General features: G+C 67.4%; 92 protein-coding genes, 7 tRNA genes and 1 pseudogene (2 of these 100 running past the window's edge). 28 read left to right on the forward strand and 72 right to left on the reverse strand.

The window, feature by feature from the left end:
• From ispG to ABE85_RS13970, 8 genes and pseudogenes are all read right to left on the reverse strand, one after another.
• A protein-coding gene (ispG, locus tag ABE85_RS13930; protein WP_067275549.1) for a flavodoxin-dependent (E)-4-hydroxy-3-methylbut-2-enyl-diphosphate synthase crosses the window boundary here: on the reverse strand, positions 1-219 show its 5' end (the start). Its footprint begins 1,086 nt before the window's first position; only the first 219 of its 1,305 coding nucleotides appear in the window; its start codon is at positions 217-219; its stop codon lies off the left edge, out of view.
• A gap of 59 nt (positions 220-278) precedes the next feature.
• Positions 279-1,361, reverse strand: a complete 1,083-nt coding sequence (locus tag ABE85_RS13935) for a RodZ domain-containing protein (protein WP_197507009.1) — start codon at positions 1,359-1,361, stop codon at positions 279-281.
• Between the two features lie 10 nt (positions 1,362-1,371).
• Complete coding sequence (gene pilW, locus ABE85_RS13940; RefSeq protein WP_067275552.1) at positions 1,372-2,193, reverse strand: type IV pilus biogenesis/stability protein PilW; 822 nt, start codon at positions 2,191-2,193, stop codon at positions 1,372-1,374.
• Positions 2,190-3,389, reverse strand: coding sequence for a 23S rRNA (adenine(2503)-C(2))-methyltransferase RlmN (gene rlmN / locus ABE85_RS13945; protein WP_082938599.1), 1,200 nt, complete (start codon positions 3,387-3,389; stop codon positions 2,190-2,192). Before rlmN ends, pilW begins: the two co-directional genes overlap by 4 nt.
• Positions 3,390-3,446: 57 nt before the next feature.
• The gene (ndk, locus tag ABE85_RS13950; RefSeq protein WP_067275554.1) at positions 3,447-3,872 is read right to left on the reverse strand and encodes a nucleoside-diphosphate kinase; all 426 of its coding nucleotides are present in this window, start codon (positions 3,870-3,872) and stop codon (positions 3,447-3,449) included.
• A 178-nt stretch (positions 3,873-4,050) separates the two neighbouring features.
• Positions 4,051-6,228: a pseudouridine synthase gene (locus tag ABE85_RS13955; RefSeq protein ID WP_082938600.1), complete on the reverse strand. Its 2,178-nt coding sequence runs from the start codon at positions 6,226-6,228 to the stop codon at positions 4,051-4,053.
• Between the two features lie 89 nt (positions 6,229-6,317).
• A pseudogene (gene scpB / locus ABE85_RS13960) lies at positions 6,318-7,148 on the reverse strand (SMC-Scp complex subunit ScpB); the annotation flags it as partial.
• A 310-nt stretch (positions 7,149-7,458) separates the two neighbouring features.
• Positions 7,459-8,553 (reverse strand): RluA family pseudouridine synthase, encoded by a 1,095-nt coding sequence (locus ABE85_RS13970; RefSeq protein ID WP_082938601.1) that lies wholly within the window; start codon positions 8,551-8,553, stop codon positions 7,459-7,461.
• Positions 8,554-8,656: 103 nt separating this feature from the next.
• On the opposite strand from ABE85_RS13970, the gene ABE85_RS13975 reads away from it, so the two are divergent.
• Complete coding sequence (locus ABE85_RS13975; RefSeq protein ID WP_231993089.1) at positions 8,657-9,478, forward strand: outer membrane protein assembly factor BamD; 822 nt, start codon at positions 8,657-8,659, stop codon at positions 9,476-9,478.
• A gap of 145 nt (positions 9,479-9,623) precedes the next feature.
• Here ABE85_RS13975 and ABE85_RS13980 read toward each other — a convergent pair whose 3' ends face one another.
• Together ABE85_RS13980 and ABE85_RS13985 are read right to left on the reverse strand one after the other, a co-directional pair.
• The gene (locus ABE85_RS13980; RefSeq protein WP_231993090.1) at positions 9,624-11,756 is read right to left on the reverse strand and encodes an ATP-dependent DNA helicase; all 2,133 of its coding nucleotides are present in this window, start codon (positions 11,754-11,756) and stop codon (positions 9,624-9,626) included.
• Positions 11,743-12,045 (reverse strand): YdcH family protein, encoded by a 303-nt coding sequence (locus ABE85_RS13985; protein ID WP_082938602.1) that lies wholly within the window; start codon positions 12,043-12,045, stop codon positions 11,743-11,745. Before ABE85_RS13985 ends, ABE85_RS13980 begins: the two co-directional genes overlap by 14 nt.
• 52 nt (positions 12,046-12,097) lie before the next feature.
• Between ABE85_RS13985 and ABE85_RS13990 the strand changes: the two genes are divergently transcribed.
• Complete coding sequence (locus tag ABE85_RS13990; RefSeq protein ID WP_067275566.1) at positions 12,098-12,865, forward strand: PP2C family serine/threonine-protein phosphatase; 768 nt, start codon at positions 12,098-12,100, stop codon at positions 12,863-12,865.
• A gap of 126 nt (positions 12,866-12,991) precedes the next feature.
• Here ABE85_RS13990 and ABE85_RS13995 read toward each other — a convergent pair whose 3' ends face one another.
• The 5 genes from ABE85_RS13995 to ABE85_RS14015 all read right to left on the reverse strand — a co-directional run bounded on the left by ABE85_RS13995 (position 12,992) and on the right by ABE85_RS14015 (position 20,838).
• On the reverse strand, positions 12,992-13,660 hold the full coding sequence (locus ABE85_RS13995; protein WP_157522383.1) for a hypothetical protein: 669 nt from the start codon (positions 13,658-13,660) through the stop codon (positions 12,992-12,994).
• A 131-nt stretch (positions 13,661-13,791) separates the two neighbouring features.
• Positions 13,792-14,892 carry a cell division protein ZapE gene (zapE, locus tag ABE85_RS14000; RefSeq protein WP_067275573.1) on the reverse strand — a complete coding sequence of 367 codons (1,101 nt, stop codon included), beginning with the start codon at positions 14,890-14,892 and terminating at the stop codon, positions 13,792-13,794.
• 127 nt (positions 14,893-15,019) lie between these two features.
• The gene (gene lpdA / locus ABE85_RS14005) at positions 15,020-16,447 is read right to left on the reverse strand and encodes a dihydrolipoyl dehydrogenase (RefSeq protein WP_067275577.1); all 1,428 of its coding nucleotides are present in this window, start codon (positions 16,445-16,447) and stop codon (positions 15,020-15,022) included.
• 154 nt (positions 16,448-16,601) lie between these two features.
• Entirely contained in the window at positions 16,602-17,870 is a 1,269-nt protein-coding gene (gene odhB / locus ABE85_RS14010) for a 2-oxoglutarate dehydrogenase complex dihydrolipoyllysine-residue succinyltransferase (RefSeq protein WP_067275581.1), read from the reverse strand.
• 115 nt (positions 17,871-17,985) lie between these two features.
• Positions 17,986-20,838 carry a 2-oxoglutarate dehydrogenase E1 component gene (locus ABE85_RS14015; RefSeq protein ID WP_067275585.1) on the reverse strand — a complete coding sequence of 951 codons (2,853 nt, stop codon included), beginning with the start codon at positions 20,836-20,838 and terminating at the stop codon, positions 17,986-17,988.
• 364 nt (positions 20,839-21,202) lie between these two features.
• Between ABE85_RS14015 and ABE85_RS14020 the strand changes: the two genes are divergently transcribed.
• Positions 21,203-22,045: a 2OG-Fe(II) oxygenase family protein gene (locus ABE85_RS14020; RefSeq protein ID WP_067275588.1), complete on the forward strand. Its 843-nt coding sequence runs from the start codon at positions 21,203-21,205 to the stop codon at positions 22,043-22,045.
• Positions 22,046-22,248: 203 nt separating this feature from the next.
• Here ABE85_RS14020 and ABE85_RS14025 read toward each other — a convergent pair whose 3' ends face one another.
• Positions 22,249-23,376, reverse strand: a complete 1,128-nt coding sequence (locus ABE85_RS14025; protein ID WP_067275592.1) for a branched-chain amino acid ABC transporter substrate-binding protein — start codon at positions 23,374-23,376, stop codon at positions 22,249-22,251.
• A gap of 96 nt (positions 23,377-23,472) precedes the next feature.
• Here ABE85_RS14025 and ABE85_RS14030 point away from each other — a divergent pair, with 96 nt between their 5' ends.
• The 3 genes from ABE85_RS14030 (at position 23,473) to ABE85_RS14040 (ending at position 27,408) form a co-directional block, all read left to right on the forward strand.
• The gene (locus ABE85_RS14030; RefSeq protein ID WP_067275597.1) at positions 23,473-23,883 is read left to right on the forward strand and encodes a hypothetical protein; all 411 of its coding nucleotides are present in this window, start codon (positions 23,473-23,475) and stop codon (positions 23,881-23,883) included.
• Between the two features lie 70 nt (positions 23,884-23,953).
• Positions 23,954-25,606, forward strand: coding sequence for an ABC transporter substrate-binding protein (locus ABE85_RS14035; protein ID WP_082938603.1), 1,653 nt, complete (start codon positions 23,954-23,956; stop codon positions 25,604-25,606).
• A 176-nt stretch (positions 25,607-25,782) separates the two neighbouring features.
• Complete coding sequence (locus ABE85_RS14040) at positions 25,783-27,408, forward strand: ABC transporter substrate-binding protein (RefSeq protein ID WP_082938604.1); 1,626 nt, start codon at positions 25,783-25,785, stop codon at positions 27,406-27,408.
• 33 nt (positions 27,409-27,441) lie between these two features.
• On the opposite strand, the gene ABE85_RS14045 is transcribed toward ABE85_RS14040, so the two are convergent.
• A complete protein-coding gene (locus tag ABE85_RS14045; protein ID WP_082938605.1) occupies positions 27,442-28,026 on the reverse strand; it encodes a type II TA system antitoxin MqsA family protein in 585 nt (194 codons plus the stop codon).
• A gap of 20 nt (positions 28,027-28,046) precedes the next feature.
• Between ABE85_RS14045 and ABE85_RS27595 the strand changes: the two genes are divergently transcribed.
• Entirely contained in the window at positions 28,047-28,472 is a 426-nt protein-coding gene (locus tag ABE85_RS27595) for a hypothetical protein (RefSeq protein ID WP_157522386.1), read from the forward strand.
• Between the two features lie 258 nt (positions 28,473-28,730).
• Here the strand turns inward: ABE85_RS27595 and ABE85_RS14055 are convergent, their stop codons facing one another.
• From ABE85_RS14055 to ABE85_RS14080, 6 genes are all read right to left on the reverse strand, one after another.
• Positions 28,731-31,523 carry a 2-oxoglutarate dehydrogenase E1 component gene (locus ABE85_RS14055; protein ID WP_082938606.1) on the reverse strand — a complete coding sequence of 931 codons (2,793 nt, stop codon included), beginning with the start codon at positions 31,521-31,523 and terminating at the stop codon, positions 28,731-28,733.
• A gap of 289 nt (positions 31,524-31,812) precedes the next feature.
• Positions 31,813-33,354 (reverse strand): methyl-accepting chemotaxis protein, encoded by a 1,542-nt coding sequence (locus tag ABE85_RS28655; protein ID WP_067275605.1) that lies wholly within the window; start codon positions 33,352-33,354, stop codon positions 31,813-31,815.
• Positions 33,355-33,756: 402 nt separating this feature from the next.
• Complete coding sequence (locus tag ABE85_RS14065) at positions 33,757-34,710, reverse strand: nitronate monooxygenase family protein (RefSeq protein ID WP_067275609.1); 954 nt, start codon at positions 34,708-34,710, stop codon at positions 33,757-33,759.
• Positions 34,711-34,748: 38 nt separating this feature from the next.
• Entirely contained in the window at positions 34,749-36,542 is a 1,794-nt protein-coding gene (locus ABE85_RS14070; RefSeq protein WP_067275612.1) for an acyl-CoA dehydrogenase, read from the reverse strand.
• 101 nt (positions 36,543-36,643) lie between these two features.
• Positions 36,644-37,573 (reverse strand): electron transfer flavoprotein subunit alpha/FixB family protein, encoded by a 930-nt coding sequence (locus ABE85_RS14075; protein ID WP_067275615.1) that lies wholly within the window; start codon positions 37,571-37,573, stop codon positions 36,644-36,646.
• 28 nt (positions 37,574-37,601) lie between these two features.
• Positions 37,602-38,357: an electron transfer flavoprotein subunit beta/FixA family protein gene (locus tag ABE85_RS14080; RefSeq protein WP_067275619.1), complete on the reverse strand. Its 756-nt coding sequence runs from the start codon at positions 38,355-38,357 to the stop codon at positions 37,602-37,604.
• A gap of 354 nt (positions 38,358-38,711) precedes the next feature.
• On the opposite strand from ABE85_RS14080, the gene murI reads away from it, so the two are divergent.
• A complete protein-coding gene (gene murI / locus ABE85_RS14085; protein WP_067282720.1) occupies positions 38,712-39,488 on the forward strand; it encodes a glutamate racemase in 777 nt (258 codons plus the stop codon).
• A gap of 43 nt (positions 39,489-39,531) precedes the next feature.
• Here murI and ABE85_RS14090 read toward each other — a convergent pair whose 3' ends face one another.
• The 13 genes from ABE85_RS14090 to ABE85_RS14150 all read right to left on the reverse strand — a co-directional run bounded on the left by ABE85_RS14090 (position 39,532) and on the right by ABE85_RS14150 (position 52,745).
• Positions 39,532-40,824, reverse strand: a complete 1,293-nt coding sequence (locus ABE85_RS14090; RefSeq protein ID WP_067275622.1) for an MFS transporter — start codon at positions 40,822-40,824, stop codon at positions 39,532-39,534.
• Positions 40,825-40,852: 28 nt separating this feature from the next.
• A tRNA-Leu gene (locus ABE85_RS14095) sits at positions 40,853-40,940 on the reverse strand.
• Between the two features lie 99 nt (positions 40,941-41,039).
• Positions 41,040-41,115 (reverse strand) — tRNA-Gly (locus ABE85_RS14100).
• 49 nt (positions 41,116-41,164) lie between these two features.
• Positions 41,165-41,240 (reverse strand) — tRNA-Gly (locus ABE85_RS14105).
• A gap of 13 nt (positions 41,241-41,253) precedes the next feature.
• Positions 41,254-41,327, reverse strand: a tRNA-Cys gene (locus tag ABE85_RS14110).
• A 90-nt stretch (positions 41,328-41,417) separates the two neighbouring features.
• Positions 41,418-41,493 (reverse strand) — tRNA-Gly (locus ABE85_RS14115).
• Positions 41,494-41,734: 241 nt separating this feature from the next.
• Positions 41,735-44,164 carry an endopeptidase La gene (gene lon, locus ABE85_RS14120; protein WP_067275624.1) on the reverse strand — a complete coding sequence of 810 codons (2,430 nt, stop codon included), beginning with the start codon at positions 44,162-44,164 and terminating at the stop codon, positions 41,735-41,737.
• 130 nt (positions 44,165-44,294) lie between these two features.
• On the reverse strand, positions 44,295-45,563 hold the full coding sequence (gene clpX, locus ABE85_RS14125; RefSeq protein ID WP_067275628.1) for an ATP-dependent Clp protease ATP-binding subunit ClpX: 1,269 nt from the start codon (positions 45,561-45,563) through the stop codon (positions 44,295-44,297).
• Positions 45,564-45,873: 310 nt separating this feature from the next.
• Positions 45,874-46,479 carry an ATP-dependent Clp endopeptidase proteolytic subunit ClpP gene (gene clpP, locus ABE85_RS14130; RefSeq protein WP_067275631.1) on the reverse strand — a complete coding sequence of 202 codons (606 nt, stop codon included), beginning with the start codon at positions 46,477-46,479 and terminating at the stop codon, positions 45,874-45,876.
• A gap of 221 nt (positions 46,480-46,700) precedes the next feature.
• Positions 46,701-48,011, reverse strand: a complete 1,311-nt coding sequence (gene tig / locus ABE85_RS14135; RefSeq protein WP_067275634.1) for a trigger factor — start codon at positions 48,009-48,011, stop codon at positions 46,701-46,703.
• Positions 48,012-48,037: 26 nt separating this feature from the next.
• A tRNA-Leu gene (locus tag ABE85_RS14140) sits at positions 48,038-48,124 on the reverse strand.
• Positions 48,125-48,370: 246 nt separating this feature from the next.
• On the reverse strand, positions 48,371-51,511 hold the full coding sequence (locus tag ABE85_RS14145) for an efflux RND transporter permease subunit (protein WP_067275637.1): 3,141 nt from the start codon (positions 51,509-51,511) through the stop codon (positions 48,371-48,373).
• A gap of 16 nt (positions 51,512-51,527) precedes the next feature.
• On the reverse strand, positions 51,528-52,745 hold the full coding sequence (locus tag ABE85_RS14150) for an efflux RND transporter periplasmic adaptor subunit (protein WP_231993092.1): 1,218 nt from the start codon (positions 52,743-52,745) through the stop codon (positions 51,528-51,530).
• A 215-nt stretch (positions 52,746-52,960) separates the two neighbouring features.
• Here ABE85_RS14150 and hpnC point away from each other — a divergent pair, with 215 nt between their 5' ends.
• From hpnC to ABE85_RS14170, 4 genes are all read left to right on the forward strand, one after another.
• The gene (gene hpnC / locus ABE85_RS14155) at positions 52,961-53,833 is read left to right on the forward strand and encodes a squalene synthase HpnC (protein WP_067275644.1); all 873 of its coding nucleotides are present in this window, start codon (positions 52,961-52,963) and stop codon (positions 53,831-53,833) included.
• Complete coding sequence (gene hpnD, locus ABE85_RS14160; protein ID WP_067275647.1) at positions 53,830-54,729, forward strand: presqualene diphosphate synthase HpnD; 900 nt, start codon at positions 53,830-53,832, stop codon at positions 54,727-54,729. Before hpnC ends, hpnD begins: the two co-directional genes overlap by 4 nt.
• Before the next feature lies 1 nt (position 54,730).
• Positions 54,731-56,002, forward strand: a complete 1,272-nt coding sequence (gene hpnE / locus ABE85_RS14165) for a hydroxysqualene dehydroxylase HpnE (RefSeq protein WP_067275650.1) — start codon at positions 54,731-54,733, stop codon at positions 56,000-56,002.
• Positions 56,003-56,133: 131 nt separating this feature from the next.
• Positions 56,134-56,901 carry an IclR family transcriptional regulator gene (locus ABE85_RS14170; RefSeq protein WP_067275654.1) on the forward strand — a complete coding sequence of 256 codons (768 nt, stop codon included), beginning with the start codon at positions 56,134-56,136 and terminating at the stop codon, positions 56,899-56,901.
• A gap of 117 nt (positions 56,902-57,018) precedes the next feature.
• Here ABE85_RS14170 and pbpG read toward each other — a convergent pair whose 3' ends face one another.
• The 7 genes from pbpG to ABE85_RS14205 form a co-directional block, all read right to left on the reverse strand.
• Positions 57,019-58,047: a D-alanyl-D-alanine endopeptidase gene (pbpG, locus tag ABE85_RS14175; RefSeq protein ID WP_082939038.1), complete on the reverse strand. Its 1,029-nt coding sequence runs from the start codon at positions 58,045-58,047 to the stop codon at positions 57,019-57,021.
• A gap of 184 nt (positions 58,048-58,231) precedes the next feature.
• Positions 58,232-59,773 (reverse strand): 2-isopropylmalate synthase, encoded by a 1,542-nt coding sequence (locus ABE85_RS14180; RefSeq protein ID WP_067275658.1) that lies wholly within the window; start codon positions 59,771-59,773, stop codon positions 58,232-58,234.
• 94 nt (positions 59,774-59,867) lie between these two features.
• Positions 59,868-61,553, reverse strand: coding sequence for a 2-isopropylmalate synthase (gene leuA, locus ABE85_RS14185; protein ID WP_067275661.1), 1,686 nt, complete (start codon positions 61,551-61,553; stop codon positions 59,868-59,870).
• 255 nt (positions 61,554-61,808) lie between these two features.
• On the reverse strand, positions 61,809-62,657 hold the full coding sequence (pssA, locus tag ABE85_RS14190; protein ID WP_082938608.1) for a CDP-diacylglycerol--serine O-phosphatidyltransferase: 849 nt from the start codon (positions 62,655-62,657) through the stop codon (positions 61,809-61,811).
• 92 nt (positions 62,658-62,749) lie between these two features.
• Positions 62,750-63,766: a ketol-acid reductoisomerase gene (gene ilvC, locus ABE85_RS14195; protein WP_067275671.1), complete on the reverse strand. Its 1,017-nt coding sequence runs from the start codon at positions 63,764-63,766 to the stop codon at positions 62,750-62,752.
• A gap of 65 nt (positions 63,767-63,831) precedes the next feature.
• Positions 63,832-64,323 carry an acetolactate synthase small subunit gene (ilvN, locus tag ABE85_RS14200; RefSeq protein ID WP_067275674.1) on the reverse strand — a complete coding sequence of 164 codons (492 nt, stop codon included), beginning with the start codon at positions 64,321-64,323 and terminating at the stop codon, positions 63,832-63,834.
• A gap of 175 nt (positions 64,324-64,498) precedes the next feature.
• Complete coding sequence (locus tag ABE85_RS14205) at positions 64,499-66,295, reverse strand: acetolactate synthase 3 catalytic subunit (protein ID WP_067275676.1); 1,797 nt, start codon at positions 66,293-66,295, stop codon at positions 64,499-64,501.
• 271 nt (positions 66,296-66,566) lie between these two features.
• Here ABE85_RS14205 and ABE85_RS14210 point away from each other — a divergent pair, with 271 nt between their 5' ends.
• The 5 genes from ABE85_RS14210 to ABE85_RS14230 are packed head-to-tail and all read left to right on the forward strand — an operon-like array spanning position 66,567 to position 69,483.
• The gene (locus ABE85_RS14210; protein WP_067275679.1) at positions 66,567-67,133 is read left to right on the forward strand and encodes an RNA polymerase sigma factor; all 567 of its coding nucleotides are present in this window, start codon (positions 66,567-66,569) and stop codon (positions 67,131-67,133) included.
• A complete protein-coding gene (locus ABE85_RS14215) occupies positions 67,130-67,648 on the forward strand; it encodes a DUF3619 family protein (protein WP_067275682.1) in 519 nt (172 codons plus the stop codon). Before ABE85_RS14210 ends, ABE85_RS14215 begins: the two co-directional genes overlap by 4 nt.
• Positions 67,649-67,686: 38 nt before the next feature.
• Positions 67,687-68,520 carry a DUF3106 domain-containing protein gene (locus ABE85_RS14220; protein WP_157522389.1) on the forward strand — a complete coding sequence of 278 codons (834 nt, stop codon included), beginning with the start codon at positions 67,687-67,689 and terminating at the stop codon, positions 68,518-68,520.
• Between the two features lie 9 nt (positions 68,521-68,529).
• Positions 68,530-69,081 carry an RDD family protein gene (locus ABE85_RS14225; RefSeq protein WP_067275688.1) on the forward strand — a complete coding sequence of 184 codons (552 nt, stop codon included), beginning with the start codon at positions 68,530-68,532 and terminating at the stop codon, positions 69,079-69,081.
• A 24-nt stretch (positions 69,082-69,105) separates the two neighbouring features.
• Entirely contained in the window at positions 69,106-69,483 is a 378-nt protein-coding gene (locus ABE85_RS14230; RefSeq protein ID WP_067275691.1) for a diacylglycerol kinase, read from the forward strand.
• Positions 69,484-69,606: 123 nt separating this feature from the next.
• Here ABE85_RS14230 and ABE85_RS14235 read toward each other — a convergent pair whose 3' ends face one another.
• Both ABE85_RS14235 and ABE85_RS14240 read right to left on the reverse strand, forming a co-directional pair.
• Positions 69,607-69,945, reverse strand: a complete 339-nt coding sequence (locus ABE85_RS14235) for a P-II family nitrogen regulator (protein ID WP_067275693.1) — start codon at positions 69,943-69,945, stop codon at positions 69,607-69,609.
• A 113-nt stretch (positions 69,946-70,058) separates the two neighbouring features.
• The gene (locus ABE85_RS14240; protein WP_082938609.1) at positions 70,059-72,164 is read right to left on the reverse strand and encodes an NAD(+) synthase; all 2,106 of its coding nucleotides are present in this window, start codon (positions 72,162-72,164) and stop codon (positions 70,059-70,061) included.
• Positions 72,165-72,222: 58 nt separating this feature from the next.
• On the opposite strand from ABE85_RS14240, the gene ABE85_RS14245 reads away from it, so the two are divergent.
• Positions 72,223-73,443, forward strand: coding sequence for a GNAT family N-acetyltransferase (locus tag ABE85_RS14245; protein ID WP_082938610.1), 1,221 nt, complete (start codon positions 72,223-72,225; stop codon positions 73,441-73,443).
• A gap of 100 nt (positions 73,444-73,543) precedes the next feature.
• Here the strand turns inward: ABE85_RS14245 and ABE85_RS14250 are convergent, their stop codons facing one another.
• From ABE85_RS14250 to ABE85_RS14265, 4 genes are all read right to left on the reverse strand, one after another.
• The gene (locus ABE85_RS14250) at positions 73,544-74,791 is read right to left on the reverse strand and encodes a glycosyltransferase (protein WP_067275697.1); all 1,248 of its coding nucleotides are present in this window, start codon (positions 74,789-74,791) and stop codon (positions 73,544-73,546) included.
• A 253-nt stretch (positions 74,792-75,044) separates the two neighbouring features.
• On the reverse strand, positions 75,045-75,593 hold the full coding sequence (ppa, locus tag ABE85_RS14255; RefSeq protein ID WP_067275699.1) for an inorganic diphosphatase: 549 nt from the start codon (positions 75,591-75,593) through the stop codon (positions 75,045-75,047).
• Positions 75,594-75,767: 174 nt separating this feature from the next.
• Complete coding sequence (locus tag ABE85_RS14260) at positions 75,768-76,721, reverse strand: 2-hydroxyacid dehydrogenase (protein ID WP_067275701.1); 954 nt, start codon at positions 76,719-76,721, stop codon at positions 75,768-75,770.
• Between the two features lie 44 nt (positions 76,722-76,765).
• Positions 76,766-77,782: a tripartite tricarboxylate transporter substrate binding protein gene (locus tag ABE85_RS14265; protein ID WP_082938611.1), complete on the reverse strand. Its 1,017-nt coding sequence runs from the start codon at positions 77,780-77,782 to the stop codon at positions 76,766-76,768.
• 253 nt (positions 77,783-78,035) lie between these two features.
• On the opposite strand from ABE85_RS14265, the gene ABE85_RS14270 reads away from it, so the two are divergent.
• From ABE85_RS14270 to ABE85_RS14280, 3 genes are all read left to right on the forward strand, one after another.
• Complete coding sequence (locus ABE85_RS14270) at positions 78,036-79,253, forward strand: citrate synthase family protein (RefSeq protein WP_067275703.1); 1,218 nt, start codon at positions 78,036-78,038, stop codon at positions 79,251-79,253.
• A 378-nt stretch (positions 79,254-79,631) separates the two neighbouring features.
• Positions 79,632-81,839: a sodium-translocating pyrophosphatase gene (locus ABE85_RS14275; protein ID WP_067275706.1), complete on the forward strand. Its 2,208-nt coding sequence runs from the start codon at positions 79,632-79,634 to the stop codon at positions 81,837-81,839.
• Between the two features lie 161 nt (positions 81,840-82,000).
• Positions 82,001-82,858 carry a J domain-containing protein gene (locus ABE85_RS14280; protein WP_067275709.1) on the forward strand — a complete coding sequence of 286 codons (858 nt, stop codon included), beginning with the start codon at positions 82,001-82,003 and terminating at the stop codon, positions 82,856-82,858.
• Positions 82,859-82,870: 12 nt separating this feature from the next.
• Here the strand turns inward: ABE85_RS14280 and ABE85_RS14285 are convergent, their stop codons facing one another.
• The 5 genes from ABE85_RS14285 to ABE85_RS14305 form a co-directional block, all read right to left on the reverse strand.
• On the reverse strand, positions 82,871-83,500 hold the full coding sequence (locus ABE85_RS14285) for an ABC-type transport auxiliary lipoprotein family protein (RefSeq protein WP_067275711.1): 630 nt from the start codon (positions 83,498-83,500) through the stop codon (positions 82,871-82,873).
• Positions 83,497-84,459, reverse strand: coding sequence for an MlaD family protein (locus ABE85_RS14290; protein ID WP_067275713.1), 963 nt, complete (start codon positions 84,457-84,459; stop codon positions 83,497-83,499). The genes ABE85_RS14285 and ABE85_RS14290 overlap by 4 nt, the downstream gene beginning before the upstream one ends.
• Positions 84,460-84,531: 72 nt before the next feature.
• A complete protein-coding gene (locus ABE85_RS14295) occupies positions 84,532-85,398 on the reverse strand; it encodes an ABC transporter ATP-binding protein (RefSeq protein ID WP_082938612.1) in 867 nt (288 codons plus the stop codon).
• Positions 85,395-86,552 carry an ABC transporter permease gene (locus tag ABE85_RS14300; RefSeq protein ID WP_082938613.1) on the reverse strand — a complete coding sequence of 386 codons (1,158 nt, stop codon included), beginning with the start codon at positions 86,550-86,552 and terminating at the stop codon, positions 85,395-85,397. Before ABE85_RS14300 ends, ABE85_RS14295 begins: the two co-directional genes overlap by 4 nt.
• Positions 86,553-86,615: 63 nt before the next feature.
• The gene (locus ABE85_RS14305) at positions 86,616-87,563 is read right to left on the reverse strand and encodes a LytTR family DNA-binding domain-containing protein (RefSeq protein WP_067275716.1); all 948 of its coding nucleotides are present in this window, start codon (positions 87,561-87,563) and stop codon (positions 86,616-86,618) included.
• 136 nt (positions 87,564-87,699) lie between these two features.
• Between ABE85_RS14305 and ABE85_RS14310 the strand changes: the two genes are divergently transcribed.
• Both ABE85_RS14310 and ABE85_RS14315 read left to right on the forward strand, forming a co-directional pair.
• On the forward strand, positions 87,700-88,902 hold the full coding sequence (locus tag ABE85_RS14310; RefSeq protein WP_067275719.1) for an acyltransferase family protein: 1,203 nt from the start codon (positions 87,700-87,702) through the stop codon (positions 88,900-88,902).
• A 171-nt stretch (positions 88,903-89,073) separates the two neighbouring features.
• Positions 89,074-90,261 (forward strand): choice-of-anchor tandem repeat GloVer-containing protein, encoded by a 1,188-nt coding sequence (locus ABE85_RS14315; protein WP_157522392.1) that lies wholly within the window; start codon positions 89,074-89,076, stop codon positions 90,259-90,261.
• Positions 90,262-90,370: 109 nt separating this feature from the next.
• Here the strand turns inward: ABE85_RS14315 and ABE85_RS14320 are convergent.
• The 13 genes from ABE85_RS14320 to ABE85_RS14380 all read right to left on the reverse strand — a co-directional run bounded on the left by ABE85_RS14320 (position 90,371) and on the right by ABE85_RS14380 (position 106,187).
• Positions 90,371-90,447, reverse strand: a tRNA-Pro gene (locus ABE85_RS14320).
• A gap of 34 nt (positions 90,448-90,481) precedes the next feature.
• A complete protein-coding gene (locus tag ABE85_RS14325; protein ID WP_067275743.1) occupies positions 90,482-90,943 on the reverse strand; it encodes a MerR family transcriptional regulator in 462 nt (153 codons plus the stop codon).
• A gap of 40 nt (positions 90,944-90,983) precedes the next feature.
• Positions 90,984-91,349, reverse strand: coding sequence for an integration host factor subunit alpha (locus ABE85_RS14330; protein ID WP_067275744.1), 366 nt, complete (start codon positions 91,347-91,349; stop codon positions 90,984-90,986).
• Between the two features lie 17 nt (positions 91,350-91,366).
• Complete coding sequence (gene pheT / locus ABE85_RS14335) at positions 91,367-93,781, reverse strand: phenylalanine--tRNA ligase subunit beta (protein ID WP_067275747.1); 2,415 nt, start codon at positions 93,779-93,781, stop codon at positions 91,367-91,369.
• Positions 93,782-93,820: 39 nt separating this feature from the next.
• The gene (pheS, locus tag ABE85_RS14340) at positions 93,821-94,858 is read right to left on the reverse strand and encodes a phenylalanine--tRNA ligase subunit alpha (protein WP_067275749.1); all 1,038 of its coding nucleotides are present in this window, start codon (positions 94,856-94,858) and stop codon (positions 93,821-93,823) included.
• A gap of 196 nt (positions 94,859-95,054) precedes the next feature.
• Positions 95,055-95,411 carry a 50S ribosomal protein L20 gene (gene rplT / locus ABE85_RS14345; protein WP_067275752.1) on the reverse strand — a complete coding sequence of 119 codons (357 nt, stop codon included), beginning with the start codon at positions 95,409-95,411 and terminating at the stop codon, positions 95,055-95,057.
• A 26-nt stretch (positions 95,412-95,437) separates the two neighbouring features.
• Entirely contained in the window at positions 95,438-95,641 is a 204-nt protein-coding gene (gene rpmI, locus ABE85_RS14350) for a 50S ribosomal protein L35 (RefSeq protein WP_067275755.1), read from the reverse strand.
• A gap of 166 nt (positions 95,642-95,807) precedes the next feature.
• Positions 95,808-96,353, reverse strand: a complete 546-nt coding sequence (gene infC, locus ABE85_RS14355; protein WP_082938615.1) for a translation initiation factor IF-3 — start codon at positions 96,351-96,353, stop codon at positions 95,808-95,810.
• A 69-nt stretch (positions 96,354-96,422) separates the two neighbouring features.
• Entirely contained in the window at positions 96,423-98,348 is a 1,926-nt protein-coding gene (gene thrS, locus ABE85_RS14360; RefSeq protein ID WP_067275761.1) for a threonine--tRNA ligase, read from the reverse strand.
• A 203-nt stretch (positions 98,349-98,551) separates the two neighbouring features.
• The gene (locus ABE85_RS14365) at positions 98,552-99,634 is read right to left on the reverse strand and encodes a phospholipase (RefSeq protein ID WP_067275765.1); all 1,083 of its coding nucleotides are present in this window, start codon (positions 99,632-99,634) and stop codon (positions 98,552-98,554) included.
• A 68-nt stretch (positions 99,635-99,702) separates the two neighbouring features.
• Complete coding sequence (locus tag ABE85_RS14370; RefSeq protein ID WP_157522395.1) at positions 99,703-101,901, reverse strand: TonB-dependent siderophore receptor; 2,199 nt, start codon at positions 101,899-101,901, stop codon at positions 99,703-99,705.
• Positions 101,902-102,089: 188 nt separating this feature from the next.
• On the reverse strand, positions 102,090-104,429 hold the full coding sequence (locus ABE85_RS14375; protein ID WP_067275771.1) for a Tex family protein: 2,340 nt from the start codon (positions 104,427-104,429) through the stop codon (positions 102,090-102,092).
• A gap of 51 nt (positions 104,430-104,480) precedes the next feature.
• On the reverse strand, positions 104,481-106,187 hold the full coding sequence (locus tag ABE85_RS14380; protein WP_231993303.1) for an acyl-CoA dehydrogenase family protein: 1,707 nt from the start codon (positions 106,185-106,187) through the stop codon (positions 104,481-104,483).
• 399 nt (positions 106,188-106,586) lie between these two features.
• Between ABE85_RS14380 and ABE85_RS14385 the strand changes: the two genes are divergently transcribed.
• Both ABE85_RS14385 and ABE85_RS14390 read left to right on the forward strand, forming a co-directional pair.
• Complete coding sequence (locus tag ABE85_RS14385) at positions 106,587-108,419, forward strand: M4 family metallopeptidase (protein ID WP_082938617.1); 1,833 nt, start codon at positions 106,587-106,589, stop codon at positions 108,417-108,419.
• Between the two features lie 74 nt (positions 108,420-108,493).
• The gene (locus tag ABE85_RS14390) at positions 108,494-110,080 is read left to right on the forward strand and encodes a M20/M25/M40 family metallo-hydrolase (RefSeq protein ID WP_067275777.1); all 1,587 of its coding nucleotides are present in this window, start codon (positions 108,494-108,496) and stop codon (positions 110,078-110,080) included.
• On the opposite strand, the gene ABE85_RS14395 is transcribed toward ABE85_RS14390, so the two are convergent.
• Positions 110,061-110,957 (reverse strand): LysR family transcriptional regulator, encoded by an 897-nt coding sequence (locus ABE85_RS14395; RefSeq protein ID WP_067275780.1) that lies wholly within the window; start codon positions 110,955-110,957, stop codon positions 110,061-110,063. The genes ABE85_RS14390 and ABE85_RS14395 overlap by 20 nt on opposite strands.
• Before the next feature lie 104 nt (positions 110,958-111,061).
• Here ABE85_RS14395 and ABE85_RS14400 point away from each other — a divergent pair, with 104 nt between their 5' ends.
• The 3 genes from ABE85_RS14400 to ABE85_RS14410 all read left to right on the forward strand — a co-directional run bounded on the left by ABE85_RS14400 (position 111,062) and on the right by ABE85_RS14410 (position 113,246).
• Positions 111,062-111,763, forward strand: a complete 702-nt coding sequence (locus ABE85_RS14400; protein ID WP_067275784.1) for a glutathione S-transferase family protein — start codon at positions 111,062-111,064, stop codon at positions 111,761-111,763.
• 46 nt (positions 111,764-111,809) lie between these two features.
• Entirely contained in the window at positions 111,810-112,808 is a 999-nt protein-coding gene (locus ABE85_RS14405) for an MBL fold metallo-hydrolase (protein ID WP_067282743.1), read from the forward strand.
• 225 nt (positions 112,809-113,033) lie between these two features.
• A complete protein-coding gene (locus tag ABE85_RS14410) occupies positions 113,034-113,246 on the forward strand; it encodes a cold-shock protein (protein WP_067275787.1) in 213 nt (70 codons plus the stop codon).
• Positions 113,247-113,300: 54 nt separating this feature from the next.
• On the opposite strand, the gene ABE85_RS14415 is transcribed toward ABE85_RS14410, so the two are convergent.
• From ABE85_RS14415 to ABE85_RS14430, 4 genes are all read right to left on the reverse strand, one after another.
• Entirely contained in the window at positions 113,301-113,534 is a 234-nt protein-coding gene (locus tag ABE85_RS14415) for a hypothetical protein (RefSeq protein WP_067275790.1), read from the reverse strand.
• A 19-nt stretch (positions 113,535-113,553) separates the two neighbouring features.
• Entirely contained in the window at positions 113,554-113,751 is a 198-nt protein-coding gene (locus ABE85_RS14420) for a hypothetical protein (RefSeq protein ID WP_067275793.1), read from the reverse strand.
• A gap of 148 nt (positions 113,752-113,899) precedes the next feature.
• Entirely contained in the window at positions 113,900-115,045 is a 1,146-nt protein-coding gene (locus tag ABE85_RS14425; protein ID WP_067275796.1) for a response regulator, read from the reverse strand.
• Positions 115,046-115,171: 126 nt separating this feature from the next.
• On the reverse strand, positions 115,172-115,343 hold the final stretch of the coding sequence (locus ABE85_RS14430) for an aldo/keto reductase (RefSeq protein WP_067275799.1). The gene runs 818 nt beyond the window's last position; 172 of the gene's 990 nt are visible here — the last part of the coding sequence; its start codon lies beyond the right edge, outside the window — the gene reads right to left on this strand; it ends in the stop codon at positions 115,172-115,174.

Consider the following 115,343-nt stretch of genomic DNA (forward strand, 5'->3'; position numbering starts at 1 on the left):
CGCCAGCTCCTTGACCTGGATCGCCGTCTCGATGACGTCGACGGTGTCGGTGTTGGTCATCGACTGCACGCGCACCGGCGCGTCGCCGCCGACCGTCACCACGCGGCTGCCCCAGCGCACCTGCGCCTGGCGCGAGCGGCGCGCGGACGGCGCGGCGGCGGCGATCAGATCGGAAAGGTCGACGGCTTGGGCGAAATCGGGAGTGGCTGGCTTGTCCATCTTGCGGCGCTCTTGCGAAAGGGGTACGGCTGCTGCGGCGCCCGTCGGGTCGGGTGGAGTCAGTTCAGTTCGAGGCGCGCGACGTTGTCGCGCGACCGGGCGGCGAGGTCCACGGCCTGGCCGCGGAACACCAGTTCCGTGCCGGACACATTGCCCACGCGCAGCTTCAGCGGGGCGACGCCGTTGACGTCGACGAGGTCACCGGGACGCAGCAGTCTCGACAGCAACACCTGACCCTTGGCGTCGACGACCTCGACCCAGGCCTCGGCGTGGGCCCGGACCTTCAGGGGCGACGTGCCGGGTGCCGGCGCGCCGGCTTGAACCGGTTGGCCGGTGGTCGCGGATGCCGCGCCAGTCGGCGACACGGGCGGGGTCTGGGCAGCGACGGCCGGCGCAGGCGCCGTGGTCGTCGGTGTCGTGATGGTCGGTGTGGTTGTGGTCGGCGCCGCAATGGTCGGTGCCGTTGCGGCGGTGGTCGCGCCGGAGCCCTGCGGCGGCAGCGTCGACGTCCCGGCGGACACCTGGCCCGACGGTGTGGTCTCGGCGGCGCCCACTACGGGCGCATCTCCCGTGGTCGACGGGATCTCCGTCGCGGCTGGCGGCGTCTCGACCACACTCCCCGGTCCGGGTGCCGTGGCGGCGGAATCGGTCTGACGGAAACGCTGCGTGACCTGATCGATCCAGCTCGACGGGACGACGTACACCGCCACCGCGGCGATCAGCAGCACACCGACACCCAGCACCGCCGGGCGCTTGAGCAAGGCCGTCGACAGCGCCGGATCCTGGCTCACCGAGCGGGCACGGAACGGCTGGTTCAGGCCGGGCGTCACGCGGTCCAGCGAGGCTTCGGCACCGCTGCTCGGCAGCAGGATCAACACCTGCGCGGCATCGAGCTTCATGACGCGACACACCGAGCGCGCCAGCGCCCGGGCAAAGGTCGCGTCGGGGAGGTCCTGGTAGCGGTCGGCCTCCAGGGCCTCCAGCTTCGACTGCGGCACCTTCAGCGTCGCGGCCAGCGCGGCGATATGCAGGCCCCTGGCCTCGCGCGCCCGGCGCAGCACGGCGCCGGCCGAGCTGGGCGCGGACATGGAGGCAGCGAAATCGGCTGCGAGCGACGCCTCGTCGGTGGCCGTCGGAGTCATGCGATGTCCCTCATTCATCGAATCGACCGTTGTTCAATGCTTGTGTCTCGGCCGCCTGCGGATACTTGCGCCGCATCTGCTGGCCGAGATCGTCCAGGTTGGAGGTGTTCCCCAGGCGGCGCTCGATGCGCAGCTCCAGCCAGAGGCTGGCGGCATTCGCCTGTTCCACGTTGCTGTTGACGCGGCGCACGTAGAAGCGGGCCCGCTCATACTCCCCCTGGCGGTACAGCACCTCGCCCAGGTTCAGCGCGATCGTCGGATTGCCCGGCTCAGCCTCGAAGGCCTTGGTCAGGTGGGCCTGCGCCGGAATCAGCCGGCCTTCGCGCGCTTCGCAGGCGCCCCAGGCGAGCAGCGTGCGCGACGGCGTGCGGTAGGTGGGGATCGCCACGGCCGCGTCGAACTGCTGGTAGGCCTCGGCGTAGCGCTGGCGCTGGCACAGGAACCAGCCGTAGTTGTGCAGCGTGTCGGCGTTGTTGCGGTCGCGGGCGATCAGTTGCTTGAAGCCGTCCTCGGCCAGCCCGAACTCGCCCATCGCGGCGTAGATCAGGTTGCGCAGATTGATCGCTTCGGGCAGGTCCGGCTTGGCGGACATCGCGAGCTTGACCTCGTCCAGCGCCGTCTCGTACTGGCCGCGGGCGAAGTAGCCGCTGGCGAGTTCGAGCCGCACCTGCGCGCGGCGGTCGTTGTCGGTCTTGTCGCTCTCCGTGCGCGGCTGCTGTTGCTGCTGCCCGCCACCCGCGCACCCGGCCAGGGCCGCGGCGATCAGCAGCACGACGGACAGGGTCCGGGCGGAACGACGCGGAAGAAGGAAGCCGGGCGACGAAAGGGTCATGGACGTGGGCCTGTGGGAGTGACGGGGGTCGAAGGCGTGGCGGTGGCGGGCGCAACGGCTGAAGCGCCCGACGTACCGCCCGATGCCGCGCCGCGCTGTACCACCACGGGCGCGCGCACCATGCGCAGGTGAACCCGGGTCCGGTCCTGCACCTCGCCGGCCAGCTGGCCGCAGGCGGCGTCGATGTCGTCGCCGCGCGTCTTGCGCACGGTCGTCACGATACCGGCCTGGATCAGCAGGTCGGCGAAGGCTTTCACGCGCTCGTTCGTGCTGCGCTTCAGGCCCGACGCGGGGAACGGATTGAACGGGATCAGGTTGATCTTGCAGGGCACCTTGCCCTTGAGCAGCGCGATCAGCTCGCGGGCCTGCTCCGGCGAGTCGTTCACCTCCTGCAGCATGCAGTACTCGAAGGTGATGAAGTCGCGGGGCGCCTTGTCCAGGTAGGCGTTGCAGCTCGCCAGCAGTTCCGCGATCGGGTACTTGCGGTTGAGCGGCACCAGCTGGTCGCGCAGCGGGTCACTGGGCGCGTGCAGCGACACGGCCAGCGCCACCGGCGCATCGTCGCGCAGGCGGTCGATCATCGGGACCACGCCCGAGGTCGACACCGTCACGCGGCGCCGCGACAGGCCGTAGCCGTGGTCGTCCAGCATCATCTTCAGCGCGGGGATCAACGCGCTGTAGTTCTGCAGCGGCTCGCCCATGCCCATCATCACGACGTTGGAGATGATGCGTTCGTCCTTGCCCAGGCGTTGCCGCAGCGAGTGCTCGGCGTACCAGAGCTGGGCGACGATCTCCCAGGTCTCGAGGTTGCGGCTGAAGCCTTGATGGCCGGTCGAACAGAAGCGGCAGCCCACGGCGCAGCCGGCCTGGCTGGAGATGCACAGCGTGGCCCGGTCGTCCTCGGGGATGTAGACCGCCTCGACGGCGTTGCCCTGGCCGACGTCGAACAACCACTTGATGGTGCCGTCGGCCGAGACGTGTTCGGAGATCACCGGCAGTGCGGTGATGTGGGCGCGCCCGGCCAGCTTGTCGCGCAGCGACTTGGCCAGGTCGGACATCTGGGCGAAGTCCGACGCGCCCTTCTGATGGATCCAGCGGAACAGCTGGGTCGCGCGGAAGCGCTTCTCCCCCAGCTGCTCGCAGTACGCGGCCAGGCCTTGCAGATCGAATCCGAGCAGGTTGACCGTGTCCATCATGCGTTCCTCATTTCCACTCAGGGCCTCATGGCCCGGAGGTCAGAGGCCTTGCCCGATTCAGCGGGCGTTGATTTCCAGGCCGGAGAAGAAGAAGGCCACTTCCACGGCGGCCGTCTCGGCGGCGTCCGAACCGTGCACGGCGTTCGCGTCGATGCTGTCGGCGAAGTCGGCGCGGATGGTGCCCTTCTCGGCCTTCTTCGGATCGGTCGCGCCCATCAGGTCACGGTTCTTCAGGATGGCGCCTTCGCCTTCCAGCACCTGGATCTGCACCGGGCCGGAGATCATGAAGGTCACCAGGTCGTTGAAGAACGGGCGGGCCTTGTGCACGGCGTAGAACGCTTCGGCTTCGGCGCGCGACAGCTGCTTCTGCTTGGAGGCGATGACCTTCAGGCCGGCGCCTTCGAAGCGGCTGTAGATCTGGCCGATGACGTTCTTGGCCACGGCATCGGGCTTGATGATGGAGAGGGTGCGTTCGATGGCCATGTCTTTTTCCTTGAAAATCTTGGGCTTGGCAAAGCCCGGGATTGTAATGCGTGAAGTCAAGCCCCCAAGTGACATCCCGTTATCAGACGGCTGTCACCGGAAGGCAAAAAGCCGGGATGGAACCCGGCCCGGTCCGCCCTGCTCCGCCGGGATGGCGGAACACGGCTTTCAAACGTGATCAGCGGCGACCGCGGCCACCACCGCCCCCGCCACCACCTCCGCCGCCGCCCCCGCGGCGACCACCGCCCCGGTTGTTGCTGCGGTTGATGAAGGCGTCGGCGCCGATGTAGCCCATGGAGGTCTTCATCGGATCCGGCTGCTGTTCGCCACCCGGACCGCGCTTGTTGCCCTGGTTCGGGTTGTGGCCGGGGTCGCTGCCGCCCCTGCCGAATCCCTGCGGGATGCGCTTGCTGCCGGTCGCGAAGCGACGGTCGAAGGTCTGCTCCAGCGGGTTGATGTGCTTCGGGATGAAGTCGTCATCATCCTCGTCGCGGGGGCGGCGATCGCGTTCGCGCTCCTGCTGTTGCTGCTGCGGACGCTGCGGCTGGTTCGGCTGGGCGCGCTGATCGTTGCGGTCATTGCGCTGCGGACGATCCTGGCGGTCGCCGCGCTGATCGTTGCGATCGCCGCGCTGGTCGCCACGTTGATCATTGCGCTGATCACCCCGCTGGTCATTGCGTGCACCGCGCGGCTCATGGCGATCACCGCGGTGGTCGCTGCGCTGCTCGTTGCGCGGTTCCGGACGGCTCGGACGCGGACCATCGCTGTTGCCGCGGCGACGCTTGTCGCCACGATCGTTGCGCTCGTTGTGACGAGGCGCCCGCGGCTCGCTGCCGGCCAGTTGGCGGATGACGCGCACGTCGGCGTCGCCGAGCTCGATGTAGACGCCACGACGCAGGCCGCGCGGCAGCACGACGGTGCCGTAGCGGATGCGGATCAGGCGGCTGACGGCCAGGCCCACGGTCTCGAACAGCTTGCGGACTTCGCGGTTGCGGCCTTCGGTGATGACGACGCGATACCAGCGGTTCACGCCTTCGCCGCCGCCGTCCTCGATGCTCTTGAAGCTGGCCTGCTGACCGTCGACGTCGACGCCGGCCAGCAGCTTCTCCTTCTGCTCCTTGCTCAGCGAGCCCAGCACGCGCACGGCGTACTCGCGCTCCACGCCGAAGCGCGGGTGCATCAGCAGATTGGCGAGCTCACCGGAGTTGGTGAACAGCAGCAGGCCTTCGGTGTTCAGGTCGAGTCGGCCGACCGACTGCCACTTGCCCTGCGGCAGACGCGGCAGGTTGCGGAAGACGGTAGGGCGGCCTTCGGGATCGTTGAAGGTCACGACCTCGCCGACGGGCTTGTGGTACGCCAGGATCCGCGGCGCGACCGGCGCGATGCGGACCTTGATCGGCTTGCCTGCGACGGCGACGCGATCGCCGTAGGAGATGCGCTGACCGACGTGGGCGACTTCGTCGTTCACCGTGATCTGGCCCCTGGCGATCATGTCCTCGATGTCGCGGCGCGAGCCGACGCCGGCCTGCGCCAGCACCTTCTGCAGCTTGGGCGCATCGGCATCGGGGGCAAGCACGCGCTTGGCGGGCTGGTCCGTCGCCTCGGATCCGTCGTCGTCGGACGAGGCCTGGACCTCGGCGATCTCCGCGGACTCGGCACCGTCGTCCTCGACGTCGGCATCGAAGGCACCCGACACCAGCGCGTCGAAGCGCGCCTGCGCCTCGGCCTGGAGCTGGGCCGTGTCGGCCTGCGACGGCGCGAACTCGGCGCCGCCGTTCGTGTCCGACGCCTCGCCCTGCGCCTGGGCCGGCTGACCTTCACGCGGCTCGCGATCACGGTCACGTCCGCGGCGGCGGCGATTGCGGCCACGGCCTTCACCGTCGCTGCCGGCATCACCGTCGGCGCCCTCGCCCAGCACCGGACCCGCTTCCCGCGATTCACGGGGTTCACGGGACTCGTGCGACACCAGCTCGCCGACCGCTTCAGCCACCGGCGACACCGGCGCGGGCGAGACCTCGACGGTCGCGACCGGCACGTGGCTCACGGCGGGTTCAGCCTGCTCCGACGCGGCGTCCGCCTCGGCGGACTTCTTCGTCGTGCGGCGCTTGGGCTTGGGCGCCTGCGCCTCCTCGGCCGCAGGTGCCTGCGCCTCAGCCTCGGCAGACACTTCCGCCGCGGCGGCCGTCTTGCGGCGCGCTCGAGGCTTGGGCGTCTCCTCGGCCACGGGCGCGACGCCCGGGTCGCTCGCCTCCGCCGGGGCCGCGGCCTTGCGGGTGCGCTTGGGTTTCGCGGGCGCGTCGGCCGGGTCGGTCGTCAGCGTCTCGGGCTTGGAATCGTCGATATCGTTGGAATTCATGTGTCGGCTTGCACCTTGTCAGCGGTGGACACGGCCCCTTCCCGGGGCGCTCAAGTGGGCTCGGGGTTGACGGCCCCAGCCTGTGGTTCTTCACCCGGATCGCGCGTGGCGGCCGGCTTGGATTCGTCTTCAGTGGCGGCGTCCGTGGATTCGGGCGCCGCCGGGTTCGTTTCAAACGGTTCAGCAACAGGAGCAGCGGGTTCAAGGACTTCGGTGGCTGCACCCACCTCAGCCACCTCACCCACCTCAGCCGCCCCAGCGTCCGCGACGACCGCCTCCGCCTCGACCGCCCCTTCCGCCGCCACCGGCTGGATCTCCGGCTCCGCCGGCTCCACCTCGACGATCACGTCGCCGGGCGGATCCTCCAGCAGCGAGGCCTGCAGCGCCCCGGCGATCGGCGTCGGGTCGCCGCCCTGGATCAAGGCCGGCAACTGCTCCAGCGAATGCAGCCCCAGGTCGTCCAGGAAATGCTTCGTCGTCGCATACAGCGCCGGCCGGCCCGGCGCCTCGCGATGCCCGATGACCTCGATCCAGTCGCGGTCCTCGAGCTGCTTGATGATGGGCGTCGCCACCACCACGCCGCGGATGTCCTCGATGTCGCCGCGGGTCACCGGTTGACGGTAGGCGATGATCGCCAGCGTCTCCAGCACCGCCCGCGAATACTTCAGCGGCTTCTCCGGATGCAACCGGTCCAGATGCTCGCGCATCTCGGGCCGGCTCTGGAAGCGCCAGCCGGAGGACAAGGCCACCAGCTCGACGCCGCGTCCTTCCCATTCGCGCAGCAGCTCGTCGAGCAGCGTCCGCACGCTGTCGCCGTTGAGCGCCTCCGCGAACAGCGAACGCATGTCGCGCAGCGTCAGCGGCGCCTGCGCGCACAGCAACGCCGTTTCGAGGACCCGCTTCGCCTCCTGCGTATTCATGAGGTCAGCATGAACTCAGTTCGTGACGCCGGCCTGGAGGCCGGTCAAATCGGTGTGTGTCGCCATCTGGGGCGTCGACGACGGCAACAGGCCGCGCCGGACGGATTCGATCTGCTTGCTTGGGAGCTCTGTGCTCCAACGGCCGCCGCTCAGTGGGTGGATCCGGCCGGTCAGTGGGGCGCCGCGTCGGTGTGCGGCCTGCGCTGCGAACGGGGTCGACAACCAGCCCGTCGCCGTCTTGCGCACGCTCTTCACGTGGGTTTCAACGCAAGGACTGGAACGCATTGTAGCGCGAGCGCACGCCCGGCTCTCAGAACACCGGATCGGGCAAACCCGCGACGCGCCACCCCGACGCCAGATCGTCCGGCAGCGGGGCCTCGAAGCGCAGCGCCTCGCCGGTGACCGGATGCGCGAAGCCGAGCCGCGCGGCATGCAGCGCCTGACGCGGCACGCCCAGCGCCCCGGCCCCGCCGTAGAGCGCGTCCGACACCAGCGCATGTCCGCGATGCGCGGCATGCACGCGGATCTGGTGCGTGCGGCCCGAATGCAGCACGCAGTGCAGCGACGACACCGTCCGGCTCAGGCCGCGCGTGTCCTGCCACTCGCCCTCGCCCAGCTTGAAGAAGTCGGTGCGCGCGGGTTTGCCGCCGCCGACCACGGCCATCCGCGTGCGCGACTGCGGATCGCGGCCGATCGGTGCCTCGACGATCCATTCGTCGGGCGTGCGGCCATGGACCAGCGCGAGGTACTCGCGATGGACCTCGCGCGCCGCGATCATCCGCACCAGCGCGGTGACCGCCTGCAGCGTCTTGCCCACGACCATCAGTCCCGAGGTGTCCTTGTCCAGCCGGTGCACGATGCCCGCGCGCGGCAGCGTCGCCGCCTTGGCGTGATGCGCCAGCAGTCCGTTCATCAGCGTGCCGGACCAGTTGCCCGCCGCCGGATGGACGACCAGCCCGGCCGGCTTGTTCACCGCGAGCAGATGGTCGTCCTCGAAGACGATGTCGAGCGGCAGCGGCTCCGCGCGGAAGGCCAGGGCCTCCTCGGTCGGGACGAGCTCCACCTCCAGCGTCTGCCCCAGCCGGGGCTTGCGCGAGGCGTGGGTGACGCGCTGCCCGTCCAGCGTGACGCATCCGCGCTCGATCAGGCCCTGCAGGTGGCTGCGCGAGAACTCCGGCGCCATCTGCACCAGCCATTTGTCCAGGCGCAGCGCGAGTTCGTCGCGACCGGCCTCCGCGCTGCGGCGTTCGGGGACGTCGGCACCGACGTCCTGGGCGTCGTCGATGCCCTCGGGGAGCGCGGCGGGTCCCGATGCGTCACCTGGTGTCCCACCCGGTTTTTCACCGGGTTTCCCACTCGGGTAAAGCCCGTCCTGCGCCGCCGGGTCGTGACCGACCTGAACCATATAATCGCCGCTCCAATTTCAGATGAGGGCCGCCGTGGCGCGCGCCCTGTGGACCATGATCGAGACTCGGGTGTTGCGCCGCCGGACCGCGGATTCTTCTGAAGTGTCCGGCACCTGGCGCGCCGCGTGGCGCTGCGTGGCGGTGACCGCCGCGGCAGCTGCCGTGCTGGGGCTGGCGGCCTGTTCGTCCGCCCCCAAGGAAGACCCGAATTCCCAGGCCAACCTGGAGAAATTGTACGCAGAGGCCAAGGAGGACATGCTCTCCGGCTCCTACGACCGGGCGATCAAGACGCTGGAACGCATCGAAGGCCGCGCCGCGGGCACGACGCTGGGCCAGCAGGCGCAGCTCGACCTGGCCTGGGCGAACTACAAGAGCGGCGAGCGCGTGCAGGCCGTGACGGTGCTGGACCGCTTCATCAAGCTCAACCCGTCCAGCCCGGCGCTGGACTACGCGCTGTACATGAAGGGCCTGGTCAACTTCAACGACGACCTCGGCCTGTTCGGCCGCATCGCCCGCCAGGACATCAGCGAGCGCGACCAGCAGGCCGCGCGCGATTCGATGCAGGCGTTCAAGCAGCTGGTGGAGCAGTTCCCGGAATCGAAGTACTCCGAGGACGGTCGCATCCGCATCGACTACATCACCAACAGCCTCGCGGCTTACGAGGTGCATGTGGCGCGCTACTACTACAACCGCGGCGCCTATCTGGCATCGGCCAACCGGGGCCAGGCCGCGCTGATGGAGTTCCAGAACGCCCCCGCGCTGGAAGAGGCGCTGTTCCTGATGGTGCAGAGCTATGACAAGCTCGGACTGGAACAGCTGCGCGATGACAGCCGCCGCGTGCTGCAGGCCAGCTTCCCGGACAGCTCGTACCTGACGACCGGCAAGGCCAAGCCGAAAGACCGCGCCTGGTGGCAGATCTGGTGAGCTGAAGCTCGCCGTACGTCGTTGCTCACGGCCTTGCATAGCGCTGCTATGCGGCGGCCCCTCGCGCCTAGTCTGGCAAGCTTCAGCCCACCAGATCCAACGCCCTCGGAAAGAAATCAGCCCGCTCTTGAGCGGGCTGATTCGTTCATCCGTCGTGGGACGCCTTCAGCTCGGCAAGCCACGCCTGCGCCGTCGTTTCGTCCGGCACCTGCGTCATCGGCGGAAGCGCCCCGCGCAGCCGCTTGCCGTAGTGCGAGCCCGCCAGGCGCGGATCGCAGACGACCAGCAGGCCGCGGTCGGTCTCGGTGCGGATCAGTCGCCCGGCGCCCTGCTTCAGCGCGATCGCGGCCTCGGCGACGAAGTACTCCATGAAGGGATTGCGGCCCTCGGACTCCAGCCGCGCGACGCGCGCCTCGACCAGCGGATCGTTCGGCGGCGGGAACGGCAGCTTGTCGATGAGCACGCATTGCAGCGAGTCACCGGGCACGTCGATGCCCTCCCAGAAGCTCGCCGAGCCGACCAGGACCGAGGCCGGCTGATCGACGAACTGCTGCAGCAGTTGCCGCTTCGGCATCGTGCCCTGCACCAGCACCTCGATGCGATGACCCCCTTCCTCGAATCGCTGGCGCAGCACGTCCGCCACCGTCTGCAGCTGACGCAGCGTCGTCGTCAGGATGAAGGTGCGTCCGCCAAGCTGCGCCGCCAGACGCGCGCCGAGCCAGCCCACCGATTCGCCGTGATCGGGCTCCGAGGGCTTGGGGAAATGCTTGGGCACGTAGAGCCGCGCGTGCGACGCGTAGTCGAACGGGCTGCCCACGCGCAAGGTGCGCGCCTGACCGAGTCCGGCGGGCTCGGTGAACCAGGTGAGCGCATCGTCCTCGCCCAGCGTCGCCGACGTGAACACCCAGGCCTTGGGCGTGCTCGCGAGCGCCTCCTGCATCGCTTCGCGGATGTCCAGCGGCGACTCCATCAAACGGACCTGATGCGTGCCGACATCGACCCACCGCACCGCGCCCGGGTCCGGCGCCCGCGCGAACAGCTGCGCCGTCTTGTAGAGCTCGACCGCGCGCTCGTGCAGGCGCACGAGGTCCGGCCCGACTTCCATCACCGTTCCCAGCGCATCCACGCTGAGCTCGATCGCCTGGGTCACCTGCACCAGCGCCTCTTCGAAATCGGAACGGCCTGAACATTCGCTCCAACGCAGCTTGAGCACGCCACGCAGCTCGCGTCCACCGGCGCAGGCCAGCCGCAGGGCACGTGCCGCGCGCTCGACGCCACCCGAGATCGCCTGCCACTCCTGCAGCCCGCGCGCATGCGCCAGTCCTTGCGCAAGCATGTCGCGTCCGAAGTCGAACAGTTGTGCGCTGCCCAGCAGACGGCCAAGGAAATTGAGACCGGCCTCGGGCAGTTGATGGGCCTCGTCGAAGATCGCGACCTCGACGCTGGGCAGCAGTTCCGCGACGCCGCTGTCACGCAGCACGAGGTCGGCGAAGAACAGATGGTGGTTCACGACGACGAGGTCCGCTTCCATCGCCTCGCGCCGCGCCTTCACGACGTGACAGTCGCGGTAGGACGGGCAGTCGGTACCGAGGCAGTTGTCGCGCGTCGAGCTGACGATCGGGATCACCGGCGAGCGCTCGTCCATGCCGTCGATCTCGGCGAAGTCGCCGGTGTGGGTCGTCATCGCCCAGCGTTCGATGCGCGCGAGCTGCGCCACGGCACGCCGGTCCGGCAGTTCCGCGCTGTGGCGCGCCTGCTGAAGCCGGTGCAAGCAGAGGTAACTCCCTCGCCCCTTCAGCAACGCCGCGCGCAGCGGCAGCGCGAAGGTGTCCAGCAGCCGCGGCAGGTCGCGCATGAAGAGCTGATCCTGCAGGCTTTTCGTCGCGGTGCTGATCAACGTGCGACCGCCGCTGAGCAGCGCCGGCACCAGATACGCGAAGGTCTTGCCGACACCGGTGCCGGCCTCGACGACCAGCGTGTCGCGCCCGGCGATCGCCTGCGCGACGGCCAGCGCCATGCGCTGCTGCGGCTCGCGAGGGGCATAACCGGGGCCATGTCGTGACAGCGGGCCGCCCGTGTCGAACGCGGCGATCACCGACTGCTCCAGCTCGCCCGGACGCAGTTCCTCGGCCGCCGCGCGGGCGCGCGAGGCCGCCAGCGCTGGCGACACCTCGCCTGCGCCCCACGGGGCGTCAGCCATCAGATCGTCGGTCGAATCCCCGGTGGCGTCGTCGGTCGAGTCGTCGATGGCGGGATCGTGACGGTCAGGCGGGCTCATCGGGGTCACTGGCGCGTTCGAGGCGCGCGATCTCGTCGCGCAGTGCCAGGCGTTGCTTCTTGAGGCGGCGCAGCGTCAGTTCGTCGACGGGCGGCACGGCGAGTCCTGCCCCGATCGTCGGATCATCCGTGAGGGCTGCAATGGACGCGATGGGCGCGACCGGGCCGAAGTCCACGACCGTGTCGGCACGCAGGACGCCCATCAAGGCGTCGATGCGGCCGTCCAACTCCGCATGGGCGATGCGAAGTTCAATCAGACGGCGCGCTGGAGAGTGAAGTTGTTCATCCATAAACGGGGAACCACTCGACCGGGAAGCCGAGCAGGACGATTATAGTTTTGGGATGAGTCGCAACACCCCAGGCTATCGCCTCAGCGCCGCCACCGGCATCCATCGGGGCGATCGCCTGTACCAGCAGGATCAGGTCCAGGTCATCGCCCATCCCCGACAGAGCGGCTGTGTGCTCGGCATCGTCGCCGACGGCATGGGCGGCAAGAGCGGAGGCCGCAAGGCCGCCGACCAGGTCATCCTCACCGCCCAGCAGCTGTTCGAACGCTTCGTCCCCGGCGAGGAGGACGAATCCGACCTGCTGCGACAGATCGTCTCGGAATCCCACCTGATGATCCGCCTGACGGCGATCTCGGCCGAGGAAGAGCCGCACAGCACGCTGGCGGCCTACCTGCTGACGGCCGATAGGCGCTGCTACTGGATCCACACCGGCGACTCGCGGATCTACCACTTCCGCGGCCCCAACATGGTGACGCGCTCGCTGGACCAGTCCTACGTGCAGCGCCTGGTCGACGAAGGCCAGATCACGGAAGACGAAGCGCTGGTCCATCCGCAGTCGAACCTGCTGACGGCCTGCCTGGGCACGGTGCAGGAGCCGACGCCGGTCGAGTCCTTCATCGAGCACCTGGAGCACGGCGACACGCTGATGTGCTGCAGCGACGGCCTGTGGCACTACTTCTCCCCGGCCGAGCTCGGCACGGTGATGCACAGCCTGCCGCCGCGCGACGGCGCCGAGCTGCTGGTCAACAAGGCGCGCCAGCGCGCCAAGGGCACGGGCGACAACCTGTCGCTGGCGATCGTGCGGGTGGACCCGCTCGAGTAACCGATGCGAGCCAGCCGCTCGCACCAGGGCCCTCCCCGCCCCTCATGAAGAACGCCGGTCGACAGACCGGCGTTTTGCTTGGGGCGCCACGAGGACGGCATCGCGTGCCATCCTCGCCTTGGACCCTCAGGGCTTGGGCAGCGCGCGAATGTCGGAGGCGGAAGGCGTCGGCAGATGGGCCGCGGGCGGCTTCGTGTTCTTGCCCACCGGCGCGGACGCCGCGGAGGCGGCCTTCTCCGCGGAGCGCCCCTGCTGCGCCTCCGCCTTGCGCTGTCGGTCCTGCGCCTTCTGACGGCGCTCGGCGGCGGCTTCGCGGCGCTTGGCCGCGTCGGCCTTCGCCTCGGCGTCCAGCTGTGCCTCCCGGCGCTGATGCAGCTCGGGATTGGCGCGCGGCGTCCGCGCACCGGGCAGCATGGGGACCGACGCAGCCTGCGCCGCTTCGCGCACCGATTCGGTCTTGCGTCGGGCCTCGTCCTTGGCGGCCTCGCGTTCGTTCTGCTCGACGCGCTCGCGCGCAGCGGCGCTGCGGCGCAGGCGCTCCTCGGCGTTGACCTGATGTTCCGCGTGGTCCAACGGGCGCAACTGGCGGATGCGTTCGTCGCGCGCGTCCTCCAGGCAGCCGGTCACGACGAAACGCTGGTTGCACTCGCGCACCTTGGCCTGGTAGGTCTGCTCGATGCGGGCACGCGCGGCGCCGATCTCGGCGCGGGACATCTCCGCCGCGCAGACGACCGGGGAGACGGCCGTGGCCGACAACGCCATCGGCAGGAGAACAAGGACGGAGCGGGAAGTCATGGCCCGGATCATCGCATCCGGCGACGCCCGTTCCAGTGACACGACCGCCCGTGACTTCCCTACACCCCAATCGGTGGGAGGGTCGAGGAGCGCGCGCCCCGCTCCCGCCGGCGTGAAGTCGGGGGAAGGTGTCAGGTCAGTCGCGTGTCGACGTCCCGGCGCTCCAGCTCCAGATACTCCTTGGACTGCATCTCCTGCAGCCGCGACACGGTGCGTGGGAACTCGTGCGCCAGCGGGCCCTCGGTGTACAGCTGCTCCGCCGGCACGGCCGCGGAGATGATCAGCTTCACGCGCCGGTCGTAGAGCACGTCCACGAGCAGCGTGAAGCGGCGCGCCTCGCTGGCCAGGCGCGGCGGCATCGCCGGCACGTTGGACAGGATGATGGTGTGGAACTGCGTCGCCAGTTCGAGGTAATCGTTCTGCGAGCGCGGCCCGCCGCACAGCTCCGAGAAGTCGAACCACACCACGCCGCCGGCGCGGCGGCGTGAGCGGATCTCGCGATGCTCGATGTGCAGGATCGGGTCTTCGTCGCGCGCTTCGGCGAGCGACTCGAACGCGGCGGTCAGCGCCTCTTCGGTCTGCGCGTTCAGCGGCGTGTGATAGAGATCGACATGCTCCAGCGAGCGCTGCCGGTAGTCGGTGCCGTTGTCGACGTTGATGACTTCCAGGTTCTGCTTCAGCAGTTCGATCGCGGGCAGGATGCGGTCGCGGTGCAGTCCGTTCGGGTAGAGCCCGTCGGGATGGAAGTTGGACGTCGTCACGATCGACACGCGGTTCTTGAACAGCGCGTCGAGCAGCCGGTACAGGATCATCGCGTCGGTGACGTCGGCGACGTGGAACTCGTCGAAGCAGATCAGCCGGAAGCGTCGCGCGATGCGCTTGCCGAGTTCGTCCAGCGGATCCTGGATGCCCTTGAGTTCCTGCAGCTCGCGGTGGACCTCGCGCATGAACTCGTGGAAATGGAGCCGGGTCTTGCGCGTCAGCGGCACGGCCTGGAAGAAGCAGTCCATCAGGAAGCTCTTGCCGCGGCCCACGCCGCCGAACATGTAGACGCCGCGCGGCAGCGGCGGCCGCACCAGGAACTTGGTCACCGCGTTGGAGCGCCGCGCTTTGTAGTCGGCCCATTCGTCCTGGCAGCGCTGCAGCGAGGCGACCGCGCGCAGCTGGGCCGCGTCGGCGGTGTAGCCGCGTTCGGCGAGGGTCTGGTGGTAAAGCTCGGTGACGGTGGTCATGCGGTGATCAGGCGAGGGTCAGGCGGCGGCGTTCATCTCGACGCGGCCTCTGGAAAGGACAAGAAAAAAGGGGCGACTCGTCGCCGCCCCTTTTTGTTCACGCATCCGATGCGCTTCGAGCCGGAGCTCAGAAGTTCAGCGTGCGCTTGTCGATGGCCAGGGCCGCTTCCTTGGTCGCTTCGCTCAGCGACGGGTGCGCGTGGCAGATGCGGGCGATGTCCTCGGCCGAGGCCTTGAACTCCATCGCGACCACGGACTCGGAGATCAGCTCCGAGGCCATCGGGCCGATGATGTGCACGCCCAGGATCTCGTCGGTCTTGGCGTCGGCCAGGAACTTGACGAAGCCGGTCGTGTCGCCCAGCGCGCGGGCGCGGCCGTTGGCCAGGAACGGGAACTGGCCCGCCTTGTAGGCCACGCCGTCCGCCTTCAGCTGCTGCTCGGTCTTGCCGACCCACGCGATCTCGGGGCTGGTGTAGATCACCCACGGGATGGTGTTGAAGTTGACGTGACCGTGCTGGCCGGCGATGCGCTCAGCGACGGCAACGCCCTCTTCCTCGGCCTTGTGCGCCAGCATCGGGCCGCGCACGACGTCACCGATGGCCCAGACGTTGGGCAGGTTGGTCTTGCACTCGTCGTCGACGATCACGGCGCCGCGATCATCGAGCTTCAGGCCGACGGCTTCGGGGTTCAGGCCGATGGTGTTGGCCGTGCGGCCGATCGAGACGATCAGCTTGTCGACCGCCAGCGTCTGCTCGCCGCCCTTGGCGTCGGTGTACTTCACCGACACACCGTCCTTGCCGTTCTCGACGGCCGTGATCTTCACGCCCAGTTCGATGTTCAGGCCCTGCTTCTTGAAGACCTTGGCGGCTTCCTTCGCCACGGACTCGTCGGCGGCGCCCAGGAAGGCGGGCAGCGCTTCCAGGATCGTCACTTCCGCGCCCAGGCGGCGCCACACCGAGCCCATTTCCAGGCCGATGACGCCGGAGCCGATCACGCCCAGCTTCTTCGGCACGGTCGGGATGCGCAGCGCGCCGTCGTTGGACAGGATGTTGGTCTCGTCGAACGGGGCACCCGGCAGCTGGCGGGCGTTGGAGCCGGTGGCGACGATCACGTGCTTGGTCGTGATGGTCTCTTCAGCGGCGCCGGCGACCTTCAGCTCGTACGTGCCGTCCTTCGCCGCCACGAACGAGCCGCGGCCGTGGAAGAAGGTGACCTTGTTCTTCTTGAACAGGTACTGCACGCCGTCGTTGTTCTGCTTCACGACGGTGTCCTTGCGACCGATCATCTTGGCGACGTCGATCTTCAGGTCGTTCATCGAGATGCCGTGGTCGGCGAAGCCGTGGCCGGCGTGCTCGAAGTGCTCGCTGGACTGCAGCAGGGCCTTGGACGGGATGCAGCCGACGTTGGTGCAGGTGCCGCCGAGGGCGGGACCGCCCTTGTCGTTCTTCCACTCGTCGATGCAGGCCGTGTTGAAGCCCAGTTGCGCCGCGCGGATCGCCGCGATGTAGCCGCCGGGGCCGCCGCCGATGACGACGACGTCGAATTGCTTGCTCATCAAATTCTCCAATCTCATTCAACGCTCTGTCGGAGCGTAGCGAGCGGCGTCAGGGCTAGGCGCGGGTGCCGAGCCACCGGAACGTAGCAGCGCTACGTGAGGATGGCGAGGCGGGCCCCGCAACGACGCCCTGGCGCCGCGCAGTAGCTCCGGCTTAGATGTCGAAGAGCAGACGGGCCGGATCTTCGAGCGCATCCTTCATCGCGACCAGGCCCAGCACGGCTTCACGGCCGTCGATGATGCGGTGGTCGTAGGACATCGCCAGGTAGTTGATCGGACGGATCACGATCTGGCCGTTCTCGACGACGGCGCGGTCCTTGGTCGCGTGCACGCCCAGGATGGCCGACTGCGGCGGGTTGATGATCGGGGTCGACAGCATCGAGCCGAAGGTGCCGCCGTTGGAGATGGAGAAGGTGCCGCCGGTCATCTCTTCGATGCCGAGCTTGCCTTCCTGGGCCTTCTTGCCGTACTCGGCGATCTTCTTCTCGATGTCGGCGAAGCTCATCTGGTCCGCGTTGCGCAGGATGGGCACGACCAGGCCGCGCGGCGAGCCGACGGCGATGCCGATGTCGAAGTAGCCGTGGTAGACGATGTCGTTGCCGTCGACCGAGGCGTTCAGCACCGGGTACTTCTTCAGCGCGTGCACGGCGGCCTTCACGAAGAAGCTCATGAAGCCCAGCTTCGTGCCGTGTTCCTTGGTGAAGCTGTCCTGGAACTTCTTGCGCAGCTCCATCACCGGCGCCATGTTCACTTCGTTGAACGTGGTCAGGATGGCGTTGGTCGATTGCGATTGCAGCAGGCGCTCGGCGATGCGGGCGCGCAGGCGGCTCATCGGCACGCGCTGTTCCGGGCGGTCACCCAGGTTGGCGGACACCGGCGCGGCGACGGCCTGCAGCGGTGCCTTGGCGGGAGCGGCCGGGGCCTGCACCGGCGCGGGAATCGTGGCCGGCTTGGCGCCGCCTTCGATCGCGCCCAGCACGTCGCCCTTGGTCACACGGCCATCCTTGCCGGTGCCCGGGACGGAGCCGGCGGCCAGGTTGTTGTCGCCCATGATCTTCGCGGCGGCGGGCATCGCGACGCCGGCCTTGCTGTCCGACGAGGCGGCAGCGGCGGCCGGGGCGGCGGCGGGTGCAGCGGCAGCGGGCGCGGCGGCGGCGGCCGGAGCAGCGGCGCCGGCCTTGCCTTCGGAGTCGATCTTGGCGATGACCTGATCCGACGTGACGGTACCGCCGTCGGCGACGACCAGTTCGGCCAGCACGCCGGCGGACGGCGCCGGCACTTCCAGCACGACCTTGTCGGTCTCGATCTCGATCAGGATCTCATCGATGGCCACGGCGTCGCCGGGCTTCTTCTTCCACGTGAGCAGGGTCGCTTCGGCGACCGATTCGGACAGCTGGGGGACTTTGACTTCAACGATTGCCATGATGTTTTTTCTCTCGGTTTTTCAGTAAACCGGAGCCTTGCGCCTGCCGGTCGCCGGGGAGCGTGTGCCCGTCCCCGGCGCCGGTGTCATTGCGGCGCGCGGCGTCCGCAATGACTCACTTGGTCAGCACGAAACCCTTCAGTTTCCCGAAGGCCTGCTCCAGCAGCGCCTTCTGCTGTTCCTGGTGCAGGTGGGCGTAGCCGACGGCCGGCGAGGCCGAGGCGGGACGGCCCGCGTAGCCGAGCTTCTGGCCGTCGGCCATGTTCTCGTGGATGTAGTGCTGCACGAAGAACCAGGCGCCCTGGTTCTGCGGCTCGTCCTGGCACCACACGATCTCGGCCAGGTTGGGGTACTTCTTCAGCTCGGCCGCGAACGCCTTGTGCGGGAAGGGGTACAGCTGTTCGACGCGGATGATCGCGACGTCCTTCTTGTCGCCGCGGGCCTTGATCAGGTCGTAGGCCACCTTGCCGGAGCAGGCGATCACGCGCTTGACCTTGCCCGCGTCGATCTCGGCGCTCGTCTCGCCGATGACGGTGCGGAACTCACCCTTGGTGAACTCGCTGACCGGCGAGGTCGCGTCCTTGGCGCGCAGCAGCGACTTGGGCGTCAGGATGACCAGCGGCTTGCGGAACATGCGCAGCATCTGGCGACGCAGCAGATGGAAGATCTGCGACGCGCTCGTCGGCTGGACGATCTGCATGTTGTTGTCGGCGGCCAGCTGCATGAAGCGCTCCAGGCGGGCCGAGCTGTGCTCGGGGCCCTGGCCTTCGTAGCCGTGCGGCAGCATCAGTGTCAGGCCGTTGGAGCGGCCCCACTTCACTTCGCCCGAGGCGATGAACTGGTCGATCACGACCTGCGCACCGTTCACGAAGTCGCCGAACTGCGCTTCCCAGATGGTCAGCGTGTGCGGGTCGGCGGCGGCGTAGCCGTACTCGAAGCCCAGCACCGCCTCTTCCGACAGGATCGAGTCGATCACGACGAACGGGGCCTGACCTTCCGCGACGTTCTGCAGCGGGATGTAGATGCCCTCGTCGAAGCGTTCGCGGTTCTGGTCGTGCAGCACCGCGTGGCGGTGGGTGAACGTGCCGCGGCCGCAGTCTTCGCCGGACAGGCGGATCGGGTAGCCCGAGGCCACCAGCGAGGCGAAGGCCATGTGCTCGCCCATGCCCCAGTCGACGTTGACGTCGCCGCGACCCATGGCCGCGCGGTCGCCGATGACCTTCTCCACCAGCGTGTGGGCCTTGAAGCCGCCCGGCAGCGTGGTGATCTTCTCGGACAGGCGCTTCCACTCGGCCACCGGCAGCGCGGTGTCGCAGCTGTCGGTCCACTTCTTGCCGAGGAACGGGGTCCAGTCGGTGGCGTACTTGCTCTTGAAGTTGGTCAGCACCGGGTCGACGGTGTGACGGCCTTCGTCCATCGCGGCGCGGAAGGCCTTGACCATGCCGTCCGGACCTTCGGCGTCCAGCACGCCCTGGGCCACCAGCTTGTCGCCGTACAGGCGGCGGGTGCCCGGGTGCTTGGCGATGGTCTTGTACATCAGCGGCTGCGTCAGCGCGGGCGTGTCCTGCTCGTTGTGGCCCAGCTTGCGGAAGCAGACGATGTCGACGACGACGTCCTTCTTGAACTGCTGACGGTAGTCCAGCGCCAGCTGCGTGCACAGCACGACCGCTTCCGGATCGTCGCCGTTCACGTGCAGCACCGGGGCCTCGATCATCTTGACGACGTCGGAGCAGTACAGCGTCGAGCGCGTGTCGCGCGGGTCGCTGGTGGTGAAGCCGATCTGGTTGTTGATGACGATGTGGACGGTGCCGCCGGTGTAGTAGCCGCGCGTCTGCGCCAGCGCCAGCGTCTCCATCACGACGCCCTGGCCGGCGAAGGCCGCGTCGCCGTGCACCAGCACGGGCAGCACCTGCTCGCCGGTCTTGTCGCCGCGGCGGTCCATGCGCGCCTTGACCGAGCCCTCGACGACCGGGTTCACGATCTCCAGGTGCGACGGGTTGAAGGCCAGGCTCAGGTGGACGGGGCCGCCGGGGGTGGTCACGTCGCTGGAGAAGCCCTGGTGGTACTTCACGTCGCCGGACGGCAGGTCTTCAGGGGCGGTGTGGTCGAACTCGGCGAACAGGTCCTTGGGCATCTTGCCCAGGGTGTTCACCAGCACGTTCAGGCGGCCGCGGTGGGCCATGCCGATCACGATCTCCTGGACGCCGCGCACGCCGGCGCACTTCACCAGCTCGTCCATCGAGACGATGAAGCTCTCGCCGCCTTCCAGCGAGAAACGCTTCTGGCCGACGTACTTCGTGTGCAGGTAGCGTTCCAGGCCTTCGGCGGCCGTCAGGCGCTCCAGGATCTGCTGCTTCTTCTCGGCCGTGTAGGTCGGCTTGCTGCGGATCGCCTCGAGGCGTTCCTGCCACCAGCGCTTTTCCGTCGGCTCGGTGACGTGCATGAACTCGGCGCCGACGGAGCCGCAGTAGGTGTCACGCAGGGCCTGCACGATCTCGCGCAGGGTCATGCGCTCGGCCTTGGTGAAATAGGTGTTGGTCGCGCTGAAGGTCCGGTCCATGTCGGCTTCGGTGAGGCCGTAGGACGTGGGTTCCAGTTCCGCGATCTTGGCGCGCTCGGTGCGCTTCAAGGGGTCCAGGTCGGCCCAGCGCGAGCCCAGCGTGCGGTACGCGGCGATCAGCGACTGGACGTGCACCTGCTTGCCGGCCACTTCGAGCTCGGCGGAGGACACCTTGTTGTTGAGCGCGTTGGCCTTGGCGCGTTGCGCGAAGGATTCGACGACGGGGGCGTGAGGCACATCCCGTTTGTCGCTGCCGTCCACCGCGGGAACGTGCTGCAGCGCGTCGAAGTAGGCGCGCCAGTTGTCGGGCACGGCGCCCGGGTTGTCGAGGTACTGCTCGTACATCTCCTCGACGTAGGGAGCATTGCCCCCGAACAGGTAGGAGTTCGAGCTGTATTGCTGCATCATCTTTCGCTCACCTCTGCCCCGGCTTCCGGAGCTATCGGCTGGTTATGAACCTTCCGCGACACGGCTTGACCGGTTGGCGGATTGCGACCCGCCTTTGCTGTTGCCAGAAAAGGGGTACGGGAAGGACCTGAAGTCACAAGCGCAGGACTGTAGCACCACGCTGGAACCCGTGCTGTTGCGGGTTCGCCCACTTCTTGTGCGTCCTGTGAATGACAGGGGTCAAGCGAACGAATGCTTACGGGACCCTCACACCGGCAAGCGACTCACAAACGTTTGCGAGGCATCAAGTCCAAGCAGTAGACTGCGGGTTGGCGTACCGCCCCGAGATTGAATGGCGGACTGCCGGGGACACAGGAGATCCCACATGCAAGTTCGAGTCGTCGACTACCGCGCCGCGGATGCGGCCGAGCAATTCACCCGCTCCCTGCACGAGACAGGCTTCGGCGTCCTGGTGAATCACCCGCTGCCTCAGGAACTGGTCGAAAAGATCTACGCCGATTGGCTCGGCTACTTCAACGGGACCGAGAAGCACGAGTTGGCGTTCTCCAAGGAGACGCAGGACGGCTACTTCTCCACCGAGATCTCGGAGACCGCCAAGGGCCACACCCAGAAGGACATCAAGGAGTACTTCCACCTCTACCCGTGGGGAAGGATGCCGGCGTCGCTCAAGGACGACGCGATGCGCTACTACGGCATCGCCAACGACCTGGCGGCGGAGCTGCTGTCGTGGGTGGAGAAGCACACGCCGGCCGACATCGCGAAGAACTATCGCGAGCCCCTGTCCAACATGATCAAGGACAGCCGGCACACGCTGCTGCGCGTGTTGCGTTATCCGCCGCTGACGGGCAACGAGCCGGCGGGCTCGCTGCGCGCCGCGGCGCACGGCGACATCAACCTGCTGACCATCCTGCCGGCGGCCAACGAGCCCGGCCTGCAGGTGCAGGGCAAGGATGGCGAGTGGGTCGATGTGCCGGGCGACTTCGGCATGCTGATCATCAACATCGGCGACATGCTGCAGGAAGCCTCGCAGGGCTACTACCCGTCGACGCAGCACCGCGTGGTCAATCCGACCGGCGAGGGCGCGAAGAAGAGCCGCGTCTCGCTGCCGCTGTTCCTGCACCCGCGCGAGGATGTGGTCCTGTCGGACCGCTACACCGCGCACGAGTACCTGGAAGAGCGGCTGCGGGAGCTGGGCGTCAAGACCTGACACCTGGCGCACTGCCACCGCCGCTGGCCCTCACCCCTGCCCTCTCCCGCAAGCGGGAGAGGGAGTCCGATCGTTTGCACTCGCGGCGTTGGCTCCTCTTGCCCCTCTCCCGCACTGCGGGATAGCGCTGGCTCCTCTTGCCCCCTCTCCCGCTTGCGGGAGAGGGTTGGGGTGAGGGCTAGCGGCCTCACGCAGTCAGCAGATCAGAGGCTCTTCAACGGCACGACGTCCTTGCCCTTGAGCGTGAACACCGTGACGGCGGACGACTTGAGGTCGTGCTTGTCGTCATAGGCGTACTCGCCGGCCACGCCGGTGTAGGTCGACTTGGCGATCTGTTCGCCGACCTTCTTCGGGTCGGTGGACTGCGCCGCTTCCATGGCGCCCGCCAGCAGGTAGGCGCCGTCGTAGAACGACGCGGCGTAGGTCAGCGGATCGCGCTTGAACTCGGCCTTGTACTTGTCCAGGAACTGCTTGCCCTTGGCGCTGCGGTCGATGAGCGCGCCGCCCTGCGTGCAGTACGTGTTCAGGTCGTTCGCGATCTGCGACAGCGTGGCGGTTTCCGACGAGCAGATGCCGTCGCCGCCCAGCAGCGGCGCGGTGATGCCGAGGCCGCGCATCTGGCGCAGCATCGGACCGCCCTGCGCGGAGTAGCCGCCGTAGAACACGGCGTCGGGCTTGGCGGCTTTCACGGCGGTCAGGATGCTGCTGAAGTCGGTGGCCTTGTCGTTGGTGAATTCCTTGGACACGACCTTGATGCCGAGCTTGGCCGCCTGGGCGGTGAACTCCTGCGCGACACCCTGGCCATAGGCGGTGCGGTCGTCGATGACGGCCACCGTCTTCACCTTCAGGTCCTGCGCCGCGTAGACGGCCATCTTCGCGCCGAGCTGGTTGTCGGTCGCACCGATGCGGAACAGGTTGGACTGGTTCGGCTGCTGCGTGATGCGCGGGTTGGACGCCACCGTCAGCACGATCACGCCGCCGTCGGAGAACACGCGCGAAGCCGGCATGGTCACGCCCGAGTTGTAGGGGCCGAGCACGAACTTGATCTTCTTGTCGACCAGCGCCTGCGCCACCTGCACGCCCTGGCGCGGGTCGGCCACGTCGTCGTTGACGTCGAGCTCGAACACGACCGGCTTGCCGCCGACCTTCACGCCCTTGGCGTTCAGCTCCTTGATGGCGAGCGCGGCGCCGTCGCGGTTGTCGATGCCGTAGCCGGCCTGCGGACCGGTCACGGGGCTCATGAAGCCGATGCGCACGCGCTCCTGCGCATGGACGCCCAGGGCCGCGAAGCCGGCGGCGAGCACCAGCAGTTTCAGAGAGAACTTCTTCATTTGTCTTCCTCGGTAAGGTCTTCCCCGGTAGGGGAGAGTTCGAGTCTACGTAATGCCGGCCTGAAGGTCGCGGCTCAACCCCGTCTACAGTGGTGCATGTCCTCTCGATCAGGCAGCGTGATCTGGATCCATCCGGAAGCGCCACCCAAACCCGCCGTCGGCGAACCGTGCAACGGCTGCGGCGTATGCTGCCTCGCCGAACCGTGCCCGCTGGGGATGCTGGTGAGTCTGAAGCGCGAAGGCGCCTGCCGCGCGCTGCAGTGGTCCGAGGAGGACCGGGCGTATCGATGCGGCATGCTGGTGCATCCGACGCGCTATGTCGGGTTGCGCACGTTCAGGCCCGACGGCCTCGTCAATCGCCTGATCCGCCGCTACGCGCGGCGCATGATCGCCGCCGGCATCGGCTGCGACGCGGACATCGAGCCGGCCGCTTCCCCACCCTCCCCCGCGTCATCGCCCCATTCATCGTCCCCTTCATCGCCCTCGTCATCTCCGGAGAAGCGCTAAGCAACGCCTGCCCCCGTCGGGCATAGCATGGAGCGAGCACCGCCTGACCAGGCTTCATCGGAGTCCGTCCATGTCCCGCCTCCAGACCTTCCGCGTCCAGACCTTCCGCCTCCAGACCTTCCGCTTCCCGTCCGCTTCCCGCTTCGTCCGCGCCCGCGTGGCGCTCTCCCTGGCCGTCGCGTTCGGCGCGATCGCCGCCGCACCCGGCGCGCAAGCCGTGGCGTTGCGCTGGGCCGCGCAGAACGACGTGCTGACGCTCGACCCGCACTCGCAGGACCACACGACCACCAGCGCCATCCTGCAGCACGCCTACGAAGGCCTGACGCGCTACAACGAGCAGTGGGAGATCGAGCCCTGCCTGGCCACGAAGTGGACGCAGATCAGCCCGACGCAGGTCCGCTTCGAGCTCCGCAAGGGCGTGAAGTTCCATGACGGCTCGCCCTTCACCGCGGACGACGTGATCTTCAGCTTCGACCGCGTCCGCCAGCCGCAGGGCACGATGCAGATCTACGTCACCGGCATCAAGGAGATCAGGAAGGTCGACGACTTCACCGTCGATCTGATCCTCGACTCGCCGCAACCGATCCTGCTGCGCAACCTGGTCGACTTCCGGATCATGAGCAAGGTCTGGGCGGAGAAGAACAAGGCGACGCAGATGGCCGATTACAAGGCCAAGGACGAGAACTACGCGAGCCGCCACACGGACGGCACCGGTCCCTACGAGATCACTTCCTGGCAACCCGACCAGAAGATCTCGATGACCATCAACAAGGGCTGGTGGGACAAGAACAAGGGCAACATCACCGAGGTCAGCTACATCCCGATCAAGTCCGATCCCACGCGCGTCGCCGCGCTCACGTCGGGCGACGTGGACCTGCTGACCGAGGTGCCGACCCAGGACGTCGGCGCGGTGAAGGCCGATGCGAAGCTCAAGTCGATCGAAGGCCCCGAGACCCGCACCATCTTCTTCGCGATGGACCTGGGCAGCGACGAACTGCGCGGCTCTTCCGTCAAGGGCAAGAACCCGTTCAAGGACCTCCGCGTGCGGGAGGCACTCTCCATCGCCATCGACCGCGAAGCCATCAAGCGCAGCATCATGCGCGGCCTGTCGGTGCCGGCGTCGCTGATGGTCCCGCCCGGCGTCAACGGCTACGACGCCGCGCTGGACAAGCCCGCCAAGCCCGATCTGGCCCGCGCGAAGAAGCTGCTCGCCGAGGCCGGGTATCCGAACGGCTTCGAGCTGCCGCTGAACTGCCCCAACAACCGCTACGTCAACGACGAGAAGATCTGCCTGGCCGTCGTGTCGATGTGGAGCAAGATCGGCATCACGGCGCGCCTGACCGCGCAGCCGATGTCGCAGCACAGCCAGCTCTTCCAGCGCTTCGAAGCGCCGCTGTACATGCTGGGCTGGGGCGTGTCCACGCGAGACGCGCTCTATTCGCTGCAGGCGCTCGCGCGGACGCGCAGCGGCGGCGCGGACGGCAGCTTCAACTTCTCCAAGGTCAGCGACCCCGCGCTCGACAAGCTGATCGACGCCGCCAAGAGCGAGATCGACACCGCCAAGCGCGACGCCATCCTGCGCGACGCGCTGGTGCGCACGCGCGACCAGTACCTGTTCATCCCGCTGCACCACCAGGTGCGGCCGTGGGCGATGCGTGCCAACCTGCAGACGCTGCACCGCTCCAACGACCGGCCGGAAGCCCGGTTCACGACGATCAAGTGAGCGATCCCCGGGACGTTGGATGCGCGGAACCCGGATGTCCTTCCTCGGCGGCTGAGTTTTCCGCTCCACCCTGGGGCAATCCCCAGGGTGGAGCGGCCACCCGCCGGGGGTCCCGGCGGCTAGCATCCAGGCGACTTCACGTTTGCTTAACGACGTTGCCAAGGGAGCTACCGCTCATGTCGAGGAATCACTCCGGATCGATCCGATCCGCTCGTACCGCTCGTACCGCTCGTACCGCTCTGACCGCCCTGTGCGTCGCCGCCGCGGCGGCGACGGTCGGGGTCGCCCACGCCGCCCCGCTGCGCTGGGCCGCGCAGAACGATGTGCTGACGCTGGATCCGCACTCGCAGAACCACAGCACCACGAACGCGATCACGCAGCACGCCTATGAGGGCCTGACGCGCTACGACCGCCAGTACCAGGTCGAGCCCTCGCTGGCCACGAAGTGGACACAGGTCAGCCCGACGCAGGTCCGCTTCGAGCTGCGCAAGGGCGTCAAGTTCCACGACGGCTCGCCGTTCACCGCGGACGACGTGGTGTTCTCGTTCCAGCGCATCAAGCAGCCCGTGGGCACGATGCAGCCGTTCGTGGCCGGCGTCGCCGAGATCAGGAAGGTCGACAGCCACACCATCGATGTGATCCTGGCCGCGCCCAACCCGATCCTGCTGCGCCAGTTCGTCGACTTCCGCATCATGAGCAAGACCTGGGCGGAGAAGAACAAGGCGCTCAACCTGCCGGACTTCAAGGCCAAGGAAGAGACCTTCGCGACGCGCAACGCCAACGGCACCGGCCCCTACCGGATCACCGGCTGGCAGCCGGACCAGCGCATCACCATGGTCCAGAACAAGGACTGGTGGGACGCGAAGAACGCGACCAACGTCGACGAGGTCATCTACACGCCGATCAAGTCCGATCCGACGCGCGTCGCGGCGCTGCTGTCGGGCGACGTGGACCTGCTGTCCGACATCCCGACGCAGGACGTCGGCCGGCTGAAGGCTGATCCGAAGTTGAGCGTCGCCGAAGGCAGCGAGACCCGCACGATCTTCATCGGCATGGACCAGGGCAGCGAGCAGCTCAAGGGCAGCAGCGTGACGGGCAAGAACCCGTTCAAGGACAAGCGCGTGCGCGAGGCGATGTCGCTGGCCATCGACCGCGAGGCGATCAAGCGCGCGACGATGCGCGGCCTGTCGGTGCCCGCGGGCATCATGGTCGCGCCGGGCGTGAACGGCAACGCGCCGGACATCGACGTCCCGACCAAGGCCGACGCCGAGCGCGCGAAGAAGCTGCTCGCCGAGGCCGGTTATCCGAGCGGTTTCGAAGTGCCGATGAACTGCCCGAACAACCGCTACGTCAACGATGAGGAGATCTGCCTCGCCGTGGTGTCGATGTGGAGCAGGATCGGCATCAAGGCGCGGCTGCAGACCGAGTCCTTCAGCACCTTCAGCCCGAAGCTGCAGGCCTTCGAGTACCCGCTGTTCCTGTACGGCTGGGGCGTGCCGACCTATGACGCGCTGTACACGATGCAGTCGCTGGCGCGCACGCGGGCGGGCGGCGCGGACGGCAGCGGCAACTACTTCCGCCTGAGCGACGCGAAGCTCGACCAGATCATCGATGCCGCGAAGGTCGAGGGCGACGTGGCCAAGCGCAACGCGCTGCTGAAGGAAGGCCTGGTGCGCATCCGCGACGAGGTGTTCTTCATCCCGCTGCACCACCAGGTGCGCCCGTGGGCGATGAAGAAGAGCGTCACGACGCCGCACCGCTCCGACGACCGGCCGGAGGCGCGGTTCACGACGATCAAGTGAGGCGAGCCGGACGGCGGCCGTGCCGCCGTCCCTTCAAGCGTGCGCGTGCGCGGGGGCGCGCGCCGTCTTCGCGGCCTTTCCCCGCGGGTTCTTCAGGGCTGAGCTTGCCTTGGCCGGCGTCGCGGCCTCGGCGGCCAGACGCAGCGCACGCCGCGCGGCGGCGTCATCGCGCATCCGCTGGCGCCACAGAGGCAGTTCCACGCCGGCCTTGTCTGCCAACCACTTGATGAACCTCGGCATCTCGATCGCGGCCTGCAGCATCAGCGTGGTGCTGTCGTCGGGATAGCTGGCCTCGTTCTCGTAGCGCGAGAACGCGATCTTCCCCTTGCCGAAGATCCTTGCGGCCGCCTGCTGCGTGAGCCCGTAGCGCTTGCGCAGTGCGACGATTTCTTCCCCCATGAGCAACCCGTCATAGAAGGACTTGCGTGCAGCCAGGCGCCTCATGTTTTCATCATGTTGCGACCAGGTGCCGGCTTCATGGCCGCAAGCGGCGCACTTCGTGCCCAGCAGCTTCACCACGACTTCTGCCCCACGAGGACGATAGGTCTCCTCGAACACCATGGACTTCAGCCGCGTCGAACCGCAGTTCGGGCAGACAGGCTTGTTTCGATCAGTCATGCGTTTCCTCAAGTTGAACCGTGGCACGACGCGAGCAAGATCGTGATGTCGCCGGCCTCATCAACAGAGAACTTCAGATACACGGGTTGCGCATGCCGATGGCGTCGACGCGTCAGACTGTCATAGAACGTTTGATAGACGTCGCAAGCCACCCATCGCCGTCCGCTGTCGATCCGAGCCCACTCCGACTTGGCATAGTCCCTGCCCAGCAGATTCACGAGCATCTGAAGCACATCGTGGGTCGTCCACCGCTCTCGACGCATGTCCTTCAGTACATCGCGATTTGCGGGCAGGAGACGATCAGTGTCGAACTCGCCACCTCGCAGAATCTCCTGCAACAACTTCAAGTGGAACAGCGGCCCTCGCTGGATGCTCCTGCTTTGACCGCCTGCATCGTCGAAATCTGGGAGATGCGTGAAACGGGCATTCCTAAGATTCGGATTTGAGTTTATCACTGTGATAAGTCCTCGATCAGCTGCCGCCGGCGATCACGCCCGCGGCTTATGGCGGCGAAGAATCGACCAAGGAACACTTTCGTACCTTGCGCGATCGCAAGATTCCGAACGGGACACAGTGAATTGATGGATCGCAGTCATCCGGAGACAACCCGTAGAGACAAGCGAGATGGCCTCTTCGGGTCATCGACCGTGGTCGAATAGACACGCCCCGCAGAGCGGGGCGTTCACTTCGGGGGCGATGCTTGCTTAGTCGTGACCGCTGATACGCAGGGCTTGGCGCACGAGCTCCGCCTGCTGCCACCGGTGGATCACCGGCGACGCGGTGGCGCCGGCCGCGGTCACTGTGCGGGAGACCTCGCGCAGTCGCGCGCCGTCGGGCAGGAGCGCCTCAATCTCGTCGCGGACGAAGTGCCACGGCCCCTGATTGCGCGTTTCTTCCTGCGTCCACACAACGTCTTCGACGAGCGGGTAGCGACGAAGCACCGCCCCCAATACATCGCTCGGGAACGGATGGAGCTGCTCCACCCGCACCAGCGCGGTCGCATCCGCCATCGGATCGGCGAGCGAGCCGGCCATCGCCTGGCGCGCGCTGAGCAGGTCGTAGTGCACCTTGCCGCTGCTCAGCACGACCCGCCGCACGCGGCTGGCCTGCGCCTCGTCGACGGTGTGGTCGTCGAGCACCGGCTCGAAGCGGCCTGCCGCGAGCACGCCGATCGGTGTGTGGCTGCGCGACTCGTTCAACAGCACCGCCTTCGGCGTCATCACGATCAGCGGCTTGCGCACCGGAGCTAGCGCCTGACGCTGCAGCAGCGCCGCGTACTGGCCCGACGTCGATGGCATCGCCACGCGGAGGTTGTCGGCGCCGCACAACTGCAGGATCCGTGCGAGGAAACCGTTCGAATGCTCCGGCCCAACGCCCTCGTAGCCATGCGGCAGCAGCACGGTCAGCGAGGAGGTGTCGCCCCACTTCTCTTCGCCGGAAGCGAGGTACTGGTCGAGGTAGACCTGCGCGCCGTTGACGAAGTCGCCGAACTGCGCCTCCCACACCGTCAGCACATCGCGCGCCTGCACGCTGTGCCCGTATTCGAACCCGAGCACCGCTTCCTCGGCCAGCAGCGAGTTGACGACCTCCAGCCGCGCGCCCGTCGAAGCGAAGCGGGAGAGCGGCGTCCACGTCGAGGGCGGGCCCATGCGCCCGCCGCCCATGTCGTCGCGCGCCTCGCCCGCGCTCGTGATCGGCAGGCTGCCGACATCGTCGACCCGACCCTGGTGATGCCACACCGCCTGTCGATGCAGGAAGGTGCCGCGCTGCACGTCCAGGCCGGAGATCCGCACCCCCATGCCAGCGCGCAGGACCTGCGCCCAGGCCAGCGTCTCCGCCGTGCACCAGTCGGCGGGTCGGCGGGCGTCGTCAGCCATCCCGCGCCATCGGCTGGCCTGGTCGCGCAGCAGCGGATGCGGTTCGAAGCCATCAGGCACCTGCGCCAGTGCTTCCAGCACATCGTGCAGATCGCCGATGGGCGCGCGCCACTCCGGCGGCGGCGATGCGTCGTCGACGATGGGCGCCGCGCTCTCCAGCGGTCGCGTCGGATCGAAGGCATCGACCACCGCAGCGAGGGCCGCCGCCTCCTCGGCAGGGAGACGGCCTTCCGCGATGAGGCGCTCTGAATAGAGCGCGGTCACGCCTCGCTTCGCCGGCATGCGCCGGTACAGCGCGGGGCTGGTGAGGTGCGGCACGTCGTGTTCCGAATGACCGAGGCGCCGGTATCCGACCAGATCGATCACGACGTCGGTACCGAAGCGCGCCCGGTAGTCGACCGCCAGTCGCGCAGCGCGCAGCACCGCCTCGGGATCGTCGGCATGGACTCGCAGCACCGGCGCGTCCACGCCGCGCGTCGCATCGGTGCAGTAGCGCGCCGACGCCGCATCCATCGTGTTCGGCTCAGTGAAACCGAGCTGGTTGTTGATGACGACGTGGATCACGCCGCCCACCTCGTAGCCAGGCTTCAGGCCGAGCGCCAGCGTCTCCATCACCACGCCCTGACCCGCGAATGCCGCGTCGCCGTGCATCACCACGGCCATGCACCGCTCCGGCCGGTCGCCGGCCGCGGAGCGGGCCGCGCGCGCCATGCCGACGACCACCGGATAGACGCTCTGCAGGTGGGACGGGTTGCTCGCCAGGCGCAGGCGCACCGCACCGTGCGCGGTCTGCACGCGCGACGTGCCGCCGAGGTGATAGACGAGGTCGCGCTGCCGTTCCGGATGCGCGGGCGCAGGCTCGAAGTAGTCGATCAACGCATTGATGGGGTGTCCCATCAGATTCGCCAGCACGTTCACGCGGCCGCGATGCGGCATGCCCATCAGCACCTGGTCGACGCCCTGCGCCACCGCCGCTTCCAGCAACGTGTCGAGCAAGGGCAGCAGTGCCTCGTTGCCCTCCAGCGAGAAGCGCTTGCTGTGCGGAAAGCGCTTGGCCAGATGCCGCTCCCAGCCTTCGACGCGCGCCAGCCGGCGCAGCAACGCACGCGCCGCTTCGGCCGGCAGCGGCGCGTCGTCCGACTCGAAACGCGCGCGCCACCACGCGCGGCGGGACTCGTCGCGCATCGCGCTCAGGTCGAGCGTCAAGGCGCCGCAGTACAGCGTGCCCAACCGGCGGTGCAGCGCGGCGGCCTCGGCGACGCCGAGGACCGTGGCCCCGTCATCCGCCACCGCGTCGCCGGCGACAAGACCGAAGCGCGAGAGGTCGAAGGCGTCGATGACGCCCGATCCGCCAGGTGCATCACCCATCGGATCGAGCATCGGATCGAGCCGCGCGTGGCGATGCCCCTGCTCGCGGAACGCGTCGATCAGCGCGGCGATGCCGGGCCGCAGGCGCGTTGAATCAGGCGTTGAATCAGGCGGTGAATCGGGCGGTGAAGAGGACGGTGATGAGGACGGTGATGCGGTTGACGGTGCGCTCGCGTCCGACGGATCGGTGTCGCGATCGAAACGGCAGCGGAGCGCCCAGGCGTAGAGCCCGAACGAGGTGTTCACGGACATGTCGACTCCCTTGACGTTGACTGACGCGGCTCGGATGAGCCCTGCTCGTCACGCCTCCGGGCGCCCCCCGGCGCTCTGCGGCACCTGTGCCTGTCCCTCGCGGCCCGCGCGGGCCTGCGATGGAACGGCGGTCGGATCCTCCCGGACTGCGTGACCTCCGGCTCTGCGGCCGGTCCTGTCTCCAGTCCCCTCCAACCTGGAGCGACGGCGCGGGGCCGTCGCTCGCGGATTCAGGACGCGGCGATCACGACGCGCTCATGCGTCGATGCGTCGCTCGCGCACGGCGTGCTCACAGCGCGAAGGCTCGCACGGCGTCGTTGAGCTGATGCGCCTGCTCCTGCAGCGCGCGCGCCGCGGCGGTGCTCTGCTCGACCATCGAGGCGTTCTTCTGCGTCGAGTCGTCCATCTGCACGACCGCGGCGTTGACCTGCTCGATGCCCGCGCTCTGTTCGCGGCTGGACGCGCTGATCTCGGTCACGATGTGGCTCACGTGCCGGATGCTGCCCACGACCTGCTGCATCGTCTGGCCGGCCTGCTCGACCATGCGGCCGCCGGCCTCGACCTGCGACACCGAGTCGTCGATGAGCCGCTTGATCTCCTTGGCCGCCGTCGCGCTGCGCTGCGCCAGGCTGCGCACCTCCGACGCCACGACCGCGAAGCCGCGACCCTGCTCGCCGGCGCGCGCCGCCTCCACCGCCGCGTTGAGCGCCAGGATGTTGGTCTGGAACGCGATGCCGTCGATGACGCCGATGATCTCGACGATGCGACGCGAGGCGGCGGAGATCGAGCTCATCGTCTGCACGACCTGGCCCACGACCTCGCCGCCCTGCGTGGCGATGCCGGAGGCCGACGACGCGGAGCGGTCGGCCTCGCCGGCGTTGTCGGCGCTCATGCGCACCGACGCCGTCAGCTGCTCCATCGCCGACGCGGTTTCCTCCAGCGCCGCGGCCTGCTGCTCGGTGCGCGCCGCCAGGTCCTGGTTGCCCTGCGCGACCTCCAGCGCCGCGTGGGCGATCGTGTCCGCGCCGGTGCGGACTTCCGTGACGATGCGGTGCAGGTTCTCGACCATGTTCTGCAGCGCGGACATCAGCCGGGCCACCTCGTCCTTGCCGTTGGCGCGGATGCGGTAGGTCAGGTCGCCGGCGGCGACGCGCTCGGCCAGCTCGATGGCGCCCTCGATCGGCTGCGTGATCGAGCGCGTGATGAAGAAGGCCGTCGCCACGCCCAGCAGCAAGGCCAGCGCGGACGCGACGATCATGTCGAGCTTGGCGCCCTGCGAGCGCTCGTTGGCCTCGGCCACGTCCGCGGCCATGCGCGCGGCCTGGAAGTCGACCATCTTGTCGATCAGCGCGTAGTAGCGCGCCTGCGGGCCGGCCATCTGGTCCTGGTAGACCGCCATCGCGCCGTCGCGGTCGCCGGCGGCCAGCAGGTCGAAGATCTTGCGCACCAGCGCGCCGTAGTCCTTGCGCGCCGTCGACTGCTCGGCGAAGAGCTGCTTGCTCTCGTCGTCGGCCAGCATCTTCTCGAGCTTGGCGAGGTTGTCCGAGTTGGTCTGGCGGATGCCGGCGTACTCGTCCATGTACTTCTTGGTCGCCTCGGGCGTCCCCGCCAGCAGCAGCCGGCCGATGGTGATCGCGCCGCGATCCCCCACGCTCTTGACCTGCGTGGTCAGCGCGATCAGCGCATAGCGGTCCTCGACCACCCGCCCCATCGTCGCGTTGACCCCGTCGATGACTCGGATCCCCACCCCGAGGATGACCAGCAGCAGCACGAAGACGACGGCGAATGCCGCGGCAAGACGTGATCCGATCCGGACGTCGGCCAATTTCATTTGTTTGCTCTCCCTGACGACGAAATGTCCGCTCATGAAACCACCGCTTACATTTCGGGTCTACCGGCTGCAGCAATGCGAAATCGCGAATCACGTTGTGAAATCGCAGCCACGTGAAGTTTTCAACGGATAGAGAGCGATACCGGTATCACGCGCGGTCGATTGCCGGATCAATGGCTCCACAGATCGCGCACGCCGGGCGATTGACAGCGCTTGCCCACCCTCGACTGAGGGGACTTTCCCCGCCGGATCGTGAACGGAAGCACAAACGGACGGAGTACGGCGGGGGATATGGAGAAATGGGAGAGGGAATCCGGCGAACGGGAAAGGCGGAAATGAAAACGCCCCGCTAGGCGGGGCGTGTGCGGAGCGGCGCCGCGCGCCAGGCGCGGACGGGGGATGTCAGGCCAGTGCGAGACGCTGACGCGCTGCCTGGTATTCGCGATCGAAGCGCGCGACCAGTTCGCCGGCCGGCAGCACCTCGCGGATCGCGCCGATGCCCTGGCCACTGCCCCAGACGTCTTTCCAGGCCTTCGCGCCAGTACCCCCGAAGTTCATCTTCGTGGGGTCGCTTTCGGGCAGGTTCTCCGGATCCAGGCCGGCCTTCACGATCGAGCCCTTCAGGTAGTTGCCGTGCACGCCGGTGAACAGGTTGCTGTAGACGATGTCGTCGCTGTTGCTCTCGACGATCATCTGCTTGTAGTCGTCAGACGCGCGCGCTTCCTGCGTCGCGATGAAGGCCGAGCCGATGTACGCGAGGTCCGCGCCCATCGCCTGCGCCGCGAGGATCGCATCGCCGCTGGCCATCGAGCCCGACAGCGCCAGCGGGCCGTCGAACCATTCGCGGATCTCCTGGATCAGCGCGAAGGGGCTCTTCACGCCGGCATGGCCGCCAGCGCCCGCCGCCACGGCGATCAGGCCGTCGGCGCCCTTCTCGATCGCCTTCTTCGCGAACTTGTTGTTGATGATGTCGTGCAGCACGATGCCGCCCCAGCCGTGCACGGCGGCGTTGACGTCCTCGCGCGCGCCCAGCGAGGTGATCACGATGGGCACCTTGTACTTGGCGCACAGGGCCATGTCGTGATCGAGCCGGTCGTTGCTCTTGTGCACGATCTGGTTGATCGCGAACGGCGCGGCCGGCGACTCCGGATGCGCGCGGTCATGTGCGGCCAGCGTCTCGGTGATCTCGGCGAGCCAGTCGTCGAGCAGCTCGGCGGGACGCGCGTTGAGCGACGGCATCGAGCCGACGATGCCGGCCTTGCATTGCGCGATCACCAGCTTGGGGTTGCTGATGATGAACAGCGGCGAGCCGATGACCGGCAGACGCAGCGTGTTGAACAGCGGGGGAAGTGCCACCTCGTGTCTCCTCTTCGATGAATCTCGATGCGACGGGATCAGAACGCGTCGATGGGCAATGCCATCACGCTGTCCGCGCCGTTGACGACCGCGTCGCGCTGCGCGGCGCAACGGGGCAGGATGTGCTCGGCGTAGAAGCGCGCGGTGGCGATCTTGGCGTCCATGAAAGCGACGTCCTCGCCGGTCGCCTTCAGTTCCTGCGCGGCGAGCAGCGAGCGCGCCAGCTGCCAGCCCGCCATCAGGTTGCCGCCCACCATCAGGTAGGGCACAGAGCCCGCGAAGGCCGCATTCGGCTTGGCCTTGCCGTTGGCCGCGATGAAATCGACGACCTCGACGAAGGCCGCGCGTGCCGCAGCCAGCTGCGCGCGCACCGCCTGCGCGTCGGCGCTGCCGTTCGCGGCCAGCGCGCCTTCGGTCTCCTCGACCTGCGCCGCCACGCTGCGCGCGAAGGCGCCGCCGTCGCGCACCGTCTTGCGCCCGACCAGGTCGTTGGCCTGGATCGCCGTCGTGCCTTCGTAGATCGGCAGGATGCGCGCGTCGCGGTAGTACTGCGCCGCGCCGGTCTCCTCGATGAAGCCCATGCCGCCGTGCACCTGTACGCCCAGCGAGGTGACCTCCAGGCTCATCTCGGTGCTGTAGCCCTTCACCAGCGGCACCATGAACTCGTAGAAGGCCTGCGCCTGCTGACGGGTCTCGGCGTCCTCGTGGTGGTGGGCCATGTCGTAGGCGGCGGCGGCGTCGATCGCCATCGCGCGGCAGCCTTCGACCAGCGCACGCTGCGTCATCAGCATGCGACGCACGTCGGGGTGGTGGATGATCGCCGCGGCGTCCTTCGAGGAGCCGTCGACCGGCCGCGATTGCACGCGGTCCTTCGCGTACTCGACCGCCTTCTGGTACGCGCGATCCGCCACCGCGATGCCCTGCACGCCGACGCCGAAGCGGGCCGCGTTCATCATGATGAACATGTACTCGAGGCCGCGGTTCTCCTCGCCGATCAGCGTGCCGATCGCACCGCCGTGATCGCCGAACTGCAGCACCGCGGTCGGGCTCGCCTTGATGCCGAGCTTGTGCTCGATGGACACGCAGTGCGCGTCGTTGCGCGCGCCCAGCGAGCCGTCGGCGTTCACCAGGAACTTCGACACCAGGAACAGGCTGATGCCCTTCACGCCTTCCGGCGCGCCGGGCACGCGTGCGAGCACCAGGTGGACGATGTTGTCCGCCATGTCGTGCTCGCCCCAGGTGATGAAGATCTTCGTGCCGAAGACCTTGTAGGTGCCGTCGCCCTGAGGCTCCGCGCGCGTGCGCACCATGGCCAGGTCCGAACCGGCCTGCGGCTCGGTCAGGTTCATCGTGCCGGTCCACTCGCCGGAGATCAGCTTGGGGATGAAGGTCTGCTTCTGCTCCTCGGAGCCCGCGACCAGCAGCGCCTCGATCGCGCCGTCGGTCAGCAGCGGGCACAGCGCGAAGCTGACGTTGGCCGCCTGCACGATCTCGCCGCAGGCCGCGCCGATGGTCTTGGGCAAGGCCTGACCCCCGTAGGCTTCCGGATGCTGCAGCCCCTGCCAGCCGCCCTCGGCGTACTGCTTGAACGCGGCCTTGAAGCCCGGCGTCGCGAAGACCTCGCCGTTCTTCCAGTACGAGGGATTCCTGTCGCCTTCGACGTTCAGCGGCGCGATCACGTCCTCGTTCAGCTTGGCCGATTCCTCGAGCACCGCCTGCGCGGTGTCCAGGCCGTGATCGGCGAACGCGGGGATCTGCTCGGCCAGCGTCTGCAGGCCGGCCAGGGCCTGCATGTTGAACAGCATGTCCTTGATCGGGGCGCGGTAGGTCATGGGGCTTGTCTCCGGATGAAAAAAGGGCGCCGCGCGTCGTCGGCGGGCGCCCTTGGTCTTGTCGGCGACCGTTCGATGCGGTCGCGGTATTCAGCGATCGATCAGAGCGCCTTCACCAGTTCGGGCACGGCCACGAACAGGTCGGCTTCCAGGCCGTAGTCGGCCACCGAGAAGATCGGCGCTTCCGGGTCCTTGTTGATCGCGACGATCACCTTGGAGTCCTTCATGCCGGCCAGATGCTGGATCGCGCCGGAGATGCCGGCGGCGATGTACAACTGCGGCGCGACGATCTTGCCGGTCTGTCCGACCTGCCAGTCGTTGGGCGCGTAGCCCGCGTCCACCGCGGCGCGCGAGGCGCCCAGCGCGGCGTTCAGCTTGTCGGCCAGCGGGGTCAGCACTTCATTGAACTTGTCGCTGCTGCCCAGCGCGCGGCCGCCCGACACGATGATCTTCGCGGCGGTCAGCTCGGGGCGATCGCTCTTCGTGACCTCACGGCCGACGAAGCTGCTCTTGCCGCTGTCGGCCACGCCGGACAGCGATTCAACGGCGGCGCTGCCGCCTTCGACCGCGGAGTCGAAGCCGGTCGTGCGCACGGTGATCACCTTGACGGCGTCCGTCGACTGCACGGTCGCGATCGCGTTGCCGGCGTAGATCGGGCGCTCGAAGGTATCGGGGCTGACGACCTTGGTGATGTCGCTCACCTGGCCGACGTCCAGCAGCGCGGCGACGCGCGGCGCGACGTTCTTGCCGGCGGCGGTCGCCGGGAACAGCAGGTGCGAGTAGTCCTTGGCGATGGCGATCACCTGGGCGGCGACGTTCTCGGCCAGGCCGTCGGCGAACTGCGCGCCGTCGGCGTGCAGGACCTTGGCGACGCCCGAGATCTTCGCGGCGGACTGCGCGGCGGCGCCGGCGTTCGAGCCGACGACCAGCACGTGAACATCGCCGCCGATGGCGGCAGCGGCGGTGACGACGTGGTGCGTGGCGCCCTTGAGCGAGGCGTTGTCGTGTTCAGCGATGACGAGGATGGTCATGTCTTATCTCCGGATCTTTTTCTGGGGCTCAGATGACCTTGGCCTCGGTCTTCAGCTTGGTGACCAGCGTGGCCACGTCGGGCACCTTGATGCCGGCGCTGCGCTTGGCCGGCTCGGCGACCGACAGCGTCTTGATGCGCGGCGTCACGTCCACGCCCAGGTCGGCAGGCTTGACCACGTCGAGCTGCTTCTTCTTGGCCTTCATGATGTTGGGCAGCGTCACGTAACGCGGCTCGTTCAGGCGCAGGTCGGTCGTCACGACCGCCGGCAGCGTCAGGCTGACCGTCTCCAGGCCGCCGTCGACTTCACGCGTCACCTTGACCTTGCCGTCGGCGACTTCCACCTTCGACGCGAACGTGCCTTGCGGCAGGCCCGTCAGCGCGGCCAGCATCTGGCCGGTCTGGTTGCAATCGTCGTCGATGGCCTGCTTGCCCAGGATCACCAGCTGCGGCTGTTCCTTGTCGACCAGCGCCTTCAGCAGCTTGGCCACGGCCAGCGGCTGCAGTTCGAGGTCGGCGGGGGTCTCGACCAGGATCGCGCGGTCGGCGCCGATGGCCATCGCGGTGCGCAGCGTTTCCTGGCACTGCGTGACGCCGCAGGAGACGGCGATCACTTCGGTGACCACGCCCTTCTCCTTCAGGCGGACGGCCTCCTCGACGGCGATCTCGTCGAAGGGGTTCATGGACATCTTCACGTTGGCGATGTCCACGCCGGTCCCGTCACTCTTGACGCGCACCTTGACGTTGTAATCGACGACTCGTTTGACGGGGACCAATACCTTCATCGAAGCACTCCAAGCGGATTGACGTTAACGTTAATCAGATTCTATGGGAGCCCCGGGGCGCTCCCGTGTCTCCCAGCCGTCATGCACCCCTGCTCCCGTCCCGGGCATCCCGGAAAACCGCGAGCGTCTCCTCGGCGCCGGCTCGAAAATAAAACGAACGATCGTTCTATTCTAGCCATCGATTGCCGGCTGCCAAGCGGTTCACGGCAGGAATGAGGGATTCCTCTAGACTGCGCTCCCGACACGTCGCCCGATCCCAACCCCACGATCACGCCCGCGAGTTCTGTGCCTCCGCTCTCCTCTCCTTCGACCTCTCCCGCAAGCGTCCTCGACGCCGTCCCTCGCGTCCCCTGCATCGGGGTCTTCGATTCCGGCGTCGGCGGACTGACCGTGCTGAAGGCGCTGCGCGAGCAGTTGCCCAATGTGCCGCTGCATTACGTCGCGGACACGGCCCACGCACCGTATGGGGACAGGAGCAGCGAGTACATCGTCGAGCGCAGCGTGCGGGTCGCCGAGCGCCTGCGGGACGTCGGCGCCCGGATGGCGGTCGTGGCGTGCAATACGGCGACCGCGCACGCCGTCCAGGCGATGCGCGAACGCTGGCCGGACTGGCCGGTCGTGGGCATCGAGCCGGGCGTGAAACCCGCCGTGGCGGCGACGCGTAACGGCCGCATCGGGGTGATGGCGACGACGGCGACGATCGCGAGCCGGCGTTTCGAACAACTCGTCGCGGCGCATGCCAGCGACGTCGAACTGATCAGCCAACCCTGCCCCGGCCTCGTCACGCTGATCGAGCGCGGCGATCTGCGCAGTGCCGAACTCGGCGACCTGATCGAGCGCTTCTGCGAGCCGCTGCGGCAGCGGGGCGTCGACACGGTGCTGCTCGGCTGCACCCACTACCCGCTGGTGCAGTCGCGCATCCAGGCGGCGCTCGGCGACGGCGTGCAGTTGCTCAACATCGAGGACGCCGTGGCGCGTCAGGCCAGGCGCGTGTGGGAAAGCCTCGGCCCGGTCGCGTCAGGGCCCGCGGCGATCGTGCTCGAAAGCACCGGCGATCCCTTGCCGCTGCAGCATCTGGCGCGCGAGGCGCTCGGCTGGCGCGACGTCACGGCGACACGCATCGCGGCCTGAACATCGCGCGGCGCACCGGTGGCCGATCACGCTCGATCCGAACTCAGATCAACGCTCTCGCGAGTCCGCGCGCCATGTCGACGCGTCTCAGCAGCCAGTAGCCCAGGACGAAGAAGACGCCGGTCGCAAGAATCGCGAGGCGGTGGTTGCCCGCCGTCAGCACCGTGACCGCGCCGTAGGTCAGCGGGCCGATGATCGCGGCGAGGCGGGTGGCGAAGGTCCACAGGCCGAAGAACTCCGCCAGACGATCGTGCGGCGCGAGCGCGCCCGCGAGCGCCCGCCCGCAGGACTGGCTCGAACCCATGCACAGGCCCGCGATCACTGCGGCGATCCAGAACAGCCAGGCACTCGTCGCCAGGAAGGCCAGCAGCGTCATGACCATCCAACCGACCAGCGTCACCGCCAGCGCGGGTTGGTGACCGATGCGGTCCTCGTAATAACCGAACAGGAACGCTCCGACGGCGGAGGCGATGTTCACGAGGAACACCAGCGTCATCGTCTGCGCCTGTGTGAAACCGAGCGCCTGCTCCGCATAAACGGCCGCAAGCGCGATGACGACGGCGATCCCGGCCTGGTAGCTCGTGCCACAGGCCAGCAGGCGCAGGAAGTCGGGATAGGCACGCGCACGCTGCCAGGACGTCCACAGCTGGGAAAGACCTGACCCCATGCGTGCGGCGCGACGCGTGGCGCACGGATCCGCGCGCTCGCGCAACAGCAGGAAGGTCGGCAGCGCGGCGAGCAGATACAGGCCGGCGGTGATCAGCATCGTGATGGGAACGAAGTGGTCGGCGGAATCCCCGCGCGCTTGCGCGCTCAACACGTAGCCCAGGCACAGACCGAGCGCGAGCATCCCGCCCAGATAACCAAAGGCCCAGCCCCACCCCGACACGCGTCCGAGCGCGTCGCGTCGCGCGAGCTCCGGCAGGAACGCCGCGATCAGCGATTCGCCATAGGAGAAGAACACGTTGGAGAGCACGACCGCCGCAGCCGCCCACCACAGCCGATCAGCGCCGAACAACGCCAGCGCGGCCGTCGACAACACGCAGCCGAGCGTGCAGATGCCGAGCAGTTTCTTCTTCGCCCCATGCGCATCGGCCCAGGCGCCCAAGCCCGGCATGGTGACCATCACGAGGAAGCTGGAGACGGCGATCAGCACGGTCCAGAGCAGCGTCGCCGACGGCTGGCCCTTGGCGATGACGCCGACGAAGTACGCGTTGTAGACGGCGGTCAGGACGACGGTGGTGTAGCCCGAATTGGCGAAGTCGTACATCGACCAGCCGAAGACTTCGCGTTTGCGAACGCCCGGGTTCAACAGTTCCTGCACAAACATGCCCATGCGCTGCGGTCTCCGGGAGCCGATCGCGTGGTGCCTCGAACGGGACTCGAACCCGTACGCCGGTTGAGGGCGGCGGATTTTAAGTCCGCTGTGTCTACCAATTTCACCATCGAGGCGCGACGACTCCGCATCGATTCCATGTCGGAGTGAGCGCGCATTATCACGGCCGCCGGCAAAGAAAAAAGGGAAGCCGATGGGCTTCCCTTTTGAGAGTTTGGAGCGGGAAACGAGGCTCGAACTCGCGACCTCAACCTTGGCAAGGTTGCGCTCTACCAACTGAGCTATTCCCGCATCGCAGGACAGCGGAATGATGAATCACCCCACCGACCTTTGGTGTCGTTGGAGCGGGAAACGAGGCTCGAACTCGCGACCTCAACCTTGGCAAGGTTGCGCTCTACCAACTGAGCTATTCCCGCAATGTCCATTCTTTGGAGGCGCGATCCGGAGTCGAACCGGACTGACCGGATTTGCAATCCGGGGCATAACCGCTTTGCTATCGCGCCCCAGAACCCTGGACGGGATTCTGTAGAAGCCGGATGTGGTTGTCCGACCTCGATAAAAAATGGAAGCCTGGGCTTCCATTTTTTTAAACCTGGAGCGGGAAACGAGGCTCGAACTCGCGACCTCAACCTTGGCAAGGTTGCGCTCTACCAACTGAGCTATTCCCGCAGGTCTTCAACACACTGCCTGCCTCAACTGCCGTGCAATCCTTGCGAATTGCTTTGTTGCTGCTGCACCGTTTGCGCTGAAGCCGAGAGTATAGAACGGTTTTTGACGCTCTCGCAAGAGTTCGGCGACTTCTTTATGAAGATCGCCCAAACACTTTGCTTCACCCGCGATCGATCATCACCCTGCAATGAACAACGGCGCCCGAAGGCGCCGTTGTCATGGGGTTCGCGATGAATCGCGATCAGTGCTTCAGCGAATCACCGGCATCCGGCTTCGGATCCGCCACCTTATCGGCCGGCGTCGTCGTCGCAGCAACGACCTCTTCCTCAGGCAGCGCCTGCGGGTAGGTCTCCAGGGCCACTTCCAGCACGCGATCGATCCAGCGGACCGGCACGATCTCGAGCTGGTTCTTCACATTCTCCGGAATGTCCTGCAGGTCCTTGACGTTCTCTTCCGGAATCATGACCGTCTTGATGCCGCCACGATGCGCTGCCAGGAGCTTTTCCTTCAGGCCGCCGATCGCCGTGACCTCGCCGCGCAGCGTGATCTCGCCGGTCATCGCCACGTCCGCGCGCACCGGGATTCCGGTCAGCGCCGACACGAAGGCCGTCGTCATCGCGGCACCCGCGCTCGGGCCATCCTTGGGCGTCGCGCCGTCCGGCACGTGGATGTGCACGTCGCGCTTCTCGAAGAGCTCATCCTTGATGCCCAGGCGCCGAGCCCGCGAACGCACCACCGTGCGCGCCGCCTCGACCGATTCCTTCATCACGTCGCCCAGCGAGCCGGTGCGGATGATGTTGCCCTTGCCCGGCATCGCGGTGGCCTCAATGGTCAGCAGATCGCCGCCCACTTCCGTCCACGCCAGACCGACCACCTGGCCGACCTGGTTCTTCTTCTCCGCACGGCCGAAGTCGTACTTGCGAACGCCCAGGAACTCGTTGAGGTTGTCCTCGTTGACCACCACCTTGCCGTCGTAGGCCTTGAGCTGCAGACCCTTGACGACCTTGCGGCAGATCTTGGAGATCTCGCGCTCCAGCGACCGCACGCCGGCTTCCCGGGTGTAGTAGCGGATCACGCCGCGGATCGCGTCTTCGGTGACCTCGAGTTCCTCGTCCTTCACGCCGTTGTTGCCGCGTTGCTTCGGCAGCAGATAGCGCTGGGCGATGTTGACCTTCTCGTCCTCGGTATACCCCGACAGACGGATGACCTCCATCCGGTCCAGCAGCGCCGGCGGAATGTTCAGCGAGTTCGACGTCGCCACGAACATCACGTCGCTCAGGTCGTAGTCGACCTCGATGTAATGGTCGGCGAAGGTGTGGTTCTGCTCGGGGTCCAGCACCTCCAGCAGCGCCGACGACGGGTCGCCGCGGAAGTCCATGCCCAGCTTGTCGATCTCGTCGAGCAGGAACAGCGGATTGCGCGTGCCGACCTTGCTCAGGCTCTGGATCACCTTGCCCGGCATGGAGCCGATGTAGGTGCGGCGGTGGCCGCGGATCTCGGCCTCGTCCCGCACGCCGCCCAGCGCCATGCGGACGAACTTGCGGCCCGTGGCGCGCGCCACCGACTGCCCCAGCGAGGTCTTGCCCACGCCCGGAGGTCCCACCAGGCACAGGATGGGCGCCTTGACCTTGTCGACGCGCTGTTGCACCGCGAGGTACTCGAGGATGCGTTCCTTGACCTTGTCGAGGCCGTAGTGGTCCTCGTTGAGCACCGCCTCGGCGTTCGCCAGGTCGTGCTTGATCTTGGTCTTCTTCGCCCACGGCAGGTTGACCAGCGTGTCGATGTAGTTGCGCACGACGGTCGCTTCCGCGGACATCGGCGACATCAGCTTGAGCTTCTTGAGTTCGGACTCGGCCTTCTTGCGCGCTTCCTTCGGCATGCGAGCAGCCTGGATCTTCTTCTCCAGCTCCTCCATGTCGGCGCCTTCCTCGCCGTCGCCCAGTTCCTTCTGGATGGCCTTGACCTGCTCGTTCAGGTAGTACTCGCGCTGGGACTTCTCCATCTGGCGCTTGACGCGGCCACGGATGCGCTTTTCCACCTGCAGGATGTCGACCTCGTGCTCGAGCAGGTCCAGCAGCTTCTCCAGCCGCTTGCCCACTTCGGACAGGTCCAGCACCGACTGCTTCGCGTCGAGCTTGAGCGGCAGGTGCGCGGCGATCGTGTCGGCCAGGCGGCCGGCGTCGTCGATGCCGGCGATGGACGTCAGGATCTCCGGCGGGATCTTCTTGTTCAGCTTGACGTACTGGTCGAACTGCTGCGTCACGGCGCGGCGCAGCGCTTCGACCTCGGGCTGATCGTCGGCTTCCGGCGGAATGGGCACGACCTCGGCGGTGAAGTGCTCTTCACCGTCCTCGATCTTGCTCGTCGTCGCGCGTTGCAGGCCTTCGACCAGCACCTTCACCGTGCCGTCGGGCAGCTTCAGCATCTGCAGGATGCTGGAGACGCAACCCATCTCGAACATGTCGTCGGGTTTGGGTTCGTCCTTGCCGGCCGCCTTCTGTGCGACCAGCATGATCTGGCGCCCTGCTTCCATCGCCGCTTCCAAGGCCTTGATGGACTTGGGACGACCCACGAAGAGCGGGATCACCATGTGCGGGAACACGACCACGTCGCGCAGCGGGAGCAGCGGCAGCGTGATGGGTTCCGCGGGGAGGATCGGATGACCGGACATGAAAACCTCTCTTTCTCAAGCCCATCTAGGGCCCGAGCTACCAATTACAAGGTGCCGTTCAATAGCCTTTGAGCGATTGCTTTCCACGCGAAGTGATGGCAAGCGAATCGCCCGGGATGTCCTCGCGAGCTCAGGCGCTGGCCTTGGTTTCGCGATAGACCAGCAACGGCTTGGTGTCCTCGTCGATGTTGTGTTCGTCCAGCACGACCTTGGCGACGCTCTCCAGCGACGGCAGCTCGAACATGGTGTCGATCAGCGCGTGCTCGACGATCGAGCGCAGGCCGCGGGCCCCGGTCTTGCGGGCCAGCGCCTTGCGCGCGACGGCGCTCAGCGCCGACGGACGCACTTCCAGTTCGACGCCGTCCATCGAGAACAGCTGCTGGTACTGCTTGACCAGCGCGTTGCGCGGCTCGGTCAGGATCTGCACCAGCGCGTCCTCGGTCAGCTCGCCGAGCGTGGCGATCACCGGCAGACGGCCGACCAGTTCCGGGATCAGGCCGAACTTGATCAGGTCGCCCGGTTCGACTTCGCGGAACAGCTCGCCGACCTTCTTGTCGCTCTTGCTCTTGACGTCGGCGCTGAAGCCGATGCCCGAGCGCTCGGAGCGGTTCTGGATGAGCTTCTCCAGGCCGTCGAAGGCGCCGCCGCAGATGAACAGGATGTTGGTCGTGTCGATCTGCAGGAAGTCCTGGTTCGGATGCTTGCGGCCGCCCTGCGGAGGGACCGACGCCATCGTGCCTTCGACCAGCTTCAGCAGCGCCTGCTGGACGCCTTCGCCCGACACGTCGCGCGTGATCGAGGGGTTGTCCGCCTTGCGGCTGATCTTGTCGATCTCGTCGATGTAGACGATGCCGCGCTGCGCGCGTTCGACGTCGTAATTGCAGTTCTGGAGCAGCTTCTGGATGATGTTCTCGACGTCCTCGCCGACATAGCCGGCTTCGGTCAGCGTCGTCGCATCGGCGATCACGAACGGGACGTTCAGCACACGCGCCAGCGTCTGCGCCAGCAGCGTCTTGCCCGAACCGGTCGGTCCGATCAGCAGGATGTTGCTCTTGGACAGCTCGACGCCATCCTTGGTGTCGGCCGCATGGCGCAGCCGCTTGTAATGGTTGTAGACCGCGACGGACAGGGTGCGCTTGGCCACGTCCTGACCGATGACGTACTGGTCGAGCGTCGTCTTGATCTCGCTGGGAACGGGCAGGTCCGACTTGCTGGCACGTCCGCCGGTCGCCGCCTCTGCGGGGACCTCGTCGCGGATGATGTCGTTGCAGAGTTCGATGCACTCGTCGCAGATGAACACCGACGGACCCGCGATCAGCTTCTTGACCTCATGCTGGCTCTTGCCGCAGAAGGAGCAATACAAGACTTTTTCGCTGGAGTTGCCTTTTTTCTCGGCCATGGGAGTGCTGCTGGGGCTGCTGAAGGGCTGCGGGGAATACAGGCAAGTGCCTGCATTGATGATAGTTCAATTGCCGGCACCACCCTTGGGGGGATAAAAGCCCCTAAGAGTGGTCAGTTGGTGCGGTCAACGGGCGGTCAGTTGCCACACGGCGCCAGTGGTTCGATCTGGCCCGGCGAGAAGACGCTGAATCCTGAAGAATCTTCTGCCCGGACATGGCGGTGGAATCAGGGAGAAGGCAAACGGCGCCCCCGGAGGGACGCCGCTGCAAGCCCGAAGGGGGCCTCGGACCTCGGACCTTGATCCGCGATCAGCGCTTCTCGATGACCTTGTCGATCAGGCCGTAGGTCGCGGACTCGGCGGCCGACATGAAGTAGTCGCGCTCGGTGTCGGCCTGGATCTTCTCCAGGCTCTGCCCGGTGCGTTCAGCCAGGATGCGGTTGAGCTGCTCGCGGGTCTTGAGGATCTCGCGGGCGTGGATCTCGATGTCCGTGGCCTGACCCTGGGCGCCGCCCAGCGGCTGGTGGATCATGATCTTGGAGTTCGGCAGCGCGAAACGCTTGCCCTTCTCGCCCGCGGCGAGCAGGAACGCGCCCATCGATGCGGCCATGCCCATGCACAGCGTCGAGACCGACGGCTTGATGAACTGCATCGTGTCGTAGATCGACATGCCCGCCGACACGCTGCCGCCCGGCGAGTTGATGTACAGCGAGATCTCCTTCTCGGGGTTCTCGCTCTCCAGGAACAGCAGCTGCGCGACCACCAGGTTGGCGACGGCATCGTTCACCGGGCCGACCAGGAAGACGATGCGCTCGCGCAGCAGGCGGCTGTAGATGTCGTAGGCGCGCTCGCCGCGGCCCGACTGTTCGATGACGATGGGCACCATGCCCAGGTTGCTGGTTTCAAGCGCGCTCATGAAATCCTCTGATGTGGTTCGAGATCACGACAAACCATTATGTCGTGCGCTCCATCCCCTGACCGTCCGAGGGTGGCCCCTTTCAGGGCGCCCCCATGACGGTAGCGCCGGGGAAAGAAAAAGGCGCCGGCCTCGCGGCCTAGCGCCTTACTTGGCGGTGAGTTTGCGGCGAATCAAGAGCAACGCCGAAAAAGCCCGCGCCAAAATCGCGTGATCGCCGATCAGGCCGTGGCCATCAGTTCGTCGAACGGCAGTTGCTTGTCGGTGATCTTGGCCTTGCCCAGGATGAAGTCGGTGACGTTGTTTTCGATCACGACGGCTTCGACCTCGGCCATGCGCTCACGGTCCGACAGATACCAGCGCACGACTTCCGCCGGCTTCTCGTAGCTCTGCGAGATCTCTTCGATGTGGGCCTGCAGCTGCTCGGGCTTGGCCTGCAGGTTCTGCGAACGGACCAGCTCGGCCACGACCAGACCCAGGCGCACGCGCTTTTCGGCTTGGTCGTTGAACAGCTCGGCGGGGATCGGGGCCTTGTCGGCGTCCTTGATGCCGCGCTTCTTCAGGTCTTCGCGGGCGTTGGCGACCATGCGCTCGGCTTCACCGGCGACCAGCGACTTGGGCACGTCCAGTTCGGCCTTGCCGACCAGCGCGTCCATCGCGGCGCCCTTGTTCTTGGCCAGCACGCGGAACTTGACTTCGCGCTCGAGGTTCTTCTTGATGTCGGCGCGCAGGGCCTCGACCGTGCCTTCCTTGATGCCCAGGGCCTTGGCGAACGATTCGTTCACTTCAGGCAGGTGCTGGGCTTCGATCTTCTTGACTGTGACCAGGAAGTCGGCTTCCTTGCCGGCGACGTCCTTGCCGTGATAGTCCTCGGGGAAGGCCAGCGGGAAGGTCTTCGATTCGCCGGCCTTCATGCCGCGCACGGCCTTCTCGAAGGCTTCGAGCATCTGGCCTTCGCCCAGCAGGAACTGGAAGCCGTCGGCCTTGCCGCCGGCGAAGGGTTCGCCGTCGATCTTGCCTTCGAAGTCGATGCTGACGCGGTCGCCGTCGGCGGCCACATCCGCCGCGCCGCGCTGGGCGAACGAACGGCGCTGCTTGCGCAGGATCTCGACGGTCTTGTCGATGGCTTCGTCGGTCACGTCGGAGGAGACGCGCTCGATCTCGGCTTCGGCCAGATCGGCGATCTTCACTTCCGGATAGATCTCGAAGGTCGCGTCGAAGGCCAGTTCGCCTTCGGCGGCTTCGTCCTTCTGGGCGATGCTGGGCATGCCGGCGACGCGCAGCTTGGCTTCGTTGGCGGCGACGCTGAAGGCCTCACCCAGCTTGTCGTTGACGACTTCGTACTGGACCTGCGCGCCGTAGCGCTGCGCCACGAAGGACATCGGCACCTTGCCGGGACGGAAGCCGTCGGCCTTGACCGTGCGGGCCAGCTTCTTCAGGCGGGACTCGACTTCGGAGTTGATGACAGTGGCCGCCAGCGTGAGCGTGATGCGGCGTTCGAGCTTTTCGAGAGTTTCGACGGTGACAGCCATAGTGGACTCGGAATCAGTTGAGAGGGTGGTGCGCGGGGCCGGACTCGAACCGGCACGCCCGTGAAGGCGTCAGGACCTAAACCTGGTGCGTCTACCAATTTCGCCACCCGCGCCGGGTGAACTGAGGTCGTCGCGTTCGCTGCGCGCTGTCTGCGCGCAGCGTGGCGCGACGGCCCCCTGGTAATTCATGACGCGAAGGGAGAGCCCAGGCCCCTGCCCTCCGCGATCCGGAAAACCGGCGATTGTAATCAAGGAATCGATGCTTTCCGACGCACCCCCGCCCGTCCCGGGCGGGGGAAACCCCTGCGGGGCCATGACGCCGTCGGCACGCGCTCTGCGCGCGCTCAGTGCGCGGTCAATCAATGCGTGGTGGGCGCGATGCCGGCATCCTTGTCCCGCTCGACACGGAACCAGGCCGCGTACATCGCCGGCAGCGCCAGCAGCGTCAGCACGGTGGCGACGATCAGGCCGCCCATGATGGCCACTGCCATCGGGCCCCAGAACACGCTGCGCGACAGCGGCACCATCGCCAGCACCGCCGCCGCCGCGGTCAGCGCGATCGGGCGCAGACGACGCACGGCGGACTCGACGATCGCCTGCGCCGGCGGCACGCCGCGGCTGCGGTCCTGCTCGATCTGGTCGATCAGGATCACGGAGTTCCGCTGGATCATGCCCATCAGCGCGATCACCCCCAGCAGCGCGACGAAACCGAACGGCCGGTTCAGCAGCAGCAGCGCCGCCGACACGCCCGCGATGCCGAGGAAACCGGTCAGGAAGGCCAGCATGGCGCGCGAGAAGCTGTGCAGCTGCAGCATCAGCAGCGTGAAGGTGATGAACAGCATGATGGGCACGCCCGCCGCGATCGAGCCGGTGCCCTTGCTGCTCTCCTCCACCGCGCCGGCGATCGAGATCGAGTAGCCGGGCGGCATCTCCTTCTGCATCGCGTCGAGCGCGGGCCACAGCTGCGTGGTCACGGTCGCGCCCTGCAGACCTTCGATGACGTCGCCCTGGACGGTGATCGCGAACTGGCGGCTCTCGCGGTGCATCACGCCGGGCTCCCAGGTGAACTGGGGCTTGGCGATCTGCGTCAGCGGCACCGAGCGGCCCGAAGCCGTCGGCACGTAGGCGTTGGCCAGTTCGGACAGCGTGTCGCGCTCCTGCACCGGCTGGCGCAGGACGATGTCGATCAGCCGGTCGGCCTCGCGATACTGCGCCACCGTCGTGCCGGTCACGAGGATGCGCGCCGCCTGCGCGATGCTCTGGCTGGTGACGCCCAGCGCGCGCGCCTTGTCCTGGTCGACCTGCAGGCGCAGGACCTTGATGGCCTCGTTCCAGTTGTCGTTGACGCCGACCATGTTGGGATTGGCGCGCATCTGTTCCTTGGCACGGTCGGCATAGATCCGCAGCTGCGCGGGATCGTCGCCGGCGATGCGGAACTGCACCGGGTACGGCACCGGCGGTCCGTTGGGCAGCAGCTTCACGCGGCCGCGCACCTCGGAGAACTCCTGCGCCAGGATCTGCGGCAGCTTGTGGCGCAAGGTCTCGCGGTCGGCCAGCGACTTCGGCAGGATGATGGCCTGGCTGACGTTGGTGTTGGGCAGGATCTGGTCCAGCGGCAGGTAGAAGCGCGGCACGCCCGAACCCACCCAGGTCGCAATGCTGCCGACCAGCGGCTCCTTGGCCATGCGGGCCTCGAAGCGCTTGGCGATGACGTTGCTCTCCTCGATCGTGGCGCCCTCGGGCAGCCACAGGTCGACCAGGATCTCCGGCCGGCTCGAATCAGGGAAGAACTGCTGCTGCACCTTGCCCATGCCGGCCAGGCCGAGCACGAACACCAGGATCGTCAGGCCGATCGTCTTCCAGCGGTTGAACACGCACCACGCGACCCAGCGGCGGAAGCGGTTGTAGAACGGCGTGTCGAAGACCTCGTGGGCCTCGCCCTCGTGGCCGGCGCGCGTCTTCAGCAGCAGCGCGCCGAGGTAAGGCACGAAGTACACCGACACGAGCCACGAGATCACCAGCGCCGCCGCGGTCACCGCGAAGATGGCATAGGTGTACTCGCCGACGGTGGACTTCGCCAGACCGATCGGCAGGAAGCCGACCGCGGTGATCAGCGTGCCGGTGAGCATCGGCTTGGCGGTGGCGTCGTAGGCGTACGTCGCCGCATGCATCTTGTCGTAGCCCTCTTCGAGCTTGCGCACCATCATCTCCACCGCAATGATGGCGTCGTCGACGAGCAGGCCCAGCGCGATGATCAGCGAGCCCAGCGAGATCTTGTGCAGGCCCACGCCGGCATAGAGCATCACGACGAAGGTGATCGCCAGCACCAGCGGGATCGTGATGCCCACGACCAGGCCCGGCCACACGTCGATGCGCAGCGGCTTGGTGTGCAGGCCCAGCGCGATGAAGCTCACGCCCAGCACGACGACGACGGCCTCGATCAGCACGTGCACGAACTCGCCCACCGAGCTCTTCACGGCGCTCGGCTGGTCCTGGATCTGCTGCAGCGAGATGCCGGCCGGCAGTTGCTGCTGCAGTCGCTTGACGCTGGCCTGCAGCGCCTTGCCCAGCGCGATGATGTCGCCGCCCTTGCCCATGGACACGCCCAGCGCGACGACCTGCTTGCCGTTGTAGCGGACCATCGTGGTGGCCGGATCGACATAGCCGCGGCGGACCTTGGCGATGTCGCCCAGGCGGATGCTGCTGGCCGCGCCGGTCTGCGTGTTGGTGCCGCGGATCGGGAATTCGCTCAGCGCCTGGACGGAGTTGAGCTGTCCCTCGATGCGGATCTGCACGTTGGCGCTGCCGGCGTTCATCGTGCCGGCGCTCTCGACCGCGTTCTGCGCGTTGAGCTGCGACACCACCTGGTTGAAGTCCAGGCCCAGTTCGGCGAGCCGCTTCTGCGAGATCTCGATGAAGAGCTTCTCGGCCTGGACGCCGAACAGGTCGACCTTGGCCACGTCCTGCACGCGCAGCAGTTCGGAGCGGACAGCTTCGGCCTGCTGGCGCAGCTCCTCGATCGAGAAGCCGCCGTCGGACGACAGCGCGAAGATCGAGCCGTAGACGTCGCCGAACTCATCGTTGAAGAACGGCCCCAGTACGCCCTGCGGCAGCGTGGCCCGCAGGTCGCCGATCTTCTTGCGGACCGTGTACCAGAGCTGCGGCACCTCGGTCGGCGAGGTGTTGTCCTTCACCTGGAAGATGGTGAGGGACTCGCCCGGCTTGGTGTAGCTGCGGATCTTGTCGGCGTGCGGCACCTCCTGCAGGGTGCGCTCGATCTTGTCGGTGACCTGTTCGGCCATCTGCTGCGGCGTCGCGCCAGGCCAATAGGCCTGCACGACCATCGCGCGGAACGTGAACGGCGGGTCCTCGTCCTGGCCCAGCTGGAAGTAGGCGGCGAAGCCCAGCACCATCAACACCACCATCAGGTAGCGCGTCAGGGGGGCATGCTCCAGCGCCCAGCGCGAGAGGTTGAAACCGGCGCGGCTCGGGTTGCTCATTCAGGGCTCCCGAGGATCAGCGCGAAGCCGTCGGGGCCGGCGCGGGGGCAGCGCCCTCGGTCGGCGTGCCCGGTGGGACGAAGCGCTTGACCTTCTGCCCCGGCGTCAGCACGTGCCCGCCGGCGGTCACGACCTCCATGCCGGGCGACAGGCCTTGCACGACCAGTTCATTGCCCTCGGCGCCGGCGACGGTCACCGCCTTCGGGCTCACCGCCATCGTCTTGGGGTCCAGCAGCAGCACGGAACTCTTGCCCTGCACTTCCATCACCGCGCTCAGCGGCAGCTTGATCGCGTTGTCCGACGGCGCGCCGGTCAGCACGACCGTCGCGGTCTGACCCAGGTGCACGTTCTGGCTGTTGAGCTCGGCCTTCACCAGGAAGGTCCGCGTCACCGGATCGGCGGCAGCGGCCAGCTCGCGCAGCTTGATCGGTTGCGCGTCGGCCTTGGCATCGGTCCAGAGCCGGACCTTCAGGCCGTCCGGACGCGCCGCGGCGGCGCGCACCAGCGCGATCTGGTCCTCGGAAACCGAGAACACGATGTCCCGCGGCCCGTCGTTGGCCACGCGCACCACCGGCGTGCCGGCGGCCACGACCATGCCGGGCTCCGCATCAATGCCGGTCACGACGCCGGCCGCGTCGGCGATCAGGCTCGAGTACTGCGCCTGGTTGCGCTGCACGTCGGATTGCGCGCGCGCCGATTCGAACTGCGCCTGCGCGGCCTTGAAGGCGGCGTCGCGGCGGTCGAGTTCCGCCGCGCTGATGAAACCCTGGCGGTGCAGATCGATATAGCGCCTGTAATCGGCGCCAAGCTGGTCGCGATTGACCCGAGCCGCCAGCACGGTGGACTTGGCGGCCTCCTGGGCGAGCACCAGATCCGAACTGTCGATCCGCGCCAGGACCTGCCCCGGCTTGACCACCGATCCGAGGTCCACCTTGCGTTCCAGGATCTTCCCCGCGACGCGGAAGGACAGCCGCGACTCGAGGCGGGCTCGCACTTCAGCAGCGAATTCACGTTGCAAGCCGGCCGATTGCGGCGTCAGCACCAGGGTGCGCACATAGCGCTCCGGTTCAGGCGGCGGCGCCTGCTTGCCGCAGGCGGCCAACACGGCCACGGCAGCCATGGCGGCAGCCGCCGCCAGCCACTTCGACACGCGCCCCCAGGAACCGGCGGAGGCAGGTTCGGACACGACGCCGGATACACCGGCGGACAGGGACACAAGAGACCGTTGGGGCATGAACACCTCGACAAAGCCACGACGCCCGACCTCGGGCATCGGAGTAACTGACTGACCGGTCAGTAATGTATTCAGCGTGTCCGAACGTGTCAAACCGACGGCGTACGGTTCACCTGGGTACTGCTCGTGGTCTGCGGAGATTGACGCCCGCAGCGAAACAGCGCGCGGTTCGGGACGTCAGGTTGACGCAAACGGCATCGCTCACTCAGCGGAGAATGCCGGCCGTGAGCATAGAGCACTACGAAAACTTTCCTGTCGCATCCTGGCTGAGCCCGCCGGCGTTGCGTCCCGCGATCATGGCGATCTACAGATTCGCGCGGACCGCCGACGATCTGGCCGACGAAGGCGACGCCGCGACCGCGCAGCGGCTGCGCGATCTGGCGGACTATCGCGCCGACCTGCGGGCCGTCGCGGCCGGAGGTGCCCCCTCGCCGCGCTGGGCGGCGCGCGTGTTCGAACCGTTGGGACGAATCCTTGTCGAGCACGGGCTGCCGGTCCCGTTGCTGGAGGATCTCCTCGATGCCTTCGAACAGGACCTCGTGAAAACCGATTACGCCACCCGCGCCGAGCTGCTCGACTACTGCCGCCGCTCGGCCAATCCGGTCGGGCGCCTGCTGCTGCACTTGTACGGCATCGCAGACGCGGCGTCGTTGCGGCGTTCGGACGCGATCTGCTCCGCGCTGCAACTGATCAACTTCTGGCAGGACTTCACCGTCGACGGCCCACGCGGCCGGATCTACGCGCCGCTGGAGGATCGCCAGCGTCACGGCGTCCAGGGACAGGACCTGCTGTCGCTGCGCGACAGTCCCTCCGCTCGCGCGCTGATCGCAGAACTCTGTGGCTGGGCCCGGGAATTGATGGCCGAGGGCGCGCCGCTGGCACACCGGATTCCGGGCCGGGCCGGTTGGGAGCTGCGCTTGGTGGTACAAGGCGGCCTCCGCATCCTCGACAAGCTGGCGTCGAATCGTTTCAACGCGCTGCTGCGACGACCGACGATCGGTGCGACCGACGCACCGCTCCTGCTGTGGCGCGCAATGACGATGCCGGCAGACCGTACGAACCCACGCCGCGAAGGGACGGCGCGATGAGCACCAAGACCGACAAGACTCCAGACACGACGACCGCCGCAGGCGCCTCCACGCCCGAGCAGTACGTCCAGCAGAAAGCCGCCGCGAGCGGCTCGAGCTTCTATTACGCGTTCCTCTTCCTGCCGCCACCGCGCCGCGCGGCGATCACCGCCTTCTACGCGTTCTGCCGCGAGGTCGACGACGTGGTCGACGAGGTGTCCGATCCGGGCGTCGCGGCGACCAAGCTGGCCTGGTGGCGCAAGGAGGCGATGACTGCCTTCAACGGCCAGCCGTCCCATCCCGCGATGAAGGCGCTGATGCCGCACGTCAAGGATTACGACATCCGCGTCGAGCACCTGCTCGCCGTCATCGACGGCTGCCAGATGGACCTGGAGCAGACACGCTACCTCGACTACCCTGGGCTGCAACGCTATTGCCACCTGGTGGCAGGCGTGGTCGGCGAAGTGGCGTCGGGCATCTTCGGACGCACGGATCCGGGCACCATCGCCTACGCCCACAAGCTGGGCCAGGCCATGCAGCTCACCAACATCATCCGCGACGTCGGCGACGACGCGCGACGCGGACGCATCTACCTGCCCGTCAGCGAGCTGCAGCAGTTCGACGTGAAGGCGCACGAGATCCTCAAACGCGATGCCCCTTGGGGTTACAGCGACCGCTTCACCGCGCTGATGAAGTTCCAGGCGGACCGCGCGCACGCGCTGTACGACGAAGCCGTCGCCCTGTTGTCCGATACCGACCGCAAGGCGCAGAAACCGGGGCTCATGATGGCCAACATCTATCGCACGCTGCTGCGGGAGATCGAGGCGGAGAATTTCCAGGTCCTGCACCAGCGCATCGCACTGACGCCACTGCGCAAGCTGTGGATCGCGATGAAGACGAACTGGCGCGGGCGCTGAGGTGACTCGATTGGCCGTCATCGGCGGCGGCTGGGCGGGGCTCGCCGCGGCTGTCGAGGCGGTGTCACTGGGCGCCGCCGTCACGCTGTTCGAGATGGCGCCGACGCTCGGCGGGCGCGCACGCACCCTCGAAGGCGTCGCGCCCGTGCTCGACAACGGCCAACACATCCTGATCGGCGCGTACACGGAGACGCTGGCGTTGATGCGGCGCGTGGGCGTCGACCCCGATGTCGGTCTGCTCCGCATGCCGCTGCGGCTGCGTTATCCCGATCGCGAGACGCTGCGCTTGCCGCCGGGGCCGCCCACCCTCGCCTTCCTGCGCGGGGTGCTGGGCTGCGCGGCATGGTCGTGGTCAGATCGGCTGCGCTTCCTGATGACCAGCAGCCTGTGGACGATGCGCGGCTTCCGTTGCGATCCGGCGCTGACCGTTGCCGAGCTCTGCGCCACGCTCCCGCGTCCGGTGCGCGATGACCTGATCGATCCGCTGTGCGTCGCCGCGCTGAACACGCCGGCCGGGCAGGCCAGCGCGCAGGTGTTTCTGCGGGTCCTCAAGGACGCGCTGTTCAGCGGCCCGGGGAGTGCCGATCTGCTGCTCCCCCGGCTCGGGCTGAGCGAATTGCTGCCCACCCCGGCCCGCGTCTGGCTGCAATCACATGGCACGGACATCCGCACGCGACGCGTTCAGCGACTCGACGCAGCGGGCCCGGGCTGGTCCATCGATGGCGACGCTTTCGACGCCGTCATCGTCGCCTGCAGTTCGGTCGAAGCCTCGCGACTCACGCGCGAACTCGCGCCGGGCTGGAGCGCCGCCGCCGGCGCGTTCGAGTTCCAGCCGATCGTCACCATCTATCTGGAAAGCGCAGGTTCCGCGCTGCCAGCTCCGATGGTGGCGCTGCGCGAATCGGCAACGGAGCCCGCGCAGTTCGCCTTCGACCTGGGACAACTTGGCCAGCATCCCGGACTGTTCAGCCTCGTCGTCAGCGGCGCAGCCCCGTGGATCACGCGGGGGCTGGACGTCACCGGCGCCTCGGCGCTGGCGCAGGCCGAGCGTCATTTCCAGTGGGCCACGCCTCCGCGGATCGTCCGCGTACTCAGCGAGAAGCGCGCGACCTTTGCCTGCACGCCTGGGCTACTCCGCCCCGGAGCGTCGATCGCGCCAGGGATCTGGGCTGCGGGCGACTATCTGGCGGGCCCCTACCCCGCGACGCTCGAAGGTGCGGTTCGCAGCGGCTTGGCTTCGGCCCGTTCCGCAATGCGGCAATCCGTGGGCTAAATGTCCTTCCAATGCCCAGCCTCGCCCGGCTGGCGCACCGCTGATGGGCAAAAGCGACGGAACGCGCCTGCGGGCCGCCTCTCTAGGTTTCGCCATGCAAAACCTGGAAGAAATCCTTCACAATCGTCCGCATGAAGTCCAAGGAGCTCCAGACCCCCGCCATCCAGGTCCTCGAGCGCACGTTTGCGCTGCTGGACGTCCTGGCCCAGCACCAGGATCCCGTGTCCCTGAAGCTCATCAGCGAGACCACGGGTCTGCATCCCTCAACGGCGCACCGCATCCTGAACGACCTGACATTGGGACGTTTCGTGGACCGGCCGGAGGCTGGGAGCTACCGGCTGGGCATGCGGCTGCTGGAGTTGGGCAATCTGGTCAAGGCGCGTCTGGACGTTCGCGAGGCGGCGATCGGCCCGATGCGGGAATTGCACAAGCTGACCCACCAGCCCGTCAACCTGTCCGTGCGACAGGGTGATGAGATCGTCTACATCGAACGCACCTATTCCGAACGCAGCGGCATGCAGGTCGTGCGCGCGGTCGGCGGCCGCGCGCCGCTGCATCTGACGTCGGTCGGCAAGCTCTTCCTCGCCAGCGACGATCCCCAGCGCGTGCGGGCGTATGCGACTCGCACCGGTCTTTCCGGGCACACGCGCAACAGCCTCACCGAGATCAACCTGCTCGAACGCGAGATGGCGCTGGTGCGTCAGCGCGGCGTCGCGCGGGACGATGAAGAGCTCGAACTCGGCGTGCGCTGCATGGCCGCCGGCATCTACGACGACCAGGGCAAGCTGGTCGCGGGATTGTCGATCTCGGCACCCGCGGATCGACTGGAAGAAGGCTGGTTGCCTCGACTCAAAGAAACGGCGACGCGGATCTCGGCGTCGCTCGGGTTCCGAGGCTGAATCGCCGGAGGTCCGGACCGGGAGGCGGGACCAGCAATGACAGACCAGAAATGACGAAGCGGGCGCAAGGCCCGCTTCTTTCATTCAGGGAGTACCCACCGAGGGAGTACCCACCGCTTACTTGGCCGACATCACCGGCGTCAAGGCCGTCGCGCTGACCGTCGTCGGAGTGGCGACAGCCGCCAAGGGCGATGCGGCACCGGTCAGCCACTTGCGCACGCGCTCGGCATCGCCGATGCGCGAGTACTTCCCGGCGGAATCCAGGAACACCATGATCAGCTTGCGACCGGCGAGCTGCGCCTGCATCACCAGGCACTGACCGGCCTCGTTGATGAAACCGGTCTTCTGCAGGCCGATGTCCCAGTCGCCCTTGCGGACGAGCCCGTTGGTCGTGCCGAAGCGGACCTGCTTGCGGCCCAGCGCGACGGTGTACTCGGACGACGTCGACAGCTCGCGCATCAGCGGGAAGGAGTGGGCGACCTTGACCAGCTTGGCCAGGTCGGCCGCGCTCGACTGATTGCGGCTGGACAGGCCGGTCGGCTCGACGTAATGCGTGTCCATCATGCCCAGCATCTGGGCCTTGGCGTTCATCGCCGCGACAAAGGTTTCCAGGCCGCCCGGGTAGTTGCGACCGAGCGCATGCGCCGCGCGGTTCTCCGACGACATCAGCGCCAGGTGCAGAAGTTCGCCACGCGTCAGCGTCGTCCCCACGGCCAGACGGGACCCGGTGAACTTCTCGGTGTCCTTGTCCTCGTCGGTGATCTCGATCTTGTCCTCGAGCGACTGGTTCGCCTCGACGACCAGCAGCGCGGTCATCAGCTTGGTGATGGACGCGATCGGCAGCACCGCCGACGGGTTCTTCGAGAACAGGACCTCGTTGGTGTCCTGGTCGACGACGTAGGCGACGCTGGACTTCAGGTCGAGGGGATCTTCGGTGTCGTGCAGACCGTACATCGTGCCGAAGGACGGTTTGGACGGGACGACCTCCCGGATCGGGGCTGCCGCACGGGCAGCCACCTTGCGTGGAGAGCGCGGGGCCGGCTTGGCCTGCCGCACGCTCTTCACTTTGGCTTTGGAGGACGACGAGGTGGCCGCCTGCGCCGATTGGATCGGCGCGAGACTGGCGGTCAAGCCCGTCAGCAACATGACGCCGCTGAGCGCGGCACCAGACAGCAATGTCGCAATGGTCTTCAATCCAGTCCCCAGGTCAGTGGGCGCGAGTTTAGGGGATCGCTGAAAGACCGGCAAGATCAATGACTTAACGCAGGCTCTTAAAGTACCTGAATCCGTGCCATCCGACGCGGCCAGGGGCTCCGCGTTCGCTGTCCTGTCAACCTTGGGCGGCGACCCGCTCCGTCTTGCTCTGCAACTTGTTGAGAGCGCTCAAATATGCTTTGGCCGAGGCGACCACGATATCGGGATCTGCCCCCACGCCGTTCACCACGCGCCCCGCATGTTGCAGGCGCACCGTGACTTCGCCTTGCGATTCTGTGCTGCCGCTGGTGATCGCACTGACCGAATACAGCAGCATTTCCGCCCCACTTTGGACCTTGCTCTCGATCGCCTTGAGCACGGCGTCCACTGGACCGTTGCCGTCGCTCTCCGTGCGGTGCTCGGTCTCGCCCTCGGCGAAGACCACCTGCGCCTGCGGCCGTTCACCGGTTTCGGAGCGCTGCGCCAGCGCCACCAGCCGGTAATGTTCCTGGAGGTGGGTGACCGACTCATCCATCACCAGCGCGATGATGTCCTCGTCGAAGATTTCGGACTTGCGGTCGGCCAGGTCCTTGAAACGGACGAAGGCGGCGTTGATCTCTGCCTCCGATTCCAGCACCACGCCCAATTCCTGCAGCCGCTGCTTGAACGCATTGCGGCCCGACAGTTTGCCCAGCACGATCTTGTTGGCGCTCCAGCCGACGTCCTCGGCGCGCATGATCTCGTAGGTATCGCGGGCCTTCAGCACGCCGTCCTGATGGATGCCCGACGCATGCGCGAAGGCATTGGCGCCGACCACGGCCTTGTTCGGCTGGATCACGAAACCGGTGGTCTGCGAGACCAGCTTGGACGCCGGCACGATCTGCGACGCATCGATCCGCACGTCCAGGCCGAAGTAGTCGCGGCGGGTCTTCACCGCCATCACGACCTCTTCCAGCGAGCAGTTGCCGGCACGCTCACCGAGGCCGTTGATGGTGCACTCGACCTGCCGCGCGCCGCCGATCTTCACGCCAGCGAGCGAGTTCGCCACCGCCATGCCCAGGTCGTTGTGGCAGTGGACGCTCCAGATCGCCTGATCGGCATTCGGAACGCGCTCGCGCAGCGTCTTGATGAACTGTCCGTAGAGTTCCGGGATCGCATAGCCGACCGTGTCGGGGATGTTGATGGTGCGCGCGCCCTCGCGGATCACCGCCTCGACGACACGGGCGAGGAACTCCGGATCGGATCGGTAGCCGTCCTCGGGTGAGAACTCGATGTCGTCGGTCAGGTTGCGGGCAAAGCGGACCGCCTGGGTCGCCTGCTCCAGCACCTGCTCGCGGGTCATGCGCAGCTTCTTCTCCATGTGGAGTTCGCTGGTCGCGATGAAGGTATGGATGCGCGCGCGGGCTGCGCCCTTGAGCGCCTCGGCGGCGCGGGCGATGTCGCGGTCGTTCGCACGGGCCAGCGAGCAGATCGTGCTCTCGCGGATCGCATCGGCGATCGCCTTCACCGCTTCGAAGTCGCCCTGGCTCGCCGCCGCGAAGCCGGCCTCGATCACATCCACCTTCAGACGTTCCAGTTGACGCGCGATGCGCAGCTTCTCGTCCTTGGTCATGGACGCGCCGGGCGATTGCTCGCCGTCGCGCAGCGTGGTGTCGAAGATGATCAGTTGGTCGGACATGTCGAGGCTTCCTTGCGGTGGCGGGCCGCGGGCCGTCTCGGCCCGGTCAGCGAGTTTAGGCGGCACAAGGGCGGCGCAGCGGCCGCCCTCGACCTCAGACAGCGACGCGGTCGGCGAGCTTCAGGACACCGCGCTGCGACGCGCGGCGCAGCCCGGAGACGATCGCCTTCAGCGAGGCCGAGGCGATGTTGCCGTCCATGCCGACGCCGAACAAGGTCGCCTCGCCCACGCGAAGCTCCAGGTAGGCCACCGCCTGCGCGTCGGCGCCGCTGCCCATCGCGTGCTCGTGATAGTCCAGCACCCTCACCTGCGTCTTCAGCAGCTTGTTCAGGCCCTCGACGAAGGCGTCGATCGGCCCCTTGCCCTGCCCGTCGATCTTGACCATGCGCACGCACAGGTCGGCCTGCGCCTGGACGCGGGTCTGGCCGTCCTCGGCGGTGTCGATCTGCGGGTGCAGCGACGGCGCCTGCTTCACACCGTATTCGCGGTCGAAGATCCGCCACAGGTCGGCCGCGCCGAGCTCCTTGCCGTTGGTGTCCATCACGCCCTGGACGATCTGGCTGAACTCGATCTGCAGGCGGCGCGGCAGTTCGATGCCGTATTCCGCCTCGAGCAGATACGAGATACCGCCCTTGCCCGACTGGCTGTTGACGCGGATCACGGCCTCATAACTGCGACCCAGGTCCTTCGGGTCGATCGGCAGGTACGGGATCTCCCAGACGTCGCCTTCCTTGCGGGCGGAGAAGGCCTTCTTGATCGCGTCCTGGTGCGAGCCCGAGAACGAGGTGTAGACCAGCTCGCCGACATACGGATGGCGCGGATGCACGGGCAACTGGTTGCAGTGCTCGACGCAGCGGCGGATCTCGTCGATGTCGGAGAAATCCAGCTCCGGATGGACACCCTGCGTGTACAGGTTGAGCGCGACATTCACCAGGTCCAGGTTGCCGGTGCGCTCGCCGTTGCCGAAGAGGCAGCCTTCGAGACGGTCGGCGCCGGCCATGATCGAGAGCTCGGCGGCGGCCGTGCCGGTGCCGCGGTCATTGTGCGGGTGCACCGACAGCACGATGCAGTCGCGGCGCGCGACGTTGCGCCCCATCCACTCGATCATGTCGGCGAACAGGTTCGGCGTGGAGTGCTCGACCGTCGACGGCAGATTGATGATGATCTTGCGCTCCGGCGTCGCGCCCCACGCTTCGGTCACCGCGTCGACGACACGCTTGGAGAAGCTCAGTTCGGCGCTGGAGAACATCTCCGGCGAGTACTCGAAACGGAAGTCCGTCTCCGGCTGCTTCGCAGCGAACTCGCGGATCATCCGCGTGTGGGTGACGGCCAGGTCGACGATCTCGTCCTCGCTCATGCCCAGCACGACGCGGCGCATCACCGGCGCCACGGCGTTGTACAGGTGGACGACCGCCCGCTTGGCGCCGACCAGCGATTCGAACGTGCGTTCGATCAGTGGCTGGCGCGCCTGCGTCAAGACCTGGATCGTCACGTCGTCAGGGATATGGCCCTGCTCGATCAGCAGCCGCACGAAGTCGAAATCGGTCTGCGACGCGGACGGGAAACCGACCTCGATCTCCTTGAAGCCGATCTTCACCAGCATCTGGAACATGTGCAGCTTGCGCTCGGGGTCCATCGGCTCGATCAGGGCCTGGTTGCCGTCACGCAGGTCGGTGCTCAGCCACAGCGGCGCCTTCGTGATCTGCACGTCGGGCCAGCGGCGGTCCGGGAGGGCGATGGGGGCGAAAGCGCGGTACTTGGTCTGCGGTTGCTTGAGCATGAGAGCGTTCCTGTGGGTTCAGGGGGCGCAACTCGCAGACTCTCCAGAAACAGGAACGGCCCGTTGCGAGTTGCATTCGGGCCGTTGATCTGGGATGAGCGTCTGGATGGACGGACGTGCGCGATCTAGCGAACCCGAAGGTCACCTAGTAGTAGCAGCGCAATTCGGGCCGGGGACGTCATAGCTGTTGAATATAGAGGCGCGGCGCGTGAAGCGTCAACGTCAGTGGACGAATCGCCGCGCCGTGAGCATTCGCTATCGGTGAAGGCCCGCTTCATCGGGCTCGTCGGTGGACATGGCGATCACGCTGGCCGGCTTGCCCTTGGCGCGCCGGACTGCGTAGACGACATAGCCCGAGATGCCATACGCGCAGAAGACGCCGAACAACACCCGTGGCGGGTCGATGTTGATCGCCGCAATGGCCAGCATGATCACCACCAGCACGATGAAGGGTACCGAGCGCTTGAAGGTAATGTCCTTGAAGCTGTAGAACGGCGCGTTGGTCACCATGGTCAGGCCCGCATAGAGCGTGAAGCCGAAGGCCAGCCACGCAAGCGTCGGATCGCGGTGGATGTCCTTGTAGCCCGAGCTGTCGAGCGCCCAGATCAGGCTCATCACCAGCGCTGCGGCGGCCGGGCTGGGCACGCCCTGGAAGAAACGGCGGTCCACCACCCCGATATTCGTGTTGAAGCGCGCCAGGCGCAGCGCGGCACCGGCGATATAGACGAAAGCCGCGAACCAACCCCACTTGCCCAGGCCCTGCAACGCCCACGAATACATGATCAGCGCTGGCGCCGCACCGAACGAGACCATGTCGGACAGCGAGTCCATCTGTTCGCCGAAGGTGCTCTGCGTGTTGGTCATGCGTGCGACACGGCCATCCAGGCTGTCGAGCACCATCGCCGCGAAGATGCCATAGACGGACTGCTCGAAGCGGCCGCCTATGCCCATCACGATCGCGTAGAAGCCGCTGAACAGCGCCGCCAGCGTGAAGAGGTTGGGCAGCAGGTAGATGCCCTTGTGGCGCGGGCGCTGCGGAGCATCGAGGCCGTCCGCCTCGTCCTCGTCGAGCAGGTCCACGCTCTTGTTTTCGGTCGAATTCATGGGGGCGGAGGATAACCCAGCGCATCAATGGAAAAGGCCGCGCGGTGCGACCCGCGCGGCCTTCTGGACTGATCTGACGCGATCTGCGTGGATCAGTTCTTGGACTTGTCGACCAGCTTGTTGGCCTTGATCCACGGCATCATCGCGCGCAGCTGCTCGCCGACCTGCTCGATCGGGTGCTCGGCGGTCAGGCGGCGGCGGCTGATCAGCGTCGGGGCGCCGGCCTTGTTCTCCAGGATGAAGGACTTGGCGTACTCGCCAGTCTGGATATCCTTCAGGCACTGGCGCATCGCGTCCTTGGTCGCGGCGGTCACCACGCGCGGGCCGGTCACGTACTCGCCGTACTCCGCGTTGTTGGAGATCGAGTAGTTCATGTTGGCGATGCCGCCTTCATAGATCAGGTCGACGATCAGCTTGAGTTCGTGCAGGCACTCGAAGTAGGCCATTTCCGGCGCGTAACCGGCTTCGGTCAGTGTCTCGAAGCCCGCCTTGATCAGCTCGACGGCACCGCCGCACAGCACGGCCTGCTCGCCGAACAGGTCGGTCTCGGTCTCTTCGCGGAACGAGGTCTGGATGATGCCGGCCTTGCCGCCGCCGTTCGCGGCCGCATAGCTCAGGGCCAGGTCACGCGCCTTGCCGGTCTTGTCGGCGTAGACGGCGATCAGGTGCGGCACGCCGCCGCCCTGCTTGTAGGTGTTGCGCACCGTGTGGCCCGGGGCCTTCGGGGCGACCATCCACACGTCCAGGTCCTCGCGCGGCTGCACCTGGCCGTAGTGGACGTTGAAGCCGTGAGCGAAGGCCAGCGAGGCGCCCTGCTTGATGTTGGGCTCGACTTCCTTCTTGTAGACGTCGGCGATCTGCTCGTCGGGCAGCAGGATCATGACCACGTCGGCGGCCTTCACCGCGTCGGCGATCTCCGCGACCTTCAGGCCGGCGCCTTCGGCCTTGGCCCAGGACGCGCCGCCGCGGCGCAGACCCACGGTGACCTTCACGCCACTCTCGTTCAGGTTCTGGGCATGGGCGTGGCCTTGTGAGCCGTAGCCGATGATGGTGACGTTCTTGCCCTTGATCAGGCTGAGGTCGGCGTCCTTGTCGTAATACACGTTCATGGTGGTCTCTCCGGGGAAAACAGGTCGGGGGTTGTTCAGTGAAGGATGTTCAGTGGTCGCAGCGTTCAGACGCGCAGGATGCGTTCGCCGCGGCCGATGCCGCTGGTGCCGGTGCGCACCGTCTCTAGGATCGCGCTGCGGTCGATCGCGTCGATGAAGGCGTCGAGCTTGCCGGCGTCGCCGGTCAGCTCGATCGTGTAGGTCTTCTCCGTGACGTCGATGACGTGGCCGCGGAAGATGTCGGAGGTTCGCTTGAGCTCCTCGCGCTCCTTGCCGACGGCGCGCACCTTGATCAGCATGAGCTCGCGCTCGATGTAACGCCCTTCGGTCAGATCGACGACCTTGACGACTTCGATCAGCCGGTTCAGGTGCTTGGTGATCTGCTCGATCACGTCGTCGCTGCCGCTGGTGACGATGGTCATCCGGGACAGCGACGGGTCTTCCGTGGGCGCCACGGTCAGGCTCTCGATGTTGTAGCCCCGGGCGGAGAACAGCGCGACGACGCGCGACAGCGCCCCCGGCTCGTTCTCGATGAGCAAAGCAATGATGTGTTTCATGGAATCTCGTCCTTCGCGCTCTTCAGCCCGCCGGCGGTAACCGGTCGGCCCTTGGCCACGCTCTTCGATCTAGGAATCAGGCCGGCTCGCCCTGAGCGCTTCGGGCCTTCCGCCGCCGGTCGCGAGGCGCGCGGTAACGCGCGTCACGCCGGACGGCTTCAGGCCGTCATCGGTCTCAGAGGTCCTCGGACCCCAGCAGCATCTCGGAGATGCCCTTGCCCGCCTGGACCATGGGCCAGACGTTCTCGGTCGGATCGGTGCGCACGTCGATGAAGACGGTGCGGTCCTTCAACCGCATCGCCTCCCGCAGCGCGGGCTCCACGTCCGAGGGCTTCTCCACCAGCAGGCCCACGTGTCCGTAGGCCTCGGCCAGCTTGACGAAGTCCGGCAGCGCATCCATGTAGCTGTGCGAGTAGCGCTTGCCGTAGTCCAGCTCCTGCCACTGCCGCACCATGCCCAGGTAGCGGTTGTTCAGCGAGACCACCTTCACAGGCGTCTTGTACTGCTGGCAGGTGGACAGTTCCTGGATGTTCATCTGGATGCTGCCCTCGCCGGTGATGCAGAACACATCCGACTCGGGCTTCGCCAGCTTGATGCCCATCGCGTACGGCAGGCCCACGCCCATCGTGCCCAGGCCGCCGGAGTTGATCCAGCGACGCGGTTCGTTGAAGCGCAGGAACTGCGCGGCCCACATCTGATGCTGGCCGACGTCCGAGGTGAAGTAGGCGTCGCGGTCGCGGGTCAGGTTCCACAGCGTCTCGAGGACGTACTGCGGCTTGATGACCTCGTTCGACTGCTTGTAGGCCAGGCAGTCGCGCTTGCGCCAGTCGTTGATCTGGCTCCACCAGGCGTTGATCGCGTCGGCGTCAGGTCTTGCCTGCGCTTCCTTGATCTGCGCGATCAGTTCCTGCAGCACGTCTTTGACGTCGCCGACGATCGGGATGTCCACGCGCACCCGCTTGGAGATCGACGACGGATCGATGTCGACGTGGATGATCTTGCGATCGACCGACGAGAAGTGCTTCGGGTTGCCGATCACGCGGTCGTCGAAGCGCGCACCGACGGCCAGCAGCACATCGCAGTGCTGCATCGTCATGTTGGCTTCGTAGGTTCCGTGCATGCCCAGCATGCCCAGGAAACGCGGATCGCTGCCGGGCATCGAGCCCAGGCCCATCAGCGTGTTCGTGCAGGGGTAGCCCAGCAGGTCGACCAGCTGGCGCAATTCCGCCGTGGCCTCGCCCAGGATCACGCCGCCGCCGGTGTAGATGTAAGGCCGCTTGGCCCCCATCAGCAGTTGGACCGCCTTGCGGATCTGACCGCTGTGGCCCTTCTTCACCGGGTTGTAAGAGCGCATCTCGACACGCTCCGGGTAATGGAACGCGGTGCGATTGAGCGAGACGTCCTTCGGGATGTCGACCACGACCGGGCCGGGACGGCCCGTACGCGCGATGTGGAACGCCTTCTTCAAGGTCATCGCAAGGTCGCGCACGTCCTTGACCAGGAAGTTGTGCTTGACGATCGGGCGTGTGATGCCGACGGTGTCGCATTCCTGGAAGGCGTCGAGGCCGATGGCGGGCGTCGGGACCTGACCGGTGATGATCACCATCGGGATCGAGTCCATGTACGCCGTCGCAATGCCGGTGATCGCGTTCGTGACGCCGGGACCCGAGGTCACCAGCGCGACGCCGACTTCCCCGGTGGCGCGTGCGTAGCCATCGGCGGCATGCACGGCAGCCTGCTCGTGACGTACCAGCACGTGCTGGATGGCGTCCTGCTTGTAGAGCGCGTCGTAGATGTAGAGGACGGCACCGCCTGGATAGCCCCAGAGGAACTTCACGCCTTCGGCCTGAAGACTCTGAACCAGGATTTCGGAGCCATTCAGTTCCTGACCGGAACTGACGGAATGGGGGTGCGGCAGTGAGCGAGCTTCCGTGATCGCTGCACGTTTGATGTCCGCGGCAGACATGTCCATATGTCGAACCTCTGAGTTTTTTCTCTGACGAAAAACCATCGGTGCTTCTCCTCGCGCTCTTGTGAAGCGGACTTGAAACGTCGCGTCAAAAACAGGGGCGCCCCGGTTGGGCGGCCTACTTGAGACAGAAAATGCGGTGTGCGAGTCTTCGATTATGCACGCAAACCCGCAGACGTCCGGAATCGATGGCAGTCTGTAGCGCTGATGAGATAATCCGCGCCGTTTTGCCCGCTAGACCCGCCCTCGACCCACCCACTGACGGCGCCAGCCCTTGGCCACAGACAAAGAACTCAACGACTTTCTCAAGACCGCCGATCGGCGCGCCTTCAAGCGCACGGTCTACATGGTTCGAGACGAGGACGCCGCGCTGGACATCGTCCAGGACGCCATGATCCGGTTGGCCGAGAAGTATTTCGACCGTCCGGCGGCGGAGCTGCCGCTGCTGTTCCAGCGCATCCTGTCCAACGCGACGATGGACTGGTTCCGTCGGCAGAAGGTACGCAACGCGCTGTTCAGCAACCTGTCGGACTTCGAAGGCGCCGATCCCGGCGACGATTTCGACCTGCTGGAATCGCTGGAGACGCGGGAAGGATCGATGGGGGCGCTGTCCGCCGCGGACGAGGTGTCGCGCGTTCAGGTGCTGGCCGCGATCGAACAGGAAGTTGCTGCTTTGCCGGCACGTCAACGGGAAGCCTTCCTGCTGCGTTACTGGGAGGAACTCGACGTCGCCGAAACGGCAGCGGTCATGGGTTGCTCGGAGGGCAGCGTGAAGACACACTGCTCCCGCGCCGTGCATGCGCTGGCCAAAACGCTGAAAGCCAAGGGAATCTCGCTATGAACAAGAACACGCCAGGAACGCCGCTGCCGCTCGAGGCGGATGCGCGCGTGACCCGTTTCGGCCTCCGGGTGGCCGCGGGCCTGACCGAGCACAGCGAGACCCTGTCCGGCGACATCCAGGCCCGGCTTCGCTTCGCGCGTGAGCAGGCGCTCGCCAAGGCGATGGCCGCGCGCGCCGCGGCGCCCGCGCAGACCGCCTCCGACGCCCGCCATGTGGGCGGCGGCACGCTCGCCCTGGGTGGCGGCGACAAGACCCCGCGCTGGAGAAAGGCCGCGACGCTGCTGCCGTTGGCGCTGCTGCTGGGCGGCCTGCTGCTGATCCAGCACAGCCAGTGGTACGAGCAGATCCGCAGCGCGGCCGAGCTCGACACGGAGATGCTCTCCCGGCCGCTGCCACCGGCGGCGTACAGCGACCCCGGCTTCCGCGAGTACCTGAACGAGGATCAGACCGATCCGAACAACCCGAACGGCGCCGCCGACGGCGAGAAGTCCGACGAAGCGAAATCGTCGCAGTGAGGCGGTGCGTGGTCAGTGCCTTCCGACTTCTCTCGTTCGTGAGGGGTGATCTCAGCGTTTCCCCGGATTCTTCAGCATCGCGCCGCTGGGCGCGACGCCTGAGCCTCGCGGCCGCCTGCGGCGTGCTCGGCTTCGGCGCCGCGATGGCTCCGGCACAGGACGCCGCCGCGTCCGCGCCGGTCGAGGGCAACCTCCCGATCGCTTCACCGGCACCGCGCGCCGCGTCGTCAGCCAGACCCGTCTCGCCGACGGTCACGCCCGGCACGCTGACCAGCAGCCAGAATTGGGCCTCGCTGAGCGCGTCGCAGAAGGAGGCGCTGGCCCCGCTGTCCAAGGAATGGGATCAGCTCGACGGCGCCCGCAAGGGCAAGTGGCTGGAGATTGCCGCCCGTTATCCGACGCTGCCGGCCGAGCATCAGCAGCGTCTGCGCGAACGCATGGTCGAGTGGACCCGGATGTCGCCGGCAGAACGCCAACGCGCCCGCATCGGCTACCAGCACGCGAACGAACTCCGCGTGCCGGAACAGGAAACCAGACTGCGCGAGAAGTGGGACGCCTATCAGGCGCTGCCGCCGGAGAAGCGCCAGCGCCTGGTGGAACGCGCCGCGGAGAAGGCGTCGGCCGCCGGCCGCGACGCGCCGCCCGCCCCCACGCGAGCGAAGGCGCCGATCCAGCGCACGCCGCTGACCGCCACGACCGGACCCACGATCGTCCAGGCCATGCCTGGCGCCACCACGGTGTTGATGACGCAACGCGCGGAACCGCCACTGCCCGGCGCCAGCGCAGCGCCCGGCCGGCCGATCCGCTCGCCCCGCGAGGCGAAGCTCGACCCGGATACGCTGCTTCCCCGACGCGACGCGGCCAGCCGCTAAACTGGCCGGATGACCTCCGCCCCCGTTGCCGGCGACGCCCCACCGCCAGGCTTGATGCGCCGCCTCGCCGCCTTCATTTATGAAGGCGTCGTCTTGTTCGGCGTCGTGTTCATCGCCGGCTGGCTGTACTCGACACTGACCCAGCAACGCAATGCGCTGATCGGGCAGAGTGGCCTGCAGGCCTTCCTGTTCCTGGTGCTGGGCATCTACTTCATCTGGTTCTGGTCGCGCGGCGGCCAGACCGTGGCCATGCGGGCCTGGCACCTGCGCGTGGTCGACGCGAACGGCCGTCCGCTCACGCAGGCGCGCGCGACCGCCCGCTACCTCGCCGCCTGGCTCTGGTTCCTGCCGGCCCTGGCCAGCGTGCACCTGCTGGGCCTGGACGGGAGCACCGGCGCGATCTTCGGCGCGATGTTCGCCGGCATCGCCGCCTACCTGCTGCTGGCCCGGCTGCATCCGCAACGGCAGTTCCTGCACGACGTGATCTGCGGCACCCGCCTGATCACGCAACTGCCGCCGCCCCGCCCGAAGAAGTCCGCCGCGCTGCCGGCCGACTCCTGATCCTCCCGACTTCCCACCCCGACGATGAGCAACCCCCACAAGGGCCGCACCGGCCTGGATCGCATCCTGCACGCCGCCGGTTATTCCTGGGACGGCCTGCGCGCCGCCTACCGCGGCGAGAGCGCCTTCCGCCAGGAGACCTGGCTGACGATCATCGGCGTACCGCTCGCGTTCTGGGTCGGGAGAGACTGGGTCCAGGTCGCGCTGCTGGCCGGCTCGCTGATCCTGGTGCTGATCGTCGAGCTGCTGAACTCGGCGGTGGAAGCCGTCGTCGACCGCGTGTCCTTTGAGCTGCATGACCTCAGCAAACGCGCCAAGGACATCGCCAGCGCCGCCGTGCTGCTGTCGCTGGTGCTGGCGGGCGGCATCTGGGCGGCCGCCATCTGGCAGCACCTGCACTGACCGCCGCCGACGGCGCGAGCGCCGAGAGCGCCAACAGCGCCGGCAGGATCTGAATGACGAAGGGCGGACGCCAACCGGCGCCCGCCCTTTCCTGTTTCTGCCGGACCCGTCGGGTCCGCGCGGTCAGACCGCGGCTTCGTCCTGTTCGCCGGTGCGGATGCGGATGACCTGCTCCACGGCGGTGACGAAGATCTTGCCGTCGCCGATCTTGCCGGTCTTGGCGGCCTTCAGGATGGCATCGATGGAACGCTCGACCTCGTCGTCCTTCACGACGACCTCGACCTTGACCTTGGGCAGGAAGTCGACCACGTACTCGGCGCCGCGGTACAGCTCGGTGTGGCCCTTCTGGCGGCCGAAGCCCTTCACTTCCGTGACCGTCAGGCCGGACGCGCCGACCTCGGCCAGCGCTTCGCGCACTTCGTCGAGCTTGAACGGTTTGATGATGGCGGTGATCTGTTTCATCACGGGGCTCCGAAAGGGGGATTGGCGGGCAAGACTGACAGTGATTTAAGCACGGATCGTTTCAGACGGACGCGCTCCACTGGAGAAGGGAGTCATCGCGGTCGTCCGTTCTCTCAATCCGGAATGCGGTCGAGTTCGGCGAGCCACACGGTGGGCTCGGAATCGCTGGGCGCGCGCCAGTCGCCACGCGGCGAGAGCGATCCGCCGCTGCCCACCTTGGGCCCATTCGGCACGCAGCTGCGCTTGAACTGGCTGCCCCGGAAGAAGCGGCTCACGAAGATCCGCAGCACGCGCTTGATCTCGGCGAGCGGGTACTCGTTGCGCTGGACGTGCTCGCCGTCGGGCCATTCGCCGCGTGCCGTGTCGCCCCAGGCGTGGCGCGCGAGGAAAGCGATCTTGGCCGGTGAGTAGCCATGACGGATCGTGTAGAACAGGTTGAAGTCCTGCAGCTCGTAGCGGCCGATCTTGTCCTCGGTGCTCTGGAGCCCGGAGCCCTCCACGCGCGCATCCTGCGGCACGAGCTCCGGGCTGATCTCCGTGTTCAGGATGTCGAGCAGCACCTCCTGTCCCGAAGACCCCAACTGCTTCGTTTCCGCGACCCAGCGCACCAGGTACTGGATCAGCGTCTTGGGCACCGACGCGTTCACGTTGTAGTGCGACATGTGGTCGCCGACGCCATAGGTGCACCAGCCCAGCGCGAGCTCGCTCAGATCGCCGGTGCCGAGCACCAGCGCCCCGGTGTGATTGGCCAGTCGGAACAGGTGGCTGGTGCGTTCGCCGGCCTGGACGTTCTCGAAGGTCACGTCGTAGACCGGCTCGCCGGCGGCATACGGATGTCCGAGGTCCTTGAGCATCTGCTCGCAGCTCGGTCGGATGTCGATCTCGCGCGCCTCGCAGCCGATCTCGCGCATCAGGCGCAAGGCCTGGTCGCGGGTGCGCGTGCCCGTGGCGAAGCCCGGCATCGTGACGCCGAGGATGTTCGTCCGCGGCCATCCCATCTGGTCCATTGCGCGGGCGGCGACGAGCAGCGCATGGGTCGAGTCCAGCCCGCCCGAGATGCCCAGCACCAGCTTGTGGATGCCACTGGACACCAGCCGCTGCACCAGCGCCTGGACCTGGATCTGGAAGACCTCGTTGCAGCGTTCGTCGCGGCGCTGGCGGTCTGATGGCACATACGGGAAGCGCTCGATGCGGCGACGCAGCGGCAGCGGTCGGGCGCGGTCCAGGCCGAGCTCGAACTCGACCGTGCGGAAGGTCTTCAGCAGCGGCGCGTGATGCCGCACCGAATCGCCGAAGCTGGTCTGCCGCATCCGCTCACGTGACAGACGCTCGAGATCGATGTCCGCCGAGACGAGTTGCGAACGGCGCTGGAATCGCTCGCTCTCGGCGAGGAAGCTGCCGTTCTCGTAGACCAGCGCCTGCCCGTCCCAGGCGAGGTCGGTGCTGGACTCGCCGGCGCCGGCCGAGGTGTAGACATAAGCCGCCAGGCAGCGCGCCGACTGCTGACCGACGAGCTGATGCCGATAGCCCGACTTGCCGACCGTGATGTTGGAGGCCGACAGGTTGACCAGCACGGTCGCGCCGGCCAGCGCGGCATACGACGATGGAGGAATCGGTGTCCAGACGTCCTCGCAGATCTCAACGTGCAGTCGCAGCAGCGGCTGATCCGTCGCTGCGACGACAAGCCGCGTCCCGAAAGCCACGCGCTGGCCGAGCAGCGTGATCTCCTCGGTGATCGCCTCGTCGGCGGCGTTGAACTGACGGGCCTCGTAGAACTCGCCGTAGTTCGGCAGATAGGTCTTGGGCAAGACGGCCAGCAACCGGCCGCGCTGGAACACGACGGCGCAGTTGAACAGCCGATGCTCGATGCGCAGCGGCAGGCCGACGATCGCGACGGTGGGCAGGTCGCGGGACACGTCCAGCAGATGCGCCAGCGCCGCTTCGCAGCCGTCGAGCAGCGGACGCTGATGGAAGAGGTCGTCGCTCGTGTACGCGGCCAGGCCGAGCTCGGGGAACGCCGCGACGGCGGCGCCGTCCGCGGCGGCCTCGCGCAGCAGCTGCGCGGTCTGCTCGCCGTTGAAGGCCGGATCGGCGACGCGGCACAACGGGATGCCGACGGCGATCCGCGCGAAGTCATGCGCATAGAGGTTGTCGAAGGACTGTGCGGCAGGAGAGCGCGGGGCCGCGCCAGTCTGGGAGGAAGTCGTCGTCGCTTGCATGGGAAGCATCCTGCCATCAAAGCGAAGGGTTTGAGCTTGCGCCTAAGATTTGCCGCGCATGACAGCCGCCCCCTCGCCCGCCCCCTCCGCCGACACGCCTGAACGCGACGTCGCCCAGCCGCTGATCCGCGTCGACGACGACCCCGCTGCGCTCCCCCGCGATCAATGGAACGCGCTGCTGGCCGCATCGCCGCTGCCCTCGCCGTTCATGAAGCTGGAGTACCTCATCGCGATGCACGCGTCCGGCTCCGCGGTGCCGAAGAAGGGCTGGCAGGCGCAGTTCCTCAGCGTGTGGGACGGCGATGAACTGATCGCCGCCTGCCCGGCCTATCTGAAGGGCCACTCGTACGGCGAGTACGTGTTCGACTGGGCCTGGGCCGATGCCTATCAGCGGCACGGGCTCGCGTACTACCCGAAGCTGCTGGTCGCCGTGCCGTTCACGCCGGTGCCGGGCAGCCGGCTGCTCGCGAAGGACGACGCCGCACGCGAATGGCTGGTGAAGGCCTTGCGGGCACTGACGGCGCGCTCGGAACTCTCATCGGTGCATGTGCTCTTCGGCGACGACCAGGACCAGCGCGCGCTCACCGCAGACGACTGGCTCGCGCGGCAGCAGGTGCAGTTCCACTGGACCGGCGACGGCGTGCCGCGCCCGTTCAGCGCGTACCTCGCGACGCTGCAACGGGAGAAGCGCAAGAAGATCCAGCAGGAGCAGCGCAAGGTCGCGGACGCCGGCATCCGTTTCGAAGCGCTGCGCGGCGGCGCGATCACGGTCGAAGACTGGGATTTCTTCTACGAGTGCTACACGCTGACCTACCTCGCGCATCGCAACAAGCCTTACCTGACGCGCGACTTCTTCGCGCGGATGGCGGCGGACATGCCTGAACACTGGCTGATGTTCATCGCGCGGGACGCGGAAGGTGAGCGCGTCGCCGCGTCGCTCGTGGCGGTCGATGAATCGCAGCGCGCCGCGTACGGACGCTACTGGGGCTCGACGCGCTACATCCCCAACCTGCACTTCGACGCGTGCTACTACCAGCCGCTGGCGTGGTGTCTGGAGAACGGCTGGCGCCGCTTCGAAGGTGGCGCGCAAGGCGAGCACAAGATGGCCAGAGGCCTCATGCCGGTGGCGACGTACTCGGCGCACTGGCTGGCCCATCCCCAGTTCCGCGAGGCGGTCGCGGATTTCCTCACCCAGGAGGGCGAGGCGATGGGCGAGTACATCGACGAACTGGAACGGCATCAGCCGTTCAAGGCGGCAGCGCCGGACGACGCCACCTGACGCGCGGCCTGTGAGGCCGCGAGAGGAGGCCGTCGCAGGCCGCCGGAGCCGGCCGAGAAAAGCCGAGAACGGCCAGGAAAGGCCGGACGCGACCGACCGTTCAGCCCGTCGTGGTCGACGTGACCAGCCGCGGCTGCGTGCGCACGGCCTCGCCGGCGTGCTCGCGGAAGAGCTTGGCCAGCTTCGTCGCTGCATCGTCGATGTCATGCCGTGCGAGCACGCGCACACGCGCCGCTTCGCCCATGCGCTGGAGCTCAGCATCGTCGAGCTGCAGGCACTCGATCATGGCCTGGGCCAGTGGCTGCGGATCACCGGCGGGCACCAGCCAGCCGTTCTCCGGCCGGACCAGTTCCGGGATCGCCGCGATCGCGGTGCTGATCACCGGGCGGCTCAGCGCCATCGACTCCATCACGACGACCGGCAGGCCTTCCGCGAAGCTCGACACGACGAGCGCGCGCGACGCCAGCATCTCTTCGCGCACCTGGTCGCTGCTGATCCAGCCGGTGATGCGCACGCGGTCACGCAGACGCAGCGCGTCGATGCGCGCCTCGACCGGCTCGCGCAGTTCGCCGTCGCCGGCCAGCACGAGTTCGAAATCGATGCCCTTGGCCGCCACCAGCGCGGCTGCCTCCAGCATCAACAGGTGACCCTTCTGCTCGCACAGGCGACCCACCGCCAGCAGACGGCGACCGCTCGCCGGCGCGGCAGCGGCGGAATGGAACGCGGGCTCGACACCGCAAGGCACGATCGGCACCTTGGACCAGTGCGAGTGATCCACCCAGCGGTAGATCTGGCTGCGGCAGAACGACGAGATCGCCACGACGAATCGCGAGCGGCGGATCTTCTCGCCCAGATGCAGCATCTCGGGCCGGTCGAACTCCTCGGAGCCGTGGCAGGTGAAGCTGTAGCCCGGGCCGCCCAGCGCCTCGATCAGCGCGGCGACCTCGGTGGCGTTCGTCCCGAAGTGCGCGTGCACATGGTTCACGCCCTCGGCGCGCAGCATCGGCACGGCCAGGCAGGCCTCCGCCAGATAGATGAAGTGCACCGGCAACGGCCGGTCGGCGCGGCGACCCAGCTTGAACGTCAAGGCCAGCGCGGACAGGAATTTCGCCGGCGAGGTCAGCGCCTGACGCGCCATCGCCTTCAGCAGCGGCGCGATGCCGCCGCGCAGCAGGTAGTGGGTGCGGGACTTCTCGTCCTGGTCGGTGGGATCCGGGGCGGCGTCGTCCCAGCCACGGACCGCCAGCCGCATCACGGGGACGCCTTGCGCCTCCAGCGCCAGGATCTCCCGGCGGATGAAGGTATGGCTGACCTTGGGATAGTGATTGAGCAGGTAGGCGACTTTCACGTGACGAGACTTCCGTGTGGTGAGGTCGCCCATTTTGGTGCCATGCGCACCAGGGCACAACGTCAATCCCCAAAGCGGGGACATCTCAGTTGTAACGCACCGTCATGGCATCGTGTTTGCCATGCGGACATTCTTGCGGTCAGAAACGAAAAAGCGCCCACGTGGGGCGCTTGTCGTGCGGTGGCAGGCCTTGCTCAGACCCGCTCAGGTCCCCTCAGGCCGGGTGTTCCGGCTTGATGCTCCGACCTGGCGATCAGGCCTTCGCTGCCTGCTCGGCCTTCGCGTAGTTGGCCATGCCGTCGGTGATTTCCTTCTTGGCGGCTTCCGGGCCTTCCCAGCCCTTGACCTTCACCCACTTGCCGGCTTCGAGGTCCTTGTAGTGCTCGAAGAAATGCTGGATCGCCTTCAGGCGCATCTGGTTGATGTCCTCGGGCTTGGTCCAGTGCTCGTAGATCGGCAGGATCTTGGTGGTCGGCACGGCCAGCAGCTTGGCGTCGCCGCCGGCTTCGTCGTCCATCTGCAGCACGCCGATGGCGCGGCAGGTCACCACCACGCCCGGGGTCAGCGGGAAGGGCGTGATCACCAGCACGTCGACCGGATCGCCGTCATCGGCCAGCGTCTGCGGCACATAGCCGTAGTTGCACGGGTAGTGCATCGCCGTCGTCATGAAGCGGTCGACGAACAGCGCGCCGCTTTCCTTGTCGACCTCGTACTTGATCGGGTCGGCGTTCATCGGGATCTCGATGACGACGTTGAACTGCTCGGGCGCCTTCGCGCCGGGGGTGACTTTGTGCAGGCTCATGGTGGTGGACAGCGGTGAATGCAGGGAATCCGGAGAACTCCGGAAGAACTTCGGAGAATGCGCAATTCTAGAGGCTCGTCTGAACCGGCCCTGACGCCCTCCCCCGTCGCGGGGATTCGTCATGCCGCCGTCATCCCTGCCGTCTCACCAGCCCCCTGCCGCCTCCCGTCAGGGTCAGGTCGTGAGGCTGTGCGCGGGCCGTTGCCCCGCCAGCGCCTGCGCCAGGCTCTCCAGCACCATGCGACCCATCGCGGCGCGCGTCTCCTCCGTCGCGCTCGCCCGATGCGCCTGCAACACGACGTTGTCCAGATCCAGCAGGGCCGGCGGCACGTTGGGCTCGTCGGCGAAGACGTCCAGGCCCGCGCCCGCGATGCGCTTGTCCTGCAGCGCCTTCACGAGATCGGACTCCTTCACCAGGCGGCCGCGCGCGACGTTGATCAGGAACCCGCGGGGTCCGATCGCATCGAGCACCGGCGCGTCGATGAGGTCGCGGGCCTTGTCCGCCGCGGCGCAGACGATCAGCGCGTCGCTGTCGCGGGCGAGTTGCACGAGGTCCGCCTCGAACGCCCACGACACGCCCGGGATCTCCTTCAGATCGGTGTAGCGCACCGGGCAGCCGAAGGCGCTGACACGCTCCGCCACCGCGCGGCCGACCCGACCCAGACCCACGATACCCACGCGCATCCCGCTCACGCGGCGTGCGAGCGGAATGGCACTGGGCTGCGGGAACTTCGGCCACAGGCCTCCGCGCACGAAGCGGTCGACCGAGGCGACATTGCGGGCGGTGGCGAGCAGCAGCGCCAGCGCCATGTCGGCGACGTCCTCGGTCAGCGCGCCGAAGGTGCCGGTCACCGGCAGCTTGCGCGAGCGGGCGTATTCGATGTCCACGGCGTCCGTGCCGACGCCGTTCACCGCGACGACCTCGAGGGCCGGCAACTTCTCCATCATCGACCGCGAGATGCCCGTGTGCCCGCCGGTGACCACGCCGCGCATGGCCGCGCCGTGCGTGGCGAGATACGCGTCCGGATCGGCCTGCTCGAACAGCCGGTGCATCGTGTACAGCGCGTCCAGCTCCGCATTGATCGCGGGCACGAGGATGGGATTGAGTTGGAGGATGTTCGGCTTCATGGCGCTCTCTACTTCAGGATGGATAGTGAATGTGGCGTTCGGGCTCATTCAGGCTGGATGCCGGCCGTCTTGATGACGGCGCCCCAGCGCTTGTATTCGGCGGCCTGGAACACGGCGAGTTCCGCCGGCGTCGACGTGAACGGCTCCATGCCGTTCTGCTCGACGAAGCGCTTCACCGGTTCCGCGGTCATGGCCTTCTGCATCAGCGCGTTGATGCGCTCGACGACAGGCGCCGGCGTGCCCGCGGGCGCGTAGACCGCGTTCCAGTAGCTGATCTCGTAGCCGGGCAGGCCGGCCTCGGCGATGGTCGGCAGATCCGGCACCAGCGGCGAGCGCTTCGGGCTGCTGACGCCCAGCGCCTTGAGCTTGCCGGCCTTCACCTGCGGCAGGCTGGTGGTCAGGTCCACGATCATCAGGTCGACCTGACCGCCGACCAGATCGACCATCGCCTGCGGGTTGGCCTTGTAGGGGACGTAGGTCAACTGCGTCTGCGTCATCTGCTGGAACAGCTCCGCCGCCACGCGTGCCGACGAACTGCCCGCGCCGAACGTGAGCTGCTGCTTCTTCGCGATCGCGCTGAGCTCGGTGACGTTGCGCGCCGCGATGCGCGGATTCGTCACCAGCAGCAGGTAGCCCTTGACCAGCGCGCCCACCGGGGCGAAGTCCTTCACCGGGTCGTAGGCGAGCATGCGGAACAGGTGCGGATTGGCGGCCTGCGTGGTGTTGGTGGTGATGAACAGCGTGTAGCCGTCGGCCGCCGAGCGGGCCACCGACTGCGCCGCGATGCCGCCACTGGCGCCGGCCTTGTTCTCGACGATCACCGGTACCTTGGTCGCGGCGGTGATCTCCGCGCCGATCGCTCGGGCGAGACCGTCGGTGGTGCTGCCCGGGCTGGAACCGACCACGATCGTGATCGCCCGGGTGGGAAAGGACTCGCCCTGCGCGAAGGCGCTGACGGATGCGAATGAAGCGAACGAGGCGAGGCCGGCGGTGCCAAGGAGAGCGAGCGCGGCCCGGCGTCGGGCGCGGTCGATGGCGTTCATGCGGTTCATGCGGTTCATGCGGTTGTCTCCAATGATGGGCATGAGAGGTCGGCATCGCGGAGGCTTCTGAGCGGACCCCGTCGATGTCGCGTGAACTCATGCTGGCAGCGGCACTTCATCGGGTCAATATTGATGATCAATATCAACCTGATCTCGGCTGCCCCGCCTTGTCCTTCAATAAATCGATCATCTGGGACGCACGGACGGCGAATGGACGACATTCATGTTGACGAATATATTGACGCCATCAACGACCCGGAATGAACGCCCGATGGCTGCATGGATGACCCTGGACGAGGCCCGTGACACGCTCGGCGTGCGCGCGCAGACGATCTATGCCTACGTGAGTCGCGGGCGCATCGGCGTCGAGCCCGATCCGCAGGATTCGCGTCGAAGCCTCTACCGCGCGGAAGACGTGAAGGCGCTCGTGCGCCGCAAGGAAACGGGACGCACGCGAGAAACGCTGGCGGCGACCACGCTGTTCGGCGCCGAACCCAGCATCCCGACGGCGGTCTCGACGTTCTCGGGCGGACGTCCCTTCTACCGGGGCGTCGATGTCGTCGAGCTGGCCGCGACCGCGACGCTGGAGGACGCGGCGCGCCTGCTCTGGAACGTGGAGACACCGCCGTTGTTCCCGCGCCCTTCGGTCGTGTCGAACGCTCCGTCGCGCGCGGCGCTCGAGGTCGTCGCGGCGTTGCCGACCGGACGCACCCGCGCCTTCGCCGAGCTGGCGGCGCTCACCGCCACCGGGCATTCGACGCGGGGTCGCGTGCCCCGCGTGCTGATCGAGGAAGCGGCCGCGCTGGTCGGCCGGCTGGCCGTCGCCTTCGGCGCCTCGGACGACGAATCGCTGCCGCTGCATGACCGTCTCGCCCGGGGATGGGGCCAGCCGCGCGCGGTGGCCGCGCTGCTGCGCAAGACGCTGGTGCTCGCGGCCGATCATGAGATCACCAGCTCCGCGTTCTCCGCGCGCATCACCGCCTCCACGGGCGCGTCCTTGCCGGCCTGCCTGCTCGCGGGACTGACGACCTTCTCCGGCCCGCTGCACGGCGATGCGTCGGGACGCGTGCGCACGCTGTTCGACGAGGTCGACCGGGACGGCGCCGATGCCGTCGTCGACCGTTATCTGGCGTCGGCGATGCCGCTGCCCGGCTTCGGCCATCACATCTATCCCGACGGGGACCCGCGTGCGGCATCGTTGATGGCGGACTTCAAGCCGCCCGTCGCGATCGCCCGCCTCATCGAGCGTGTCGTCGCACTGACCGGCCTGCCGCCGTCGATGGACGTGGCGCTCGCCGCGCTCGTCGCGCGTTACAAGCTGCCGCCCGACGCAGGTTTCGCGATCTTCGCCATCGCGCGCAGCGTGGGTCTGCTGGCTCACGCGATGGAGCAGCTCACGATCGACTCAGTGATCCGGCCTCGCGGCCGTTACACCGGCCCGAGCGCTGCAGGCCCGGTCGATCCCCGCAAGCAGCGTCGCAAACGCTGACGGCGGTCCTCGATCCGGAGAAGCCGGCGGAGCCGGTGCCCCTCGGAGCGAATTCCGAGCGGCGAGGAGGAGATTGAGCGGAGAGGGGCACCGGCTCCGCCGGCTTCGGGCGCTGCGCGCCGACCGCGTGTAAACGCTACGTGATGAGGCACATGCCATGCCCGGGGCCAGTCCTTGCCCCGATGTCATCGCACGCCCCCGCAACGCCTGACACCCGCCTTGCAAAGCCCGTGAATCCGCTGGTAAACGCTCATGCCATGCACTATTCACGGCCTTAGCATCGATCGACGGACTGTTGCTGTTGCGTGCGCGCAGGCCCGGCGCCCGCTGGATGGAACCGTCTCACGGATCAAAGAATCAGCGAGAGGAGACAACCTTATGTCGACGAGTTTGGCGCTGTACTTCGCGCTGGCCTGCGGGCTGGCGGCGGTGTTTTACGGCTTTATCCAACGCAGCTGGATCCTGAGTCAGGACCCCGGCAATCCCCGCATGCAGGAGATCGCCGGCGCGATCCAGCAAGGTGCCGCGGCCTACCTGGCCCGGCAGTACCGCACCATCGCGATCGTCGGCGTCGTGCTCGGCCTCCTGATCGGCGTCGCGCTGGACTGGAAGTCGGCCATCGGCTTCTTCATCGGCGCGTTGCTGTCCGGCGCCTGCGGCTTCATCGGCATGAACGTCTCGGTGCGCGCCAACGTGCGCACGGCGCAGGCCGCGACCCACGGCATCGGCCCCGCGCTCAACGTCGCGTTCAAGGGCGGCGCGATCACCGGCATGCTGGTGGTGGGCCTGGGCCTGCTCGGCGTGGGCCTGTTCTTCATGTGGGTCAGCGACAGCGGCACCCGCGCGGACAGCCAGACGCTGAAGCCGCTGCTGGGGCTGGCCTTTGGCTCGTCGCTGATCTCGATCTTCGCGCGGCTGGGCGGCGGCATCTTCACCAAGGGGGCGGACGTCGGCGCCGACCTTGTCGGCAAGGTCGAGGCCGGCATCCCCGAGGACGATCCGCGCAACCCGGCGGTGATCGCGGACAACGTCGGCGACAACGTCGGCGACTGCGCCGGCATGGCGGCCGACCTCTTCGAGACCTATGCGGTCACGCTGATCGCCACGATGGCGCTGGCGGCGCTGACCTTCGGCGGCATGTCCATCGCGGCCATCGTGTACCCGCTGGTGCTGGGCGGCGCGTCCATCATCGCGTCCATCATCGGCTGCAGCTTCGTGAAGGCCAGCCCGGGCATGAAGAACGTGATGCCCGCGCTCTACAAGGGCCTGATCGTCGCGGGCGTGCTGTCCGCGATCGCGTTCTGGTTCATCACCCGCGCGCTCTTCCCGCAAGACCTGACGCTGCCCGGCGGACAGACGATAGGCGCGAACGCCCTCTTCCTCTCCTGCCTGGTCGGTCTGCTGCTGACCGCGGCGATGGTGTGGATCACCGAGTACTACACCGGCACCAACTACAAGCCGGTGCAGCACGTCGCGCAGGCGTCGACGACGGGCCACGGCACCAACATCATCGCGGGGCTGGGCGTGTCGATGCGGTCGACGGCCTGGCCGGTGCTCTTCGTCTGCGTCGCCATCCTGGTGGCGTTCAAGCTGGCCGGGCTCTACGGCATCGCGATCGCGGCGACGGCGATGCTCAGCATGGCGGGCATCGTCGTGGCGCTGGACGCCTACGGGCCGATCACCGACAACGCCGGCGGCATCGCCGAGATGGCCGACCTGCCCGCCAGCGTGCGCGACGTCACCGATCCGCTGGACGCCGTGGGCAACACGACCAAGGCCGTGACCAAGGGCTACGCGATCGGGTCCGCGGGCCTGGCGGCGCTGGTGCTCTTCGCCGACTACACGCATGCGCTCGAGCAGCAGGGCCTGACGGTCAGCTTCGACCTGAGCAACCACATGGTCATCGTCGGCCTGTTCATCGGCGGGCTGATCCCCTACCTCTTCGGCGCGATGGCCATGGAAGCGGTGGGGCGCGCGGCGGGATCGGTCGTCGAGGAAGTCCGGCGCCAGTTCCGCGAGATCAAGGGGATCATGGAAGGCACGGCGAAGCCCGAGTACGGTCGCGCCGTCGACATGCTCACCGCCGCGGCGATCAAGGAGATGATCGTGCCGTCGCTGCTGCCGGTGATCGTGCCGATCATCGTGGGCCTGGTGCTCGGACCGGCCGCGCTGGGCGGGCTGCTGATGGGCACCATCGTCACGGGGCTGTTCGTCGCCATCTCCATGTGCACGGGCGGCGGCGCCTGGGACAACGCCAAGAAGTACATCGAGGACGGCCACCACGGCGGCAAGGGCTCCGAAGCCCACAAGGCCGCCGTCACCGGCGACACCGTCGGCGATCCCTACAAGGACACGGCGGGTCCGGCGGTCAACCCACTGATCAAGATCATCAACATCGTCGCGCTGCTGATCGTGCCGCTGCTCCCGGCAGCCGGCATCAGCGGTCCCGCCGCCGGGGCCCACACGCCGCCGGCCTTGACCGCACCGGCGCCTGACGGCGCCATGCCCGCCTCCGCGCCGACCGGCGTGCCGGACGCGGTGGCCAGCGGACCGACGGAGGCGGCCAGCGCGGCCTCCGCGCCCTGACGTCAAGGCGGCGGTCACCCCGGGCTGGGCGAGGCTCGCCCGGCCCTCGGTGAAAACGCTGAGAAAAACAGCCCCGCGAGGGGCTGTTTGCGCTTTGAAGGGTCATGCGCTCACGGCAGAATCGGTAGTCAAGAACAGAACGTCCAGGGAATCCGCTCAACATGCTCAGCCAGGCCATCACGCCGCGCGAATTCGAACGCCGCCGCGAGCAATTGGCCGAGCTCCAGCGCTACCTGGCGTCGCAGGAATCCGAGTACGCGGACTGCCGCCAGCGCATGCAGCGCTTCGTCGACCGCTACGTCGCCGCGCTGGGCCCGCTGTACATGGAGCTGGACGCGCTCGAATCGCAGCTCTACTGCGCGATGCGCTACCTGCACGCGGCCCTGGCCCGCAACGGGCTGGATGCGCGGGCACTCGATTCGCCCCGGGCAACGGCGATGCCGCATCTGCCGGTGCTGCCGGCCGGCGCACCGCTGCCTGCCGAGCCGGAAGGCGGCCTGGTGCAGGTCGGCCCGCCGCCGTTGAAGACCCTCTACCGCCGCGCCGCGAAACGGCTGCATCCGGACCTCGCGCCCGACGATGCCGCGCGCGTGCACCGCGAACGCAAGATGGCCGAGGTCAACGAGGCCTACGAGGCCTGTGACCGGGATCGCCTTGAAGCGCTGCTGCTGGCCGCCGGCGAGAGCCTGGTGAAAGTGCGCGGCGGCGATGCGGATGCGGTGATGGAATGGCTGCGCAGCGCGGAGCGTTCGGTGCAAGGACGGCTGCGCGTCGTCCAGGCCCACCTCGCGCTGCTGAAGAGCCACACGATGCATGAGCTGGGCGAGTCGATCGAGCGCGCCGAGAAGCGCGGCCTGGATCCGCTCGGCATCATGGCCAACCGCCTGCGCGCCCAGATCACGGAGCGCCGTCAGGAGCTCTACATCGGGCAGCGCCTGCAGCCTGCCTCGAGCATGGCCGAGGCCTTCCTGCGCCAGCGCCAGCAGCGCATGGGCGGCGGGATCGCGGCGTCGCACTGACGCCGCTTCGCTTCAGCGGCGTCCGCGCCCTTGAGGCACTCGCGGCGACAAGGTCGCCGCCCACGCCGCGATCTCAGGACCCAGCGCATCGACAGCCGCCGCCGTCGCCTTGACGGCACCTTCGGCGCTCGCGCTCGACGGCTCCGTGCGGTCGAACGCGCGTTGGGTGCCATCCTCGGCGGTCGCCATCACCCTCACCTGCACCTCGCTGCGCGACGCGCTGGAGAAGTTCTGAAGGCTTTCTTCGAGCTCCAGCGTCACGCCGATGACCACCTGGGGATCCGCGCTCGCGGCGACGGGTGCGCGGGCGATCTGCTGGCGCATCCGCGAGGCCACGAGCACCGGCAGCGGCGCCGCCCAGCGCGAGTCGCGGTACGTGCGCCGCGCGTACGGATCGGCGTCGGCCAGTCGATACGCGATCCCGGTGCCTTGAAGCGTTTCGGGCGCCGTGACGGCCTGCAGCTCCACGCGCTTGGTCAGCGCGGCCTGTTGTGGCCACGCAGGCGCGGGACCGAGGTCCATCTGCGTCGGTGCCGGCGGGCGGCTGCCGCAGGCGCTCAAGGTCGCGGCGAGCGCCACTCCGCTGAGCAGCAGCGCGCGGCGCATACCGCCGGTCCTCGGGAGGTCGATGTGGTCGTTCATTTCTTCGCTCCCGCCTCGAAGCCGGTTTCACCAGGGCCGGGGGCGCCGGGCGTCGGGCCGAGGATCAGGCTCTGCGGTTGGTCGCCGATGTTCTGTGCTGCGCGCTCCAGGGCGCGGGCCGCCGCCGACAGGTCGTCCAGCACCGCGCGTTGACGCGGCTTGTCCGCCGAGCCGACCAACGACAGCTCCACCCGTCGCAGCGTGCGCTGCATCTGCACCGCCGCGTCGCCCAGTTGATCGATCGCTGCGGCCTTGCCCTTGTATTCGTCGGCGAGTTCGCCGCCCTGCTTCGCGAGGGTGTCGATGTTGCCCAGCGTGTTCCGCCCCGCGACCACGAGGCCATCGGTGTTCTTCACCAGGCCCGGTAGCGCCTTGGCCGTCGGACGCAATTCCTTGACCAGCTCGTTGAGGCCGGCGGAGGCTTCATTCAGCTGCGCCAGCGTCTGGCTCACCTGCTGCTGGTTGCTGTCGCTGAGCACCTTCTGGATGCGGTCCATCGTCGCGAGCGCACCGGCCGCGAGCTTCGGTCCCGCGTCCTGCAACTGATCGAGGAAACCCGGTGCGAGCGCGATGCGCCGCGTCTCCAGCACGCTCTGCTTCGGGTCCGCCGGATCCTGCCCGTCGTAGAGGTCGATGAACGACAGCCCGGTGATGCCCTGGTACCCCAGCTTGGCGACCGTCCCGGGTGCGATCGGTGCGTCGGCGTCGACCTCGATCTCCACGAGGATCTGCTTGGGCTGCGCCGGATCGAAGCGGATGGTGTCGACCTTGCCGACCTGCACGCCGCGCAGCTTCACCGGCGCCTTCACGTTGAGGCCGGGGACGCCGGAGGCGGTCACCACGGTGAAGGTCTGCGTGTCGCCGCGGTCGTCCCGGAACCACAGGATGACCGCCACCAGCGCCGCGCCGAGCAGCAGCACGAAGAGGCCCGTGGCCAATGCATGTGCCTTGTTTTCCATGTGCTCGTCCGAGTCCTTGTGATTGGTCGTTGTTCGTTGTTGCCGGAACGGTCCTGCGCTTCGTCGCCGCGCTCAGGCGGGCATCTCGTCGCGGTGCTGCAGGGCGTCGCGGTAGCTGCGCAGGTTGTCCGCCGCGCAGCGGTCCGCGTGGCCGAGGAAGAAGTTGCGGATGAACGGATGCTTCTGCTTCACGACGAGTTCCAGCGGCCCGTGCGCGATCAGGTGCTGGTCCGCCAGCACCGCCACGCGATCGGCGATCGCGAACAGCGTGTCCACATCGTGCGTGACCATCACCACCGTCAGCGCCATCTCGCGCCGGAGGCTCTCGATCAGCTGCACGAAGTTCTTCGAACTTGCGGGATCCAGACCGGCCGTCGGTTCATCGAGGAACAGCAGCTGCGGATCCATGATCAGCGAACGCGCCAGCGACACCCGCTTGATCATGCCGCCCGAGAGTTCCGCCGGCATCTTGATGCCGTCCTCCGGCTTGAGGCCGACCTGCTGCAGCTTGGTCATGACCAGCTCGGCGATCAGGTCCCTGGGCAGGCTCTTGAGCTCGCGCAGCGGGAGCGCCACGTTGTCGAACACGGACAGCGCCGAGAACAGCGCGCCCTGCTGGAACAGCACGCCCCAGCGGTGCCGCACCTGCGCGAGGTCGGTCGCCTCGCACTTGCCGAGCTTGTGGCCGAAGACCAGCACCTCGCCCTCGCTGGGCCGCTCCAGGCCCAGCATCAGGCGCAGCAGCGTCGTCTTGCCGCTGCCCGAACCGCCGATGATGGCCAGCACCTCGCCGGCGGTGACCTCCAGGCTCAGGTCCTTGTGGATGCGCACCCCGCCCAGCACCGTGCCGACGTGACGCACCTCGATCACCGGATCGCCCGGCTGGACGTTCAGCTCCTCGACGGCATCGGCCGAGGTCGGTTCGATACATCCGCTCATGCTTTCAACCCCACGTCGGAGAACATCACCGCGAAGATCGCGTCCACGATGATGACCACGGTGATCGCGCTCACCACCGAATCGGTGGTGCCGGTCCCGAGGCTTTCGCTGTTCGGCTTGATCCGCAGCCCGAAGTGGCAGGCCACGAACGCGATCATGAGCCCGAACACCGCCGATTTGGCCAGTCCCAGCCACAGGTTGGCCACCGGCACCGCGGCCGGCAGGCCTTGCAGGAACTGCACGTAGTCCAGGCCCAGCGTCGCCCGCGCGGCGATCATGCCGCCCAGGAGCACCATGCTGCTGGTCCAGGTCATGACCAGGGGCAACGAGAGTGCCAGGGCCACCATCTTGGGCACCACCAGCCGGATCGTGTGCGAGATGCCCATCACCGACAGCGCGTCCAGCTCCTGCGTCACCCGCATCACGCCGAGCTGCGCCGTCATCGCCGAGCCGCTGCGTCCGGCCACCAGGATCGCGGCGAGCAGCGGTCCGAGCTCGCGCCAGACGCTGATGCCGAGGATGTTGATGACGTAGATGTCGGCGCCGTAGCTCTGCAGCTGCTTGGCGGTCAGGTAGGACAAGGTGATGCCGACCAGCACGCCCACCAGCGCCGTGATGCCCAGGGCCTGCGCGCCGCTGCGGTAGATGTGCGCGGAGATGTCCTTCCACGCGATCAGGTTGGGGTGCCGCGCCAGCGTGCCGAGGTCGCGCGTGACCTGGCCGAGCAGCGCGGTCGCGTCGAGCAGATGGCTGGCGAGGTTGAGCAGGCCCTGCCCGAACTGGCGCACGTTCTGCGCGCGTGGCGGCTTCGCCAGCTTGCCCTGCTTGCTGCCCAGCCGCGCGAACAGCGCCTGGAACATGTCCGCCATCGGGGCCGGCGGCCAGCGCAGATCCTCCGGTTGGCGACGGCCCCAGGCCTGCCACAGCAGCAGCGCGCCCGTCGGGTCGAGCCGGCGCACCGCGCTCAGGTCCCAGGACACGTTGGCGGTCGGCACCTCGCCGAGTTCGCCGCGCAGCACCTCGACGCGCTCGCGCAGCGCCAGCAGCGTCCAGTCGCCCTCCAGCCGTGCCTGAAGGCGTCCGCCCTCGCCGGACTCGCGCAGCAGGCGCGGGGACGGATCGGCGACGTCGGGGGTTTCCAGAGGGGCGTCCATTGGGGTCAGAGCATAGCCTCGCGAGGGCCCTCCGGTGAACCCGGCGGACAGGAGTTCGCCCAGTCAGACAAGACGCTGTCGCAGACGCTCCAGATAGGTGCGGCTGCAGGGCACGCGGCTGCCGTCGCGCAGGCGCAGGTGGGCGTCGCCGGCCTCGGTGGGCTCGATGGCGTCGATCAGGCTCAGTCGCACCAGGTAGCCCCGGTGCACGCGCACGAAGGCGGCGGGGTCCAGGCGTTGCTCGAAGGCCCCCAGGCTGCTTCGCAGCGGGTAGTCGTGCTGCTGGCGGCGCAGGTTGACGTAGTTGCCGCAGGCCTGCACCCACTCGATCTCGTCCATCGGCAGCAGGAACTCCTTGCCGAGCTTCTTCACCAGCAGGCGCTCGGGCAACGCAGGTGCCGGCACCGGGGCGGGCCGGGTTTCGTACAAAGGTTCCGACGAAGGTTCGGACGAAGGTTCGGGCAGGGGCGGCGGCGCCGAAGGAAGCGCGGGAACGGGCGCCGGCGGTTCAGCCAGCAGGCTCGCCTCGCCCTGCCAGCGCCACACGAACAGCCGGTACGCCCCGACGATCACCAGGATGAAGGCGTAGCTGCGCACGTCCTTCAACGCCTCGTAGAACAGTTCGAGCGGCCAGTTGCCGAAGTCGTAGACCGCATCCTGCGTCGCGTAGGCCAGCTTGCGCAGCGCCACCATGCCCAGGACGTGCGCCAGGCTGGTCAGCAGCGCGAAGAGGACGTGCCATGGCAGATGCCGTCGCAGTTGGCCCCAGCGCAACGGCCTGGTGTCGGCCGCGCGGACGATCCACGGGAGCAGCACCATCCAGACGAGGGCGCTGGAGAACTCCCAGACCGCCGGCTCCCAGGATTCGAACGGGAGACGGGCGCGGCGGATGTCCAGGTTCGTCGTGATCGTGTTCGCGACCGCCGAGCCGAGCAGCAGCGCGCTCCAGGTCGCGCGTTCGACCCAGCGCCGCCGCTTCAGATAGATCCCCAGCCACTTGTCCTCGGTCATGGCGGCGCAGTGTAGGGGTGCCCGGCACCCACGGGTCGTTCGGGCGGCCCCTGGGACGGGGCGGGTCGTCACCGGGCGGAGGCGGCTCGTCACATTCCCTCCCGCGCAGCGACCTCCGCGACGAAGCTGCGACGCCATGAACACCACCTCCCCTCCCCCGCGCGTCGCGGCTCCGGCGTCCCGACTGACGGAGCTCGACTGGCTCCGCGTCCTCGCCTTCGGCCTGCTGATCCTCTATCACTCGGGCATGTTCTACGTGAGCTGGGACTGGCACGTGAAGTCGCCGCGGCTCATCCCCGCGCTCGAGCCCTGGATGCTGTGGCTGAACCCGTGGCGGATGTCGCTGCTGTTCCTGATCTCCGGCGCGGCGACCGCGTTGATGGCGGGACGCGCCGACGGCGGCGGGGGTCTCATCGCCTCCCGCAGCAGACGGCTGCTGCTGCCGCTGGTGTTCGGCATGACGGTGATCGTGCCGCCGCAGGCCTATCTGGAGGTCGTGGAGAAGCTGCACTACGCCGGCGGCTACGGTGATTTCCTGAAGCTCTACTTCCAGGGCTATCACGGCTTCTGCCGCGGCGACGACTGCCTGAAGCTGCCGACCTGGAACCACCTTTGGTTCCTGCCCTACCTCTGGGCCTACACCGTGGTGGTGTTGCTGGCGACGCGCCTGGATGTCGTGCGCAGGTGCTTGGCGCATCCGGGCTGGCGACAGGTCGTCGCCGGAGGCCGGTTGCTGTGGGTGCCGTGGCTGGTGTTCGCGCTGTTGCGCCAGCACCTGCTGGAGCGTTTCCCCAGCACGCACGACCTCGTCCATGACTGGTACCAGCACAGCGTGTACTTCGCGGTGTTCCTGCTCGGCTTCGCGCTCTACGGCAGCCGGGACGATCGCCACGGCGCCTGGGAAACCGCCAGGCGGCTGCGCTGGATCGCGCTCGTCGGCTTCGTCGCGGTGCAGCTGCTTTCGCAGCGGCTCACCAGTGAATGGGGCATCGCCCACGGCGATGCGTTCCCGGAGTGGCTGCTGATGGCCCTGCGCGCGCTGAACGCGGGCAAGCAGTGGCTGCCGATCGTGGCGGTGCTGGGATTCGGCAGGCAGTGGCTGGCCGATCGCGATTCGCCATGGCTGCGCTGGCTGACCTTGGCCGTGTTCCCGTTCTATCTGGTCCACCAGACGGTGACCGTGATCGCGGGGCATCTGCTCGCGCCGCTGCATTGGCCACTGGCGATGGAGGCCGTCGCACTCGTCGCGATCACCGCGCTGGGATGCCTGCTCGCCGCGCTGCTGGCGATGCGTGTCGACAGGCTGCGGCCCTGGATGGGGCTCGGCCCTCGCACATGAAAACCGCCCCTCGCACATGACAAACCCATGCCAAAGGTGCCAGGTCTTGCGGGCCCACCCCTAGGGGGGATTTTCGGAGCGGATCGTCTCCCCAATAGTCGGCCGCGGTGGTACGGCTTCACGCGATGCGGAGGCCGCCGCCACCGCTCATCAACAGGGAGATTCTCAAAAATGATGTTGAAGTCACTCACGCTGCCGAAGTTGTCCGCGCTCGTCGCCACGGCGACGCTGTCACTGGCCGCGCAGGCCGGCGGCACCTTTGTTCCGGTCTATTCGTTCCCCGCTCCGACCGACACCTCGGCAACCTCCCCGGGCAGTTGGCCCGTCTGGGATCTGACGCTCGAGTCCTCGACCGGCCTGCTGGTCGGCGTGACGCCGAACGGCGGCACGGGCGGCGGCGGCGCGCTCTACACCGTCGCCACCGGCGGCGCCGTCACCACCTTGCGCAGTTTCGGCAGCAGCGGCGACGCGCAAGGCAGCCGACCCAACGGACCGGTGCTCGTCGCCGGCTCCGCGTATTACGGCGTCACGCAAGCCGGCGGCGCCAACGGCAAGGGCGTGCTCTTCAAGTGGAGCACCGCGGCCGGTTACCAGGTGCTGTATCACTTCGGCGCCGGCACCGAGGGCGCGTCGCCTTCCGGCCCGCTGCTGCTCGCCAGCAACGGCGTGGTGTACGGCACCGCCACCGCCGGCGGGACCTGCGGACTGGGCACCGTGTTCCAGTTCAGCCTGTCCAACCCGGGGAGCGTTTCCACCACGCACTCGTTCTGCAACGCGGAGGGCAGCGGCCCGATGACCGGCGTGATCCAGGCCAGCGACGGCAAGCTGTATGGCACGGCCTACAACGGCGGTGACTCGAACGGCGGCACGCTGTTCAGCATCGACCCCGCGAACAACGGCTTCAGCCGCCTGTACAGCTTCGGCGCCGCCAACACCCCCGATCCGCGCTTCCCGTCACGCCTGATCCAGGCCCGCGACGGTCTGCTGTACGGCACGAGCTACGCCGGCGGCAACGGCGCCGGCACCATCTTCTCCAGCACGCTGACCGGCGCCGTGACCGTGCGGACCGCGATGCAGAGCAGCCCGTCGCCCTGGTCCGCGCTGAACGAACGGTTCATCGGCGTGTTCTACGCCAACTCGTGGGGATCGGACGCCGGCCGCCTGTACCAGTTCCGGTCGTCCAACAACAGCCTGTCGACCATCCACCAGTTCGTCTTCGGGGATGCGAGCTGGCCCAAGGCGGGCCTGACGGTCGGCGCGGACGGCAACCTGTGGAGCGTCACCACGGACGGTGAATCCACCTGGTCCGGCCACTACGGGACGATCTTCAAGATCCAGTTTCTGACCGCGAATCCGTAAGGCGTCCGGAGCCTGGCGTCGCCCCTTCGCGGGCGACGCGTCGAGCATCGGCCAGAAAGCAAAAAGCCCGGCATCTTGCGATACCGGGCTTCCTGATTCTTCTTATAAATGGTCGGGGCGGCGGGATTCGAACTCGCGACCCCTTGCACCCCATGCAAGTGCGCTACCAGGCTGCGCTACGCCCCGACTAAGCCTTAGATTCTATACGTATTCGAGAGGCTCATGCAAGCAAACTCTCTCGAATCGCCAACAACTCGTCCCGGACCTGTTCCAGCGTGAGTTTCTCAAGCGACACGGTGGTGTGCGCCGCGCCGTCCGCGACGCCTGCCGCCAATGCGCGCGACGCTTCGCGATGATCCCGGTAGGCATCGAGCTGAGCCGCAGCCAAGGCCTCGGCGCGGAACTCCTGCGCGCTGGCCCCGTTGTGGCTGATGTCGATCAACTGATTGCGTGCGCCGCTGATCGTGAAGCCCTGGTCATAGAGCAGATCGCGGATACGGCGGATCAGCAGCACTTCATGGTGCTGGTAATAGCGCCGGTTGCCCCGCCGCTTCATCGGCTTGAGCTGCGTGAACTCCTGTTCCCAATAGCGGAGCACATAGGGCTTCACGCCGCACAGCTCGCTCACCTCACCGATGGTGAAGTAGCGCTTGGCAGGGATGGCGGGAAGCTGGACGTCCATGGGAATCAGCGGCTCCGGCAGCGGCGGGAAGGGTCAGACTCTACTCGAAGTCACCCGTCGAAGGCGCGTTGCCTTGGACGGCTTCTTTCAATTTGTGACTCGCATGAAACGTCACGACGTTGCGCGCCGCGATCGGGATCGCTTCGCCGGTGCGCGGGTTGCGGCCGGGTCTCGGCGCCTTGCGCCGGATGTTGAAGTTGCCGAAGCCCGAGAGCTTCACTTCGCGGCCGCTGGACAGGCTCTGATGAATGATGTCGAAGAAGGCCTCGACCATGTCCTTGGACTCGCGCTTGTTCAGGCCGAGCTTGTCGAACAGCAGTTCCGCCAGCTCGGCCTTGGTCAGCGTCGGCGTCTCCAGGCTGCCGAGCAGCACGCGCGCCTGATCCTTCAGATCGTCATCACTCATGGGTGTCCTCCCCTCCCTCAGCCTCGCAGGCGCGCGCCGAGACTGTCGCCCAGCTGCGCCACCACCTTCGCCACCGCCTGCTCGATGCGTTCGTCGGTCAGCGTGTTCTCGTCATCGAGCAGCTCCAGGCGCACGGCCAGGCTGCGCTCGTTCGCCTTCAGCTCCGCCGTCGGTTGGGCCGGCTTGAAGACGTCGAACAGACGCGCAGAGCGTACCAGGGCTTCGCCGCTGGCTTCGATCGCCCGGATGAGGGAGGCATAGGTCACTTGCTCATTGACGATCAGCGCCAGATCGCGTTGCACCGCCTGCAGACGGGGCACGCCCTGACCCTGCGGCAACGTGCGCGTCAGCACCGCGTCCAGCGACAGCTCGAACAGGACCGGCGCGCTCGGCAATTCGTAGCCTTGTCGCCACTTCGGATGCAGCTCGCCGACGACGCCGATGTCCTCGCCGTCCAGCAGCACGCGGGCGCTGCGGCCCGGATGCAGCGCGGGATGTTCGGCGGCTTCGAAGCTCAGCACGCGCGGCGCGAACAACGCCTCGAGGTCGCCCTTCACGTCGAAGAAGTCGACGGCACGGTCCTTCTGCGCCCACTGCTGCTGATCCGCGGGGCCCCAGGCCAGGCCGGCCAGGCGCATCGGTTGCGCGATGCCGGCGATCGTCGTGTCGCTTTCCTGCACCGACGCGTCGCGCAGGAACACGCGGCCGATCTCGAAGACGCGCACGCGCGGCGCCTTGCGCGCCAGGTTGTTGCGCAGCGCCTGGACCAGCGAGCCCATCAGCGAGGTGCGCATCACCGCCAGCGGCGCGGCGATCGGGTTCAGCAGCTGGATCGGATCCGTGTTGCCGGCGAGCTCCTGCTCCCAGCGCGCTTCGACGAAGCTGAAGTTGATCGTCTCGAAGTAGCCCTGGCCCGCCATCGCGTGACGCAGCGCGTGCGTCGCGCGGCGCGATTCCGAGCGCGCCTTGCCCACCACCGGCGCCAGCGGCGGCGTCGACGGCAGCCGGGCGTAGCCCAGCACGCGGATGACTTCCTCGATCAGGTCTTCCTCGATCTGGAGGTCGAAGCGGAAGGTCGGCGGCGTCACCGTGATCACGCCCGGCGCCGAGCTGAACGCCAGGCCCAGGCGCTTGAACACGCCTTCGCACTCGGCCTGCGTCACCGGCATGCCGATGACCTTGGCGGCGCGATCGACGCGCAACGCGACCGGCTTGCGCTCGGGCAGTTGCGTCGTCTGGTCGTCCATCGGGCCCGCCTCGCCGCCGCAGATCGACTGGATCAGTTGCGTGATGCGCTCGATGTGCTCGACGGTACCGGCCGGATCGACGCCGCGCTCGAAGCGGTGACCCGCGTCGGTCGAGAAGTTGAAGCGGCGCGAGCGCCCCATCACCGCCTTCGGCCACCAGAACGCGGCTTCGACGTAGATGTTCTTCGTGTCGTCGGACACGGCGGTGGCGTCGCCGCCCATGATGCCGGCCAGCGACTCGACCTGCTCGCGATCGGCGATCACGCCGACGGTCGCGTCGACCTCGATCGTGTTGCCGTTCAGCAGCTTGAGCTGCTCACCCGGCCTGCCCCAGCGGACGATCAGTCCGTCGTGGATCTTGTCGAGGTCGAAGATGTGCGACGGACGGCCCAGCTCGAACATCACGTAGTTCGAGATGTCCACCAGCGGCGACACCGAGCGCTGACCGCAACGGGCCAGGCGGTCGACCATCCACTGCGGGGTCTTCGCGGTCGTGTCGACGTTGCGGATCACGCGGCCGGAGAAACGGCCGCACAGGTCCGCAGCCTCGACACGCACCGGCAGCTTCGAATCCGTGGCGACGGCGGCAGGCTTGATCTCGGGCGCGAGCAGCGGTGCGCCGGTCAGCGCGGCGACTTCGCGCGCGACGCCATAGACGCTCAGTGCGTGCGCCAGGTTCGGCGTCAGCTTCAGCGTGAACAGCGTGTCATCGAGGTTCAGGTGCTTGCGGATGTCTTCGCCGACAGGCGCGTCGGCGGCCAGCTCCAGCAGACCGCCGTGGTCCTCCGCCAGCTTCAGCTCGCGGGCCGAGCACAGCATGCCGAAGCTCTCGACGCCGCGCAGCTTGCCCTTGCCGATCTTGAACGGCTTGCCGTCCTCGCCCGGGGGCAGTTCGGCGCCGATGGTGGCCAGCGGCACACGGATGCCGACGCGCGCGTTCGGCGCGCCGCAGACGATCTGCAGCAGCTCGGGCCCGCCGGCATTGACCTTGCAGACACGCAGGCGGTCGGCGTCCGGATGCTGGACGGCTTCGACGATCTCGGCCACGACGATGCCGTGGAACGGCGGCGCCACCGGGCGCAGCTCTTCCACTTCCAGGCCGGACATCGTCAGCAGCTCGGCCAGTTCTTTCGTGTTCAGCGCGGGGTTGCAGAAGGCCCGCAGCCAGGACTCAGGGAATTGCATGGGGTTCTCTCTTGCTCTCTAGGCGACCGGGGGCTCGATTTACTTGAACTGCGACAGGAAGCGCAGGTCGCCGTCGAAGAACAGGCGCAAGTCGCCGACGCCGTAGCGCAGCATCGCCAGGCGGTCGATGCCCGAGCCGAAGGCGAAGCCGATGTAGCGCTCGGGATCGAGGCCCATGTTGCGGATCACCTGCGGATGCACCTGGCCGGAGCCGGAGACTTCCAGCCAACGGCCCTTCAGCGGGCCGGAGCCGAACATCATGTCGATCTCGGCGCTGGGCTCGGTGAACGGGAAATAGCTCGGGCGGAAACGGATGTCCATGTCCGTCGTCTCGAAGAACTGCTGCATGAAGTTCACGTAGACGGACTTCAGGTCCTTGAAGCTGATGTTCTCGCCGACCCACAGCCCTTCGACCTGGTGGAACATCGGCGAATGTGTCGCATCGCTGTCCACGCGGTAGGTGCGGCCCGGCGCGATCACGCGGATCTCGGGCATCGGCTGGCCGGCGTCGATCAGCGCGCGATGCTTCTTGACGTGCTGCACCGCGTAGCGGATCTGCATCGGGCTGGTGTGCGTGCGCAAGACATGACCCCCTTCGATGTAGAAGGTGTCCTGCATCGAGCGCGCCGGGTGGTCCTTCGGCGTGTTCAGCGCGGAGAAGTTGAACCAGTCGTTCTCGATCTCCGGACCGTCGGCGACGTCGAAGCCCATCGAGCCGAAGATCGCCTCGATGCGTTCCATCGCGCGCGTGATCGGGTGCAGACCCCCGGTGCCGCGCTGGCGGCCGGGCAGCGTCACGTCCAGCGCCTCGGCCTTGAGCTGCTTGTCGAGCTCCGCGTCCGCCAGCGCCTGGCGGCGCGCGGTCAATGCCGCCTCGATGCCCTGCTTGAGCTGGTTGATCTGCGCGCCGCGGGTCTTCTTCTCCTCGACGGGCAGGCTGGCCATGCCCTTCATCAGCTCGGTGACCTGGCCGGTCTTGCCCAGGAAACGCGCCTTGGCGTTCTCCAGGTCGGCGGGAGTCGTGGCGGCGGCGAAGTCGCCGGTCGCCTGGTGCAGCAATTGATCGAGATCGTTCATCGCGGGGCGGCGACTGGGCGTCGGCGTCGTTGGCGGAGGTCGGATGGCCCGGCGGTGGAATGGCGAACATCGCACCGCCGCGCCGGAATGAAAAAAGGCCGAACACCGGGGTGTCGGCCTTTGAAAGAGGCCGCCCCGGCAGGACCGGAGCGGCCAGTCCGCCCGCCGGCGAGCACCGGCGGGTGGACCTTGGCTATCAAGCCAGAGCGGCCTTCACCTTGGCGAAGATGCTGGCGAAACCAGCAGGGTCGTTGACGGCGAGGTCGGCCAGGACCTTGCGGTCGATGTCGATCTCGGCCTTCTTCAGACCGGCCACGAACTTGCTGTAGCTCAGACCCAGGCCACGGCTTGCCGCGTTGATACGGGCAATCCACAGCTGGCGGAACACGCGCTTCTTGGCACGGCGGTCACGGTAGGCGTACTGGCCCGCCTTCATCACCGCCTGCTTGGCGATGCGGAAGACGTTCTTGCGACGACCACGGAAGCCCTTGGCCAGAGCCAGGACCTTCTTGTGACGAGCACGTGCGGTTACACCACGTTTGACGCGAGGCATGTTGTATCTCCTTGTCTACTGCTGGATTACAGACCAGCGAAGGGCAGCATCGAAGCGATGTGGCCCATGTTGGTCTCATGCACGGTCGTGGCGCCGCGGAGGTGGCGCTTGTTCTTCGTGGTCTTCTTGGTCAGGATGTGGCGCTTGAACGCCTGACCGCGCTTGACGGTGCCACCCGGACGAACGCGAAAACGCTTTTTCGCGCTGCTCTTGGTCTTCATCTTGGGCATGACTGCTCCTTCTATGTGCGTCCCTCCAGGCGACCGCGGAGTCCGCGGTACTTGACCGGCCTGCAGGAGACTAATAAGCCCGCCGACGACCAGATCGGCGGGCTGAAACTGTGACGGGGCCCTGCGGCCCCGCCGAGTGGATCTTCAGAAGCTCAACGCTTCGGAATCAACGCTTCTTTGGTGCGAGCACCATGATCATCTGGCGGCCTTCGAGCTTGGGCATGTGCTCGACCACGGCCACGTCGGACAGCTCGTCGCGGATGCGTTCCAGCATGCGCATGCCGATGTCCTGGTGGGTGATCTCGCGGCCCCGGTAGCGCAGCGTGACCTTGCCCTTGTCACCGTCCTCCGCGATGAAGCGGCGCAGGTTGCGCATCTTGATCTGGTAGTCGCCTTCGTCCGTGCCCGGACGGAACTTGACTTCCTTGACCTCGATGACCTTCTGCTTGGACTTGGCTTCCGCGGCGCGCTTCTGCTCCTGGTACTTGAACTTGCCGTAGTCCATCAACCGGCAGACCGGCGGGACTGCAGTGGCGGCAATTTCGACCAGATCGACGTCCAGGTCACCGGCCATCCGGAGCGCTTCCTGGATCGAGACGATGCCGATCGGCTCGTTCTCGGGGCCATTGAGACGGACTTCAGAAGCGATGATTTCGCGATTCAGGCGGTGCTTGCGCTCCGGAATCGCACGACGGTCAGCAAAAGTAGCGATGGTGGTTACCTTTAGGCGGGCCTTGGCAAGGGTCCGTTAATGATCAGTACAACGCAAAAAGCGCCCGACTCAGGCCTTGTCCGCGATGGCGGTCGAGAGCTTCGAAACGAAGTCCTCCAGCGACATCACGCCCAGATCCTGGTTGCCTCGGGCGCGCACTGCGACTGCGCCGTTCGCCTTTTCCTTGTCGCCGACGACGAGGATGAACGGCACCTTTTGCAGTGAATGCTCGCGGATTTTATACGTGATTTTCTCGTTGCGCAAATCTGCCTGAACCCTAACCCCTTGTTTTTGCAGCGATTTCACAATGCTGGAAACGTAGTCCGATTGGGCGTCGGTGATATTGGCGACAACGACCTGCGTCGGAGCCAGCCAGACCGGCAGCGCGCCGGCGTGCTGCTCGATCAGGATCCCGATGAAACGCTCCAGGCTGCCGACGATCGCGCGGTGCAGCATCACGGGCGTGTGACGCTCGCCGTCCTCGCCGACGTACTCGGCGCCCAGGCGCGCTGGCATCGAGAAATCCACCTGCATCGTGCCGCACTGCCACTGGCGGCCGATGGCGTCCTTGAGCGTGTATTCGATCTTCGGACCGTAGAAGGCGCCATCGCCCGGGGCGATGATGAACTCCACGCCCGAGGCGCGCAGCGACTCCATCAGCGCGAACTCGGCCTTGTCCCACACCTCGTCCGAGCCGATGCGGGCCTCGGGGCGCGTCGCGACCTTGTAGATGATGTTGTCGAAGCCGAAGTCCTTGTAGACCTTCTGCAACAGCGCCGTGTACGCCACGCACTCGGCCAGGATCTGGTCTTCCGTGCAGAAGATGTGGCCGTCGTCCTGCGTGAACCCGCGCACGCGCATGATCCCGTGCAGGCCCCCCGTGGGCTCGTTGCGGTGGCACTGGCCGAACTCGCCGAAGCGCAGCGGCAGGTCGCGGTAGCTCTTGATGCCGTGCTTGAAGATCAGGATGTGGCCGGGACAGTTCATCGGCTTGAGCGCGTAGTCGCGCTTCTCCGATTCCGTCGTGAACATGTTGTCGCGGTACTTGTCCCAGTGGCCCGTGGCCTCCCACAGCGTCTTGTCCAGCAGCTGCGGGCCCTTCACTTCCTGGTAGCCGTTGTCGCGGTACACGCGGCGCATGTACTGCTCGACCTCCTGCCAGACCGTCCAGCCCTTGGGATGCCAGAACACGACGCCCGGCGCGTGCTCGTCGATGTGGAACAGCTCCAGGTCCTTGCCCAGCTTGCGGTGGTCGCGCTTCTCCGCTTCCTCCAGCATGCGCAGGTAGTTCGCCAGGTCGTCCTTGGTCGCCCAGGCCGTGCCGTAGATGCGCTGCAGCTGCTCGTTGCGGTGGTCGCCGCGCCAGTAGGCGCCGGCCACCTTCATCAGCTTGAAGAACTTCAGCTTGCCCGTCGACGGCACGTGCGGGCCGCGGCACAAGTCGGTGAAGGCGCCCTCGGCGTACAGCGAGACGTCCTGGTCCGCCGGGATGCTGGCGATGATCTCGGCCTTGTAGGCCTCGCCGATGCCCTTGAAGTACTCGACGGCTTCATCGCGCGGCAGCACCGAACGCGTGACCTTCTCGTCCTTCTTCGCGAGCTCGCCCATCTTGGCCTCGATCGCCGCCAGGTCGTCCGGCGTGAACGGGCGCTTGTACGAAAAGTCGTAATAGAAGCCGTTCTCGATGACCGGGCCGATCGTGACCTGCGCGTCGGGGAACAGCTCCTTGACCGCGTAGGCCAGCAAGTGGGCCGTCGAATGGCGGATCACATCCAGCCCGTCCGGATCCTTGTCCGTGACGATGGCCAGCTGCGTGTCCTGGTCGATGAGGAAGCTGGTATCGACGACCTTGGCGTCATCGCCCGAGCCGACGCGGCCGGCGAGCGCCGCCTTCGCCAGGCCCGTGCCGATGGAGGCCGCGACTTCGGCGACGGTCACCGGCTGCGGGAACTCGCGCTTGGAGCCGTCGGGCAGTTGGATGGAGATGTTGGACATGAGGGGGAACTCCAGAAAACAAAAAAGCGCGACCACGTGCCGCGCTTTTTCTGGGGTGCTGACTTTTTCCGGACAGCTGATGAAAGACGTGACGAGCCGCGGTCGCTCAAACCTTCGCAGTGGAGGTGGTAGTCCGCGGTGTCATAACCATGTCGCCTTTCCCGGTCCTTGTTGGAAAAAGAAAATGAGACGTCCAGTGTAGCTCAGAGCGCCTGGATGTCGAGGGTCGGACGGGCGCAGGCCTCGCGGAACTCGTCCCTCAGCCGCTCGCCTTCGCGCACGGCGCGCAGCCAGTCGCGGGCGCGGCCGGGGACGTCGTTCAGGTAGCGCTGGAAGTCGTTGCGATCGGGCAGCTTGCCGTTGGGCAAGGTCTTCACCCATTCGGGGTTGGGCGTCAGCAACACGACGTTGTCGAGGAAGGCGCTGGTCCGATGCCGGTGCTTGAGCGCCTTGTCCAGCCAGCCCGGCACGACGCTGGCCTGGAAGTGCGGATACAGCGCGATGCCGTCGCCGACCATGGCCGCGTAGTTCAGATGCAGGTGGTAGTCGGTGATGCCGCCATCCCAGTACGCGCCGGCCGGGGCGCCTTCGATGTCGTGCACGGCCTGCAGCCAGAACGGGATCGAGCAGCTCGCCAGGATGCTGGGCTTGAGGTTGCCTGCGTCCAGGGGCACCTGCCGGCTGCGGTAGTCGGCGAGCGGCATCGGCAGCGGCGAGCGCTTGTCGGAGAAGACGACCCGTTCGAGCCAGGCGCCCATCGCGCGCCGCGACATCGCGTTGGCCGCGAACGCGCCGAGGTAGCCGAGCGGCGTGCGCAAGCGCCCTTCCCGCCCGAGCACGTGCTTGCCGCGCGAGGTGAACACATGCAGGCGGAACTGCGGATGCGACAACACCTCGGCCTCGCGGCCGCCGAAGATCTCGCCGAGCTTTCCGGCGAACGCGCGCGAGACCGTCGCGGCGGTCGGCCGCTTGCCGGGCGCGGACTCGTAGTCCTGATGCGCGTAATCGTGGGCGAGGCGCTCGAACTCCGCGTTCGCCTGCGCGGCGTCGCGGGTCAGACAGGCGGTGGCCATGCGCCAGGCGCCGATGGAGGCGCCGAGCAGGTGCACCTCCTGGCCGCCCGACGGCAGGAACTCGCCGAAGAGATGCGCATCGAGCGCGCTGAGCACCAGCCCCTTCGGGCCGCCCGCGGCGCCGGGCACGACGCGCACGTCGGCGGCGCGCAGGCCACGGCCGCGCAGTCGTTGGCGCGCACGTGGTCCGGCGAGGATCTGCAAGGCCTGCATCGGTCGGGTCGTCCTTTCAACATCGGAGGCGCCCGACACGGCCGTTCAGCCGCTCCGTCCTGGAAGGATCAGAGCTTCATTTCCAGATTCAACTGGAACCACGGCTTCAGACCGCGACCGGTGGCGTAGAACTGGTCACCGGGAAGCTGGGTCTCGGCCCGCGCGTCGAGCGGGAACAGATTATTGGCCGAGAAGCGCACCGAGGTCTTCGTACTGACCATCCACTGGGCGAAAACGTCCAGCCCGCGATTGCGCGAGTACTCGACGCTCTGACGATCGGTCTGGCGCACCGTGTAGACCGGCGTGTAGTTCAGGTTGGCGCCGGTGGTGACCGGCACGCTGCTGAAGCGGTAGTCGAAGCCGAGGTTGGCGGTCCAGGGCTGCTGCTGGTCCAGCCGGTTGTCCGGACCGTCCACGGCCTTGACCCGCGAGCGGTAGACACTCACCGAGCTGCGCAGGTTCAGCGGCAGCTTGGGCTCGAACAGCGACGGGAACAGCTCCCCCGCGCGGCCCTTGAGCTCCATCTCGACACCGCTGGTGGTGGCGCTGGAGAAGTTCATTGGCCGGATCACGTAGCGCGGGAACGGCACGAGCGCGGTGGGCGCGTCCAGCGTGACGACGTTGCGGATCAACTGGCTGATGTTGCGATGGAAGACGCCGAGGCTGAAGAGGCTGCCGCCGGTGAGGTATTTCTCGTAGGAGACGTCCAGGCCCGTGGCCAGCTCCGGCTTCAGCGCCGGGTTGCCGACGCGGTCGGGGTTGAATTCGTCGTTGGTGCCGTCCGGCCGCTGGAACTTGCTGTTGAGCGTGTAGCGGCCCAGCATCTGCGTCAGCTCCGGCGCCTTGTAGCTGCGGGTGATGCTGGCGCGGATCATGTCGCGCCCCTTCGGATCGAGCTTGTAGGTCAGGTGCCACAGCGGCGACAGCACGCTCGAGCTGTTGCGCGCGTCGGTGCCGACACCGCGGCTCGTCGTCACGATCTGCTCATGGCGCAGGCCGAAGTAGGTGGACCACTGCGGGTTGATCTCCCACTCGTCCTGGATGAAGAACGCCTGCCGCCGGATGCGCGCGCCGAAGTTCTCGCCGTTCAAGCCGGGGAGCTGCTCCTCGCCGCCGACCAGCGTGTTGCGGACCTCGTCGCGCTTGCGGAACTCGAAGTCCCAGCCGACCGTCACCGTGTGCTCCTCGCCGAGGATATGGCTGTACTTGCCGGCCTGCGTCAGGCTCCGGTCGCGGCTGTCGAGCAAGGCCTCCACCGGATCGTCGACCGGACGCGTGCGGTTCTCGATGTGGTTCTTCGCGTCCTGCACGCCGGCCTTCAGCTCCCACTTCTGCGTCTCGCTGAACCGGTTGTTCCACGCCAGGTTGGCGCGCAGCATCTGCCAGGTGCCCTTGTTGTCGGCGTTGTCGTCCAGGCGCGTGCCGTCGCTATAGGCCGCGTCCTGTGTCAGCCGGACCGAGTTGTTCCAGAACCCCTTCTGCGCGAAGCCGATCAGCGACACGCTCTCGTCGTCGCTGAGCTTCCAGGTCCCGCGCGGCGCGGAGTTGAAGCCGTGGCCCCAGTTGCGCATCTTCCCGTGCTGCATCGCGACGACGGGCTGGCCGTCCACGTCGGTGGCGCTGCGTTCGGTCGTGGACTTCATCTCCTGCAGCCACTGGAACGCCGACAGCGGCACCGACACCGACACCGGTCCGAAGCGCTCGCCGTAGGTGAAGGTGGCCGACGGCACCGGGTGGTTGATGTTGTAGCCGGCCCCGACGCGCAGGTCGCGCTGCGACATCTTGGGCGCTTCTTTCAGGATGATGTTGATCGCGCCGGCGACGGCCTGCGCGCTCTGGTCGGCGCTCGGGCCCTTGGTGAGTTCGATGCGCTCGACCTGCGCCGGATCCAGCTGGTCCAGCTTGAAGCCGGGAGGCGCCGGATCGCCGTTGATCAGGATCAGGGTGTAGCCCGAACCCAACCCGCGCATGCGAGGCGCCCCGTCCGAGACGTTCACACCCGGCAGGCGCTTGAGCACGTCGGCGACGCTGGTGTCGCCGTACTTGTCGAGTTCGTCCCGGCCGTAGATCTGCTTGGCCACCGGCGCCCGGCGGCGCAACTCCGAATCCGTGTTCCGGCCCGAGATCTCCACGCGGTCCAGGCGCTTGCCGGACGTCGGCTCGTTGCCCAACCCCGGAGGGGCGTCCTGCGCGAGGACAGTCGTCGCAGGCGCGAGCACGGACAGGCAGACAAGGGCACAAGCCCTGGCGATGGCGTGGGTCTTCAAGGGCACTCCCGAGGATTTGGTGTCGACACCGTGTCGGTCTGTCGACTTTTGTCTTTGACGGTAAACGGCGCGCAGCGTAGCCGCACACCGCGACCTCCGACACCTCAGGTGCGACCAGCCGCGAAAAATGTGGGATCAAATGCGATCCGGCGCCGTAGACGGCGCCGGATCGCTGGCCCGAATGGCGCTCAGCGCTTGAGCTTGGCGAAAGCTGCAGCCATCGCGTTGCCGCCGGTCGGCTGGGCGTCACGCGCGCCGGACGGGCGAGCACCGCCCGCACGCTCGTTGCGACCCGCAGGACGGAAGCTGTTGTCCTGCTTCGAGCCGCCGCGCGGCGCCTGCGCATCCATCTTCATCGTCAACGAGATGCGCTTGCGGGCCAGGTCGACCTCCAGCACCTTCACCTTGACGATGTCGCCCGTCTTCACGACTTCGCGGGCATCGTTGACGAACTTGTTGGCCAGCTGGCTGACGTGGATCAGGCCGTCCTGATGCACGCCCAGGTCGACGAAGGCGCCGAACTGCGCGACGTTGGACACCGTGCCTTCCAGCACCATGCCCTCCTTCAGGTCCTTGAGGTCCTCGACGCCGTCGTTGAAGCGCGCCACCTTGAAGTCGGGACGCGGATCGCGGCCCGGCTTCTCCAGCTCGCCCAGGATGTCCTTGACGGTGATCGCGCCGAAACGCTCATCGGCGAAGGCTTCCGGCTTCAACGCGCGGATCACGTCGGACTTGCCCATCACGTCGGCGATCGGACGATCGACCTTCGCGAGGATGCGCTCGATGACCGGATAGGTTTCCGGGTGCACGCCGCTGACGTCCAGCGGGTTGTCGCCGTCACGGATGCGCAGGAAGCCGGCTGCCTGCTCGAAGGTCTTCGGACCGAGACCGGTGACGTCCAGCAGTTGCTGGCGATTGCGGAACGCGCCGTTCGCGTCGCGCCAGCGCACGATCGAATTGGCGACGCTGGCCGACAGGCCCGACACGCGAGACAGCAGCGGCGCCGAGGCCGTGTTCAGGTCGACGCCGACCGAGTTCACGCAATCCTCGACGACCGTGTCCAGCGTGCGCGCGAGTTCGCTCTGGTTGACGTCGTGCTGGTACTGGCCGACGCCGATGGACTTCGGGTCGATCTTCACCAGCTCAGCCAGCGGATCCTGCAGGCGACGTGCGATCGAGACGGCGCCCCGCAGCGACACATCCAGATCGGGCAGTTCCTTCGACGCGAATTCCGATGCCGAGTACACCGACGCGCCGGCTTCGCTGACGACGACCTTCTCGATGACCGTCCCCGGCGCCATCGCCTGGATGCGCTTGATCAGGTCGGCGGCGAGCTTGTCGGTCTCACGCGAGGCCGTGCCGTTGCCGATGGCGATCAGGTTGACGCCGTGCGTCGCGCACAGGCGGCCCAGCACGTGGATAGACCCTTCCCAATCGCGCTTGGGCTCATGGGGATAGACCGTCGAGGTGTCCAGCACGCGGCCGGTGTCGCTGACGATGGCGACCTTCACGCCGGTGCGGATGCCCGGGTCCAGGCCCATGACGACGCGCTTGCCGGCCGGCGCGGCCAGCAGCAGGTCGCGCAGGTTTTCGGCGAAGACCTTGGTGGCGACCTTCTCGGCGTCCTCGCGCAGTCGCGCGAAGAGATCGCGCTCCAGGCTCAGCGAGAGCTTCACCTTCCACGTCCACGCGACGGTCTTGCGGATCAGGTCGTCGCTGGCGCGCTTGCCGTGGCTCCAGCCGAGGTGACGCGCGATGCGCCCTTCGGCGAGCGAAGGCTGGCCGACGACGGCTTCCTCATCGAGCGCCAGCTTGGCGTCGAGGAACTCCTGCGTGCGTCCGCGGAACACGGCCAGCGCGCGGTGCGAGGGCACGGTGCAGACCGGTTCAGCGTAATCGAAGTAGTCGCGGAACTTCGAGATGTCGGGGTGGTTCTCGTCCTTGCCGTCCATCAGCTTGGACTTGAAGAGGCCTTCCTCCCACAACCACTCGCGCAGCTTGCCGATCAGCAGGGCATCCTCGGCCCAGCGCTCGGACAGCAGGTCGCGCACGCCGTCCAGCACCGCGAAGGCATCGGCGAAACCGGCATCGGGATTGAGGAAGGCGCCGGCCTCGGTCATCGGATCGAGCGACGGATCGGCGAACAGCTTGTCCGCGAGCGGCTCCAGGCCGGCCTCGCGGGCGATGAGGCCCTTGGTGCGGCGCTTCTGCTTGTACGGCAGGTAGAGGTCTTCCAGCTCCTGCTTGGTCGGCGCGGCGGCGATCGCGGCGGCGAGTTCGGGCGTGAGCTTGCCTTGTTCCTCGATGCTCTTGAGCACGGCCTCGCGGCGGTCCTCGAGCTCGCGCAGGTAGCTCAGGCGGGCCTCGAGTTCGCGCAGCTGGATGTCATCGAGGCCGTCGGTGGCCTCCTTGCGGTAGCGGGCGATGAACGGGACGGTGGCGCCGCCGTCGAGCAGCGTGACCGCGGCGTTGACCTGAGCCGGGCGAACCTTCAGTTCGGCGGCAATCTGAAGCAGGATCTTGTCCAAAACAGCGACGGGCCCAAGGCCCAGAGAGCAACGAAAGCCGAAGAGTTTAGGTCACGCCGGGAAGGCTCTCTGCAACAACGCGTCGACGTCCACCGTACGCGTATCGAGCACTCCCGCGACCGCGCCCCATTGCGGATCAAACCGGCTGGCCACGAACGCGTCGGCAACGAAGCCGGGCGAATGCCTGCGCAACAGCGCCGCCTGGGACAGCAGCACGAGCCTGGACACGAAGCGGCGACCGAGCGCTTCCAGTTGCTCCGGCGGTGTCGCGAGCAAGCTGCGCAATGCATCGAGCTCAGCGCGCAGCGCGCGGTCGTCGCCGAAGTCCGATTCAAATTCGTCCAGCAGCGCCAGGAACGCCTGCGGATCCCGCGCGACGGCGCGCATCACGTCCAGGCACATCACATTGCCCGAGCCCTCCCAGATCGAGTTGACCGGCGCCTCGCGATACAGCCGGCCCATGATGCCGTCGTCGATGTAGCCGTTGCCGCCCAGCACTTCCATCGCCTCGCCGGTGAGTTCGACCGCGCGCTTGCAGACCCAGAACTTCGCCGCGGGCGTGACCAGCCGCATCCAGGTGCGCTCGCGAGGATCGTCCTGATGTTCGAACGCGTGAGCCAGGCGCAGGCTCAACTGCATCGCGGCCTCGCTCTCGAGCGCAAGGTCGGCGAGCACCGCGCGCATCAGCGGCTGCTCCGCCAGCCGCTTGCCGAACGCCTGCCGGTGCCGCGTGTAGTGGAGCGCCTGCACCAGCGCCTGCCGCAGCATCGCCGCGCTGCCGACGACGCAGTTCAAGCGCGTGTAGGTGGCCATCTCGATGATGGTCGGGATGCCGCGGCCCTCCTCGCCCATCAGCACGCCGTAGGCGTCCTGGAACTCGACCTCGGAGCTGCTGTTGCTGCGGTTGCCGACCTTGTCCTTGAGACGCTGCACGTTGACGGCGTTCTTCGTCCCGTTGGGCCGCCAGCGCGGCACGAAGAAGCAGCCCGGCGCGCCGTCCGGCGTCTTGGCGACGACCAGATGCGCGTCGCACATCGGCGCGGAGAAGAACCACTTGTGCCCCGTGAGGCGGTACTCGGCGCCGCGGCCGCCTCCGCCACCATGCGCCACCGGCTCGGCGCGCGTCGTGTTCGCGCGCACGTCGGAGCCGCCCTGCTTCTCGGTCATGCCCATGCCGAGCCAGATCGAGCGCTTCTGCGCGAGGGGCAGGTCCCGCCCGTCGTACTCGGTGCTGAACAGTTGATCGCGCAACGCGTTCCACAACTGCGGCTCGCGGCGCAGCACCGGGATGCTGGCCTGCGTCATCGTCGCGGGACACAGCGTCCCGGCCTCCACCTGCCCGTGCAGGTAGAAGCCCGCGGCCCACGCGGCCCAGCGACCGGGGCGCTCGTCGCGGAACGGCATCGCGACGAGGTCCGCCCCCCGGTACATCGCGAGCAGCTCATGCCAGCCGGCGTCGAACTCGACGCGGTCGATGCGGCGCCCCCGCTTGTCGAAGCTCTCGAGCGTCGGCGTCACGCGGTTGATGCGCTCGGCGATCGCGAAAGTCCCGGCGCGCCCGAGCTCGGCGGCATACGCGCCCAGGCCCGGCACGAAGGCCTCCGCGCCGGCCCGCGCGAGCGCCTCCTTCAGCGCGGGATCGGTCTCCAGCAGCGAGTAGTCGCTGAGCTCATCGACCTGGTTGGTGATCTCGTGGGTGCGCCATCCGGAGGCCGGGTGGGCGTTGTCGACATCGGCGGCCATCGGGGTTTTCTCCATGGGGGTCATGGTGTGCGTCTCCTGAGACGTCCCTGGTTTCCAGCATGTCCTCTGGATCAGGGTCGCGGCAATCGGGATCCTCGCCTATCGCGCGCCCGCCAGCCACGACCGTGCCCGAAAACTTCGTTGCAAGGGTTACACCGCCTGTAAGGCCTGACAGTCCGAACCGGCCCGCGATGCCCCTACATTCGCCCAGTCGTCCGGACCACCAACAACCGACCTCGGGACCTCCGAGGCACCCGGCGACACCTCGGGACGCGGCGCCAGCCGCACCTCCAAAAACATCTGGCACGGCCCCGCCACGGGTCGCGAACAGAGGGGGCCGTCCCGTTCCTACCCGAGCGCGCACGGCCATTTCTTCGGGAGATCTGATCGATCCATCACGAATGAAAGAGGCTTATGTCTAACGTTTCCACACAGGCATTCATCCAGCGCGCCATTCGCGCCACCCTCGTCGCCGCCGCGGCCACCGCCGCCTGCCAGGCGATCGCCGCGGACCGCGTCCTGCTCGACGACTCGTCCCCGGTGAACACGCAGATGCGCGCCTCGAGCGCCGCGCCGCAGTCCGCCGCCGCGACGCTCGGACTCGGGGCCGGTGACCTGCAGGCCGTGCGCAGCCAGGCCTACGCCGGCGGCAAGGTCGTCACGCGTCACCAGCAGTACTACCAGGGCGTCCCGGTCTGGGGCGAAGGCGTGGTCGAAAGCAACGATGCGGGCACCTCGCGCTTCTCCGGCAGCATGCTGTCCAACATCCAGCAGGACCTCGCCACCACGCAGCCCAGCCTGACCTCGCAAGGCGCGCTCGCGCAGGCCAAGGGGTCCATCAACGCCGCGATCACCGAGAACGAGCAGGTCAAGCTCTACGTCCGGCTGAACCAGAACAACAAGGCGCAGCTCTTCTACCTGGTGTCCTTCGTGCGCCATGACGCGAAGCAGCCGAGCCGCCCCCACTTCATGATCGACGCCACCACCGGCGCGGTGCTGGAGCGCTGGGAAGGCCTGGCCCACAAGGACGCGACCGGCCCCGGCGGCAACGCCAAGACCGGCCGCTACGAGTACGGCACCGACTACCCCGCCCTGAAGGTGACCGACACCTGCCAGATGAATTCCGGCAACGTCGTGACCGTCAACCTCAACGGCAGCACCGGCGCCAGCAACACCCCCTTCCAGTTCACCTGCTCGCGCAACGAGTACAAGCAGATCAACGGCGCCTACTCGCCGCTGAACGACGCGCACTACTTCGGCGAAATCATCTTCAAGATGTACGGCGACTGGTTCAACATCCGTCCGCTGACCGGCACGCTGTACATGCGCGTGCATTACGGCAGCAACTACGAGAACGCGTTCTGGGACGGCACGGCGATGAGCTTCGGCGACGGCCGCACCACCTTCTACCCGCTGGTGTCGCTGGACGTCTCCGCGCACGAGGTGAGCCACGGCTTCACCGAGCAGAACTCGGGCCTGTCCTACTCCGGCCAATCGGGCGGCATGAACGAGGCCTTCTCCGACATGGCCGGCGAAGCCGCCGAGTACTACCGCAACAACGGCAGCAACGACTGGCTGGTGGGCGCGCAGATCTTCAAGGGCTCGGGCGCGCTGCGCTACTTCGATGATCCGACCCGCGACGGCAGCTCCATCGGCAACGCGGCCGACTACCGCAGCGGCATGGACGTCCACTACTCCAGCGGCGTCTACAACAAGGCCTTCTACCTGCTCGCGACCAAGCCGGGCTGGAACACGCGCAAGGCCTTCGAGGTGATGGTCGACGCCAACCGCCTGTACTGGACCGCCAACAGCACCTTCAACCAGGGCGCCTGCGGCGTGGAAACGGCGGCGACCAACCGCGGCTATGCCAAGGCCGATGTCACCGCCGCCTTCGCCAGCGTGGGCGTGAGCTGCAGCGGCACCACGCCGCCGCCCACCACCACGGTGCTGACCAGCGGCGTGCCGGTGACCGGCATCTCGCTGGCCAAGGGCGCGACCAAGCTCTACAGCATCACCGTGCCGGCCGGCCGCACGACGCTGACCGTCAAGCTGTCCGGCGGTTCGGGCGACGGCGACATCTACGTCAAGCGCGGCTCCGCGCCGACGACGACGAGCTACGACAAGCGCTCGATCGGCTCGACCAACGCCGAGACGATCACCTTCTCGGCGCCGACGGCCGGCGTGTACTACGTGCTGCTCAGCGCGTACGCGACGGTGACGAGCACGTCCCTGGTCGGTACCTACTGATCCCCGTCTGACACGGACTCCGGCGCGCCGCCTCGTGCGGCGCGCCGGCTTCGCCATTCCTGGAGACAACACCCATGCGTCAATTCCTGACGATCACCGCGGTCTGCGTCGGCCTGGCCGCGCTCACCCCCGCCTATGCGGGCGACAAGGTCTGGATCAGCCTCGGCGACGCCGCGCTGGCCCAGTTGCAGAAGCACCGCCCCGCCGCGCGCGCCGTGGCCAGCGTCAAGGCCGATGCCGCGCAGGACGCGTCGGCGCTGTCCTTCGCGGCCAGGCCCGAAGGCATCCATCTGGTCGAAGTCGACGAGGACGCGCTCGCCTCGCTGAGCCACTCGATCCACGAGGAGCTGCGCCGCTGCGGCGGCTACATGTACCACCCGACCCAGGAGGCCGGCCTGGCCTCGCTGAAGCGCCACAGCACGCCGGCCGCCTCGCAGCAGCTGGCCGCCGCGCTGGTCGCGACGCGGCCGAGCTACACCATCGACCAGCAGGCCGTCGTGACGCCCATCCTGTCGCAGATGCAGGCCAGCAACATCGGCCAGACCATCGTCGACCTGTCGGCCAACATCAACCGCTACTACACGAGCACCAGCGGCGTGGCCGCGTCGAACTGGCTCAAGCAGAAGTGGACGACGCTGGGCGGCGGACGCAGCGACATCACGGTCGAGCAGTTCACCCACTCGGGCTGGGCGCAGAAGTCGGTGATCGCGACGATCCAGGGCACCGACAACGGCAGCGAAGTCATCGTAATGGGCGCGCACCTGGACTCGATCAACCAGTCCGGCGGCTCGGGCGAAACGATGCGCGCGCCGGGCGCCGACGACGACGCCTCCGGCGTGGCCAGCCTCACCGAAGTGCTGCGCGCGCTGGTGCAGGCCAACTACAAGCCGCGCCGCACCATCAAGCTGATGGCCTACGCGGCGGAGGAAGTCGGCCTGCGCGGCTCGCAGGAGATCGCCAACAGCTTCGCCGCCGCCAACACCAACGTGGTGGGCGTGCTGCAGCTCGACATGACCAACTACAAGGGCGCCGCCAACGACATCTACATCTTCACGGACTACACGGACAGCGCGCAGAACACCTTCCTCACGAACGTGATCGCGACCTACCTGCCGACGTTGCGCGTGGGCACGGACCGCTGCGGCTACGCGTGCTCGGACCACGCGTCGTGGAACGCCAAGGGCTTCTTCGCAAGCATGCCCTTCGAGTCGAGCTTCAGCGCGGACAACCCGTACATCCACAGCGCCAACGACACCTACGCCAACATGGGCAGCCAGGCCGACCACGCGCTGAAGTTCGCGCGCATGGCCGCGGCGTATGCGGTGGAGCTGGGCAGCGACGGCCCCGGCACGCAGCCCCCGACCGACAAGACCGAGAACTTCAGCGGCAGCCTGACTCGCGGCCAGAGCAAGAGCTTCGGCCCCTTCAAGGTCGCCAACGGCGGCAGCCTCGCGGCGAGCACCACCGGCACCGGCGACATGGACCTCTACGTGCGCAAGAGCGCGGTGCCGACGACGAGCAACTACTCGTGCAAGTCGGACGGCTCGACGGCGACCGAAGGATGCAGCGTCAACATGACCGCCAACGGCGACGTGTACGTGCTGGTCTACGGATACTCGGCGGGCAACTACCAGCTGAAGGTCACGTACCGGCCGCAATGAAGCGGTCCCGCAGCCATCGGCCGGCGGCGTCGTTCTGCGATCGCGGGTGCCACGCCATCGCGAGCCGGAACGACGCCAGCCCGAACGGGAGTTCGAGCAGCTCGACGAAGGACTCGTAGCGCTGCAGCAGCTGTCGCGGCAGCGTCGTCACGAGGTCCGTCTGCGACAGCACCAGCGCCACCTGGTTGTAGCTGGGCACCGCCGCCGTCACGCGGCGGTGCCGGCCCAGCTTCGCCAGGGCGTCGTCGACCGACGACGAGAACTCGCCCTTCGATGACACGATGACGTGGCCGAGATCGCAGTATTCATCGAGCTTGGGCGGCCGACGCCCGCGCGGATGTCCGCGGCGCTGCGCGAGCGCGAAGTCGGCGCTCAGCAGGAATCGCGCCTTCAGCGCCTCGGGCACCTTGTCGATGTCGCCGAGGAACAGATCGACCTCGCCGCGCGCCATGCGCTCGACCAGCCCGCTGTCGTAGGCCGGCACGACGGCCATCCGCAGCGCGGGATTGCCGTGGCTCATCACCTCGGCCATCACGTCCAGCGCCAGGATCGTGAACACGCTGTCGTTGGCCGCGACGGTGAAGGTCCGCGCCGAGGTCGCCGGATCGAAATCGTGCGGTTGCGCGACCGCCTCGCGCAATTGCGAGAGCGCCTGCGCGAGCGCCGGCCGCAGCGCCAGCGCGCGCTCCGTGGCCACCATGCCGCGGCCCGTCTCCGACGGCACCAGCAACGGATCCTGGAACAGCTCGCGGAGCTTGGCCAGATGGCCCGACAGCGTTGGCTGGCTGATGTGCATGCGCTGCGCGGCGCGCGTGACGTTGAGTTCGTCGAGCAGCGTGTCCAGCGAGATCAGCAGGTGCAGATCCGAACGTCTCATATCCACGATTCCGATACCTCCCATCGAATCTGACGACTCACGGTTCCCGGCGCGCGCGGCCTACGCTTCATCCCCTCTGAAGCCAAACCCACGCAGGAACCTCCATGTCGTCCAGCATCGATTTCTACTACCACCCGACACCGAACCCGTCGAAGGTCGCATTATTCCTGGAGGAAAGCGGCCTTGACTACCGGCTGCTGCCGATCGACATCGCCAAGGGCGAGCAGCATGCCGAGACCTTCCGGGCGATCAATCCCAACGGGAAAGTGCCTGCGCTCGTCGACGGAGGTATCGCCATCTTTGATAGTTCAGCGATCCTGCTGCACCTGGCTCGCAAGACCGGACGCTTCAACGGCGAGGCGTCCGACGCGGGCCAGGCGGAACTGCTGTCATGGCTGATGTTCATCGCGTCGGGCGTCGGCCCGTTCACCGGCCAGGCCATCCACTTCACGCACTACGCGCCCGCCGGCGAGACCTACGGCGCGCATCGCTACCGCTTCGAGGCGGACCGCCACTGGGCGATCGTCGAGGCGCGCCTGGCCACGCGCCGCTACCTGCTCGGCGACGAGTACTCGATCGTCGACATGGCGCTGTGGGGCTGGTGCCGCGGGCTGCAGTACCTGCTCGGCGACTACGCCTGGTCGCGGTATCCCAACGTCGCGCGGCTGTTCAACGAGATCAACGGGCGCCCCGCCGCGCAGCGCGTCGCCGCGCTGGCGACACGCTTCGACTTCAAGCAGGACACCGATGCGCAGACGCGCGCCAGTCTCTTCACGCACGGCCTGCCAGCCGCTTCGGACGCATGAGCGCGCCAACGCCGACGCCAACGCCGACTTCCATCCCGACCCCGACATGCCAACGACCATGATGAACCGCTCCCTCCTCACCCTGACCCTCGCGATCGCCGCGGCCTTCTCCACCGTGGCGCCCGCCGTCCACGCGGAGGGTGACGCCGCGGCCCCCAAGCTCAGCCACATCCAGGCGGGCTACCAGCACTTCAAGATTGGCGCATTCGAAGTGATCGCGCTGTCCGACGGCACGCTGCCCATCCCCGCGCAGCAGGTGCTCAAGGGCATCAGCGCCGACGAGGTCGCGACGCGACTCGCCAGGACCTATCAAGGCACCGACGTCGAAGCCTCGATCAACGCCTTCCTGATCAAGGCCGGCGACCGGCTGGTGATGGTGGACGCCGGCACGGGCGAGCTCTACGGTCCCAAGCTCAACAAGATCGGCGCGAGCCTGAAGGCCGCCGGTTATGCGCCGGAGCAGATCACCGACATCCTCATCACGCACATCCACACGGACCACACCGGCGGCCTGATGGACGGCTCACGCCTGGTCTTCCCGAACGCGACGCTGCACCTCGAGCGCAAGGAGCTCGACTACTGGCTGAACGCGGAGCAGCGCGCCCGCGCGCCGGAGGCGTTGAAGGTCTACTTCGACCAGGCCTCGGCGAAGGTCCAGCCCTACGTCGACGCGGGCCGCGTGAAGACCTTCAGCGGCGAGACCGCGCTGTTCCCGGGCATCCGCTCGCTGCCGGCGCCGGGGCACACGCCGGGCCACAGCTTCTATGTGCTGGAGAGCCAGGGCGAGAAGCTGGTGTTCTGGGGCGACCTGCTCCACGTCGCCGACGTGCAGTTGCCGAGGCCGGACGTGACCGTCGCCTTCGACGTGGATCCGAAGGCCGCGGCGGCGATGCGCAAGGCGGCCTTCGCCGACGCGCTCAAGGGCCGCTACTGGGTCGCCGGCGACCACGTCACCTTCCCGGGCGTGGGCCATCTGCAGGCCGACGGCAAGGGCTATCGCTGGATCCCGATGCCCTATGTCAACGACCACTACAAGCGGCCGTGAGTACGAATCGAGCGTGAGGGGGTTCATTCGTGCTACATTAGCCGGATAGATTCGCACAAGACCTTTCTTCTGAGGTCTTCTCTGCAGCCCCCGCCGGTCCTCCCCGGACCCGCATAGCGGGCTGCTTCAGCAACACCCCCCCGCTGCAAGCTCTTGAGTGTCTCTGTCCCGGTCCGCAACCGTGCGTCCGGGTTTTTTCCTGTCATTCATTCCAAAGGAAACAACATGACGACCAAGCAGGGCACCGTGAAGTGGTTCAGCGACGACAAGGGCTTCGGCTTCATCACCCCGGCCGACGGCTCCAAGGACCTGTTCGCCCACCACAGCGAAATCCAGAGCTCCGGCGGCTTCCGCACGCTGGCTGAAGGCGCCAAGGTCGAGTTCGAGACCAAGGACGGCCCGAAGGGCCCGCAAGCCTCCAGCATCCGCGTCATCTGAACGCAGACTGAGTGAGCCCTCAGGCCCGCCTCTCCCGAGGCGCGCCTTTGAAGCTCACAGCTTCCACCCGTCGCTCAAGAGCGACGGGTCGAGCTCTCTCCTGATCGCCTGCGCAGCAGCCTCGCGATCATCGGCGACGCCCTCCACGTGGAGCACCCTCCGCGTCGGCAGCCCCGGCCGCTGATAGATCACCGCCCCGACGTCCGTCGCGGGTGCCGTGACGAACACCAGATCAAACGAATCGATCCGCAGGCCGATGATGTTGGCCAGCCGCGTCCGGATCAGCACGACCGCCTCCGCGCGGCGCTCACGCCAGCTCCTGCCAGTAGATGCTTTCGCCGTCCGAGGTGAGGCACAAGGCACCGCCCCGCCACTCGAGCCATCGCTGGCTCACCAGCCGTTCAATCAGCGGTTCGGGGATGTCGCTCGCGCGACGTCGGTGGAGCGCGTCCACGCAGGTGCGCAATGAGGCCCGGAGCGCCTCCAGGTCTTGCGGTGAAGCCATTGCCCTACTCCTCACGTTTCGCGCCACGACATGCGGCGCGAACAGAAGCGCCAAGCGATCAAGGCGAGGACTTGCGGCGCGTTCGAGACGCTCGAACGAAGCAAGGACTTCGGGATGACAACCTCACGGTCTATGGGCCGATAGTAGCTCAGCCGCCTTCCGAACCCGCCGGAGGATTCGCGGGAAGTTCGATGCGGAACTCGGTGCCCGCCTCGCCGGTCTCGACGTCGATGCGCCCGCCGTGCGCCTGGACGATGGTGCGGCACACGAAGAGCCCCAGGCCCATGTTGCTGGCCACCGGCGCGTCCGTGGTCCGATGCACCATCGGCTCGAAGAGCCTGCCGCGCACGTCGTCCGGAATCGGTCGACCTTCATTGCGCACCGACAGCTGCCGCCATCCGTCGCGACCGCCGGTGCGCACGACGATGGGCCGGCCGGCGGACCCGTGCTCCACGGCGTTGCGCAGGAGGTTGGCGATGACGCGCGAGAGCCGCTCGCCATCCCACACGCCGTCGTCCGGCGATGCCTGCACCAGCTCGACGACGAGGTCCGGATGGGCGCCGCGCGCCTCGTCGATCGCCGCGGAAGCCAGCGCGCCCAGCCGCTGCGGCGTGCGCCGCAGGATCAGGTCGGCGCCCAGCCGGCTGCGGGCGTAGTCCTGGATGTCGTCGAGCATGTGGGTCATGCGCCGCGACGCCGCCGTGATCCGCGACGCCATCTTCTGCGTCAGGTCGGCGGACAGGGGCGCCTTGGCCAGCAGCTGGCTGCTCATCGAGATCGCGTCCAGCGGATTGCGCAGGTCGTGTCCGAGGATCGCCAGGAACAGGTCGCGCGCGCGTTCCTCGTCGAGGCGCTTCTGGTCGAGCTCGTCGGACAGCGCGCGCAGCACGTCGCGGCGGCGCAGCAGCGCATGCAGGTTGGCGATCAGCACGTCCTCGTCGACCGGACGCGTGAGATAGGCGTCCGCGCCGCTTTCGAGCCCATGGACCAGGTCCCGGTCCGCGACGTGGATGCCGGAGACATGGATGATGGGCACCGACGAAGCCGACTCCGAGGCCCGCAGCTGGCGGCAGACTTCGAAGCCGCTGATGTCGGGCAGCATGACGTCGAGGATGATCGCGTCGACGCCGTCGCCGCTCACGGCCTGCCGCAGCGCCTGCGCGCCGTCCTGGGCCTCGATGACCGCAAACCCCGCGAGTTCAAGCCGGCGCCGGAGCGCGTAGCGATGCACGGCCTCGTCGTCGACGAGCAGGATCGTGCTGCGCCTCCCCTGCGCTTGATGTGCTGCATCCATCCCTGTATTCCCTGGCCGCGTCCCTGGCCCGATGTCCTCGTCCGATGTCATGCGCCACCACAGTGGACGCGCGTCGGACTCCCAGCGCGGAGCGTAGCGCAACCCCGCGGGCCGCGCGTCCCGGATTTACTCGTGCCCGCTGATCGCATGCGTCACGTAGGGGGCCTCCAGCGCGGCGATCTCGTCGTCGGCCAGCGCCACATCCAGCGCGCCCACGGCATCCTCCAGCTGAGCGATCTTGGACGCGCCGATGATGGGCGCCGTCACCTCAGGCTTCGCGAGCACCCACGCCAGGGCG

Source organism: Mitsuaria sp. 7 (genome assembly GCF_001653795.1).
GTDB lineage: Bacteria > Pseudomonadota > Gammaproteobacteria > Burkholderiales > Burkholderiaceae_C > Roseateles.

What these genes read in the sequence shown, in the direction of transcription:
- ABE85_RS14075 (WP_067275615.1), bottom strand. Translation starts at nt 37,573, where the DNA reads ATGACCATCCTCGTCATCGCTGAACACGACAACGCCTCGCTCAAGGGC.
- ABE85_RS14070 (WP_067275612.1), bottom strand. Translation starts at nt 36,542, where the DNA reads ATGACCTACCGCGCCCCGATCAAGGACATGCTGTTCAACATGCAGGCC.
- rpmI (WP_067275755.1), bottom strand. Translation starts at nt 95,641, where the DNA reads ATGCCCAAGATGAAGACCAAGAGCAGCGCGAAAAAGCGTTTTCGCGTT.
- ABE85_RS14325 (WP_067275743.1), bottom strand. Translation starts at nt 90,943, where the DNA reads ATGGACGTCCAGCTTCCCGCCATCCCTGCCAAGCGCTACTTCACCATC.
- ABE85_RS14040 (WP_082938604.1), top strand. Translation starts at nt 25,783, where the DNA reads ATGTCGAGGAATCACTCCGGATCGATCCGATCCGCTCGTACCGCTCGT.
- ABE85_RS13985 (WP_082938602.1), bottom strand. Translation starts at nt 12,045, where the DNA reads ATGGATGAACAACTTCACTCTCCAGCGCGCCGTCTGATTGAACTTCGC.
- tig (WP_067275634.1), bottom strand. Translation starts at nt 48,011, where the DNA reads ATGGCTGTCACCGTCGAAACTCTCGAAAAGCTCGAACGCCGCATCACG.
- ABE85_RS14015 (WP_067275585.1), bottom strand. Translation starts at nt 20,838, where the DNA reads ATGATGCAGCAATACAGCTCGAACTCCTACCTGTTCGGGGGCAATGCT.
- ilvC (WP_067275671.1), bottom strand. Translation starts at nt 63,766, where the DNA reads ATGAACGTGTATTACGACAAGGACGCCGACCTCAGCCTGATCAAGGGC.
- hpnD (WP_067275647.1), top strand. Translation starts at nt 53,830, where the DNA reads ATGAGCACCAAGACCGACAAGACTCCAGACACGACGACCGCCGCAGGC.
- ABE85_RS13955 (WP_082938600.1), bottom strand. Translation starts at nt 6,228, where the DNA reads ATGAATTCCAACGATATCGACGATTCCAAGCCCGAGACGCTGACGACC.
- ABE85_RS14230 (WP_067275691.1), top strand. Translation starts at nt 69,106, where the DNA reads ATGAGCAACCCCCACAAGGGCCGCACCGGCCTGGATCGCATCCTGCAC.
- ABE85_RS14425 (WP_067275796.1), bottom strand. Translation starts at nt 115,045, where the DNA reads ATGGATGCAGCACATCAAGCGCAGGGGAGGCGCAGCACGATCCTGCTC.
- ABE85_RS13995 (WP_157522383.1), bottom strand. Translation starts at nt 13,660, where the DNA reads ATGACTTCCCGCTCCGTCCTTGTTCTCCTGCCGATGGCGTTGTCGGCC.
- ABE85_RS14150 (WP_231993092.1), bottom strand. Translation starts at nt 52,745, where the DNA reads ATGCCCCAACGGTCTCTTGTGTCCCTGTCCGCCGGTGTATCCGGCGTC.
- ABE85_RS14245 (WP_082938610.1), top strand. Translation starts at nt 72,223, where the DNA reads ATGACAGCCGCCCCCTCGCCCGCCCCCTCCGCCGACACGCCTGAACGC.
- ABE85_RS14215 (WP_067275682.1), top strand. Translation starts at nt 67,130, where the DNA reads ATGAACAAGAACACGCCAGGAACGCCGCTGCCGCTCGAGGCGGATGCG.
- ABE85_RS14225 (WP_067275688.1), top strand. Translation starts at nt 68,530, where the DNA reads ATGACCTCCGCCCCCGTTGCCGGCGACGCCCCACCGCCAGGCTTGATG.
- lpdA (WP_067275577.1), bottom strand. Translation starts at nt 16,447, where the DNA reads ATGAGCAAGCAATTCGACGTCGTCGTCATCGGCGGCGGCCCCGGCGGC.
- ABE85_RS14405 (WP_067282743.1), top strand. Translation starts at nt 111,810, where the DNA reads ATGCCAACGACCATGATGAACCGCTCCCTCCTCACCCTGACCCTCGCG.
- ABE85_RS13970 (WP_082938601.1), bottom strand. Translation starts at nt 8,553, where the DNA reads ATGGTTCAGGTCGGTCACGACCCGGCGGCGCAGGACGGGCTTTACCCG.
- rplT (WP_067275752.1), bottom strand. Translation starts at nt 95,411, where the DNA reads ATGCCTCGCGTCAAACGTGGTGTAACCGCACGTGCTCGTCACAAGAAG.
- ABE85_RS14055 (WP_082938606.1), bottom strand. Translation starts at nt 31,523, where the DNA reads ATGTCCGTGAACACCTCGTTCGGGCTCTACGCCTGGGCGCTCCGCTGC.
- ABE85_RS14025 (WP_067275592.1), bottom strand. Translation starts at nt 23,376, where the DNA reads ATGAAGAAGTTCTCTCTGAAACTGCTGGTGCTCGCCGCCGGCTTCGCG.
- zapE (WP_067275573.1), bottom strand. Translation starts at nt 14,892, where the DNA reads ATGACCACCGTCACCGAGCTTTACCACCAGACCCTCGCCGAACGCGGC.
- ABE85_RS14020 (WP_067275588.1), top strand. Translation starts at nt 21,203, where the DNA reads ATGCAAGTTCGAGTCGTCGACTACCGCGCCGCGGATGCGGCCGAGCAA.
- pssA (WP_082938608.1), bottom strand. Translation starts at nt 62,657, where the DNA reads ATGAATTCGACCGAAAACAAGAGCGTGGACCTGCTCGACGAGGACGAG.
- ABE85_RS14145 (WP_067275637.1), bottom strand. Translation starts at nt 51,511, where the DNA reads ATGAGCAACCCGAGCCGCGCCGGTTTCAACCTCTCGCGCTGGGCGCTG.
- ABE85_RS13990 (WP_067275566.1), top strand. Translation starts at nt 12,098, where the DNA reads ATGAGTCGCAACACCCCAGGCTATCGCCTCAGCGCCGCCACCGGCATC.
- ABE85_RS14285 (WP_067275711.1), bottom strand. Translation starts at nt 83,500, where the DNA reads ATGAACGACCACATCGACCTCCCGAGGACCGGCGGTATGCGCCGCGCG.
- ABE85_RS14290 (WP_067275713.1), bottom strand. Translation starts at nt 84,459, where the DNA reads ATGGAAAACAAGGCACATGCATTGGCCACGGGCCTCTTCGTGCTGCTG.
- ABE85_RS14390 (WP_067275777.1), top strand. Translation starts at nt 108,494, where the DNA reads ATGCGTCAATTCCTGACGATCACCGCGGTCTGCGTCGGCCTGGCCGCG.
- ABE85_RS14330 (WP_067275744.1), bottom strand. Translation starts at nt 91,349, where the DNA reads ATGAGTGATGACGATCTGAAGGATCAGGCGCGCGTGCTGCTCGGCAGC.
- ABE85_RS14305 (WP_067275716.1), bottom strand. Translation starts at nt 87,563, where the DNA reads ATGACCGAGGACAAGTGGCTGGGGATCTATCTGAAGCGGCGGCGCTGG.
- ABE85_RS14170 (WP_067275654.1), top strand. Translation starts at nt 56,134, where the DNA reads ATGAAGTCCAAGGAGCTCCAGACCCCCGCCATCCAGGTCCTCGAGCGC.
- ABE85_RS14275 (WP_067275706.1), top strand. Translation starts at nt 79,632, where the DNA reads ATGTCGACGAGTTTGGCGCTGTACTTCGCGCTGGCCTGCGGGCTGGCG.
- ppa (WP_067275699.1), bottom strand. Translation starts at nt 75,593, where the DNA reads ATGAGCCTGCACAAAGTCACCCCCGGCGCGAAGGCGCCCGAGCAGTTC.
- ABE85_RS14260 (WP_067275701.1), bottom strand. Translation starts at nt 76,721, where the DNA reads ATGAAGCCGAACATCCTCCAACTCAATCCCATCCTCGTGCCCGCGATC.
- ABE85_RS14180 (WP_067275658.1), bottom strand. Translation starts at nt 59,773, where the DNA reads ATGTCCGACCAACTGATCATCTTCGACACCACGCTGCGCGACGGCGAG.
- ABE85_RS14395 (WP_067275780.1), bottom strand. Translation starts at nt 110,957, where the DNA reads ATGAGACGTTCGGATCTGCACCTGCTGATCTCGCTGGACACGCTGCTC.
- pheS (WP_067275749.1), bottom strand. Translation starts at nt 94,858, where the DNA reads ATGAACGATCTCGATCAATTGCTGCACCAGGCGACCGGCGACTTCGCC.
- ABE85_RS14030 (WP_067275597.1), top strand. Translation starts at nt 23,473, where the DNA reads ATGTCCTCTCGATCAGGCAGCGTGATCTGGATCCATCCGGAAGCGCCA.
- clpX (WP_067275628.1), bottom strand. Translation starts at nt 45,563, where the DNA reads ATGGCCGAGAAAAAAGGCAACTCCAGCGAAAAAGTCTTGTATTGCTCC.
- ndk (WP_067275554.1), bottom strand. Translation starts at nt 3,872, where the DNA reads ATGGCCATCGAACGCACCCTCTCCATCATCAAGCCCGATGCCGTGGCC.
- hpnC (WP_067275644.1), top strand. Translation starts at nt 52,961, where the DNA reads ATGCCGGCCGTGAGCATAGAGCACTACGAAAACTTTCCTGTCGCATCC.
- ABE85_RS14280 (WP_067275709.1), top strand. Translation starts at nt 82,001, where the DNA reads ATGCTCAGCCAGGCCATCACGCCGCGCGAATTCGAACGCCGCCGCGAG.
- ABE85_RS14310 (WP_067275719.1), top strand. Translation starts at nt 87,700, where the DNA reads ATGAACACCACCTCCCCTCCCCCGCGCGTCGCGGCTCCGGCGTCCCGA.
- odhB (WP_067275581.1), bottom strand. Translation starts at nt 17,870, where the DNA reads ATGGCAATCGTTGAAGTCAAAGTCCCCCAGCTGTCCGAATCGGTCGCC.
- ABE85_RS14265 (WP_082938611.1), bottom strand. Translation starts at nt 77,782, where the DNA reads ATGAACCGCATGAACCGCATGAACGCCATCGACCGCGCCCGACGCCGG.
- ABE85_RS14410 (WP_067275787.1), top strand. Translation starts at nt 113,034, where the DNA reads ATGACGACCAAGCAGGGCACCGTGAAGTGGTTCAGCGACGACAAGGGC.
- ABE85_RS14035 (WP_082938603.1), top strand. Translation starts at nt 23,954, where the DNA reads ATGTCCCGCCTCCAGACCTTCCGCGTCCAGACCTTCCGCCTCCAGACC.
- leuA (WP_067275661.1), bottom strand. Translation starts at nt 61,553, where the DNA reads ATGCTCAAGCAACCGCAGACCAAGTACCGCGCTTTCGCCCCCATCGCC.
- ABE85_RS14270 (WP_067275703.1), top strand. Translation starts at nt 78,036, where the DNA reads ATGGCTGCATGGATGACCCTGGACGAGGCCCGTGACACGCTCGGCGTG.
- pheT (WP_067275747.1), bottom strand. Translation starts at nt 93,781, where the DNA reads ATGCAATTCCCTGAGTCCTGGCTGCGGGCCTTCTGCAACCCCGCGCTG.
- rlmN (WP_082938599.1), bottom strand. Translation starts at nt 3,389, where the DNA reads ATGATGGACACGGTCAACCTGCTCGGATTCGATCTGCAAGGCCTGGCC.
- ABE85_RS13935 (WP_197507009.1), bottom strand. Translation starts at nt 1,361, where the DNA reads ATGACTCCGACGGCCACCGACGAGGCGTCGCTCGCAGCCGATTTCGCT.
- ABE85_RS14045 (WP_082938605.1), bottom strand. Translation starts at nt 28,026, where the DNA reads ATGACTGATCGAAACAAGCCTGTCTGCCCGAACTGCGGTTCGACGCGG.
- pbpG (WP_082939038.1), bottom strand. Translation starts at nt 58,047, where the DNA reads ATGTTGCTGACGGGCTTGACCGCCAGTCTCGCGCCGATCCAATCGGCG.
- clpP (WP_067275631.1), bottom strand. Translation starts at nt 46,479, where the DNA reads ATGAGCGCGCTTGAAACCAGCAACCTGGGCATGGTGCCCATCGTCATC.
- ABE85_RS14300 (WP_082938613.1), bottom strand. Translation starts at nt 86,552, where the DNA reads ATGGACGCCCCTCTGGAAACCCCCGACGTCGCCGATCCGTCCCCGCGC.
- ABE85_RS14315 (WP_157522392.1), top strand. Translation starts at nt 89,074, where the DNA reads ATGATGTTGAAGTCACTCACGCTGCCGAAGTTGTCCGCGCTCGTCGCC.
- ABE85_RS14385 (WP_082938617.1), top strand. Translation starts at nt 106,587, where the DNA reads ATGTCTAACGTTTCCACACAGGCATTCATCCAGCGCGCCATTCGCGCC.
- ABE85_RS14235 (WP_067275693.1), bottom strand. Translation starts at nt 69,945, where the DNA reads ATGAAACAGATCACCGCCATCATCAAACCGTTCAAGCTCGACGAAGTG.
- pilW (WP_067275552.1), bottom strand. Translation starts at nt 2,193, where the DNA reads ATGACCCTTTCGTCGCCCGGCTTCCTTCTTCCGCGTCGTTCCGCCCGG.
- ABE85_RS14365 (WP_067275765.1), bottom strand. Translation starts at nt 99,634, where the DNA reads ATGCAGGCCTTGCAGATCCTCGCCGGACCACGTGCGCGCCAACGACTG.
- ABE85_RS14090 (WP_067275622.1), bottom strand. Translation starts at nt 40,824, where the DNA reads ATGGGCATGTTTGTGCAGGAACTGTTGAACCCGGGCGTTCGCAAACGC.
- ABE85_RS14380 (WP_231993303.1), bottom strand. Translation starts at nt 106,187, where the DNA reads ATGGAGAAAACCCCGATGGCCGCCGATGTCGACAACGCCCACCCGGCC.
- ABE85_RS28655 (WP_067275605.1), bottom strand. Translation starts at nt 33,354, where the DNA reads ATGAAATTGGCCGACGTCCGGATCGGATCACGTCTTGCCGCGGCATTC.
- lon (WP_067275624.1), bottom strand. Translation starts at nt 44,164, where the DNA reads ATGTCCGGTCATCCGATCCTCCCCGCGGAACCCATCACGCTGCCGCTG.
- ABE85_RS14205 (WP_067275676.1), bottom strand. Translation starts at nt 66,295, where the DNA reads ATGGACATGTCTGCCGCGGACATCAAACGTGCAGCGATCACGGAAGCT.
- ABE85_RS13980 (WP_231993090.1), bottom strand. Translation starts at nt 11,756, where the DNA reads ATGAGCCCGCCTGACCGTCACGATCCCGCCATCGACGACTCGACCGAC.
- ABE85_RS14420 (WP_067275793.1), bottom strand. Translation starts at nt 113,751, where the DNA reads ATGGCTTCACCGCAAGACCTGGAGGCGCTCCGGGCCTCATTGCGCACC.
- thrS (WP_067275761.1), bottom strand. Translation starts at nt 98,348, where the DNA reads ATGTCCAACATCTCCATCCAACTGCCCGACGGCTCCAAGCGCGAGTTC.
- ABE85_RS14080 (WP_067275619.1), bottom strand. Translation starts at nt 38,357, where the DNA reads ATGAAGGTATTGGTCCCCGTCAAACGAGTCGTCGATTACAACGTCAAG.
- ilvN (WP_067275674.1), bottom strand. Translation starts at nt 64,323, where the DNA reads ATGAAACACATCATTGCTTTGCTCATCGAGAACGAGCCGGGGGCGCTG.
- ABE85_RS14400 (WP_067275784.1), top strand. Translation starts at nt 111,062, where the DNA reads ATGTCGTCCAGCATCGATTTCTACTACCACCCGACACCGAACCCGTCG.
- ABE85_RS14240 (WP_082938609.1), bottom strand. Translation starts at nt 72,164, where the DNA reads ATGCAAGCGACGACGACTTCCTCCCAGACTGGCGCGGCCCCGCGCTCT.
- ABE85_RS14295 (WP_082938612.1), bottom strand. Translation starts at nt 85,398, where the DNA reads ATGAGCGGATGTATCGAACCGACCTCGGCCGATGCCGTCGAGGAGCTG.